A 115214-nucleotide genomic window follows, 5' to 3' on the forward strand; every position below is an offset into this window, starting at 1 on the left:
TACCAGACGAGGCCCGCAGTGGCCGCCGCCGCACCTATCGCGGCCGCCGCGACGAGAGCGGGGCGCGGCGGGACGGAGAACGCCGGGAACCGCTGCTTCAACCGCACCGGGCGGTGGAAGTCGAGGATCGGCCACTCGCGTGCCAGCGCCTCCCGGCGCAGCGCCCGGTCCGGGTTCACGGCGTGCGGATGCCCCACGGCCTCCAGCATCGGGACGTCGGTCACCGAGTCGCTGTAGGCGTAGCAGCGTGCCAGGTCGTAGCCCTCGGACGCGGCCAGCTGCCGGACGGCCTCCGCCTTGGTGGGTCCGTACGCGTAGTACTCCACCTCACCGGTGAAGCACCCGTCGTCGCCCACCACCATGCGGGTGGCCACGACCCGGTCGGCGCCGAGCAGTTCACCGATCGGCTCCACCACCTCGGCGCCCGAGGTCGACACGATCACGACGTCCCGGCCGGCGGAGTGGTGCTGCTCGATGAGCGTGGCGGCCTCGTCGTAGATGATCGGGTCGATCAGGTCGTGCAGCGTCTCGGCGACGATCTCCTTGACCTGCTGGACGTTCCACCCGCGGCACAGCGCGGACAGGTACTTGCGCATGCGCTCCATCTGGTCGTGATCCGCGCCGCCGGCGAGGAACACGAACTGCGCGTACGCGGTCCGCAGTACGGCCCTGCGGTTGATCAGGCCGCCTTGGTAGAACGACTTGCTGAAGGTGAGTGTGCTCGACTTCGCAATGACCGTCTTGTCCAGGTCGAAGAAGGCCGCTGTACGGGGCAACAAGTGGTTTTCCACGTCCCTGAGCATAGGCGCAGCCCATTCGGCGTAAGGTGTGGCGCGTGGGTTTGCCTGAGAGGGCCCTCGGGTACACCATGGAAGTCACGGATCGTTCGCGACCGTGCTAACCCGGTCCGACTCCTCCCCCCCCGAGTCGGCCGTGGGGACGACCCCCGCTCTCCCCCCCGGCGGGGGTCGTCGCATGTCCGGATGCATTTTCCCTCCCTTTCCGCCGGTGTCGGAACTGCTGCGGTTCGACATGCGAGGGCTCTTTGTCATGCCCCTGACTGATAACCGTGCGTATCGGTCGGACTGCTCTGCGGTAATCGCACAGAAGGCATGGCTACCTCACCGGTATGGGTGACCGCGATATTCACAGGCACCGTCCCGTCCACAGTTTTCCACCAAGATCCCCACGATTTCCCGGAGCGCTGCACTGTCATTCCCGCGCACCCCGCTCGCCGCGAGTTCACGGCGGTTTCTTTGCCGGGATGCGTACGGCCGGTTTTCGCCGGCCGTCCGACGGGAGGCCGCGCCGCGGTTCTCCCCACACCTGGGACGAGCGGGGCCCGACGGCCTCCGCGAGAGAGGGAGCACAGGGGGACGCCATGACCGGATCCATCACGCACGACCCGCCGCCGACGCCCGGAGGGAACCGGCCGGCCGTACCGCTGATCCTCACCGAGGACACCGGGCTCCTCGACGACCTGCTGCGCCTGTGCGCCGCCGCCGGCGCCACACCGGAGGTCCACCACGGACTGCCCGGGCCGCGCGGAAGCTGGGAAGCCGCACCGCTGGTCCTGGTCGGCGACGACGCCGCCCGCCGGGTCCGCCCCACGCCCCGCAGGCCGGGAGTGGTCCTGGTCGGCCGCGACCAGGACGACCCCGGGGTCTGGCGGCGGGCCGTCGAGATCGGCGCCGATCACGTGCTGATGCTGCCCGACGGCGAGCAGTGGCTGGTCGACCGCATCGCCGACGTCGCCGAAGGCGTCGGACGGCCCGCCCTGACCGTCGGGGTCATCGGCGGCCGGGGCGGCGCCGGAGCCTCCACCCTCGCGTGCGCGCTCGCGGTCACCTCCGCCCGCGAAGGACTGCGCACCCTCCTCGTGGACGCCGATCCACTGGGCGGAGGGCTCGACGTGGCGCTCGGCGGCGAGACGGCGAAAGGACTGCGCTGGCCCGCCTTCGCCGCGTCGCACGGCCGGGTCGGAGGCGGAGCACTGGAGGAGTCGCTGCCGGAACTGCACGCGCTGCGGGTGCTCAGCTGGGACCGCGGCGACTGTCTCGCGGTGCCGCCGCGAGCCGTGCGCGCGGTGCTCGCCGCGGCCCGGCGCGGGGGCGGCACCGTCGTGGTCGACCTGCCGCGACGCGTCGACGAGGGCGTCGCCGAGGTCCTCGCCCAGCTCGACCTGGCGCTGCTCGTGGTCCCCGCGGAGCTGCGTGCCGTCGCCGCGGCGGGCCGCGTCGCCTCCGCCGTGGGCATGGTCCTGCGCGACCTGCGTGTCGCGGTCCGCGGACCGTACGCGCCTGGCCTGGACGACCGTGAGGTGGCCCGGCTGCTCGGGCTGCCCCTCGTCGGGGAGGTGCCCGCCGAAGCGGCACTGCATCGCCCGTACGGGGCGGGGCGGCCGCCCGGGGTGTCGGGCCGGGGCCCGCTGGCCCGCTTCTGCAAGGAGTTCTGGGAGCGCGCGCTGGTGGAGGCGAGGGCGGCATGAGCGGCGCGGAGACGACCGGGGCGGGGATGCCGCCCGGTCTGCTGGACGGGGTGCGGCGGTGGCTGGCCGAGAGCGGGGCCGAGCCGACGCCCGCGCGGGTGGCGCAGGCACTGCGGGAACAGGGCCGGGTGCTCGGTGACGCGGAAGTGCTCGGAGCGGCCGAGCAGTTGCGGTCCGAGCTGGTCGGCAGCGGGCCGCTGGAGCGGCTGCTGTCCGACCCCACGGTGACCGATGTGCTGGTGTCGGCACCCGACCGGGTGTGGGTGGACCGGGGCGGGGGCCTGGTGCTCACCACGGTCGCCTTCCCGGACGAGACGTCCGTGCGGCGTCTGGCGCAGCGGCTCGCCGCGGTGGCCGGCCGGCGCCTGGACGACGCGCGGCCCTGGGTGGACGCGCGGCTCCCCGACGGGACCCGTCTGCACGCGGTGCTTCCGCCGGTCGCGGTGGGCGGCACCTGCCTGTCCCTACGAGTCGTACGACCCCGCGCCTTCACGCTCGACGAACTGATGGCGGCGGGGACGGTGCCGCCGGGCGGCGACCGGATGCTGCGGGCCCTGATGGACGCGCGGCTCTCCTTCCTGGTGAGCGGGGGCACGGGCACCGGCAAGACGACCTTGCTGAGCGCCCTGCTGGGGCTGGTCCGGCACGACGAGCGGATCGTGCTGGCGGAGGACTCGGCCGAACTGCGGCCCGACCACCCCCACGTCGTGCGTCTGGAGACCAGGCCCGCCAATCAGGAGGGCGCGGGGCTGGTCACCCTCGAGGACCTGGTGCGCCAGGCACTGCGGATGAGGCCGGACCGTCTCGTCGTGGGCGAGGTGCGAGGGCCCGAGGTGGTCCATCTGCTCGCCGCTCTCAACACAGGCCATGAAGGCGGCTCGGGAACTGTCCACGCCAATGCGGCGAGCGACGTTCCCGCCCGGCTGGAGGCGCTCGGTACGGCCGCGGGGCTCGACCGGTTCGCCCTGCACAGCCAGCTGGCGGCGGCGTTGTCGGTGGTGCTGCACCTCGTACGCGACCGGAGCGGCAGGCGCCGGATCGCCGAGGTGCATGTGCTGGAACGGGACGCCTCGGGGCTGGTGCGGACGGCACCGGCGCTGCGGTGGGGGCCGGAGACCTTCGTCGCCCAACCGGGGTGGCCGCGCCTGCGGGAGTTGCTGCGCGCCGCGCACGACGACGAGGCCCGGGCACCGCGAGAGGCGGTCGGCTCGTGAACGGGGTCACCGGGACGTCGATGGGCGCGGCGGTGGCGTGCCTGGGCGCCGCGGCCTTGTTACTGGGCGGCGGGCAGGCGGAGGCCAGACGGGCGCGGGTGCTCTGCGCCGGTGGGAACGCTGTCGGCGGTGGGAGTGCGGTCACCGGTGAAGGCTCGGTGCTCGGTGAGGGCGCGGGGGACGCCGGGTCTCCGGGATGGTCCCGGGTCGTGCGTGCGGGAGACCGGCTGCGACGGCGGCTGACCGTCGAGTGGGCCTCGTTGGCCGCCGGGGTGGTGCTGGCGGTCCTGGGAGCGTCGGTGCTGCCGGTCGTCGCGGGGGCGGCCGGGGTTCCGGTGCTGCGGAGAGTGCGGCGCGCCGCCGCCGACCGCAAGCGCCGGGAGAGCCGGGCGGACGCGGTGATCGCGCTCTGCGGGGCGCTCGCCGGGGAACTGCGGGCGGGACGCCAGCCCGGTGATGCGCTGCTGCCGGCCGCCCGGGACTCCGGAGGACTCGGCGGCATGCAGGCGGCCGTGCTGGCGGCGGCGCGGTTCGGCGGGGACGTGCCGGACGCGCTGGCGGCGGCGGCCCGGCAGCCGGGCGCCGAGGGGCTGCGCGGTCTCGCCGCCTGCTGGCGCGTGGCGGTGGACCAGGGCGCGGGCCTCGCGGACGGTCTCGACCGGCTGGAGGCGGCGCTGCGTGCCGAACGGGACCAGCGTGCCGACCTGCGCGCCCAGTTGGCCGGGGCCCGGGCCACAGCGGTGATGCTCGCGGGGCTCCCGGTCGTGGGGCTGGCGCTCGGCGCGGCCCTGGGCGCCGATCCGCTGCACGTCCTGCTGCACACCCCGTCGGGGTCGGTCTGTCTGGCGGCCGGCGGGGTGCTGGAGGGGCTGGGCCTGTGGTGGGTCCTCCGCATCATGCGGGGCGCCGAGGAGGCGGCGTCATGAACGGAGACGTCGTCCACAGGCTGGGGACAGTGGTGGGGGCGCTGGCGGTGCTCGCGTGGTCGGCGGCGTGGTGGCACCGGGCCCGGTGCGAGCGGCGGGCACGGCGGCGACTGGACGCGCTGGCGGCGAGGGAGCGCGGAGAAGCGGTGGTGCACCTCCCGCTCCTGCGGGCGGCACGCCACCGGTTGCCGTACGTGGGCGTCGTGGGCGCCGGATGGATGCTGGTGGGTGGCCTCACCGGGTTGGGGCTGGGGCTGGCCGTGGCGGCCGGGCTGTGGCGTTGGCACCGGCGGCAGACGGCGGCGGCCGCGCAGGCACGAGAGCTCGACACCGCGGAGGCGGCGCGTCAACTCCCGCTCGCGGCCGATCTCCTGTCCGCCTGCATCGCGGCGGGTGCCGGACCGGTACCGGCGGCGCAGGCCGTCGGGGAGACCCTGGGCGGCCCCGTCGGGGACGCCCTGGCGCGGGGAGCGGCGGAGGTACGGCTCGGCGGTGAGCCGGGCGAGGCCTGGCGCCGGCTGGCCGCACTGCCCGGCGCGGTTCCGCTGGCACGGCTGCTGGAGCGGGCCGACGTGTCCGGGCTGCCCCTGGCCGCCCCGGTGGGCCGGCTCGCCGCGGAGGCACGGGCCGGGTGGAACCGTGCGGCGACCGCACGGGCCCGACGGGCGGCCGTCCTGGTCAGCGCCCCGGTGGGGCTGTGCTTCCTGCCCGCCTTCATCGCCGTCGGCGTTCTGCCCGTGGTCATCGGTCTCGCGGGCGGGGTGCTCGGAGCGGGAGGGGGTGGGTGACGGGACGGGTGGAGCGCGGCAGGACCGGCACGGGTGACGGATGACGGATGACGGATGACGAAGGACGATAACGGACATGGCTCGTACGGAGGTTCGGATGTATCGGGTGGTGCGGGCGCGGCTGCGTGCCCTGGTGGTCAGGGCACGCGGGGCGCGGAGGGACGCCGGGATGGTGACCTCGGAGTACGCGATGGGCATCGTGGCGGCGGTGGCGTTCGCCGTGGTGCTCTACAAGGTGGTCAACAGCGGGCCGGTCAGTACGGCCCTGCGGAACATCGTGCAGCAGGCCCTCGATGGCCGGATGTGACAGGCGTGGCGACCGTGGGTTCGTGACGGCGGAGTCGGCGCTGGTGCTGCCCGTGCTGGTGCTTTTCGTGACGGCGCTGGTCTGGGGGCTGCTGGTGGTGGCCGCGCAGATCCAGTGCGTGGACGCGGCCCGGGCGGGTGCCCGGGCGGCGGCCCGCCAGGATCCGCCCGACGCGGTGGTCGAGGTGGCCCGCGAGGCAGCGCCGGCCGGCGCGAGGGTCACGGTCAGCCGGGACGCCGAGCAGGTCCGGGTGACCGTCGTGGCCAGGGCGCCGCTGGTGAGGGGGTTGCCCTTCGAGCTGAGGGAGGAGGCCGTCGCGGCGGCGGAGGAGGCGGTGGCGGTGGCGCCGGGGGCGAGGGGAGGAGGACGTGAACGTGACGCGGGTCCGTGACGGGCGGGGGCGCGCGAGATCGCCGGCGGTTCGCGCCACCTCCCGGCGGTGCTCGGACCGAGGGTCGGCGTCCGTGTGGAGCGTCGGTGCGATCGCCGTGCTGTGCGTGGTGTTCGGTGTCGTGCTCGCCCTCGGGCACGCCGTGGTGGTCCGGCACCGGGCGGCGGGCGGCGCGGACCTCGTGGCACTCGCCGCCGCGGACCACTGGGTGCAGGGCGCGGCGGAGGCCTGCGCGCGGGCGGATCGGGTGGCCCGGGCCCAGGACGCCCGGCTCGTGCGGTGCGCGATGACCGGCGAGGTGTCGGACGTGTCGGTGGCGTCCGGCCGCGGACCGTTCACCGTGGAGGTCAGGGCGCGGGCGGGACCCGCCGGTCCGCCGCAGCCGGGTCAGCTCCCGCCCGGCCCGCTGACGTCGTCGGCAGCCTCCGCGGCCGGGCCCGCGCCCGGCGCGCTGACCTCGCCGGCACCCTTCGCCCCCGCCCGGGCGCCCGTATGCGTCGGCTCCTCCGCGGCCTCGGACGCCTTCGCGGTCTCCGGCACCCTCGGGTCTGCCGCCGCGTCCGGCACCTACGCATCCCCCGCTCCTTCCTCCTGCCTCTCGTCCGGCTTCTCGGGCGGCGCGCCTTCCAGCAGGACGGTGAGCAGCCGGACGGCGCCCCGCTTGTGCAGAGGGTCGTTGCCGTTGCCGCACTTCGGGGACTGGATGCAGGAGGGGCAGCCTGCCTCGCACTCGCAGGAGGCGATGGCCTGGCGGGTCGCCGTCAGCCAGGAGCGGGCGGTGTGGAAGGCCCGTTCCGCGAAGCCCGCGCCGCCCGGGTGGCCGTCGTAGACGAAGACCGTGGGCAGCAGGGTGTCGGGGTGCAGCGGGATCGAGACGCCGCCGATGTCCCAGCGGTCGCAGGTGGCGAAGAGCGGCAGCATGCCGATCGACGCGTGCTCGGCGGCGTGCAGGGCGCCGCCGAGGATCTCCGGGTTGATCCGCGCCCGGTCCAGCTGGTCCTCGGTGACCGTCCACCACACGGCCCGGGTGCGCAGCGTACGAGGAGGGAGGTCGAGTTTTGTCTCGCCGAGCACTTCGCCGGTGATGACCCGCCGCCGAAGGAAGGAGACCACCTGGTTGGTGACCTCGACGGAGCCGAAGCACAACCGCCCGTCGCCCCAGGGGATCTCGGTGTCCGTCTCCAGCACGGAGATGGACGTCGTGTCCCGGGCCACGGTCGTGTACGACGGGCTCGCCCGTTCGACCAGGGCGACGGAGTCCTCCAGGTCCAGGGAGCGGACGACGTAGGTGCGGCCCTGGTGCAGGTGGACGGCGCCCTCGTGGACGCTGGTGTGCGCCGCACCCGCGTCGACCGTGCCCAGCAGCCGGCCCGTCCCGGCCTCGACGACCTGGACCGGCCGGCCGCCCTCCCCGCGGATGTCGGTGAGGTCGGCGGCCCGCTCGCGGCGGGTCCAGTGCCAGGCCCTCGTCCGCCGGCGCAGCAGCTTCGCGGCCTCCAGCTGCGGCAGCAGGTCCTCGGTCGCGGGGCCGAAGAGGGCGAGGTCGTCGTCCGTCAGGGGCAGTTCCTCGGCCGCGGCGCACAGATGCGGGGCGAGCACGTAGGGGTTGTCGGGGTCGAGGACGGTGGACTCCACGGGCCGGTCGAAGAGTGCCTCGGGATGGTGGACGAGGAAGGTGTCCAGAGGGTCGTCGCGGGCGACGAGGACGGCGAGGGCGCCCTGCCCGGACCGTCCGGCGCGGCCGGCCTGCTGCCACAGGGAGGCGCGGGTGCCCGGGTAGCCGGCGATGACCACGGCGTCCAGGCCGGAGATGTCCATGCCGAGTTCGAGGGCGTTGGTGGCGGCGAGGCCGAGCAGTTCACCGGAGTGCAGGGCCCGTTCCAGGGCGCGGCGCTCCTCGGGGAGGTAGCCGCCCCGGTAGGCCGCGACCCGCCCGGCCAGCGACCGGTCGACCTCGGCGAGGCGTTCCTGGGCGATCACGGAGATCAGCTCGGCGCCGCGCCGGGAGCGGACGAAGGTGACCGAACGGACGCCCTGCACGGTCAGGTCGGTCAGCAGGTCGGCGGCCTCGGCTGTGGCGGTGCGGCGCACCGGGGCGCCCCTCTCGCCGTGCAGCTCGGTCAGCGGCGGCTCCCAGAGGGCGAACACCAGTTCACCGCGGGGTGAGGCGTCGTCGGCCACCTCGACCACAGGCAGCCCGGTAAGGCGGCGGGCGGCGACGGCCGGCTCGGCGGCGGTCGCCGAGGCCAGCAGGAACACGGGCGACGAGCCGTAGCGGGCGCACAGCCGCCGCAGCCGGCGCAGCACCTGGGCGACGTGCGAGCCGAACACGCCCCGGTAGGTGTGGCACTCGTCGACGACGACGTACTTCAGCGATTTGAGGAAGGAGGACCAGCGTGGGTGGGACGGCAGGATGCTCCGGTGCAGCATGTCCGGGTTGGTCAGCACGTAGTTGGCGTACTGGCGGATCCACTCGCGTTCCTCGAACGGCGTGTCGCCGTCGTGGACCGCCGCGCGCACCGAATGGCCCAGTGACTGTGAAAGTTCCTTCACGGACCGGAGCTGGTCCGCGGCGAGGGCCTTGGTGGGGGAGAGGTACAGCGCGGTGGCGCCCCTGCCGTTCGGGGCCTCGGCACCGTCCAGCAGCGTGGACAGGACGGGCATCAGATACGCCAGGGACTTCCCCGAGGCCGTGCCGGTCGCCACGACCACGGACTCGCCGTCCAGGGCGTGCTCGGCGGCCCGTGCCTGGTGGGCCCAGGGATGTTCGATGCCCGCGGCCCGCACCGCGGCGACGACCTCCGCGCGGATCCGGTCCGGCCAGACGGCATGCCGACCCGCGCGCGGGGGCAAGTGCTCGGTATGAGTAATGCGCGAAGCCCGGCTCGGTCCGGACGCGAGCCGGTCCAGGACGGCGCCCGGCGCGGCGGTCCTGGATCGCTTGTCCGTCGGGGGTCGATCGGATCGGTGATTCTTGGCCATCGGCACCGAGTGTGTCACTGGCGTGACGGACAATGGGGCCAAGGCGTCGTGCACGCCTGCCGGTAAGTGATTGAATGCCATGGCGGCTGGCGAACCGTCCCGGGGGCTGAGCCGAGATGTCCCAAGGGCGACCGCTCGATAGCTAGGTGCTGGAGGATCCGTGGACCTGTCCTTGTCGACCGAGACCATCGGCGATCGCACGATCGTCAGGGTCGGTGGCGAAATCGACGTATATACCGCGCCCAAGCTGCGCGAGCAGCTGGTCGAGCTGGTGAACGACGGCAGTTTCCACCTTGTCGTCGACATGGAAGGTGTGGACTTCCTCGACTCCACCGGACTCGGCGTGCTGGTCGGCGGCCTGAAGCGGGTGCGTGCCCATGAGGGCTCGCTGCGCCTGGTCTGCAACCAGGAGCGCATTTTGAAGATCTTCCGCATCACCGGCCTCACCAAGGTGTTCCCGATTCACACCTCGGTCGAGGAAGCGGTGGCGGCGACCGACTGACCACCCGCTCCCGGGCCGTCGTGCCCGGGCAGCACGAGACACCACGAGGAGGGCCGGGCTTTCGGCAGCCCGGCCTCCTCACCGCACGCCCGTAGTCGCGAGGGGGATGCATGGCCACCGTCGAACTCCGCTTCAGCGCGCTGCCCGAGCACGTCCGGACCGCCCGTCTCGTGGCGGCGGCGGTGGCGCGCAGGGCCGGAGTCGACGAGGCCGTCCTCGACGAGGTCAGGCTCGCCGTGGGCGAGGCCTGCACCCGGGCCGTCGGCCTGCACCAGCACGGCGGCATCTCCGCGCCCGTGAAGGTGCTGCTGATCGAGGAGGAGAAGCAGTTCTCCATCGAGGTCGGCGACGAGGCGCCCCATGCCCCCGCCGGAGCCCGTGCGGCCGGTGCCGCGCCCGGTGACGCGGACGCGGAGACCGAGGAGGACGAGATGGGCCTCGCGGTCATCAGCGGCCTCGTCGACGACGTCGAGGTGAGTGCGGGGGTAAGCGGCGGATCGATCCGCATGAGGTGGCCCACCACGTCGCCGGCCGCGCTGTTCACCTGACCGGTTCACCCGTACGCCGACCGTTTTCCGAAGGGCCCCCAGCTCGGGGGCCCTTCGGCATGTGCGGGTTCCGCGGACCGCGCCTACAGTGGTCCCGAGCGGTTGATCGCGTGAATTCGTTCACTATCCTCAGGCGCTCTGGAATTTCGATCACGAGAATGCCTCAAGGGCATTACCGATTTCGGGTCGATGGCCTCCCGGCGATCAATGGGGAAGAGTGCGTGCAGGCCATTTACATTTCTCGCGGTCTGTTTTGATCAGGTTCCGGTACCTACAATCCCGTCCACATCTTGAGCTCAGCCCAAGCGTCAAGGAGGACGAATGGCGGGGCTTTCCATCTCATACGAGTCGGGCCAACCCACATCCCTCGCAGCCGCCGTGCTGACCGACGAGAACCGCGTGCTCGTGGTGACCATCGGCATCGTGGCCCTGGCGGCGCTGGCGGTCGCGGCGGTCCTGGTACGCCAGGTACTCGCGGCCGGCGAGGGCACCGACAGCATGAAGAAGATCGCAGCCGCGGTACAGGAGGGCGCCAACGCCTATCTGGCCCGCCAGCTGCGCACCCTCGGCGTATTCGCCGTGATCGTGTTCTTCCTGCTCATGCTGCTGCCCGCGGACGACTGGAATCAGCGTGCCGGGCGGTCGGTGTTCTTCTTGATCGGAGCGGCGTTCTCGGCGGCCACCGGTTATATCGGCATGTGGCTTGCCGTGCGCAGTAATGTCCGGGTCGCCGCGGCGGCCCGCGAAGCCACTCCGGCCGAGGGCGAACCGGAAAAGGATCTCACCACCGTCTCGCACAAAGCGATGAAGATCGCTTTCCGTACGGGCGGTGTCGTCGGCATGTTCACGGTGGGGCTGGGGCTGCTCGGCGCCGCCTGTGTCGTGCTGGTGTACGCGGCCGACGCGCCGAAGGTGCTCGAGGGGTTCGGCCTCGGGGCCGCGCTGATCGCGATGTTCATGCGGGTCGGCGGCGGCATCTTCACCAAGGCAGCCGACGTCGGCGCCGACCTGGTCGGCAAGGTCGAGAAGGGCATTCCGGAGGACGATCCGCGCAATGCCGCGACCATCGCCGACAACGTGGGCGACAACGTCGGCGACTGCGCGGGCATGGCGGCCGACCTCTTCGAGTCGTACGCGGTGACGCTGGTGGCGGCGCTGATCCTCGGTTCGGCGGCGTTCGGCGACGCGGGGCTGGCGTTCCCGCTGCTGGTCCCCGCGATCGGGGTGATCACCGCGATGGCCGGCATCTTCGCGGTGGCGCCGAGGCGCGCCGACCGCAGCGGCATGAGCGCGATCAACCGCGGGTTCTTCATCTCCGCCGCGATCTCGCTCGTGCTGGTCGCGATCGCCGTGTTCGTCTACCTGCCGTCGTCGTACGCCGCCCTGGACGGGGTGACCGACGAGGCGATCCTCGGGAAGAGCGGCGACCCGCGGATTCTCGCGCTCGTCGCGGTGGCCATCGGCATCGTGCTCGCCGCCCTGATCCAGCAGCTCACCGGCTACTTCACCGAGACCACCCGGCGCCCCGTGCGGGACATCGGGAAGACGTCGCTCACCGGCCCGGCCACCGTCGTCCTCGCCGGTGTCTCCGTCGGACTCGAATCGGCCGTCTACACCGCCCTGTTGATCGGCCTCGGCGTGTACGGGGCGTTCCTGCTCGGCGGCACGTCGATCATGCTGGCGCTGTTCGCGGTGGCGCTGGCCGGCACCGGCCTGCTCACCACGGTCGGGGTGATCGTCGCGATGGACACCTTCGGCCCCGTCTCCGACAACGCCCAGGGCATCGCCGAGATGTCCGGCGACGTCGAGGGCGCGGGCGCCCAGGTGCTCACCAACCTGGACGCGGTCGGCAACACCACCAAGGCCATCACCAAGGGCATCGCCATCGCCACGGCCGTGCTCGCGGCGGCGGCGCTGTTCGGCTCCTACCGGGACGCCATCACCACGGGCGCCAGAGACGTGGGCGAGCGGCTCACCGGTGACGGCGCGCCGCTGAGCCTGATGATGGACATCTCGCAGCCCAACAACCTCGTCGGGCTGATCGCCGGCGCGGCGGTCGTCTTCCTTTTCTCGGGGCTGGCGATCAACGCGGTGTCGCGGTCGGCGGGTTCCGTGGTCTACGAGGTGCGGCGGCAGTTCCGCGAGAAGCCCGGGATCATGGACTACAGCGAGACACCGGAGTACGGCAAGGTCGTCGACATCTGCACCAAGGACGCCCTGCGGGAGCTCGCCACGCCCGGTCTGCTCGCCGTGACGGCGCCCATCTTCATCGGCTTCACGCTCGGCGTCGGGCCCCTGGGCGCCTTCCTCGCGGGCGCGATCGGCACGGGCACGCTGATGGCGGTGTTCCTCGCCAACTCCGGTGGCGCGTGGGACAACGCGAAGAAGCTGGTCGAGGACGGCCACCACGGCGGCAAGGGCAGCGAGGCCCACGCGGCCACCGTCATCGGCGACACGGTCGGTGACCCGTTCAAGGACACCGCCGGTCCCGCGATCAACCCCCTGCTGAAGGTGATGAACCTGGTGGCGCTGCTCATCGCGCCCGCGGTCATCAAGTTCTCCTACGGCGCGGACAGGAGCGTGGGGATGCGGGTGCTCATCGCGGTGTTGTCGGCGCTGGTCATCATCGTCGCGGTCTACGTGTCCAAGCGGCGCGGGATCGCCGTGGACGACGAGGACGACGCCGGGCCCACGCCCAAGTCGCCGGATCCGGCGGTGGTTTCCGGGTAGGGGCCTGCGGGCACCCGATCAAGCTGCGGGCGGGCGGCGCGGATTGACGCGTCGCCCGCCCGCGGTGTCCGCGTGCTCGTGAGCCTTCTCTCGCCTGGTGCAAATGGCTCTAAAAAGGGGGGTACCGGACGTTCGACGAGTGGGCGTAGGCCATCCGGCGTGTATGTTCCGGGGCCGAAGGCCATGGAAGGGACCAATCCGGTGAACAAGAAGCTCGCGGCCGCGCTGTCCAGCGGTGCGGTACTGGTACTGGCGCTGACGGGATGCGGCGGCGACGACAGCGACGAGAAGCTCGACGCATGGGCGAAGGAGGTCTGCGACTCGGTGCAGCCGCAGGCCGCCAAGATCAAGGCCGCCAACACCGCGATCCAGAAGGAGACCTCGGACAACAGCACGCCGCAGGCGGTCCAGCAGGCCGACTCGAAGGCCTTCCAGGACATGTCCGACGCCTACAAGGCGATCGGCGCGGCCGTGAACAAGGCCGGGGCGCCGGACGTCGACGACGGCGAGCAGAAGCAGCAGGACGCGGTCAAGGAGCTCAACAGCATCTCCGCGTCCTACGCCACCCTGAGGAAGCAGGTCGACGCCCTCGACACCAAGGACCAGGCGAAGTTCGCCGACGGTCTGAAGGACATCGCGGCCGAGCTGGACAAGCTGAGCAAGAGCGGCAGCGACGCCCTCAGCACGCTGGAGGAGGGCAAGGTCGGCGAGGCGATGTCCCGGCAGGCCAGCTGCCAGACCGCCACCGCGTCGGCGGGAGCGACCAAGAGCTGAGCCGCGCAGGGCGGCGGGTCCGGAGCTGACTCCGGCTCAGCGGGCGCGGTGCGCGCCGGGCCGGAGCGGCGGCCACAATGGGGGGCGTGAGTGACGCCAGCCTGCCTCCCCTGCCCTCGTCCGACCGCCCCGACGCCGCCGCCCGGCTGCGGGAGGCGCTGCTCGGCGCCTCCTTCACCGCCGACGGACTGCTCGACCTGCTCGGCGCCCCCGCGTACACGGCGCTGGCCCGCAGCGAGACCGTGCCCGCGCTCCGCGCCACCCGCGGGGACTCCCCGCTGGAGCTGCTCGTACGGCTGTTCCTGCTCCAGCAGCCCGTGCCGCGCGCGGGCGTGGCCGGGGTCCTGCCCGTCGACACCTGCCTGGAGACCGGGTGGCTCCGGAGCGCCGGCCCGGACACGCTGACCGCGACCGTGGACGTACGGCCGTACGGCGGGCCGGGCGGCGAGGACTGGTTCGTCGTGTCGGACCTCGGGTGCGCGGTCGGCGGCGCGGGGGGCATCGGCAGCCGGGACGCGGGCGTGGTGCTCGGCGTCGGCGGCGCCTCCACCACCCTGGCGGGCATCACCGTCCGTACGCCCGTGGCGTCCGCGCTCGACGTCGGCACGGGGTCCGGCATCCAGGCGCTGCACGCCGCGCGGCACGCCACACGCGTCACGGCCACCGACCTCAACCCGCGCGCCCTGCACATCACCGCGCTCACCCTCGCGCTCTCCGGGGTCCCCGCCGCCGATCTGCGCGAGGGCTCGCTGTTCGGCCCGCTCCGGGACGGCGAGACGTACGACCTGATCGTGTCCAACCCGCCGTTCGTGATCTCTCCCGGCGCCCGGCTCACCTACCGCGACGGCGGGATGGGCGGGGACGACCTGTGCCGCACGCTCGTCGCCGAGGCGGGGGAGCGGTTGAACGAGGGCGGGTTCGCCCAGTTCCTCGCCAACTGGCAGCACGTGGAGGGGGAGGACTGGCAGGACCGGCTCAGGTCGTGGGTGCCCAGCGGCTGCGACGCGTGGATCGTGCAGCGCGAGGTGCAGGACGTCACGCAGTACGCCGAGCTGTGGCTGCGGGACGCGGGCGACCACCGCGGGGACGAGGCGGAGTACCGGGCGCGGTACGACGCGTGGCTGGACGAGTTCGAGGCGCGCAAGGTGAAGGCCGTCGGGTTCGGCTGGATCACCCTGCGCAGGTCGGGCGCCGCCGTGCCGTCGGTCACGGTGGAGGAGTGGCCGCACCCGGTGGAGCAGCCGCTCGGTGACGCGGTCCGGGCGCACTTCGAGCGGCTCGACTACCTGCGGGCCCACGACGACGCGGCGCTGCTGGAGGCGCGCTTCGAGCTGGCGCCCGAGGTGGTGCAGGAGCAGGTCGGGCTGCCCGGCGCCGAGGACCCGGAGCATGTCGTGCTGCGGCAGAACCGCGGGATGCGCCGGGCGGCCAAGGTCGACACGATCGGCGCGGGCTTCGCGGGCGTGTGCGACGGCACGATGACCGCGGGCCGGATCCTGGACGCCATCGCCCAGCTGCTCGGCGAGGACCCCGTGCCGCTGCGCGACCGGACGCCGGCCCAGATCCGGCTGCTGGTGGAGCAGGGCTTCCTGAACCCGGTGGGCTGAGGCGGCACACAGGCCGGCGCCCCGCCACGGTTGCGGGTGCCCCCGCGACGATCGCGGGGCCACCCGCCGCCACGATCGCGGTGCCGCCCCGCCCCGATGCCGGGCCGCGCCGTCACAAGCGCCGGGCGCCTCCGATCCCGGGCTGCCCGGTCACGTGCGCCGGGCGCCCCCGATCCCGGGTCACTCCGTCACGCGGCCGAGGGTGTCAGGCGCCACGGTTGCCAGGTCGCCCACCGCGGTCGCGGGGCACCCGCGACGCTCCCGGGCCGCCCTGTTCCGACCCATGGCTGCCCGTCACGAGTGCCGGCCGCCTCCGACAGCGGGGCCATCACGCCACGCTCCCAGGCCACTGCGTTCCGATCCGGGCCGCCCGTCCCGAGCGTGGGCCACCCCGTCACGATCCCGAGGCGCCCGGCGCCCGCTCAGGTGCCCGAGCCGTCACGCAGGTCACAGTGACGAACACGTGTGCGTCTCTGTGTCTTCCGCCGCATCTTTCACGCCCATGTCGGGCGCGGTGCCGGGTCGCCCGGATCGATCGCATTTTTTCGGAAGCGCACCGTACGGGCCCGTTTCCCGCTTCCCCGCTTCTCCGCCGAGCCCTGGCGTTCACCTCCGGTTCGTCCCGGTGCCGCCCGGGCGTGGCAGCGTCCCACCAGGGCGGTTCACGGACGGGTAAGAGGGGGCGCGGGCGACGATGGAGAGCGGACCGGCGATCTTCACGGGGACGGTGTTCTGCCTGTTCGGCGCTGGTTTGCTGGCCTGGACCGTGACCCGCGCACGGCACCACCGGCCGGTCGCCCTCGGTGTGAGCCGTGTCGCATCGGTCACCGTCGCCGCCGGCGTCGCGGTCGTCTCCCTGTCCCTCGGCGCCTGGTGCTTCACCCGCCTCTGAGAAACGGTCGTAACCGGCCGCCGCCGGTAACCGAAAGATCGCGCTCCGCATGTGGGCGGGCGGAGTCTGGACACTCCGGGCGGCAGGAACGGTGGTAGTCGGGTTACCGTTCGAGTGGCCGTTGCGGGCTTTTCCCGTTTGACACGGGGGCGGGATGTACCGTCACACTCCGCAGCGTCACCATGACCCGACCCCGGGGAGAAGCGCCTGGGGAGGCCCGAGCGTCGACGGAGAGAAGAGCGAAGTTGTCCCCGACCAGCGAGACCGCGAACGGCGGCCGCCGACTCGTCATCGTCGAGTCGCCTGCCAAGGCGAAGACGATCAAGGGCTATCTCGGCCCTGGCTACATCGTCGAGGCGAGCGTCGGGCACATTCGCGACCTTCCCAACGGCGCTGCCGAGGTTCCGGAGAAGTACACCGGCGAGGTGCGCCGCCTCGGTGTGGACGTCGACCATGACTTCCAGCCGATCTATGTGGTCAACGCGGACAAGAAGGCCCAGGTCAAGAAGCTCAAGGACCTGCTGAAGGAGTCCGACGAACTCTTCCTCGCCACCGATGAGGACCGCGAGGGCGAGGCCATCGCGTGGCACCTCCAGGAAGTGCTCAAGCCGAAGATCCCGGTCAAGCGCATGGTGTTCCACGAGATCACCAAGGACGCGATCCGGGAGGCCGTGGCCAACCCGCGCGAGCTCAACCAGAAGCTGGTCGACGCCCAGGAGACCCGCCGCATCCTCGACCGCCTCTACGGCTACGAGGTCTCGCCGGTCCTGTGGAAGAAGGTCATGCCGCGCCTGTCGGCGGGCCGCGTCCAGTCCGTCGCCACCCGGCTCGTGGTGGAGCGGGAACGCGAGCGCATGGCGTTCCGCACCGCCGAGTACTGGGATCTGACCGGCACCTTCTCCACCGGCCGTGCCGGTGACGCGAGCGACCCGTCGACGCTGGTCGCCCGGCTGCAGACGGTCGACGGACGCCGGGTCGCGCAGGGCCGCGACTTCGACTCGCTGGGGCAGCTGAAGGGGGCCAACACCCTCCACCTCGACGAGGCGAACGCCCGCGCGCTGGCCGCCGCCCTGGCGGACACGCGGTTCGCGGTCCGCTCGGTCGAGTCGAAGCCGTACCGCCGCTCGCCGTACGCGCCGTTCCGTACGACGACGCTGCAGCAGGAGGCGAGCCGCAAGCTCGGCTTCGGCGCCAAGGCCACCATGCAGGTCGCGCAGAAGCTGTACGAGAACGGCTACATCACTTACATGCGTACGGACTCGACGACCCTGAGCGAGACGGCGGTCGCCGCCGCCCGCGCCCAGGTCACGCAGCTGTACGGAGCCGACTACCTGCCGCCGCAGCCGCGCACCTACGCGGGCAAGGTGAAGAACGCGCAGGAGGCGCACGAGGCGATCCGTCCTTCGGGGGACCGTTTCCGCACGCCCGCCGAGACCGGGCTGACCGGTGACCAGTTCAAGCTGTACGAGCTGATCTGGAAGCGGACCGTCGCCTCGCAGATGAAGGACGCGACCGGCAACTCCGTCACGGTGAAGATCGGCGGCACCGCCGCCGACGGCCGGGACGTCGAGTTCAGCGCGTCCGGCAAGACCATCACCTTCCACGGCTTCCTCAAGGCCTACGTCGAGGGTGCCGACGACCCGAACGCCGAGCTCGACGACCGTGAGCGCCGGCTGCCGCAGGTCGCCGAGGGCGACGCGCTGAGCGCCGAGGAGATCTCGGTCGACGGGCACGCCACCAAGCCCCCGGCCCGCTACACCGAGGCGTCGCTGGTCAAGGAGCTGGAGGAGCGGGAGATCGGCCGCCCGTCGACGTACGCGTCGATCATCGGCACGATCCTCGACCGCGGCTACGTCTTCAAGAAGGGCACGGCCCTGGTGCCGTCCTTCCTCTCCTTCGCCGTGGTCAACCTGCTGGAGAAGCACTTCGGCCGGCTCGTCGACTACGACTTCACCGCCCGCATGGAGGACGACCTCGACCGCATCGCGCGCGGCGAGGCCCGCGCCGTGCCGTGGCTGAAGCGGTTCTACTTCGGCGAGGGCACGGGAAACGGCGACGCGGCCGAGGCGGGCAACGGTGACGGGGACCACCTCGGCGGTCTCAAGGAGCTGGTGACCGACCTGGGCGCGATCGACGCGCGCGAGGTGTCGTCGTTCCCGGTGGGCAACGGCATCGTGCTGCGGGTCGGCCGCTACGGCCCGTACGTCGAGCGCGGTGAGAAGGACACCGAGCAGCACCAGCGCGCCGACATCCCGGAGGACCTGGCTCCCGACGAGCTGAACGTCGAGCTCGCCGAGGAACTGCTCGCCAAGCCGAGCGGCGACTTCGAGCTGGGCACCGACCCGGCGACCGGTCACACGATCGTCGCCAAGGACGGCCGCTACGGTCCGTACGTCACCGAGGTCCTCCCCGAGGGCACCCCGAAGACCGGCAAGAACGCGGTCAAGCCGCGCACGGCCTCCCTCTTCAAGTCGATGTCCCTGGACACGGTGACGCTCGACGACGCGCTGAAGCTGATGTCCCTGCCGCGCGTGGTCGGCACCGACCCCGAGGGCCAGGAGATCACCGCGCAGAACGGCCGCTACGGGCCCTACCTCAAGAAGGGGACGGACTCGCGGTCGCTGCAGGCGGAGGAGCAGCTCTTCACCATCACGCTGGAGGAGGCGCTGGCGATCTACGCCCAGCCCAAGCAGCGTGGCCGGGCCGCGGCCAAGCCGCCGCTGAAGGAGCTGGGCACCGACCCGGTCAGCGAGAAGCCGGTCGTGGTGAAGGACGGCCGCTTCGGCCCGTACGTCACCGACGGCGAGACGAACGCCACGCTGCGCTCGGACGACAGTGTGGAGACGATCACGCCGGAGCGCGGCTTCGAGCTGCTCGCCGAGAAGCGGGCCAAGGGCCCCGCCAAGAAGACGGCGAAGAAGACCGCCAAGAAGACGACGGCCAAGAAGGCGCCCGCGAAGAAGACGGCGGCGAAGAAGACCACGGCCGCCAAGAAGACGACGGCCAAGACGACGGCCAAGAAGGCCGCCGCCAAGAAGGCCACCGCGGCGAACGGCGCGGAGGACTGACCCCCGTCCGGTGACGCCGGGTTCCACCACCCGGCGTTCGGAATGCGAACGTCCCGGCACGGTTCCGTGTCGGGACGTGTGCATGTCAGGCGCGTCGGCCCCGGGCTGTCCTCGCGGGCCGATAGGCTGAACGCATGACGCGAGCCGAGCAGCCCACGGCCCCTCAACCGGCCCCCGACGACGCCCTTGTCGCGGACTCCCGCGAGCGCGCCGTCCGCGCCCTGCTGCGCCGACCGCAGGTGAAACGGCTGTGGAGCGCGCAGCTCGTGGGCGGGGTCGGAGACGTCCTCGCCCTCCTCGTGCTGGTGCTCCTCACCCTCCAGGCCTCGGTCGCCGAGCAGGCGTTCGGCGGCGGGTACCGCGGAGCGGCGTTCGCAGTGGCGACCGTTTTCGGCGTGCGCATCCTCGCGACACTGCTGTTCGGGGCCGTGCTCCTCGGCCCGCTCACCTCGCTCACCTCGCAGGACGGGCCGCTGGACCGCCGCTGGACCATGGTCGGCGCGGACGGACTGCGGGCCGCGCTGCTCATCGTGGCGCCGCTGTGGATCGACTGGACCCCGGACAACGCCCTGGCGATCCTCCTGGTCACCGCGTTCGTGGCCGGCGTCGCCGAGCGGTTCTGGACTGTGTGCCGCGAGAGCGCCGCGCCCGCCCTGCTGCCCGGGCCGCCGCCCGAGGGCGCCAGCATCCGGCCGCTGCCCGACCACCTGGACGCCCTGCGCCGGCTGTCCCTGCGCACCGGCTTCGTGGCGATACCGCTCGCCGCCCTGACGCTCGTCGTCGCCGCCCTCTGCAACAACCTCCTGGGCACGGGCATCGAGTGGTTCGGCGAGCACCAGGCGGCGCTCGCCTCGTACGTCGCGGCCGGACTGTTCGCCGCGTCGCTGTCCGTCGTCACCTTCCTCGAACTGCCCGGCACCCGCACGCCCCGCCCGCGCTCGCCGCTGGAGGGCCTGCGCCGCCCGCGGGGCGCCGCCGGACCCGACAAGGGCCGCACCGGCGCGCTGCCGCTGCTGGTGTTCGCGGGCGCGTCCGTGGCCGGCGCGGTGGCGGCCGCCGTCGCCGTGTCGGTGCTGCACGCCAAGGACCTGGGCGGCGGGCCCGTGCTCTTCGGCCTGATGGTGGGCGCGCTGACCGGCGGTGTGGTCGTCGGTATCCGTACCGCGCCGCTGCTGATGCCGTCCCTGTCCCGGCGCCGGATGCTCGCCCTCACGCTCGCCTTCACGGGCGTCGCCCTGCTGGCCGCCGGACTCGTGCCGGACGTCACCAGCGTGCTGCTGATCCTGGCGCTGGCCGGCGCCGGCGCGGGCATGGCCGCCAACATCGGACACACCCTGCTCGACCAGGAGACCGAGGAGCAGCGCCGGGCCCGGGTCACCGAGCACCTGCACGCGGCGGTCCGCGTGTACGTGGCGCTCGGCGCGGTCGTCGCCCCCGTGGTGGCGGCGGCGATCGGACCGCACCGCCTGGAGAGCGGCAAGTTCGTCTTCGCGCACGGCGGCGCCGCCTTCACGCTCATGCTGGTCGGCGCGCTGCTGCTGCCGGTGGCGGCGCTGGTGCTGGCCAAGGTCGACGACCGCTCCGGCGTCCCGCTGCGGCAGGACCTGCGCGACGCGCTGCTCGGCGGCGACGACCCCGCGCCCACGTCCGCCGCCTCCGGCTTCTTCATCGCCCTGGAGGGCGGCGACGGCGCCGGGAAGTCCACCCAGGCCGAGGCGCTCGCCGAGTGGATCCGCTCCAAGGGCCACGAGGTCGTCCTGACCCGTGAGCCGGGGGCGACCCCGGTCGGCAAGCGGCTGCGCTCCATCCTGCTGGACGTCTCCAGCGCCGGCCTCTCGCACCGCGCCGAGGCCCTGCTGTACGCCGCCGACCGCGCGGAGCACGTCGACACCGTCGTGCGCCCGGCGCTGGAGCGCGGCGCCGTGGTCATCAGCGACCGGTACATCGACTCCTCCGTCGCCTACCAGGGCGCCGGGCGGGACCTGTCGCCCACCGAGATCGCCCGCATCAACCGCTGGGCCACCGACGGACTCGTACCGAACCTGACGGTGCTGCTCGACGTGGCGCCGGAGGCCGCGCGGGAGCGCTTCACCGAGGCGCCCGACCGGCTGGAGTCGGAGCCCGCGGAGTTCCACGCGCGCGTGCGCTCCGGCTTCCTCACGCTGGCCGCAGCCGACCCCGGCCGCTACCTGGTGGTCGACGCGGGCCAGGAGCCCGAGGCGGTCACCACGGTGATCCGGCACCGGCTCGACCGGGTGCTGCCGCTGTCCGAGGCCGAGATCGCGGCGCGCGAGGAGGCGCGCCGCAAGGCCGAGGAGGAGGCCCGCCGCAAGGCGGAGGAGGAGGCCGCCCGCAAGGCCGAGGAGGAGCGCCTGGAGCGGGAGCGCGAGGAGCAGCTCGCCAAGCTGCGCGCCGAGGAGGAGGAGCGCAAGCGGCGCGAGCTGGAGGAGGCGCAGCGGCGCGAGGCCGAGCGGCAGGCGGAGGAGGCCCGGCAGCGCGCCGAGGAGGCCCGCCGGCGTGCCGAGGAGGAGCGTCAGCGGCTGCTCGCCGAGGAGAAGGCGCGTGCCGAGGAGGAGGCGCGCCGCAAGGCCGAGGAGGAGCGCCGCCGCAAGCAGGCGGAGGAAGAGGAGCGGCTGCGCGCCGAGGCGGAGGCACAGCGCCTGGAGAAGCAGCGCAAGGCCGAGGAGGCCCTGCTGCGCGCGGAGCAGGCCCGTCAGCTCGCCGAGCGCGCGGCGGCCGCGGCGGAGGCGGGCCCGCGCAACACCGTGACGCCCTCCGAGGCCCCGGCCGGACCCTCCGGCACCCCGGCCAGGCCTTCCGCGGGCCGTGACGCCGACGAGGCCCTGACCGTGCCGACGCCGGTGGTGACGCCGACGAACGCGACGGGCGGACCGGTGGACGAGACGGCCGTACTGCCCCGGGTGCGGGACGAGGACGGCGCACGGGAGCCGGACCGGCCGGCGCCGGCCGACACCGAGGTGACGACGGAACTGCCCCTGCCGCAGGTCCCGCCGGGCGCGGCCGACGACACGGCGGTGCTGCCCCCGGTGCGGGGCGGTGAGCCCGGCCCTGGCCGTGGCGCGCAGGAGCCCGAGGACCGTACGCGTGAGCTGCCCCAGGTGGACGCCGAAGGCGCCCCGCGCCGCCGGCAGCGGTCCGACTGGGCCGAGGAGACCCCGCTGGACGACCTGCCGTCGCTGGCCGACGAACTGCTCGGCCCGCACGACGACGACCAGGGCGACGACGAGGGCCGCGGCGGCGGGCGGTGGCGTCGGCGCTGAGGAGCGCTCGTTCCACGAGCGGTGCGGGTGCCGGGCGGGCCTTCGGGCGCGCCCGGCACTGTCGTCGGCGGCGGATGCGACGCCCGCCGGGACGGGTGTGTCGGTGCCGACCCGCACAATGGATCCGGCAAGGCACCGATGTGACGGAAGGGCGGGCTGACCCATGACCGTGTGGGACGACCTCGTCGGGCAGGAGCGGGTGAGTGAACAGCTCGCCGCCGCCGCCCGGGACGCGGACGCGCTCGTCACCGCCGCGTCGAGCGACGCGCCCCCGCCCGAGGCGTCCCGCATGACGCACGCGTGGCTGTTCACCGGCCCGCCCGGCGCCGGCCGCAACCAGACGGCGCGGGCCTTCGCCGCCGCGCTGCAGTGCGTCAGCCCCGACCGGGCCCTCGGCGGGGCCCCCGGCTGCGGCTTCTGCGACGGCTGCCACACCGCGCTGGTCGGCACCCACGCCGACGTCTCGACGGTCGCCGCCGTCGGCGCGGAGATCCTGGTCAAGGACATGCGCGACACCGTCCGCAAGTCGTTCACCTCCCCGGCGAACGGCCGCTGGCAGGTGATCCTCGTCGAGGATGCCGAGCGGCTCAACGAGAAGTCGGCCAACGCCGTCCTCAAGGCCGTCGAGGAGCCCGCCCCCCGCACGGTCTGGCTGCTGTGCGCGCCCTCCGTCGAGGACGTCCTGCCGACGATCCGCTCCCGCTGCCGCCACCTCGTCCTGAGCACGCCGTCGGTGGACGCCGTCGCCGACATGCTGATCCGGCGCGAGGGCATCGAACCGGACGTCGCCGCCTCCGTCGCCCGCGCCACCCAGGGCCATGTCGACCGGGCGCGCCGTCTGGCCACCGACCCGGCCGCCCGCGCCCGCCGCGCCTCCGTGCTGAAGCTGCCGCTGCGGGTCGAGGACGTCGGCGGGGCGCTGAAAGCCGCGCAGGAACTCGTCGACGCGGCGGCCGAGGACGCCAAGCACCTCGCCGAGGAGATGGACGGCAAGGAGACCGAGGACCTGAAGGCGGCGCTCGGCGCGGTCCAGGGCAGCCGGCTGCCCCGCGGTACGGCGGGGGTGGTCAAGGACCTGGAGGACATGCAGAAGCGACGCAGGACGCGGACCCAGCGCGACAGCCTCGACGTCGCCCTGGCCGACCTCACCAGCTTCTACCGGGACGTCCTGGCCCTGCAGCTCGGCTCCCGCATCGCCCTCGCCAACACGGACGCCGAGGACGCGCTGGAGCGACTGGCCCGGAGCAGCACCCCGGAGGCCACGCTGCGCCGGATCGAGGCGATCGCCGCCTGCGGTGAGGCACTGGACCGCAACGTGGCGCCGCTGCTCGCGGTGGAGGCGATGTCGATGGCGCTGAGGGCGGGCTGAGCGGGGCTCACCGGAGAGGTGCTCGTAACTCGTCCGGGGCACGACGTGCGCACAACGCGTTCACTCGGTCGCTCACCGTTACGCTCGCAGCATGCACACAAGGCGCACCCCACGCAGGACCCGTACCGCAGCCGCCCTGCTCGTCACGGCCGCGCTGCTGCTCGCGGGCTGCTCCTCCGGAAGTTCGACGAGCGGGGCCAGTACGCCGGTGGCGGGAGCGGCCGCCGCCCTCGCCCCCTTGCCCGGCCCCACGCCGTCGGCCCTCGCGCCGTACTACAAGCAGAAACCGGCCTGGCGGGACTGCGGTGCCCCCGGCTTCCAGTGCGCCACGCTCAAGGCCCCGCTCGACTACGCCGAACCGTCCGCGGGGGACGTGCGCCTCGCCGTCTCCCGCAAGAAGGCCACGGGTCCCGGCAAGCGGCTCGGCTCGCTGCTGGTCAACCCCGGCGGGCCGGGCGGCTCGGCGGTCGGCTACCTCCAGGCGTACGCCGGCATCGGTTACCCGGCCGATGTGCGCGCCCGGTACGACGTCGTCGCCGTCGACCCGCGGGGCGTCGCCCGCAGCGAGCCCGTCGAGTGCCTGGACGGGGCGGAGATGGACGCGTACACCCGCGTCGACACCACGCCGAACGACGAGAAGGAGACCGAGGCGCTCGTCGCGGCGTACCGGACGTTCGCCGAGGGGTGCGGGGCGGGTGCGCCGAAGCTGCTGCGCCATGTGTCGACCGTCGAGGCGGCCCGGGACATGGACATCGTGCGCGCGGCGCTGGGTGACGAGAAGCTGACGTACGTCGGCGCCTCGTACGGCACCCTGCTCGGCGCGACGTACGCGGGGCTGTTCCCGGACCGGACCGGGCGGCTGGTGCTGGACGGCGCGATGGACCCCTCGCTGTCCGCCCGGCAGCTCAACCTGGAGCAGACGGAGGGCTTCGGCACGGCGTTCACCGCCTTCGCCGAGGACTGCGTGCGGCAGAGCGACTGCCCGCTCGGCGGCAAGGGGACGTCCCCGGCGCGGGTCGGCGAGAACCTGAAGACGTTCTTCGACGCGCTCGACGCGCGCCCGCTCGCCACCGGTGACGCCGACGGCCGCAAGCTGACCGAGTCCCTGGCGACGATGGGTGTGATCGCCGCCATGTACGACGAGGCGGCCTGGCCGCAGCTGCGGGAGTCGCTGACGGCGGCGATGAAGGAGAAGGACGGCGCCGGACTCCTCTTCCTCTCCGACAGCTACTACGAGCGGGACGCGAAGGGCACCTACAGCAACCTGATGTTCGCCAACGCGGCCGTGAACTGCCTCGACCTGCCGCCCGCCTTCGAGGGACCGGACCAGGTTCGGCAGGCCCTGCCCGCCTTCAGGGAGGCGTCCCCGGTGTTCGGCGAGGGGCTCGCCTGGGCGTCGCTGAACTGCGCGTACTGGCCGGTGCGGGCCACGGGCGAGGCGCAGCGGATCGAGGCGAAGGGCGCGGCCCCGATCGTCGTCGTCGGCACCACCCGGGACCCGGCGACGCCGTACCGCTGGGCGGAGGCCCTGGCCGGCCAGCTCGACTCGGCCCGCCTCCTCACCTACGAGGGTGACGGCCACACCGCCTTCGGCCGCGGCAGCTCGTGCATCGACTCCGCGATCAACACCTACTTGATCGACGGCACCCCTCCTACGGACGGAAAGCGCTGCTCGTAGACGGTGCGGAGCCCCCCGGAGGCGGTGGCTCGGGGCCGCCTCCGGGGCCGGTACGAAGCACCCTCGGAAACTGTGTAGACTTACCGACGTCGCTGATCGCACCATGGTGCACACGGCACGCCGCCTTAGCTCAGATGGCCAGAGCAACGCACTCGTAATGCGTAGGTCTCGGGTTCGAATCCCGAAGGCGGCTCCACTGGAACCCCAGCTCGGAAGGCATCCGACCTGGGGTTTTGTCGTTCCGTGGGGCGGTAGGCGCCGGGCGGGTCGATCGCGGGCGGATGGCGCGACTCCGTGACATCGTCTTCGACTGCCCGGCCCGGGAGTGGGACGGTTGCTCCGCGCGCATCGATGCTCGACGCTACGCCCCTCGTCGACCTTGACGACCTCGACGGCCGGTCCGCAGAGCAGGCACAGGCCCTCGACGTCGGAGGTGCGGACGGTGACGAGGCCGTGCACGGCGTGAGCGACGGTGGGCGGCGGTGTCGGGGAAAGGACGAGGGCCCGGTCGTTCACCTCTGGCGACCGGGGACCCTCGTGCGGACCAGGCCGCGGCGGCGACACTCCCCCGAGTTGCGCGGCTGACGCGCGCACCCCCGGGCCGGATCCGATGTAGTGATCACATCAAACCTTGCCAACGGATGGCTAACATGTGGCCAATGGATTCCCGTTCGGTCACCCGGAAGGCAGGGGTGCTGCGGGACACGGCGCGGGCTGCGTTTCGGACTGCTCGGGACACCGGTCCTCTACGACGGTGAGGGGGCCGGCGAGCGGGGCGACGCCCCGATCCTCACCGTGACCGGCCCCAAACTGCGCTTGCTGCTGGCCGTCCTGTTGCTCGACGCCGGGCGGGTCGTCTCCGTCGAGGCGCTGAAGGAGGCCCTGTGGGGCGCGACGCCGCCCCTCTCCGCGCTGCCTTCGCTGCACAACCACGTGGCCCGGCTGCGGCGGCTGCTCGACGAGCCCGACCGGCTGGTCACCGTCCCCACCGGGTACGTGCTCCGCGTCGACGAGGGCGAGCTGGACGTCCAGGTCTTCGACGCGCACACCGCCGCCGCCCGTGCCGCGTACGTCGAGGGCGACTGGGAGCGGGTGCGCCGCGCCTGCGAGGGCGCGCTCGCGCTGTGGCGGGGGAGTCCGCTGGCCGGGCTGCCGCAGGAGGTGGGTGGGTACGTCCTGGTGCGGCGGCTGGAGGAGGCTCGGCTGCTGCTCCTGGAGTGGCGCCACGACGCCGAACTCGCCCTGGGCGGTGACCGTCTCGCCGACCTCGTCCCCGAGCTGGCGGCGCTGGCCGCCGAGCATCCGCTGCGTGAGGCGTACCACCGGCAGCTGATGCTCGCCCTGCACCGCACCGGCCGTCAGGCGGAGGCCCTGGTGGTCCACCGTGATCTGCGGGCCCGCCTGGCCGACGAACTCGGTGTCGAGCCGGGGCGGGGGGTTCGCGAGGCCCACGTGGAGGTGCTGCGGGGGAGCGGGACGCGGCCGCAGCGATCGGACCGCTCGGATCGTTCGCATCGCTTGGATCCGTCGGGCGAGGGCATGGCTCGGGTGCGGCCCGCTCAACTGCCGCCCTCACCGGCCTGGTTCACGGGGCGGACCGGCGTACGGGAGGACATGCGGCGGGTGCTCGCCGGTGCGCCGGGCACGGGCGGTGGCGCCGCCGTCGTCGTCCTCAGCGGAACTGCCGGGGCCGGCAAGAGCGCCCTCGCGCTCCACGTCGCGCATTCCCTGGCGGAACGTTTCAGCGGTGGTCAGCTGTACGTCGCCCTCCAGGGCGCGGTGCCCGGTGCGGCACCCCTGACCGCCGCGCAGGCGCTCACCGTGCTCCTGCGTGACCTCGGTGTCTCACCCTGCGACATCCCCGACCACCCGGAAGTCGCCTCCGCGTTGCTGCGGTCCCTGCTCGCACCCACCCGCACGCTCCTGGTGCTCGACGACGCCGCGAGCGCCGCCCAGGTACGGCCGCTGCTGCCGGCGGGAGGCGGCTGTGCGGTGATCGTCACCAGCCGCTCGCCCCTCACCGCCCTCGACGGCGTCGCGCGCTTCCCGCTCGGTCCGCTGACCGGCGAGGAGAGCGCCGAGCTGCTGCGCGCCGCCTCCGGGCGGGACGGCCTGGCCGCCGGCCATCCGCTGGTCGCGCTCACCGGGCGCCTTCCACTGGCGCTGCGGGTGGTCGCGGCCCGGCTCGCCGCGCGCGCGGCCCTCACCCCGGACGTGCTCGCCGGGCAACTGGCCGACGCCGGAAACAGGTTGCCCCACCTGGAGTACGACGACCTCAGCGTCCGCCGTTCGCTGGCCGTCACCCACGACGCGCTCGCCGCCTCGGAGCGCCGCGTCGACCGGGACGCGGCCCTCGCCCTGTGCCACCTCGGCGCCCACGACCTGCCGTACTGCACCGCCCCGGTGCTGGCGCGGCTCGCCGGGATCGACGAGACCCGGGCCGAGGCGGCGCTGGACCGGCTGGTGGACGTGGCCCTGCTGGAGGAGACCGCGTACGGGCACTACGTGCCGTACGAACTGGTCCGTGACTTCGCCCGCGAACGCGCGGCCGGGGCCGGGGCGCACGGGGACGAGGGCGACGACGGTGACGGTGACGGTCAGGTCTGACAGCGGCGGCCGGTCACTTCGCGTCGGCGTAGCACTCCACCACCGCCGTGGTGAACGGGAACCGCACCGGCGTCTCGCCGAACGCGATCCTGCCCGCCGCGTCGGCGGACCCTCGGATCGCCGCCGTCACCGCTTCCGCCTCCTCCTCGGGGCAGTGGACGATCACCTCGTCGTGCTGGAAGAACACCAGCTCCGCCACCATGCCGGTCAGAGCCTGGCGCAGGCCCGCGAGCAGCAGCAGCGCCCAGTCGGCCGCGCTGCCCTGGACCACGAAGTTGCGGGCGAAGCGGCCACGCGCGCGGGCGTCGGTCGAGGCGTACCCGGGGACCCACACGCGGGCGTCGGAGGCGCGGTCCTCGTCCCCGGCCGGTCCGACCGGGATGCCCGCCTCCTCCGTCGCGTCGTCCGTCGTCCGGGCGGCCGGCGGGCAGGTGCGGCCCAGCCACGTCCGCACCAGCCGGCCCTCCTCGCCCGCGCGGGCGGCCTCGTCGACGTATGCCACGGCCTTGGGGAAGCGGCGGCGCAGCGCGGCGAGGTTCTTCAGGCCGTCGCCGGAGGTCTGGCCGTAGACCGCGCCGAGCACGGCGATCTTGGCGCGGTCACGGTCGCCGGAGAAGGCCCGCTCGGACACCGCCCGGTAGAGGTCGCTCTCGCGCCCGGCCACCTCCATCAGCCCGGGGTCGCGGGAGATGGCCGCAAGCACCCGCGGCTCCATCTGGTCGGCGTCGGCGACGACGAGCCGCCAGCCGGGGTCGGCGACGGCCGCGCGGCGGATCACCTTGGGGATCTGCAGGGCACCCCCGCCGTTGGTCACCCAGCGGCCGGTCACCGTGCCGCCCGCGAGGAACTCCGGGCGGAAGCGGCCGTCACGCACCCAGTCGTGCAGCCAGGACCAGCCGTGGGCGACCCAGATCCGGTACAGCTTCTTGTACTCCAGGAGCGGCTCGACCGCCGGATGGTCGACCGAGTGGAGTTCCCAGCGGCGGGTCGAGGTCACCTTGATCCCGGCCTGCGCGAACGCCTTGACCACGTCGGCCGGCAGGTCGGGCCGCACCCGGCGGCCGAAGGCGGTGGACACCTCGTCGGCCAGCTCGGCCAGCCGGCGCGGCTCACCCCCGCCCGCGTACCGCTCGCCGAGCAGGTCGTGCAGCAGCGCGCGGTGCACGTCCGCCCGCCAGGGCAGCCCCGCGCGGTTCATCTCGGCGGCGACCAGCGTGCCGGCCGACTCGGCGGCGGTCAGCAGCCGCATCCGGTCCGGGTGCGCGGTGGCGTCGGTGCGCCGCTGCTGCTCGGCGTAGACCGCGAGCAGGTCGGCCAGCGGCAGCGGGGCCGCCTGCGGGTCGAACAGCGGCGACTGCGCACCCGGTTCGGCGTGCCGCTGCGGCGGATCGGGCGGTACGGGGCCGCCGCGCAGCCGGGCCAGCGCGGCGGCGGCCGAGTGCGGCTCCCCGTACCGCCCCTCATGGCCGAGGAGCAGGGTCTCGGCGGCCTCGATGTCGTAGGCCCGCTCCACTCGCACCCCCGTGGCGAGCAGACGCGGATACACCTCGGCGGTGGACCGCCACACCCACCGGACCACGCCCGGCCGGCTCCGCACGGCCTCGGCGAGGTCCGCCTCGCGCCGCACCGGCCCGCAGGGCAGCCCGTCCGGGCCGAGGGGGGCGACGTCCACGCCACCGTCCTCGGCCGGAGCGAGCGCCCAGCGGCCGGTCATGTACGCGAGTGTCGCAGGGGGGTATGACAACGGCCTGGTGGGCGCGGTCGTCCCGCCCGGTGACCGGTCCTCCGGCGCCGGCTCGGCTTCTGAGCCCGTCTCGGTCGGTCCTGCCGCGCCGGGCCGGCCTCCGTGTCCGTTTCCGGTCTGTCCTCCGGCGCCGGCTGGACCTCCGCGTGCGTCTCGGTCAGTCCTCCCGCGCCGGCTCGGCTTCTGAGCCCGTCTCGGTCAGTCCTCCCGCGCCGGCTCGGTCTCCGTCTCGGTCAGTCCTCCGGCGCCGGCTCGGGCTCCGTCTGCGTCTCGACGAACTGCGCGAGCATCTCGACGAGGTACCGCTCGGTGGCCGCCTTGTCGACGCCGAGACCGCTGAGCACACCGGTGCCGTTCTCGTGTTCGAGGAGCGCGAGCAGGATGTGCTCGGTGCCGATGTAGTTGTGGCCGAGGCGCAGCGCCTCGCGGAACGTGAGCTCCAGGACCTTCTTGGCCGCCGGGCCGTACGGCACCAGCTCGGGGGCGTCCTCGACGGCCGGGGGCAGCGCGGCGCGGGCGGCCTCACGGACCGCGTCGACGGTGACGCCCTGCTCGGTGATCGCCTTGACGGCCAGGCCCTGCGGTTCGGCCAGCAGGCCGAGGACCAGGTGCTCGGGGAGGCCCTCGGCGTTGCGGGCGGCCTGGGCCTCGTTGTGGGCGGCCATGACGGTGGTGCGGGCGCGGGGGGTGTAGCGGTTGAAGCCCTGGCTCGGGTCGAGGTCGTTGCCCTCCTTCGGCACGAAGCGCTTCTGGGCGGCCTGCCGGGTGACGCCCATGCTCCTGCCGATGTCCGTCCAGGAGGCGCCGGAGCGCCGGGCCTGGTCGACGAAGTGGCCGATCAGGTGGTCGGCGACGTCACCGAGGTGCTCGCCGGCGAGTACCGCGTCCTGGAGCTGTTCGAGCGGTTCGACGTGGACCGTCTTGATGGCCGCGATGAGGTCGTCGAGACGGACGGATGACTTGATGGCGGGGTTCGTCGTCATGATGTCAACCGTAAGTTGACAGTAGGGCCGTGTCAACCCGTGGTTGACACCTTCGGGTGACCTTCCGGAGGCATGGCACGATCGGCTGTGTGAGTACGTCCGGCACCGTCGACCGCGCCTTCCGATCCGCCCTCTACGACACGGGCGACGCCGCCCTGGACACGGCTGCCTCGCTGCTCGCCGCCGACCCGGCCGCCGACGCGGAACTGGCCCGGCGGGGCGAGGAGTTCGTGGCGAGTGCCTGGCAGCGCGGCTGGCAGCCCGCCGATGTGGTCCGGGTGGTGCGCCGCGAACTGGAGGAGACCCACGTACGCCTGGCCGCCTCCCTGATCCGCGCCCAGGCGCCGCGCGACAGTCGGCCGCGCGGGCCGCGCTGGAAGGCCCAGCTCGACGAGCTGCCGACGGACACCGGCCCGCGCGGCGACCGCTTCTCGTACGCCACGGCTGTTCTGGAGCTGTACCGCCTGCTGCTGCGGCTGCCCGTGCTGGAACCGCTGGACGACGTGACGGTGCCCGGCGGGCGGGAACGGCGGCCCGAGTCGCGTGTGCTCGGGCGCATCCGGGCGCTGCTGGCGAAGGCGGAGGGGACGGGGTTTCCGGAGGAGGCGGAGGCGCTCAGCGCCAAGGCGCAGGAACTGATGGCGCGGCACAGCATCGACGAGGCGCTGCTCGCCGCGCGGGCGCCCGCCGCCCGGACGCCGGACGCCTGCCGGATCGGCGTGGAGCCGCCGTACGAGCAGGCCAAGGCGGTGCTGCTGGACGCGGTGGCCACGGCGAACCACTGCCGGGCGGTGTGGAACGAGCCGTTCGGCTTCTCCACGGTGGTCGGCTTCGCCTCCGACCTGGAGGCGGTCGAGCTTCTGTACACCTCGCTGCTGGTGCAGGCGACCACCGCCATGACCAGGGCGGAGGCCGAGCAGCGCAAGGGCGGCCGCAAGCGGACCAAGACCTTCCGGCAGTCCTTCCTCGCCGCGTACGCACACCGCGTGGGCGCGCGGCTCGCGGCGGCGGCCGAGGCGCAGGTGAGCGACGACCTGCTGCCGGTCCTGGCCTCGCGGGAGGTCGCAGTCACCGAACGGACGGACCGGCTGTTCCCGGAGACGACCACCACGCGCCTGCGCGGCGTGAGCGACGCGGCGGGCTGGGAACAGGGCGCCCGCGCGGCGGACGAGGCGCGGATGCGGGGGCGGCCGCGCCTGCCCTGAGCCCCCAAGCCGCACGCGCCCGGGGAAAAGGCTGCCGGGTCCCGTCGGAGACCCGGTCGACGGGACCTAGGAGCCCAGGCCGTCCGTCGGCAGCCCCGGAGGCAGCGAGCCGCCCTCCGCCTTGGTGAACGTCTCCGTGCCCGCGCCGCCCGTCCAGGCGATCGTGAGGGACGTCGCGTCGACCGACTCCACCGTGCCCTTCGTCCGGTCCCCGCCGCCGGCCGGGCACTTCAGGCTGATCGAGCCGCCCCCGTCGTCCTCCGTCGCGGTGCCGCTGCACACGGTGCCGCCCGTGGCGAACAGGGCCGCCTCCCCGCCGGTGACCATGAGGACCACCGCGTTGCCGTCCGCGGTGGTCAGCCAGCTGCCCTGGAGTTCCCCGGCCGGGGCCTCGCTCGCACCGGAGCCTCCCGTACCGCCCCCGTCGTCCGGGGTCCGCGTGGCCGGCGGCGTGGAGGTGGACGGGGAGTCGTCCGAGCCGCCGTCGCTGCATGCCGTCAGGGTCAGCGCGCCGGCCAGACCCACGGCCGCGGCGGCGATCCGCACGCGCCGGGAACGCGATCCGCGCCGTGTCCGCCCGTACGCCGCCGGGCCGACCCGGTCCGCCGCACCCACCGAAGCCTCCGAAGTCACTGCGAGCCCCTCCCTGTAGCCGGCCCTCACGGCCGGACGACCGCAGCCAGCTAACAGGAACCGCCCGGTAACCGGCCAGACCCGCGTGACGGACCTCGCACCATCGGTACCGGCTCACCGGAGACGCGTCACCCACCTCCCACCAGAACGGCACATGAGGGAACACAAAGGCGCTCGCGTGCGTCTTTGAAGCAGCGAGGTTCGGTAAAGCGTCCGTCAAAGCGGACATCGGGGAGCCGGTGGGGCTGTAATCGCGGGAACACCCCGCGTGCACGTGCATCTGCCCATGCATATGCAGGTGAAACGGAGTTATGATCCGGGTCAGTTGACTACTGCATCAATGGCCACACCAGCCAGTGCACCAGCGGGGAGCGACCTGTGGACCACGACGTGTACGACGGTGACGGGCACGACGGTGCCGGCGCGTCCGGCGTGTACAACGGCATGGCGGCCACCCGGCTGGACGGTGTGGCCTGGCAGAAGAGCCGGCACAGCAACTCGCAGGGGTCCTGTGTGGAGTTCGCCCGGCTGCCCGGAGGGGACGTGGCCGTGCGCAACTCCCGTTTCCCCGAGGGGCCCGCGCTCGTCTACACGCGTGCGGAGATCGTGGCCATGCTGCTGGGCGTGAAGGACGGTGAGTTCGACCACCTGGTCGCGGGCTGACGCCCTCCGGGCGGCCGGAGTCCGGTGAAGGCGACCGCCGCCCGGCGGCCTCGTCCAGGAGCCGGTCCGTACCCCGGCCCGCGACGCGCGTAGATCTGCCGCACGCATATGCGCCCGGACGGGCTCAGAGGCCGGGTGCCGACCGGTCCGCCGCGCTCGGGTGCCGGAACAGCGCCCACACCACCTTGCCGCTGAGCGCGCCCGCCAGCGGATGCCAGCCCCAGCTGTCGCTGAACGAGTCGACCAGGAACAGCCCGCGTCCCGACTCGGCGGAGCAGTCGTCGGACGGGTCCTCGGGTTCCCGGGTGACCGGACTGTCGTCGCTGGGGTCGCGCACCGCGCACACCAGTCGCCCGGTCCACCGCATCAGGTGCAGCCGGACCGGCGGTTCCGGGGCGGCCAGTCGCGGGGCGCCGGCCGGCAGGGCGTGGCGCAGGGCGTTGGTGACCAGTTCGGAGACCACCAGGCACACGTCGTCGAACCGGTCGCCCATGTGCCACTGGTCGAGGGTCGCGCGGGTGAACTGCCGTGCCTCCCGCACCGCTTCGTACCGGGCGTGCAGGGCGCAGGAGGCGGCGTCGGAGGCGGCCGCGAGGTTCAGCGGAGGAAGGCCCTGCCGTAACGGCTCGAGCATGGTCGATCCATTCGTCCCCATGCGAGGCACTCCCGAATTCGCGGTCGTAGCGAGGCGGCGGTGGTGCGGGGACCATGGTTTCGGATGCGTACAGCAGATGCAAGGGCAGATGCACGTGCAGCTGACCGAAATCAGCCCCACCGTACGGGTTTGTTGGCCAATTTTTCCGTCATCTCCTTGTTCCCTCCTGGCTGTTCTCTTCTCATCCCGTTGCGCTCCGCCGTCCGTCCCGTGCACCTTCGTGACCGGATCGCTCGACCGGTTTCCGTTTGCGTAACCGGTCGAGTACTGCTCGAAGTGTTTTAGTGGCAGACTTCGGGCCCGGAAGACCGTTGGGGAGGCTGTCGAACGTGAGCGCGGGAGAGCCGGGATCGGTGGTGCGGCGCATGCTGCTCGGATCACAACTCAGGCGACTGCGTGAGGCGCGGGGAATCACGCGCGAGGCCGCGGGCTACTCGATCCGCGCCTCGGAATCGAAGATCAGCCGGATGGAACTGGGCCGGGTGAGCTTCAAGACCAGGGATGTGGAAGACCTGCTGACGCTGTACGGCATCACGGACGAGCAGGAGCGGGCCTCGCTGGTCTCCCTCGCCAAGGAGGCCAACGTGGCGGGCTGGTGGCACAGTTACTCGGACGTCCTGCCCAGCTGGTTCCCCACCTACGTGGGCCTGGAGGGCGCGGCCTCGCTGCTGCGCGCCTACGAGGTGCAGTTCGTGCACGGTCTGCTGCAGACCGAGGAGTACGCCCGCGCGGTGGTGCGGCGCGGCATGAAGAGCGCGAGCGACGCCGACGTCGAACGGCGGGTGGCACTGCGCCTGGAGCGGCAGAAGTACCTGGTGTCGGAGAACGCCCCCGAGTTCCACGTCGTGCTCGACGAGGCGGCCCTGCGCCGGCCCTACGGCGACCGCGCGGTGATGCGCGGCCAGCTCCAGCACCTCATCGACATCTCCGAGCGGCCCAACATCCGCCTCCAGGTGGTGCCGTTCAGTCTCGGCGGCCACTCCGGGGAGTCCGGCGCGTTCACCATCCTCAGCTTCCCCGAGTCCGACCTGTCGGACGTCGTGTACCTGGAGCAGCTCACCAGCGCGCTCTACCTGGACAAGTCCGAGGACGTGGCCCAGTACGAGAAGGCGCTCAAGGAGCTGCAGCACGACAGCCCGGGTCCGGCGGAGAGCCGGGACCTGCTCCGGGGGCTGCTGCAGCTGTCCTGAAGGCCGCCTGCGGCCGACCCGAGTGGCCCTTCAACTCCCTTGCAACACAAGTACGATGACGTGTGATCACGCCCCGGTGCGCTGATCGTGTTTCTGCTGACGCAGCAAGGGATCGAGGGATCACATGTCGTCGTACTTCACCGACCTGGCTCAGCAGTACATCGACGGTGAGTGGCGCCCGGGCACCGGCTCCTGGGACATCATCGACTTCAACCCGTACGACGACGAGAAGCTCGCGTCGATCACCATCGCCACGGTCGACGAGGTCGACCAGGCGTACCGGTCGGCCGCCCGTGCGCAGAAGGAGTGGGCGGCCACCAACCCCTACGCCCGCCGCGCGGTGTTCGAGAAGGCGCTCCGGCTGGTCGAGGAGCGCGAGGAGGAGATAGCCGAGGCGATCGTCGCCGAGCTCGGCGGCACCCGCCTCAAGGCGGCCTTCGAGCTGCACCTCGCCAAGGAGTTCCTGCGCGAGTCGGTGCACCTGGCGCTGGCTCCCGAGGGCCGGATCATCCCCTCGCCGGTGGACGGCAAGGAGAACCGCGTCTACCGGGTGCCGGTCGGCGTGGTCGGCGTGATCAGCCCGTTCAACTTCCCCTTCCTGCTGTCGCTGAAGTCCGTCGCCCCCGCACTCGCGCTGGGCAACGGCGTGGTGCTCAAGCCGCACCAGAACACGCCGGTCGTCGGCGGCTCCCTGATCGGGAAGATCTTCGAGGACGCGGGACTGCCCGCCGGCCTCCTCAACGTCGTGATCACCGACATCGCGGAGATCGGCGACGCCTTCCTGGAGCACCCGGTCCCGAAGGTCATCTCCTTCACCGGCTCCGACCAGGTCGGCCGGCACGTGGCGACCGTGTGCGCCTCCCTCTTCAAGCGCGCGGTGCTGGAGCTGGGCGGCAACAGCGCGCTGGTCGTCCTCGACGACGCCGACGTGGACTACGCGGTCGACGCGGCCGTGTTCAGCCGGTACGTGCACCAAGGCCAGGTCTGCATGGCCGCCAACCGTGTCCTGGTGGACCGCGCGGTGGCCGACGAGTTCACCGAGAAGTTCGTGGCCAAGGTCCGCTCCCTGAAGGCCGGCGACCCGCGCGACCCGGAGACCGTCATCGGCCCGGTGATCAACTCGCAGCAGGCGGACGCCCTCATGGGTGTCGTCGAGCAGGCCCTCGCCGAGGGCGGCACTGCCCTGCTGCACGGCGCCCGGCGCGACAACCTGGTCGAGCCGTCCGTCGTCACCGGCCTGCCCGCGGACTCCGCCCTGCTGCGCCAGGAGGTCTTCGGCCCCGTCGCCTTCCTCGTCCCCTTCGACGGCGAGGAGGAGGCCGTACGCATCGTGAACGACACCCCGTACGGGCTCAGCGGTGCCGTGCACACCGGGGACGTCGAGCGGGGCGTGCGCTTCGCCAAGCAGATCGACTCCGGGATGTTCCACGTCAACGACGGCACCGTGCACGACGAGCCGATCGTGCCGTTCGGCGGCGAGAAGCACTCCGGCGTCGGCCGGCTGAACGGCGACACCATGCTGGACGCCTTCACCACCACGAAGTGGATCTCGGTGCAGCACGGCCGCAGCGGTTTCCCGTTCTGAGCCGCACCCCCTGCCCCGTACCCACCGCGCACCCCGTAGGCCCGCTCCCGGCCCCGCCGGAAGCGGGCCTACGCTGGTCCGCATGTCAGTGATCCGTCTTCTCGTGCTCGGCGCGGTGCGCCAGCATGGGCGGGCCCACGGCTACCAGGTGCGCAACGACCTGGAGTACTGGGGCGCGCACGAGTGGTCCAACGCCAAGCCCGGGTCGATCTACCACGCGCTGAAGCAGATGGCCAAACAGGGACTGCTGCGCGCGCACGAGACCGCCCCCTCCACGGCGGGCGGCCCGCCGCGCACGGAGTACGAGGTCACCGAGCAGGGCACCGAGGAGTACTTCCGGCTGCTGCGGGAGGCGCTGACCTCCTACGACCAGAAGCCTGACGTGCTCTCGGCCGGGCTCGGCCTGATGGTCGACCTGGAGCGCGCGGAAGTCCTGGCCCTGCTGGAGCGGCGGCTGGCGTCGATCGGGGAGTGGCGCAAGGCCGTCACGGAGTACTACACGCCCGAGAACGGCCCCGGTCAGCTCGGCCACATCGGCGAGATCATGGACTTCTGGGTCCACTCGGCGGACACCGGGGCCGCGTGGACCCGCGGCCTCGTCGAACGCATCCGGGGCGGCGCCTACACCTTCGCCGGCGAGGGCGAGCCGTTCGTCGGCGTGCTCGCCGAGGGCGAGGAGAACCCGTACGGGACGGGACAGCGGCATCCCGGGGATGTCGAGTAATCAAGTTTGACGAGCGGGTGAGCCGGGCCTTACGGTCGGGGTGCTAGTCAAGCTTGACTAATAAGGGGGCTTCAGTGTCCGACGCGGCGATCACCGTCGAGGAAGCACGCAAGACGTACCGGGGGGCCAAGCACGCCGGCACACCCGCACTGGACGGACTCGACCTCACCGTCGCCCGGGGCACGGTCCACGCGGTGCTCGGGCCGAACGGCGCGGGCAAGACCACCCTGGTGCGGGTCCTGTCCACCCTGCTGCGCCCTGACTCCGGCCGGGTCGTCGTGGCGGGGCACGACGTGGTGCGCGAGGCGTACGCGGTACGGCTGCGGATCGGCCTGCTCGGCCAGCACGCGGCACTCGACGAGGAACTCGGCGGCCGGCAGAACCTCGAACTGTTCGGCCGCCTCCACCACCTGGGCGCACGGCGGGCCCGTGCCCGGGCCGGCGAACTGCTGGAGCGGTTCGAGCTCTCCGGCACCGGAGCCAAGCCGGTGCGGCAGTACAGCGGCGGCATGCGGCGCCGGCTGGACCTCGCCGCCTCCCTGATCACCGAACCGGAGGTGCTCTTCCTGGACGAACCGACCACCGGACTCGACCCGCGCGGGCGCGCGGAGGTGTGGAGCGCGGTCCGCTCCCTGGTGGGCGGCGGGACGACGGTCCTGCTCACCACCCAGTACCTGGAGGAGGCCGACCAGCTGGCCGACCGCGTCTCGATGGTGGACTCCGGCCGGGTCGTCGCGGACGGCACGGCCGACGAGCTCAAGGCGGCCACCGGCGGCGACCGCATCGACGTCGTCCTGCGCGACGCCGGACAGCTGGACGCGGCCGCCGCCCTGCTGCCCGTGGAGCGGCAGGCGGTCACCGTGGACGCCGACCGGAGGCTGCTGAGCGCCCCCGTCACCGACCGCATGGCGGCCCTCGCCGCCGTGGTCCGCGCCCTGGAGGGCGCCGGTGTCGAGGCCGAGGACATCGCCCTGCGCAGGCCCACCCTCGACGAGGTGTTCCTGCGGCTGACCGGGCGCGACGAGCGAGTGAAGGAGGCAGCGTGAGCAGCACGGCCTACGCACTGACCGACTCCTGGACCATGACCCGCAGGGAGCTGGCCCGCTGGGGCCGGCAGCCGGTCACCGTGGTGGTGAACCTGGTCTTCCCGGTGATGCTGCTGCTGATGTTCGGCTACCTGGTCGGCGGCGGCCGGGGGGTGAGCGGCGAGTACCTCGACTTCCTGGTGCCGGGCATGCTCGCGCTCACCATGGCCTTCGGGCTGGAGGGCACGATGATCGCCGTCACCCAGGACATGAACAAGGGGGTCCTCGACCGCTTCCGGTCCATGCCGATGGCGGACGGCGCGGTGCTGGTGGGCCGCTCCGCCGCCGACATGCTCCAGTCGGTGCTCGGCCTCGCGGTGCTGTTCGGCGTGGCCGCCGCGCTGGGCTGGCGCACAAACGGCGGACCGGCCGCGTTCCTGGGCGCGGTGGGGCTGCTCCTGCTGTTCCGGTTCGCGATGCTGTGGATCGGCATCCACCTGGCGCTGGTGGCGGGCAGGCCGGAGATGGTGCAGGCCGTGCAGATCCTGGTCTGGCCGGTCGGCTTCCTGTCCAACGCCTTCGCCACCCCCGAGTCGATGCCCGGCTGGCTGGCCACGGTCGTCGGATGGAACCCGCTGTCCCACACGGCCACGGCCGTACGGGACCTGTTCGGCGGGCCGGGCGGGGAACCGGGGCACGTGTGGGCGGCGATCGCCTGGCCGCTCGCCCTGCTCGCGGTCTTCTTCCCGCTGGCGGTACGGCGGTTCGCGCGGCTCAGCCGCTGAGACGCGTGGTCCGGCTCCCGCGGGCGGGAGCCGGACCACGGTCAGTGGTGGAAACCGGTCGCCGCGTTCCGGTCCCGGGTGAGCGGGTGCGGCTGGCGGCGCAGCTCCGGCAGCAGCCGGGTCAGGTCCTCGGCGAACAGGTCGGCGAGGTCCTCGGAGAAGCCGTTGCGGCACACCACCCGCAGCACCGCCAGGTCCTCACGGTTCGCGGGGAAGGTGTACGCGGGCACCAGCCAGCCGGTCTCCCGCAGCCGCCGGGCCACGTCGAAGACGTCGTACGTAGTCACCTCCGGCCTGGTGGTGAAGGCGAACACCGGCAGTTCGTCGCCCCGGGTGAGCAGCCGGAAGTCGCCGAGCGCCTCGATCCGCGCGGACAGCCCCGTGGCCACGTCCCGCGCGGCCTGCTGCACCGCCCGGTAGCCTTCCCGGCCCAGGCGCAGGAACGAGTAGTACTGCGCCACGACCTGGGCGCCCGGGCGGGAGAAGTTCAGCGCGAAGGTGGGCAGGTCGCCGCCCAGGTAGTTCACCCGGAAGACCAGCTCCTCGGGCAGCGCCGTCACGTCCCGCCACAGCACCCAGCCCACACCCGGGTACACCAGCCCGTACTTGTGCCCCGAGGTGTTGACGGACGCCACCCGCGGCAGACGGAAGTCCCACTCCAGGTCCTCGTCGAGGAACGGCGCGATCATCGCCCCGGACGCCCCGTCGACATGCACGGGGACGTCCAGGCCGGTGCGCTCCTGGAGGTCGTCCAGCGCCGCGCACAGCTCCGCGATCGGCTCGTAGGACCCGTCGAAGGTGGAGCCCAGGATGCCGACGACGCCGATGGTGTTCTCGTCGCACAGCTCGGCGGCCGCCGCCGGGTCGAGGTGGAACCGCTCGCCCTCCATGGGCACCTGACGGGGCTCCACCTCCCAGAAGGTGCAGAACTTCTCCCAGCAGACCTGCACGTTCACGCCCATCACGAGGTTGGGGCGGGCCTCGCGCGAGGGGTACCGGCCGGCGTTGCGCAGCGACCAGCGCCGCTTCAGCGCCAGACCGGCCAGCATGCACGCCTCGCTGGACCCGGTGGTCGAACAGCCCACGGCCTTGCCGGGGTCGGGCGCGTGCCACAGGTCGGCGAGCATCGACACGCAGCGCCGCTCCAGCTCGGCGGTGCGCGGGTACTCGTCCTTGTCGATCATGTTCTTGTCCCGGCACTCCGCCATCAGCAGCCCGGCCTCGGGCTCCATCCAGGTGGTGACGAAGGTGGCCAGGTTCAGCCGCGCGTTGCCGTCCAGCATCAGCTCGTCGTGCACCAGCTGATACGCCGTCGACGGCGCCATCGGGTCGTCCGGGAGGCGGTGCTTGGGCGGAGCCTCGGTCATACCCCCGACCGGGTTCGCCGGTCCGAGGAACGGGTTGACGGACAGCGGGCGCTCGCCGGCCGTCCGGCCTTGGTGCAGCGGCATGGGTCCTCCGTACGGTGTCGGACGGCCCGGACGCGGGCCGTTCGGGGCGGGAAGCGGAAGGTCACCGGACTGCCGTCCCGTCCGCCCGCAGCTGCATGTGCGGGCGGCCCGTGACGAGCAGCCAGGCCGGAAGGGTGGCCAGGCACAGAAGGGTGAGGATGCCGGTGTCGGCGACCAGCACGGCCGCGACGAACAGGCTCACCCAGCCCTGCCGGGTGATGGCCAGCAGCAGGCCGAGGACGCCCGCCGACACGCCCACCGCCGGGTGCACCGCCGGCACGAGCGCGTGGGCGCACAGCCCGAGCGCGGTCCCCACGAACACCGCGGGGAAGATCCGGCCGCCGCGGAAGCCGCAGGAGGTGGCGACGAGCAGCGCGGCCAGCTTCACCACCGTCATCGTGGCGAACTCGCCCGCCGTCCAGCCGTCCGGGTCGCGGGCCAGCTCGGCGATCTCGTCGAGCCCTTTGAACAGCGTCAGATGCCCGCCGAGCGCCGCGAGGCCGCCCAGGACGGCGCCGCCGGCCGGGAGCATCAGCATCGGGTGGCGCAGCCGCCGGAACGTCCGGTGGACGAAGGGGAAGGCGTACACGGCGCACATGCCGAGCAGCGCGCCCGCCGAGGCGACCACGAGGGAAGCCAGCAGGTCGTCCCAGCCGGGCTGCCCGAACGGCGGCAGACGCAGGTCGAAGCTCGGCTCGGACACCAGCGTGGTGGTGAGGGCGCCGGCCCCGGCGGCGGCCAGCGGGGCGAAGAGGCTGTCCCACAGCTGCCCCTTCACGCGCTGCCCGGCCAGCGCCTCGGAGATCACCAGCGCGGCGGCGACCGGCGTCCCGAACAGCGCCCCGATGGTCCCCGCCTCCGCCAGGGCCACCCACCCGCGCCGCGGCGCCCGGGGGAAGGCCCGGGTGCCGAGCGCGACGGCCAGCGCGACGTTCACCGCGATGATCGGGTTCTCCGGACCCAGGCTGGGCCCGCCGGCCAGGACGAACGCGGTCGCCAGCAGCAGCCCGGGCAGCACCGCGGGCGGCAGCACCGGCGCCTCCAGCCCGGTGGTCGCCGGATCGGGGCCCGCGTGGCCGGGGACCTTCCACACCACCAGCCCGACCGCCACCCCCGTGGCGACGAGCACCGTGAACATCCACAGCACGGAGTACCGGCCGACGCCGACCGCGTCCGGCAGGGTCTGCCACAGCACGTCCTGCAGCTCCTCGGCCGCCGCGCTCACCCCGAGCAGGACCAGGCTCGTCACCACGCCCACCAGCAGCGCGGGCACGAGAGTCGGCAGGAGGGCCCGTGCCGCGGTCGCGGGGGCGACGGCGGGAGCCGACTGCGTGCTGTCCTGGGCCACGCGCACACGATAAGCGGGCGAAAGGGATAAACCGGGAACCCGCTTGCACCTCACGTGGCGTGAGGACCCAGGCTGGGGCGCGGAACGGAAGGAGAGCGGAAGTGAGCTACACCGTAGGACAGGTGGCCGGCTTCGCCGGTGTCACGGTGCGCACCCTGCACCACTACGACGCCATCGGCCTGCTGGTGCCGGGCGAGCGCAGCAACGCGGGGCACCGCCGGTACGGCGACGCCGACCTCGACAGGCTGCAGCAGATCCTGTTCTACCGCGAGCTCGGCTTCCCGCTGGAGCAGGTCGCCGCCCTGCTCGACGACCCGGACGCGGACCCGCGCGCGCACCTGCGCCGCCAGCACGACCTGCTGACCGCCCGGATCGAGAGGCTGCAGAAGATGGCGGCGGCCGTGGAACAGGCCATGGAGGCACGCACGATGGGGATCAACCTGACACCGGAGGAGAAGTTCGAGGTCTTCGGGGACTTCGACCCCGACCAGTACCAGGAGGAGGTGCAGGAACGCTGGGGCGACACCGACGCCTACCGTCAGTCGCGGGAGCGGACGGCCTCCTACACCAAGGAGGACTGGCAGCGGATCCAGGACGAGGCCGACGAGCTCACCCGGCGCTTCGTCGCCCTGATGGACGCGGGCGAGCCGGCGGACTCCGAGGCGGCGATGGACGTCGCCGAGGACCACCGCCAGGGCATCTCCCGCAACCACTACGACTGCGGCCACGAGATGCACACCTGCCTGGGCGAGATGTACGTCAGCGACGAGCGGTTCACGCGGAACATCGACCAGGCCAAGCCGGGTCTGGCCGCCTACATGCGGGACGCGATCCTCGCCAACGCCCTGCGGCACACCGCCTGAGCGGTCGTGGCCCGGACGCCCCGGGCCACGACCAGCGGCGATCACCCACGGCGCCGGCTCGCGGCTTTCCCCGGGCAGGGGCACAGTGCATCCTGGGTACCCCCGCGGAACCTGGGCTTCAATGGTTGCGTTCATAATTTGGGCAGCCAGCCCCCGCCCTTGACCCCCAGCTGCAGGAGCCACATCCCCGTGACCACGCTTGCGCTCGGCCCCGAGTGGCTGAGCCCGGACTACCTCATCGAGACCTTCAGCCTCCCCGGCATCCTGCTGATCGTCTTCGCGGAGTCCGGACTCTTCGCGTTCCTGCCCGGCGACTCCCTGCTGTTCACGGCGGGTCTGTTCGTGGCCGAGGGGACCTACATCAGCCAGCCGCTGTGGCTGGTGTGCCTCCTGATCGTGCTCGCCGCGGTGATCGGCGACCAGGTCGGCTACATGATCGGCAAGTTCTTCGGGCCCCGGCTGTTCAGCCGGCCCAACTCCAAGCTCTTCAAACAGGAGAACCTGGAGAAGGCCCACGAGTTCATGGAGAAGTACGGCCCCAAGGCGATCGTCCTGGCCCGCTTCGTCCCCATCGTGCGGACCTTCGCGCCCATCGTGGCCGGCGCCGGCCGCATGAAGTACCGCACGTTCCTCACGTACAACGTCATCGGCGGTGTCGCCTGGGGCACGGGTGTCACCCTCGCCGGGTACTGGCTCGGCCAGATCAGCTTCATCAAGGCCAACGTCGAGGCGATCCTCATCCTGATCGTCTTCGTCTCCGTGGTGCCGATCCTCATCGAGTACCTGCGCGAACGCGGGAAGAAGAAGCGCGCCGCCGCCGAGGCCCCGGCCGCCGCCCCGCAGTACGCCCAGCCGCCGGTCATGGACGACGCCACCACCCAGCTGCGCCGCGTCACCCCGGCCGCCCCGCAGCAGCCCGGCCAGCAGCACTACGGCAACCAGGGCGGCCACCCGCAGCAGCAGTCCCGCCCGCCCTACGGCGGCACCCCGAACGGCCACCCGCAGCAGCAGCCCCGTCAGCAGCCGTACGGGGACGGTCAGAGGTACGACCAGCAGCAGCCGTACGGCGACGGCGGGCAGTACGACCCGCGCCAGCCCTACGGGAACGACCAGCAGCAGCCCTACGGGAACGACCGGCAGCACCCCTACGGGAACGACCAGCAGTACGACCAGCAGCAGCCGTACAACGGCGGTTACTGAGCCGGAGCCGGGCGGCGGCTGCCGCGGGCCGAGGCCTAGAAGCCTCGCGTCCGCTTCGCCGCCCGGCGCTTCTCCGCGGAGCCGATCCGCAGGAACAGCCGGGAGATCTCCGAACCGAGGTTCACCCCGATCGCGATGGCCATCGCCAGCGCCACCGCCTTGGTGAGCGACGTCAGACCCCGGTTGACCTCGTTCTGCGCGATGCCCAGCAGACCGAAGTACGTGGCGGAACCGGGCAGCAGCGGGCCGATCGCCGCCGTGGTGTACGGCAGCGCGGAGGCGAACCGGTAGCGGGCCAGCAGCTGCCCGAACAGGCCGACCACACCCGCCGCCACCGCCGTGGACGCCACCGGCGAGATGTCGCCCGTCTGCTGCATCGCCCCGTAGACCACCCAGGCGATCCCACCGTTCAGCGTCACCATCAGCACCGTGGCCCGCTCCTGCTGGAGCAGCACCGCGAACGCGAGCGACAGCCCCAGCGACGCCGCGATCTGCAGCAGTGGCTGCGGGTCCGAGCCGCCGAGCGCCGCGTCCGGGACCAGGTTGGCGCCGAGCTGCACGCCGAAGTACAGCACCGTCAGCACACCGATCACGATGGCGACGAAGAAGTACAGGACCTCCAGCAGCCGCGCGGACGCCGTGATGTAGAAGCCGGTCAGGCCGTCCTGCACGCCCGCCACCAGCGCCCGTCCGGGCAGCAGCGCGAACAGACCACCGGTGATCACCGCGGACGCCTTCACGTCCGCGTGCGCCAGGGTCAGTGCCACGCCGATCGCTGCCGGCGGCGTCGCGGCCACCGTGAACTGGTAGAACTCCGGCAGCCCGCGCCCGGCACACAGCCAGGCCAGCCGGTCGCCGAGCATGGCGCCGACCGCCGCCGCGACGAACACCAGCAGACCACCGCCGACCAGCACCGAGGCCGAGCCGGCGAGCAGCCCGCTCGCGGCCGTCAGCGCCCAGCCGGGGTAGGGGTGCCGGTTACGGCGCATCTCCGCCAGCCGCCGGTAGGCCTCCTCGAGGGACACCTGCGTCTCGTCGTCGCTGAGGTCGTCCACCAGCTGGTAGACGGCCGCCAGCCGGGTGTAGTCGGGGCTGCGGCGGCGCACCGTACGGGAGGCCGTCACCGGGTCGTCGACCAGCGACGGCTGGTAGGAGACCGCCAGCAGGGTGAAGGTGACGTTGGGCTCGCAGCGGTCCAGGCCGTAGGAGCGGCACACGGCGAACATCGCCGCCTCCACGTCCTCGGCGCCCTCACCGCCGGCCAGCAGCAGCTCCCCGATACGCAGGCTCAGGTCCAGCACGCGCGGCACGGCCGGACCGGCCTCGTCGTGCCGCTGCACCGGCTCCGGGGCGGGCCGCTCGGTCACCGGCATGCGCAGCATCGTGCGCATCCGGTCCTGCCAGGGCACGTCCTTGGTGAGCCGCACCAGCGGGACGCCGGCCGGCGGGGTGAAGGCCGCGGCCTGCCGTGCGCTGTAGGTCCTCGGCGTGCTGAACGCCGACCCCTCCACCTCCGGCGACGGCGGAGGCGGGGTCACGTCCAGACCGTCCGGAAGGGCGAACTCCGAGGTGGTCTCGGACTCCGTGCCCGGCTTCGGCACGGCCAGCCCGTCGGGGACGGCGAACTCGGACGTCGTCTGCGACTCGCTGTCGGCCGGCGCCGCGACACCGGAGGGGGGTACGAAGCCGGTCCTCGCCTCGTCCGACTGTGGCTTGCGGTCCTCCGCGTCCGTCACGTGCTGTGCTCTCCCTGCTGACGACACCGTCCTTCAGTGTGCCCCTTGCGACGCCGGTGTTGCGCAGGCACAGCGAGACGGGCCGCACGCGTGCGCGTGCGGCCCGTCCGGTGCCTCTCGGCGGCGGTGCTCAGTGGCCGCCCTGGTCCTTGAAGCGCTTGTAGGACCGCTCGATCTCGGCCTCGGCGTCCACCCGGCCGACCCAGTCGGCGCCCTCGACGGACTTGCCGGGCTCCAGGTCCTTGTAGACCTCGAAGAAGTGCTGGATCTCCAGACGGTCGAACTCCGACACGTGGTGGATGTCGCGCAGGTGCTCCACGCGCGGGTCCGTCGACGGGACGCACAGCAGCTTGTCGTCGCCGCCGGCCTCGTCGGTCATGCGGAACATGCCGATGGCGCGGCAGCGGATCAGGCAGCCCGGGAACGTCGGCTCGTCCAGGATGACCAGCGCGTCCAGCGGGTCGCCGTCCTCGCCGAGGGTGTTCTCGACGAAGCCGTAGTCGGTCGGGTAGGCGGTCGAGGTGAAGAGCCGACGGTCCAGGCGGATCCGACCCGTCTCGTGGTCCACCTCGTACTTGTTCCGCGAACCCTTCGGGATCTCGATCGTGACGTCGAACTCCACCGGACGCTCCTCCATGATCAGTACATAGTTCTGGTGGTTAAGTGTCCCTCACGCAGGTGTGTGATCGCGAAAGGGGCTGGTGATCGTGCCAGAGCTGAGGCCTTGGCGGGCCGCGGGACCGCACGTCGTGCGGATCGCGGACGCCGTACGACCGCGTCTGGCGCGCGTCGCCGCGGCCGCCGGGCCGTGGTTCACGCGGTGGGGCCGGCCGGGATCGCCGCAGGCCCCGCGGGTCGCGCGGCCCGGCACCGGCTGGTACACCGCGACCGCCGCCACCGCCGGTCTGGCGCTGGCCGCGGGTGTGGTGACCGTCGCCGGCCCCTGGGACTCCACGGGTCAGCGTACGGCCGAGCGGGACCGGGCCGTGGCCCTGACCGCCTCGCGTGGCACAGATCACGACGGCTCCCGGGCGCACGGGGGTACCCCGCCGCGCGGACCCGAGGCCGTCCCGCCCGCCCCGTCCGTGCTCACCGGCCTCGGCGGTACCGCCACCACCGTGCGGTCGGCGCCCGCGGGGAAGGCGCTCGCCGCCGTCCTCGACCCGCTGCTGAACACCCCGGCGCTCGGCCGCCGCTCCGCCGCCGTCGTCGACGTCGCCACCGGCAGGCGGCTCTACGGCACGGGTTCCGGCGACGCGCTCACCCCCGCCTCCACCACGAAGATCGCCACCGCCGTCGCCGCGCTCTCCGCCCTGGGCGCCGACCACCGCCTCACCACCCGGACGGTCTACGAACCCGACACCCGCGAGGTCGTCCTGGTCGGCGGCGGCGACCCCACGCTCACCGCCCGCAAGCAGGCCAAGGGGTTCGCGAGCCTGCGGGACCTCGCCGCGCGCACCGCCGCGGCCCTCGGCAAGCGGGGCGTGCGCAAGGTGACGCTGTCGTACGACACGACGCTCTACAAGGGCGGCACGACGCACCCGATCGGGGTCAACCCCAACCTCGCCGCCGTCACGCCCCTGATGGCCGACGAGGGGCGTACCGACGACTCCTCCAGCGGACCCGCGCCCCGCGTCGCGGATCCCGCGGCCGACGCCGCCCGGACGTTCGGGGACCTGTTGAAGGAGCACGGGATCACGGCGACGCCGCCCGGCCCGTCCAAGTCGACCACCCGCGCCACCACCCTCGCGACGGTCTCCTCGCCGCCGCTCGCCTCGCTCGTGGAGCGGATGCTGACCCACAGCGACAACGACCTCGCCGAGGCGCTCGCCCGGCACACCGCACTCGCCACCGGCAAGCCGGCCGACTTCGCGGGCGGCGGAGCGGCGGTCACCGCCCGTCTGAAGCAGCTGAAACTGCCTGTGAAGGGCATCGCGGTCAAGGACGGCAGCGGTCTCGACCGGGGTGACCGGCTCACCGCCGACCTGCTCACCGGCCTGCTGGTCAAGGCCGGCGACCCGGCCCACCCCGAGCTGCGGCCCGTCCTCACCGGGCTGCCGATCGCCGGCTTCACCGGCACGTTGTCCGGCCGGTACGAGGACGGTGCGGCCGGTGTGGTCCGGGCCAAGACCGGCACGCTGACGGGCGTGAACACGCTGGCCGGTACGGTCGTCGACCGCGACGGGCGTCTTCTGGCGTTCGCCTTCCTGGCCAACGACACCCCGGGGCCGGACGCGGCGCAGACAGCCCTCGACAAGGCAGCCACAGCCCTGTCAGCCTGCGGCTGCCGCTGACGCCCCCCGCGCTGCGAAGGCGGGGGCGACTCCCCTCACCCCCGTCGCGCAGTTCCCCGCGCCCCTGAGGGGGCGAGCCAGGGTGCCGGGGACGGCAGCCCCCTAGGGGCGCGGGGAACTGCGCGAACGGGGGTGTCGGGGGGTGACCCTTGAAGCGGGGCCAGGGTGTCGCAGCCCTCCCGCGGGGCCGGCCGACAAGGGCGGGGTGACCACGTCGCCCTAGGGCCCGCTTCCTCGCCCTGCCCGTAACCCCACCACTCACGTACCGTTGACGCATGACGAGCATCGGTGGTGCTGCCTCTTCCGGGATGGTCGACTGGAACCTCGCGGTCGCGACCGCGACCAGGCTCATGCGGCCGGGCCCCGACGTCAGCCGGGACGAGGCCCGCGCCGTCGTCGCGGAACTCCGCCGTCACGCCCAGGCCGCGGAGGAACACGTCCGCGGCTTCACGGGTCTCGGCACCGCCGAGACCCACGACACGCCCCTCCTCGTGGTCGACCGCCCCGGCTGGGTCCGGGCCAACGTCGCCGGCTTCCGCGAACTGCTCAAACCCCTGCTCGACAAGATGCAGGAGCGGCGCGGCACCAGCCCCGGCAACGCGGTCCTCGGCGCCGTCGGCGGCAAGGTCACCGGCGTGGAGCTGGGCATGCTGCTGTCCTTCCTCGCCTCCCGCGTCCTCGGCCAGTACGAGACCTTCGCCCCCGCGACCCGCGACCTCCCGGCCGGCGCGGGCGGCGGCGGGCGGCTGCTGCTGGTCGCCCCGAACATCGTGCACGTCGAACGCGAACTCGACGTCGAGCCGCACGACTTCCGTCTGTGGGTGACCCTCCACGAGGAGACCCACCGCACCCAGTTCACCGCCGTGCCCTGGCTGCGGGACCACCTGGAGGGCGAGATCCAGGCGTTCCTGGGCGAGACCGACGTCGACCCCATGACCGTCCTGGAACGGGTGCGCGAGGCGGCCCAGTCGCTCGCCGGCGGCCGTCCCGAGGGCGAGGAGGGCGACGACGGACGCTCCCTCGTCGAGATCGTGCAGACCCCCGCCCAGCGCGAGATCCTCGGCCGGCTCACCGCGGTGATGTCCCTGCTGGAGGGGCACGCCGACTACGTCATGGACGGCGTGGGCCCCGAGGTCGTGCCGAGCGTCGCCGAGATCCGCGAGAAGTTCCAGCAGCGCCGCGCCAAGGGCGCCTCCCGCCTGGACATGGCCCTGCGCAAGCTGCTCGGCCTGGACGCCAAGCTGCGCCAGTACCGCGACGGTGAACGCTTCGTCCGCGCGGTCGTCGACGAGGTCGGCATGGACGGCTTCAACCGCGTGTGGACCTCGCCCAACACGCTCCCCACCAAGGCGGAGATCGGCAAACCGGCGGACTGGATCACCCGGGTGCACAGCAAACCGGAGGCATGAGCACCGCGCCCCGGTCGCGCGGGGTGTCCGGCCGACGGCAGACGGACGCCCCGCCAATCACCCGTCCGAGGGACCGTGGGCCCAGGACAGGCGTGCAATGCTCGGGGAACGGCCCGGTTCTGTCACCATCTACACACTCTGCGTGACCGAACCTTCGGGCTCAACCCCCCGGAACATCATCGAAGGGAACCGGACATGGGTCCCCATCCTGCGGTCGCGGCGATACGCCTGGCGGTCCGCCGCGTCCTCAACGACATCCTCGCCGAACACGGCCGACCGCCCGGCCGGCCCGCGACCGACGAGCGGTCCTCCTCCCCGCTCGTCCTCGTGGCCTGCTCCGGCGGCGCCGACTCCATGGCACTCGCCTCCGCCCTCGCCTTCGAAGCCCCACGGGCCGGCCTGCGCGCCGGCGGCGTGACCGTCGACCACGGCCTCCAGTCGGGCTCCGACCTGCGCGCCGCCGAGGTCGCCGCCCGGCTGCGCGAACTCGGCCTGGACCCCGTCGAGTCGGTCGCCGTCACCGTCGGCCGCGACGGCGGTCCGGAGGCCGCCGCCCGGGACGCCCGCTACGCCGCCCTCGACGCCGCCGCCGAGCGCCACCGCGCCGCCGCCGTCCTGCTCGGCCACACCCGCGACGACCAGGCCGAGACGGTCCTGCTCGGCCTCGCGCGCGGCTCCGGCATCCGATCCCTGTCCGGCATGGCCGCGGTCTCGGGGGCCGACGGCCGTTACCGGCGCCCCTTCCTCCGGCTCGACCGGCAGACCGCCCGCAAGGCCTGCATGGTGCAGTCCCTGCCCGTCTGGGACGACCCGCACAACACCGACCCCGCCTACACCCGCTCCCGGCTGCGCCACGAGGGCCTGCCCGCCCTGGAGAAGGCCCTCGGCAAGGGCGTCGTCGAAGCGCTCGCCCGTACGGCCCAGCTCTCCCGTGACGACGCGGACGCCCTCGACGCCTGGGCCGGTAAGGCCGCGGCCGGCGTCCGCGACGGCGACGGCCGCCTGGAGTGCGACGCCCTGCACGACCTGCCGCCCGCCGTGCGCCGGCGGGTGCTGCGCCGGGCCGCCATCGAGGCGGGCGCCCCGGCCGGTTCGCTGTTCGCCCGCCACATCGAGGAGGTCGACCGGCTGATCACCGGCTGGCGCGGTCAGGGGGCCATCAATCTCCCCGGCCGGGTCGTCGCCCGCCGGCAGGGTGGCAGACTGGTGATTCGGCAGGGCTGAAATCCGGACCCCACCGACCCGTACGAGTCGCGGGGCGGACCGGACCGGCCGGTGGGACGACCGAAAGTGATGCGGGTGGACGCGAACGACATGGGTGCCGACCTCGAGAAGGTACTCATCACCAAGGAAGAGATCGACGCCAAGCTGGTGGAGCTGGCGGCGAAGATCGACGCGGAGTACGCGGGCAAGGACCTGCTGATCGTCGGCGTGCTCAAGGGCGCGGTGATGGTGATGGCGGACCTCGCCCGGGCGCTGTCCACCCCCGTCACGATGGACTGGATGGCCGTGTCCTCGTACGGGGCGGGCACCCAGTCCTCCGGCGTCGTGCGGATCCTCAAGGACCTCGACACGGACATCAAGGGGCGGCACGTCCTGATCGTCGAGGACATCATCGACTCCGGACTGACCCTGTCCTGGCTGATCTCCAACCTCGGCTCGCGCGAGCCCGCCTCCCTCAAGGTGTGCACGCTGCTGCGCAAGCCCGAGGCCGCCAAGGTCGCCATCGACGTCGAATGGGTCGGTTTCGACATCCCCAACGAGTTCGTCGTCGGCTACGGCCTCGACTACGCCGAGAAGTACCGCAACCTCCCGTTCGTGGGTACGCTCGCGCCCCACGTCTACGGCGGTTGAACCCGGGCGGCCCCGGCCGCCGTACATGATCGGGAACCCCGGCGGGCTCCTCGGCGTTGGAGCATGCGTGGGCGCCACTGTCGGCCGTCCCCCGCAGCTTCGGGGGGCCATGCTGGGGTACCGTCCGAAGAACAGCCTTTATCAAACTCACTATGGCAGGAGGGACGGGGCGGCACCGCTCCGTATGGATGGACGTGAAGCGATACTTCCGTGGGCCGGTCATGTGGATCGTGCTGGCCGTCCTTGCCGTGGTCGTGTTGATGCAGGTCGTCGGTTCGTCCGGCGGCTACAAGACGGTGGACACGGGCCAGGTCGTCCAGGCGATCAATGAGAACAAGGTCGAACAGGCCAAGCTGACCACCGGCGACGAGCAGATCATCAAGGTCGAGCTCAAGGACGGCCAGAAGGTCGAGGGCAGCTCGAAGATCCAGGCGAGCTACATCGGCGACCAGGGCGTCACCATCGCCAGCACGCTGCAGGACAAGTTCCAGAACAAGCAGATCCCGGACGGCTACACCGTTTCGCCGTCCAAGCAGAACCCCTTCGTGAGCATTCTGCTGTCCCTGCTTCCCTTCGTCCTCATCGTGGTCGTCTTCCTGTTCCTGATGAATCAGATGCAGGGCGGCGGCTCCCGCGTCATGAACTTCGGCAAGTCCAAGGCGAAGCTCATCACCAAGGACACCCCGAAGACGACGTTCTCCGACGTCGCGGGCTCCGAGGAGGCCGTCGAGGAGCTCCACGAGATCAAGGAGTTCCTGCAGGAGCCGGCGAAGTTCCAGGCCGTCGGCGCCAAGATCCCCAAGGGCGTGCTGCTCTACGGCCCGCCCGGTACCGGCAAGACGCTGCTCGCGCGCGCCGTCGCCGGCGAGGCGGGCGTGCCGTTCTACTCGATCTCCGGTTCCGACTTCGTCGAGATGTTCGTCGGTGTCGGTGCCTCCCGGGTCCGTGACCTGTTCGAGCAGGCCAAGGCCAACGCCCCCGCGATCGTCTTCGTCGACGAGATCGACGCGGTCGGCCGCCACCGCGGCGCCGGCCTCGGCGGCGGTCATGACGAGCGTGAGCAGACCCTGAACCAGCTCCTCGTCGAGATGGACGGCTTCGACGTGAAGGGCGGCGTGATCCTCATCGCCGCCACGAACCGCCCGGACATCCTCGACCCGGCGCTGCTGCGTCCCGGCCGTTTCGACCGCCAGATCGCGGTCGACCGCCCGGACATGCAGGGCCGCCTCGAGATCCTGAAGGTGCACCAGAAGGGCAAGCCGGTCGCCCCGGACGTCGACCTCGGCGCCGTCGCCCGCCGCACGCCCGGCATGACCGGTGCCGACCTCGCCAACGTGCTGAACGAGGCCGCGCTGCTCACCGCGCGCAGCGACCAGAAGCTCATCGACAACCACATGCTGGACGAGGCGATCGACCGTGTGGTGGCGGGCCCGCAGAAGCGGACCCGGATCATGTCGGACAAGGAGAAGAAGATCACCGCGTACCACGAGGGCGGACACGCCCTGGTCGCGGCGGCCTCACCGAACTCCGACCCCGTCCACAAGATCACCATCCTGTCGAGAGGCCGGGCGCTCGGCTACACCATGGTCCTGCCGGAAGAGGACAAGTACTCCACCACGCGCAACGAGATGCTGGACCAGCTGGCCTACATGCTGGGCGGCCGCGCGGCGGAGGAGCTTGTCTTCCACGACCCGACCACCGGTGCCGCCAACGACATCGAGAAAGCCACCGGACTGGCCCGCGCGATGGTCACCCAGTACGGCATGACCGAGCGGCTCGGCGCCATCAAGTTCGGCGGCGACAACACCGAGCCCTTCCTCGGCCGGGAGATGGCTCACCAGCGCGACTACTCGGAAGAGGTCGCCGCGCTGGTCGACGAAGAGGTCAAGAAGCTCATCGAGACCGCGCACAACGAGGCGTGGGAGATCCTCGTCGAGAACCGCGACGTCCTCGACAACCTGGTCCTGTCGCTCCTGGAGAAGGAGACGCTGGGCAAGGAGGAGATCGCCGAGATCTTCGCGCCGATCGTCAAGCGGCCGCCCAGGCCCGCCTGGACCGGCTCCTCCCGCCGTACGCCGTCCACCCGCCCGCCGGTCCTCTCCCCCAAGGAGCTGGCTCTGACGAACGGGGCGAACGGCGCGACGCCGGCCATCTCCACCACGAAGACCGCCACGACGGAGCCCGCCCCGCAGCCGGAGCGGTCCCCGGAGGAGCGCCCGGAGAGCTGATCCAAGGCTCCCCGCGCCCCCACCGGGCCCGGAATGGATGCCGCGTCCCCCAGGTTCTAGCCTGGGGGACGCGGCATTTGCGTATCCCGCAGTTCGAGACGCGTGCCCCTCACGCGTGCAGGCATCAGGAACGAGGCACCCCATGACCGACCCCGTGACGCTGGACGGCATAGCCCCCGTCGGTGAGTTCGACGAGAAGCGGGCCCGCGACGCCGTGCGCGAACTGCTGATCGCGGTGGGCGAGGACCCGGACCGTGAGGGCCTGCAGGAGACGCCGGCGCGGGTGGCGCGGGCGTACCGGGAGATCTTCGCGGGGCTGTGGCAGAAGCCCGAGGACGTCCTGACGACGACGTTCGACATCGGCCACGACGAGATGGTGCTGGTCAAGGACATTGAGGTGTACTCGACATGTGAGCATCACCTGGTGCCGTTCCGGGGCGTGGCGCACGTCGGGTACATCCCGTCCACCAGCGGGAAGATCACCGGACTGTCCAAGCTGGCCCGGCTGGTGGACGTCTACGCCCGCCGCCCGCAGGTGCAGGAACGGCTCACCACGCAGATCGCCGACTCGCTGATGGAGATCCTGGAGCCGCGCGGGGTGATCGTGGTCGTGGAGTGCGAGCACATGTGCATGTCGATGCGGGGCATCCGCAAGCCCGGCGCCAAGACGCTCACCTCGGCCGTGCGCGGCCAGCTGCGGGACGCGGCGACCCGCAACGAGGCGATGAGCCTGATCATGGCGCGCTGACGTCGTACACGGAGAAGGGGCCACGGAGGTAGGGGCACGGTTCGCGCGAACCGTGCCCCTACCTCCGTGTACGACGTCCCTAGCTCGCCGGGGCCGTGCCCGGGTGGTCGTCGTCCTCGTCCTCCGGGAGCTTGCAGACCCGCTCCAGGAAGATCGCCGCCGCTATCACGCCGATGCCCGCGACGACCGAGAAGCCGGCGTAGATGGCCTGGTCGCGGCGGGCGGGGATGTCCAGGGAGCCCAGCAGGACCACGAAGGTGCCGCCGTACAGGCCCGCGACCAGGGCGGCCACCAGGGCGCTGGCCTGCCCGAAGACCACCGCGCGGGCCGCCATCAGGGGGTCGACGCCCTTGGCGTCGGGCCGGCGCTCGCGCTGCGCCTTGAGGCGGGCCCGCAGGGAGAGCGCGGTGGCCGCGAGGACCACGGCGATCAGGGCGAGCACGATGGGCGCGGCGACGGGCACGCTGGGGAGGGTCCCGAAGGAGTTCCACAGGCGGGCTCCGGCCCAGGACAGGACTCCGGCGACGACGAAGACGCCGGCCAGCACCCTGATGCGCAGCTCTTTCACGGTGTCCCTTCGCGTTCCCCGGACCGGTGCCCCGGGCTGTGGCCGTCTCGACCTTAACGGCTACTCGGGCAGCCGGAGTTCCAGGTCGGCGCGGGGCGTGACACCTTCGCGGGTGACGGCGTCCAGCAGGTCGGCCACCGGGCCGCGGCCCGGGAGCTCCGCCGCGGGGTCGATGTCGTGCCAGGGGGCGAGCACGAAGGCCCGCTCGTGGGCGCGCGGGTGCGGGAGGGTGAGGTGCGGGTCGTCGGAGTGGAGGTCGGCGTAGGCGACGATGTCCACGTCCAGGGTGCGCGGTCCCCAGCGCTCGTCCCGTACGCGGTGGAAGGCCTCCTCGACGGCGTGTGCGCGCTCCAGGAGGGAGGACGGCGGCAGGGTCGTCCGCAGGACGGCGACGGCGTTGAAGTAGGACGGCTGGCTGCCGGTATCGACGCCCCAGGGCTCCGTCTCGTACACGGGGGAGACGGCCTTGACGCGGATGCCCGGGGTGTCCTCCAGGGCGTCCACGGCCCCCTGCAGGGTCTCCAGACGGTTGCCCAGGTTGGCGCCGAGGGAGACCACGGCCCATTTGGGGTTCTGCAGGGTGGTGTCGGCCGCGTCCACCCGCTCGACCACGGAGGCGGGGACGGGCTGGACGGTCGGGTCGGTGTGGCCCGTGGTGGACGGCCTGGTCATACGCGGCTCCGGGTGATGGTGACGGTCACGTCGTCGAAGGGCACGGTGATCGGCGCGTCCGGCTTGTGGACGCATACCTCGACCTCCTGCACGACGTCGTGCTTCAGGCAGACCTGGGCGATGCGCTCGGCGAGGGTCTCGATGAGGTTGAGGGGCTCGCCCTCGACGACGGCCACCACCTCCTCCGCGACGATGCCGTAGTGCACGGTCTTCGTCAGGTCGTCGTCGGCGGCGGCCGGCCGGGTGTCCAGGCCGAGGACGAGGTCCACGAGGAAGGTCTGGCCCTCCTCGCGCTCCTTCGGGAACACTCCGTGGTGCCCACGGGCCTTCAGGCCGCGCAGCGCGACACGATCCACGCGAATCACTCCTGCAGTCGTCGGTCCGGCCGGTCGGTGCCTGTGCGGACGGCACACCGGCCCGCCCTCGAATCTACCCGCGGCGGGCGACGGAGCCGGTCGCGCGGGGTGGCCGCCGCGGTCCGGCGTCCGTTGTCCTCTCTGTGCGTCTGCCCAGCCGGGGCGGGGTGCTCACGGGCCGGTGGCGCCCCTCGCACCCCCTGTGGTGATTCCCGCCACGTCGGGCGGGCCGCCGGGCGCGTCCCGTGCCGGTCAGGCCGGTGTCTCGTCGTCCTCGCCGTCGTCCTCCTCGGCGAGGACGGGCGAGGCGTGGTGGGACCAGAGTTTCCAGCCGGCTGTGGTGCGGCGGTAGACGTTCGTGGCGACGACGAGCTGGCCGACCAGCGGGCCCAGCTCCTCGCCGGCCTCGGGGGCCGGCCCGCCGCTGAGGATGTTCTCCGTGCAGGTCACCACGGCGGTGTCGCCGGTGACGGAGACATGCACGTCGGTGAGGAAGAACTGGATGTAGTCGGTGTTCGCCATGATCAGGGCGTACGACCTGAGCACCTCGCCGCGCCCGGTGAGCACGGGCCAGCCGGGGTGCACGCAGGAGACCACGCCGCTGTCGGCGGGGTCGTGGTACGTCTCGTCGACCCCGAGGTCGGCGGGGGTGAGCCAGGCGGACGCGACCTCCTCGAAGTCGCCGCGCTCCAGTGCCTCGTAGAAGGCGGTGTTGGCGGCCTCGACCTGCTCGACGTCGGTGTGGGGAGCGGTCACCGGGCTCCTTCCGCGCCGGATGCGGGAGGTGTGGGGACGTAGGCGCGCGCCTGGTCCATCGCGCGGACGACCCGTACGGCGTCCGCGCTGGCGCGGACCTCGTGCACGCGCACCGCCCAGGCGCCGGCCTGTGCGGAGAGGGCGGAGACGGCGGCGGTGGCCGCGTCGCGCTCCCGGGCCGGCGGGGGCGGGGCGTCGGGGCCGGCCAGCACCCGGCCGAGGAACCGCTTGCGGGACGCGGCGACGAGCAGGGGGTGGCCGAGGCCTGTCAGGCGGTCGAGTCGGGCGAGCAGCGCGAGGTCGTGTCCGGCGTCCTTGGAGAAGCCGAGGCCGGGGTCGACGATCACGCGGTCGGCGGCGACACCGCCCTCCAGCACGGCCTCCACGCGGGCGCGCAGTTCGTCGGCGACCTCGGTGACCACGTCGTCGTACACGCCCCGGACGTTGCCGCCCTCGAGGAAGCCGCGCCAGTGCATGACGACGAAGGGCGCGCCGGCGGCGGCCACGACGCCGATCATGGCGGGGTCGGCGAGGCCGCCGCTGACGTCGTTGACCAGGGCGGCGCCGGCGGTGAGCGACTGCTCGGCGACGGAGGCGCGCATGGTGTCGACGGAGACGGTGACGCCTTCGGCGGCGAGGCCGCGGACCACCGGGATGACGCGCTTGAGCTCCTCGGTCTCGTCGACGCGGGTGGCGCCGGGGCGGGTGGACTCGCCGCCCACGTCGACGAGGTCGGCGCCCTGGGCGACCAGGTCGAGGCCGTGCTTGACGGCGGTCGTCGTGTCGAACCAGCGGCCGCCGTCGGAGAAGGAGTCGGGGGTGACGTTCACGACTCCCATGACCGCGCACCGGTCCCAGTGGGGGAGGCCCGCGATCTGACGGCGTCCGCTGTGATTGCTCATACGTTCAGCGTAGGCCCCGGGGCGGGTCCCGGATGCCGCGCGGGCCGGTGGGCGGGGAGCGGGGAAACGGGCGGCGGGGATTGCGGGTGCCTTTCGCCCGCGCATTGCGGCGGGGCTGTGCGCGCGAGATCGGGGGAGGCGGGAAAGGGCGGGAATCGCGGTTCACAGGGGGCGGGCGGAACGGGATCTCCGGCCGGGAGATCGGCGACTCGGGGAGGCGGCCCCGGGTGGGGCGCCGTTGTGGGGCGCGCGGGTGGGAGCGGGCCGGGGACGGGCGCGGCGCGGGCGGGGGCGCGCCCGGCGGGAGGGGCGCGGGGCAGGGCGGGGCGCGGAGAGGGTCCCGGGGTGGTGGCGGCGGGGGCGAAGTGGAATGCGGGTCCGGGGAGTTGTGCCGCGATCCGGCTCGGAAATGATCTTGATGAAATTGCAAGGTGCCGCTATTCACGGCTGCCCCGGTTCGCCGTTGGGCTGTGAAACGCCTCAACTCGCTTTCTTTTTGCGGGGCGGGGCACCATCATTCGCCTACGCGCGGTAAGTTTCTGGCCATGCCACGTGGACGTCACCGTCATTCCCCGCCTCTGCACAGGATGCTGCCCCCGTCGGCGATCGCAGGCGTCTCCGTCGTCTGCGCCCTGGGGCCCTGGGTGTTCACACAACCGGTGGTGCTTCGTCTCCTGGCCGCGGCCGCCGCGGTCACGGCGATCGTGGGTGCCGTCGTGATGCGTCACTGGGACGCCCAGGCGGGCAAACGCGTCGCCGATCTGACGCGCGCGCGGGCGAGCGACGAGTGGCGATTCGAGGAACGGGTCGCCGAACTCGAGTCCGACCTCGAGGAGTCGCGTGAGCTGCGGATGAAGCTGGAGCAGCGGCTGCGCGCCAAGCGCGCGGAACTCGCCGGACTGCGCAACGAGCACGCCTCGCTGCTGCGCCGGTACGCGGCGGCCGAGGTGGACCGGGCGAGCGTCCTCGAGGAACGCCGGGTGCTCGAGATAGAGGCCACCGTCCCGGCGCGCGCGCTGCCGGCGGGGACCTCGTCGGCGCCCGCGGCGGAGCCCGGGGAGGCACCGGAGCCGACGGCACCCGCGGTGGCGGAGAGCGCGGCGGACACCGTGGCGGACGCCGACGAGCCGAAGGACGGGCAGGACACGGAGACCTCCGGCGTCTTCTCCCCGGAGGGGTCGAAGCTGTACCTGCGGGCCGACGCGGCCCTGGCGCGGTTCGCCGGGAAGCCGGGGCCCGAGGGTGCGAAGGCCCCGGACGCCGGCCGCGACGACGCGACGGACACGGGCGCGACGGACACGGGCGCGGCGGACACCACGGCGACCGACACCGGCGCGACGGAGCAGGCCGCCCCCGCGGCCGCCGTACCGGCCGCGCGGAAGGAGAGCGCCCCGGGCGCTCCCGCCGCCCGGCCCACTTCCGGGGACACCCCGCAGCGGGGCGACGCCCCCAGGACCGACACCGCCCCCAAGGGCGGCGGCACGCCTGAGGACGACGGTCCCGAGCCCACGAAGCGGCCCCGGCCGGATCCGGCGCAGGAGGACGAGGCCGGGGGGCGGCCCCGGGCGGCCGGCGACCATGAGCGCGCGGCCGCCCCCACCGCACCTGCCACGCCCGCGAGTTCGGCCGTGCGGCAGCCGTCCGGGCACTTCACCGTGCCGACCGCCGTCGCGGTCGTCCCGCCGACGGCGCCCGTGCGGCGGCCCGTGACGGGGGGCGGCTTCGACTTCTTCGGCACGAAGCAGGAGACGGAGCGCTCCGCCCTGGACGCCGTGCAGAACGAGGACCTCGCCGACGTGGTCGGCCAGGAGGCGCTCGCACTGCACAAGGCGGAGGCCGAGGCGCGGTACAAGCCGGCCGCCGAGGAGGCGCGCGGTGTCGGCCAGGTCATCGACCTGACGGCCCACGACGAGACCGAGCACATCGACGTCCAGGGTCTGCGCAGCGCGGTCTCCTGAACGCGCCCGCGACCGTCGACGGGGCCCCGCACACGCGGGGCCCCGTTCGCGTGTCCGGGCCGGTCAGGCCATCCAGCGGTCCGGAAGGGCGTCCCTGCGGCCGGTGCGGGATCGTTCCGCCTGCGCGCGCAGCAGCACGGCGGCCTCGTCGGCGGGCCGCAGGCGGGCCGCGACGGTGCTGTTGGCGCCGGTGTCCACATGGACGTCGGCGAGCCCGCGGGCCCGCTGCCACGGGCCCTGGACCAGCCGGACGCTCTGCACCTTCGCGTGCGGCACCAGCGACAGGCTGCGCCGCAGCAGCCCGCGCCGGGCGGCGAACACCGCGTCGGTGACGGCGAGTCCGTAGCCCCGCCACCACACCGGCACGCACCAGCGCGCGCGTCGCGGCGGGCGGACGAGTGCCTCGGGCGGCGGGACGGTCACCCCGGGCAGCACGCGCGCGACGACCGACTCGGCGATCTCGCGCGGCGCCACCGGGAGCAGCAGGGAATTGGACGAGCCGGCCACGTCGAGTTCCACGCGCACCCAGCCGCGCCTCCGCCACAGCAGCGGCTCGACCAGCCGGACGGTCTGCACGCGGCCCGGTGGGACCGTCTCGTGCGCCCGGTCCAGCAGCCCGTGGTCGATCCGGAGGCCGTCGGGCGACTCGCCCAGCGTCCAGTCGTACTCGGCGACGAAGCGCCCCACGCTGCTCGCGCCCGCCGCGCCGAGCATCGGCACGCCCGCCGCGAGCACCGTCCACAGGCTGTGGGTGGCCGTCCACAGCAGCGGCAGCGCCACCGCGGCGACCAGTAGCCAGACCCAGGTCGCGCCGGTCAGCAGCAGCGAGACGGCGAGGACGCCCGGCGGCACCCGCAGCATCTGCTGGGAAGGCGCCTCGCCCACCTCGTGTGCGGTCTCCGGGGCGAACCCGGCGGCCCGCGCCAGCAGTTCCGCGCGCAGCGCCCGCGCCTCGCCGGCCCCGAGGAAGGCGAGCTCGTCCTTCTTGTCGGTGCCTATGACGTCGAGTTTCAGCTTCGCCACGCCCGCGACCCGCGCCAGCAGCGGCTGAGTGACGTCGATGGCCTGGATACGCTCCAGCCGGATGTGCGCGGTGCGCCGGAACAGCAGCCCGGTCCGCACCCGCAGTTCGCCGTCGGTCACCGCGAAGTGGGTGAACCACCAGCTCAGGAACCCGTAGAGGGCGGCGGCGGGGATGAGCACAGCGAGCCCGATGAGCAGCGTGGTGGTGGTCAGCCGGGTGAGCTGGCGCTGCGCCCCGTCGAGGTCGTGCACCACCCAGCCCATCAGCACGGCCACGGGCGCCCATGCCCGCCGCAGCGGCGTGACCGGGTGCAGCCGCCTCTCGGTCACGGGCGGCCGGTCGCGTACGTCCTTCCGGACGCCGGACGTCGTCACAGCCCCGCCGACCGGGCCTCGCCCAGCTCGGTGAGCCGGTCGCGCAGCCGTTCCGCCTCGGCCGGGTCGAGGCCGGGGATGGTGGCGTCGGTGGCCGCGGCGGCCGTGTGCAGCTGCACGCTGGCCAGCCCGAAGTACCGCTCGACGGGTCCGGAGGTGACCTCCACCAGCTGCATCCGCCCGTACGGCACGATTGTCTCCTCGCGCCAGAGGACACCGCGGCTGATCAGCAGGTCGTCGCAGCGCTCGGCGTACCGCCAGGAGCGCCAGTTGCGCTCCAGCATCACCCAGCCCCAGACGAGCACGGCCAGCGGCAGCACCGCGAAGGCGGCCCAGCCGGGCCCGGCCAGCAGGCCCGGCACCAGCGCGGTGGCCAGCGCCAGCAGGCCCAGCCACACCACCAGCAGCAGCCGTCGCATCTTCAGCAGCCCGGGCGGCAGCGCACGCCACACCGGCTCCGCCGCACCGGCATCCGGCTCCGCCACCGCTTCGGCCGCATCCGCCGCACCGGCATCCGGTACGGCCGGCGCGTGTGCCGTGTCCGGCGCCGCCGCCTCCGGTACGTCCGCTGTCCCCGTGTCGTGCGGGCTCCCCGTCTCCATGGAGCCAGCGTACGTAGGACAGACTGTGTGCATGACTCCTACGACGGAGACCATGGTCGGAATCGGCGGCGCGGCGGAGAGCACCGACATGGTGCTCAACATCGGCCCGCAGCACCCGTCGACGCACGGCGTGCTGCGGCTGAAGCTGGTGCTGGACGGCGAGCGGATCGTCCGCGCGGAGCCCGTGATCGGCTACATGCACCGGGGCGCGGAGAAGCTGTTCGAGGCCCGCGACTACCGCCAGATCATCATGCTGGCCAACCGTCACGACTGGCTGTCGGCGTTCTCCAACGAGCTGGGCGTGGTCCTCGCCGTGGAGCGGATGCTCGGCATGGAGGTTCCCGAGCGCGCGGTGTGGCTGCGCACGCTGCTCGCCGAGCTGAACCGGGTGCTCAACCACCTGATGTTCCTCGGCTCCTATCCGCTGGAGCTCGGCGGCATCACCCCGATCTTCTACGCCTTCACCGAGCGCGAGGAGCTCCAGCACGTCATGGAGGAGGTCTCCGGCGGGCGCATGCACTACATGTTCAACCGCGTGGGCGGCCTCAAGGAGGACCTTCCGGCGGGCTGGACGTCCCGGGCGCGCGGCGCCGTCGCCGGCGTGCGCTCCCGCATCGACCGCTTCGACGACCTGGTGCTCGGCAACGAGATCTTCCGGGGCCGCACCCGGGGCGTCGGCGTGCTGTCCGCCGAGGCCGTGCACGCGTACGGGGTGAGCGGGCCGATCGGGCGCGCCTCGGGCGTCGACTTCGACCTGCGCCGCGACGAGCCGTACCTGGCGTACGGCGAGCTGGGTGACGTCCTGAAGGTGGTCACCCGCGAGGAGGGCGACTGCCTCGCCCGCTTCGAGTGCCTGCTGGAGCAGACACACAACGCCCTGGACCTCGCCGACGCCTGCCTCGACCGGCTGGCGGAGCTGCCGCCCGGCCCGGTGAACCAGCGGCTCCCGAAGGTCCTCAAGGCCCCGGAGGGCCACACGTACGCGTGGACCGAGAACCCGCTCGGCATCAACGGCTACTACCTGGTCAGCAAGGGCGAGAAGACGCCGTACCGGCTGAAGCTGCGCTCGGCGTCGTACAACAACATCCAGGCGCTCACCGAGCTGCTGCCGGGCACCCTGGTCGCGGACATGGTGGCGATCCTCGGGTCGCTCTTCTTCGTCGTCGGCGACATCGACAAGTAGCCGTCACCCGGTGAGGACGTCCCCGGTCCCCACCGGCTGCGCCAGCCAGCCGAAGTCCCCGAGGCCGCCCGCCGCGGTGAGTTCGGCGGCCTCCCCGGCGGCGGCGAGGGCGCGGACGTAGCCGGCCGGGTCGGTGCTCGCCAGGGACAGCGGGGGACGCCCGCCGCTCACGCCGAGCGTGCGCAGGGCGTCCCGCTGCGTCAGCAGGCGCGCGCCCGGCAGGGCGGGGGCGGCGGCGCACGCGTCCAGCGCGACGTGCGCCGTGAGATCGCGGGAGCCGTCCGGCACCGGTGCCGTCTCCCGTCCCTCCCGGAACGCGGTCAGCGTGCCGAACGGGGGCCGCGCGCCGGCCGTGTGCGCGTAGTCCACGGCGACGGCCAGCCCGCGCGCCAGGGCGCCGACGGCCGCCGCCCAGGCCTCGTCCCGCGGCAGTCCGATCTCCGCGCGCAGCCCCTCCTCGGCGGGCAGCGGCCACCACCGGGCCAGCCACGTGGCCTCCGGCCCGGTGAGGGGTTCCCCGAGCCGCTCGGTGCCGTCCGCCCGCACCAGCACCCGCCGGGGGACGCCGGAGGCGTCCACCTCGGCGACGTCCACGGGCACGTTGTCCAGCCACTCGTTGGCGAACAGCAGGCCCGTGACCCGCTCCGGCGGCGTGGCCCGCCACGCGACCCGCCCGTCGAGCCCCTGCGGACGCCCGGCCAGCTCGACGGCGTACGGGCGCACCCGGTCCGCCACGTCGGCGGGGAGGGCGCTCAGGACGCCGGTGACCAGTTCGCCCCGGCCGGCGGCCATGTCCACGAAGTCGAGCGCCGGCGGGCGTCCCAGCGCGGCGTCGACCCGGCACAGCAGCCGTGCCACGGCCCCGGCGAACAGCGGCGACGCGTGCACGGAGGTACGGAAGTGTCCGGCCGGACCCGCTCCGCCGGGGCGGCGGTAGAAGCCGTCCGGGCCGTACAGCGCCTCCTCGGCCGCCTCCCGCCAGCCGCGGAAGCCGTCCCGTGCCGTCCCCGCCGTCACCACTTCCCCGCGCCCGTCGCCGCCGTCGTCACCGGCCCAGATTACGTGCGCGCGGCGGCCCGGATCACGTCCGCGCGGCGGCCCGGATCACGTCCGCGCGGCGGCCCGGATCAGGTGCGCGCACCGGTGCGGCCTCCACCTTGCGGAGTACACGTACCGGGCGGGGATCGGCCCTCCGGTTGACCCCTGCACGCAGTTCGCTTCCCTACGCTGGGTTACGTGCAGCGCCTCTATGACTTCCTCCGCAGGCACCCGACGTGGGTCGACGGCTTCTGGGCCGTGATCCTCTTCGGGATCTCGGTGGTCGGCGGAGCGGCCACGGGGGCGTCCAGGGGCACCGACCGGGCGGCCCTCGTCGTCCCGGTCGTCCTGTTCCTGTCCCTGGTGGTGGCGCTGCGCCGCCGGATGCCGGAGCGGATGCTGGTCCTCGCCGTGGCGGTCGGCCTGGGACAGCTCGCCGCCGACGTGGCCCCGCTGCCCGCCGACTTCGCCCTGTTGGTGATCGTCTACACGGTCGCGGCGACCGGTGCCCGCTGGGCCTCCCGCCTCGCGCTGACCGCGGGCCTGTGCGCGGCCCCGTTCGCGACGCTGCGCTGGCCCAGCGAGGACACGGGGACCGCCGGCAACATCGCCATCACGGTCTTCCAGGCCGTGCCGTTCGCCCTGGCGTGGGTGCTGGGCGACTCCATCCGCACCCGCCGCGCGTACTTCGCGCAGCTGGAGGAGCGCGCGGCCCGGCTGGAGAAGGAGCGCGAGGCGCAGGCCAAGGTCGCGGTCGCCGCCGAACGCGCCCGCATAGCCCGCGAGCTCCACGACGTGGTCGCGCACAACGTGTCGGTGATGGTGGTGCAGGCCGACGGCGCCGCCTACGTCCTCGACGCGGCGCCCGACCAGGCCAAGAACGCCCTGGAGACCATCTCCACCACCGGCCGGCAGGCCCTCGCCGAGATGCGCCGCCTGCTGGGTGTGCTGCGCACCGGCGAGCACCAGGAGGCGGGGGAGTACGTCCCGCAGCCGGGGCTGCAGCAGATCGAGGACCTCGTCGAGCAGTGCCGGGAGTCCGGGCTGCCCGTGGACTTCAGGATCGAGGGCACCTCGCGCGAGCTGCCCAGCGGGGTCGAGCTGACCGCGTACCGCATCGTGCAGGAGGCCCTGACCAACACCCGCAAGCACGGCGGGCCCGACGCGGGCGCGAGCGTGCGGCTGGTGTACTTCGACGACGGGCTCGGCCTGCTCGTGGAGGACGACGGCAAGGGCGCCCCGCACGAGCTGTACGAGGAGGGCGGGCTCGACGGACAGGGACACGGACTGATCGGCATGCGCGAGCGGGTCGGCATGGTCGGCGGAACGCTGGACGCCGGGCCGCGGCCGGGCGGAGGATTCCGCATCAGTGTGCTGCTGCCGCTCAAACCCGCGCATTGACGCAACCGCACGCCCCCTGTTGACACCTGTCACGCCCCCTGCGGCGACCCGACGACCGAACGGAAGAGACCACGATGACGATCCGCGTGATGCTCGTCGACGACCAGGTGCTGCTGCGCACCGGGTTCCGGATGGTGCTCGCCGCCCAGCCGGACATGGAGGTCGTGGCGGAGGCGGGCAACGGCGTGGAGGCCCTGGAGGTGCTGCGGTCCACGGCCGTCGACGTGGTGCTGATGGACGTCCGCATGCCCAAGCTCGACGGGGTGGAGGCCACCCGCAGGATCTGCGCGGACACCGACCCGCCGAAGGTGCTCATCCTGACCACCTTCGACCTCGACGAGTACGCGTTCTCGGGGCTGAAGGCGGGAGCGTCCGGCTTCATGCTCAAGGACGTGCCGCCCGGTGAGCTGCTGAGCGCGATCCGCGCGGTGCACAGCGGCGACGCGGTGGTCGCCCCGTCCACCACCCGACGGCTCCTGGACCGGTTCGCGCCGATGCTGCCCAGCACCGGCAGGCAGCCCGAGCACAAGGAGCTGGAGCGGCTCACCGAGCGCGAGCGCGAGGTGATGGTGCTGGTCGCCCAGGGCCTGTCCAACGGGGAGATCGCGGCCCGGCTGGTGCTGTCCGAGGCGACCGTGAAGACGCACGTGGGCCGCATCCTCACCAAGCTGGGGCTGCGGGACCGGGTGCAGGTGGTCGTCCTCGCCTACGAGACGGGTCTGGTGCGGGCCGGCGGCCACGGCTGAGCCCGGCCTGATCCGAACGGAAGGCCCTGAGTCCCGCCCGCCGGTAGGGTGCCGCGCATGCTCCTGTGGATCAACGGCCCCTTCGGGGGCGGCAAGACACAGACCGCACACGAGATACGGCGCCGCCTGCCCGGCAGCGTCGTCTGCGACCCGGAGCAGCCCGGCTTCGGCCTGCACCGCATGCTGCCGCCCGAACTGCGCGGCGACTTCCAGGATCTGAAGGCCTGGCGGCACGGGGTCGTCGAGGTCCTCGACCTCACCCTCACCCGGCGCGAGGGCGTGGTGATCGCCCCCATGACCGTCACCGGTCCCGGCCACTTCGCCGAGACCGTGGGCCGGCTGCGCGAACTGGGCCACGACGTACGGCACTTCACGCTCCTCGCCGAGCGGGAGACGGTGCTGCGGCGGCTGCGGGAGCGGGGCCTCGGGCACCTGCTGGGCGGCGCCCGGAGCCTGCGCCGGGAGAGCTGGGCCGTCGAGCGGCTCGACCACTGCCTGGAGCGGCTCGCCGAGCCGGAGTTCGGCGAGCACCTGTGGACCGACCACACCACGGTGCCGAGGACGGCGGACCGCATCGCCGTCCTCGCCGGCCTCACCCTGCGCCCCAACCACGAGGGCCGGCTGCGCACCCGCCTCCGTCAGGTGGGCGTGGGCGTCCGGCACATCCGCCTGGGCTGACGGCGGGCGTACGCCCCCGTGCACGGCCTGGGGAAGTGCCTCAGCGGAGGATGCTCTCCAGGAAGTCGCTGCCGAGGCGGGCCACGACGGTCACGTCCAGCTGGTGGAGGACGTACCGGCCGCGGCGGCGGGTGGTGATCAGCCCCGCCTTCTTCAGCACGGCCAGGTGCCGGGATATCTCCGGCGCGGTCATGCCGTGCACCTGTGCCAGCTCGCTCGTGGTGAACGCGCCGCGGGCGAGGTTGCGGCACATCCGCATGCGCACCGGATGGGACAGCGCGGTCATCCGCAGGCTCAGCTGGTCGACGCTCGGCGGCGCGGCCAGCTCCGGTGAGCCGACGGGATAGTGCAGCACCGGCTGCCAGTTGTGGCGGTGCAGCACCATCAGATGGGGCCAGCCGAGGCTGGTGGGGATCAGCAGCAGCCCGCCGTCACGAGTCGCGGTGCGGCCGTCGCCCAGCTTGTCGACGGTGATCCGGGCGGCCGCCGCGTCCAGCGTCACCGCGGACGACACCGACGTCAGCGCCTCGCCCAGCCCCTTGTGCCGCAGCAGGTCCGTCTTGAGGCGGGCGTCCGCGGCGAGCTGGTGCCGCAGCCGGGACCACGTCTCCGCGAAGAACGCCTCGTCGCAGTCGTGCAGGAACTGCCGCAGCCAGTCCCTGATCCGCGGCGGGTCGGCCAGCAGCCGCTCGGTGAACAGCACCTGGCTCGGCCCGCGCGCGGCGGCCAGCTCCAGCGCGCGGCGGCGCAGACCGTCGTCGACGAGCGGGCCGCCCCCCGGCACGTCGTAGGGGAGGGCGCAGGTGAACTCCAGGGACGCGTCCACGAACTGCTCGTCCGACAGCTTGTCCAGCAGGTCCAGCTCCTCGGCGAGTGTGGCGCCGGGCAGCGTCGTCCTGCCCGGTACCCCGGCGCACGGCAGGAACAGGTCGGAGAACGTCGTCCGCCACAGGAAGTCCGCCTCGCACATGCGGTCCGCCAGGTGCGGGTCGAGCCGCGCGGTCACCCCGGTCACCCAGGCCTGCAGCCCCGGATGGTGCGCCGGCTCGGACAGCGCGTGCAGTGCCATGCCCAGCTCGGCCAGCGGAGAGAGCACGACGGCGGTTCTCTCCGGCCGCAGCCCCGTGATGTCGATGTGCACGCCCATGACCACATGGTGCACCGGGCCACCGACACCGCGGACCCCGATTGACGGGCCCCGTCAATCGAGGAGACGCGGCGGCCGGGGAGGCGCAGCGTGGACGGCATGAGCCTCACGCAGCAGTACGTCCTCGACACCTACCGTGCCTCCCGGCTGGGCGTGCCGGCCCCGCCCGCACCGGGCCTCGAGGACTGGCAGGCCGTCCGCGAACTGGGCGGCGAAGCGCACCGCCTCCGCGCGGCCCGCGCCAACCGCGGCGACCCCGGCACCCGCACGGCACACCGGCTCCGCCGCGCCCTGACCCACCTGCTCCCACGCCACTCCGTCCCGTCCTCCAGTCCGTCCTCCGGACCGACTCCCCGCCCGGCCCCCGGGCCGGCGTGCCGCCCGGCGTCCGGGCCGGCGTGCCGCCCGGCCGGGACGGCCTGAGCGGGACGGTGGGGCGGCGGGGCGGCCACCCCGGGGTCGTCCGGGCGGCGAGGTGGCCGGACCGGTGCGGGTCCGGGCGGCCCCGACCGGCGGTCCGGGCCGTGCGATCCGCCCCCGGCGCGGCCTACGCCGGGCCCGTGGCGGTCAGGCGGCGGGCGAAGTCCGTGGCCGCCTCGCGTATGTCGTCGGCCGTCCACTCCAGGGCCGCGGCGCGGACGTAGACCTCGGTGGACGTCAGCCCCGGGCCCTTCGGGTCCCAGTGGTTGGCGAACAGCATGCCGCCCGTCTCCTCGCCCGCCCGGATCGCCGTCTCCGCCACCAGCTCGGTCTCGTACGGCAGCCACAGCTGGAAGTCATGGGTGTGCGGAACCTCGGGGTGGATGCGGAACCAGGGCAGCCCCCCTGCCTCCAGGCCCTCGCGCAGGGCGGCGGCCACCACGCGCGCGTGGCGGACGTACTCGGGCAGCCGGGGCAGTTCCCGGTCCAGGCCGATCAGCGCGGACAACGCGGTCGGGAACTGCTGGAACACCGCGCCCCCGTACCGGTGCCGCCAGGCCTTCGCCTCCTCGATCAGGCCGGCCGGTCCGGCGAGGGCCGCGCCGCCGAACGCGTCGAGGGACTTGTAGAAGGACACGTAGACGCTGTCCGCGAGGCCCGCGATCTCCTCCAGCGACCTGCCGAAGTGCTCGGTGCACTCCCACAGCCGGGCGCCGTCGAGGTGCACGATCGCGTCGCGTTCCCGGGCGGCGTCCGCCAGCTCGGTCAGTTCGTCCCAGGTGGGCAGCACGAACCCGGCGTCCCGCAGCGGCAGCTCCAGCATCAGCGCGCCGAAGGGTTCGTCGAGTCCGCGGACCTCCTCCGCGGTGGGCTGCCGGGGCTCGTTCGCGAACCGCACCGGGCGCAGGCCGCTGACCTGGCTGAACGCGTTCCGCTCGTACACCTCCGGGTGGCTCAGCGGGTGCAGCGCGACCGCCGGGTTCCCGGTGCGGCCGGCCCAGCAGCGCAGGACGACCTGCTGGGCCATCGTGCCGGTCGGGAAGAAGGCGGCCGCCTCCGTGCCGAGCAGCCCGGCCACGCGCTGTTCGAGGGCCTCGACCACTCCGTTGCCGTACAGGTCGGAGGTCTCGTCGAGGTCGTACACCTCACCCGCGGCGTCCAGCAGTGCCATCCGCTCCCGGAGCGGGGCGAGGAAGCCGAGGCGCGCGAGCACCCGCGGGGCGTTCCGCCAGGCCGCGATGCGCCGTTCACGCGGGGTGGGCGGGGGCGCCTCCTCCGCGTGCGGGCCGGGGCTCCCGTCGTCCCGCGCTCCCGTGGTGCCGTCCGTGCCGTGCGCCGTGTCAGTCATGCCCGTGATCTTCCCGCGCCCGCTCCGCGCGGTCACCACCAAGGCGGTACGCGCGCGGGGCGGATGCGCGCGTGCGGTGGCCCACAGCCTGTGGACAACCGGTCGCCGCCGGAACCGATCGCGTTAACATGACGAGAAATCGTCCGGTACCCCGAGCGGACTGGAACGGGAAGGCCACCGTCGCGTGAACACAACCCCACAGCCCGATCCCCGGGACCGTCCCGCGCGGCTCACCGTCGGCGTCGTAGGCGCCGGACGCGTGGGTCCCGCCCTGGCCGCGTCCCTCCAGCTGGCCGGGCACCGCCCGGTGGCCGTCTCCGCCGTCTCCGACACCTCCCGCAGGCGCGCCGAGGAGATGCTGCCGGACGTGCCGGTGGTGCCGCCAGCCGAGGTGCTTGAGCGGTCCGAGCTGGTGCTGCTGACCGTCCCCGACGACGCCCTGCCCGAGCTGGTCACCGGGCTCGCCGACACCGGCGCCGTGCGCCCCGGCCAGCTCCTCGTGCACACCTCGGGGCGTTACGGCGCCAAAGTCCTCGACCCCGCCCTGCGGGCCGGCGCGCTGCCGCTCGCCCTGCACCCGGCGATGACGTTCACCGGCACCCCCGTCGACGTGCAGCGGCTCGCCGGCTGCTCCTTCGGCGTCACCGCGCCCGACGAGCTGCGGCTGGCGGCCGAGGCCCTGGTCATCGAGATGGGCGGCGAGCCCGAGTGGATCGCCGAGGAGAACCGCCCGCTCTACCACGCCGCCCTCGCCCTGGGCGCCAACCACCTGGTCACCCTGGTCGCCCAGTCCATGGAGCTGCTGCGCACCGCGGGCGTCGGCGCCCCCGACCGGATGCTCGGCCCGCTGCTCGGCGCCGCCCTGGACAACGCGCTGCGCTCCGGCGACGCGGCCCTCACCGGACCCGTCGCCCGGGGTGACGCCGGCACGGTCGCGGCGCACGTCTCCGAGCTGCGCAAGCACGCCCCCGGGACCGTCGCCGGGTACCTGGCCATGGCTCGCGCCACCGCCGACCGCGCCCTCGCCCACGGGCTGCTGAAGCCGGAGCTCGCCGAGCCCCTCCTCGGGGTGCTGGCCGGCCCGTCCGACGCGGCCGCCGGCCCGGGTCAGACCCCGGGGGACCCGACATGAGCGGCACCGCCCGCACCCCTCACGCCTACGCCACCCGTACGCCCCCGCGCGCGTCCCGGAACGGAGCCGCCCGATGACCGCCACCCTGCTGCGCACCGCCGCCGACCTGCACGCCCGCGCGCGCACCGGCCGCCGTGCCGTCGTGATGACCATGGGCGCGCTGCACGAGGGCCACGCCACGCTGATCCGCGCCGCGCGGAAGATCGCCGGTCCCGACGGCGAGGTCGTCGTCACGGTCTTCGTCAACCCGCTGCAGTTCGGCGCCGGCGAGGACCTGGACCGCTACCCGCGCACCCTGGACGCCGACGTCGAGCTGGCCGGGAAGTCCGGCGCGGACGCCGTGTTCGCCCCGTCCGTCGACGAGGTCTACCCGGGCGGCGAACCGCAGGTGAGGGTCGGCGCCGGACCCATGGGCGCACGCCTGGAGGGCGCCGCCCGCCCCGGCCACTTCGACGGCATGCTCACCGTCGTGGCCAAGCTGCTGCACCTCACCCGCCCCGACGTCGCGCTGTACGGGCAGAAGGACGCCCAGCAGCTCGCCCTGATCCGGCGCATGGTGCGGGACCTGAACTTCGGCATCGAGATCGTCGGCGTGCCCACCGTCCGCGAGGAGGACGGGCTCGCCCTGTCCAGCCGCAACCGCTACCTCTCGCCCGCCGAGCGGCGCACCGCGCTCGCCCTGTCGCAGGCCCTGTTCGCGGGCCGCGACCGGCACGCCGCGCAGGAGGCGCTGCGCGCCCGGGCCCGCGAGGTGCCGGCCACCCGAGAGCGTGCCGAGGCGCTCAGCGCGATCGGGGAGTCCCGCGCCGCGGCCGACGCGCACGCCGTGGCCACCACGGCCGGCGGCCCCGCCGCGATCCGCGCCGCCGCCCGCCTGGTGCTGGACGAGGCCGCCCGCCTGGATCCGCCGCTGACGCTGGACTACCTGGCGCTGGTCGACCCGTCGGACTTCACCGAGATCGGCGACGACTTCACCGGCGAGGCCGTCCTCGCGGTCGCCGCGCGGGTCGGCGCCACCCGGCTGATCGACAACATCCCCCTGACCTTCGGAAACCTCGGAGCCGCCTCGTGACCAGCACAGGCATACGACTGCACGCGCCCGCACCGGGGTGGTCCATCGACGCGGACGTCGTGGTCGTCGGCTCCGGGGTCGCGGGCCTCACCGCCGCCCTCCGCTGCGAGGCGGCCGGACTGACGACCGTGGTGGTCACCAAGGCCCGCCTCGACGACGGCTCCACCCGCTGGGCGCAGGGCGGCATCGCCGCGGCCCTCGGCGAGGGCGACACCCCCGAGCAGCACCTGGACGACACCCTGGTCGCCGGCGCCGGCCTCTGCGACGAGGAAGCCGTACGCATCCTGGTCACCGAGGGCCCCGACGCCGTACGGCGGCTCATCGCGACCGGCGCGCAGTTCGACGCGTCCACCGACGGCCGGCTGGAACTCACCCGCGAGGGCGGCCACCACCGCCGTCGCATCGCCCACGCGGGCGGCGACGCGACCGGTGCGGAGATCTCCCGCGCCCTGGTCGAGGCGGTCCGCGCGCGCGGGCTGCGCACGATCGAGAACGCGCTCGTCCTCGACCTGCTCACCGACGCCGAGGGCCGCACCGCCGGCGTCACCCTGCACGTCATGGGGGAGGGCCAGCACGACGGCGTGGGCGCGGTGCACGCGCCCGCCGTGGTGCTCGCCACCGGCGGCATGGGCCAGGTGTTCTCCGCCACCACCAACCCGGCCGTCTCCACGGGCGACGGCGTCGCCCTCGCGCTGCGCGCGGGCGCCGAGGTGAGCGACCTGGAGTTTGTGCAGTTCCACCCCACGGTGCTCTTCCTCGGCCCGGACGCGGAGGGCCAGCAGCCGCTGGTCTCCGAGGCGGTGCGCGGTGAGGGCGCCCACCTGGTCGACGCCGACGGCGTGCGCTTCATGCTGGGGCAGCACGAACTGGCGGAACTGGCGCCCCGGGACATCGTCGCCAAGGGCATCATGCGCCGCATGCGGGAGCGCGACGCCGAGCACATGTACCTCGACGCCCGCCACTTCGGCGCCGAGATGTGGGAGCGCCGCTTCCCGACGATCCTGGCCGCCTGCCGCGCCCACGGCATCGACCCGGTCACCGAGCCCGTGCCCGTCGCCCCGGCCGCCCACTACGCCTCCGGCGGCGTCCGCACCGACTCCCGCGGCCGCACCACCGTGCCCGGCCTGTACGCCTGCGGCGAGGTCGCCTGCACCGGCGTGCACGGCGCCAACCGGCTGGCGTCCAACTCGCTCCTCGAAGGCCTCGTCTACGCCGAGCGCATCGCCTCCGACATCGCCCGCACCGGCCTCCACGCGCGCGTACCGCAGCCGCTGCCCGCCGCCGGGCGCCCCGCGCACCCGCTGCTCCCGCCGGAGGTCCGCTTCACCATCCAGCGGACCATGACCCGCGGTGCGGGCGTGCTGCGCTCCGAGGCGTCCCTGGCCGAGGCCGCCGACCGCCTGCACCGGCTGCACGCCGACGCGCGCGACGCCCTCGACGAGAACGGCAAGACCGCCGAGCCGGGCGTCGACACCTGGGAGGCCACCAACCTGCTGTGCGTGGCCCGCGTCCTGGTGGCCGCCGCACGGCTGCGTGAGGAGACCCGCGGCTGCCACTGGCGCGATGACCGCCCTGAGCGGGACGACACCGCATGGCGCCGCCACATCGTCGTACGGCTGAATCCGGACCGATCGCTGGCGGTGCGCACCACCGACACCACAGACTTCCCCCCGACCCTCCCTCAGGCCCAGGAGCAGTGACAGCAGTGACCACCCCCGACCTTCCCCTCGTCTCCTCCGGCGGCTGTGGCGACGGCTGCGCCTGCGGCGCCGAGGACACGTACCTGGAGTGCGGGCTCGACCCCGCGCTCGCCCAGCTCCTGGCCGACGCCGGCCTCGACCCCGTCGAGGTCGAGGACATCGCCAACGTGGCCCTTCAGGAGGACCTGGCGCACGGCGTGGACGTGACCACGGTCGCGACCATTCCGGAGGAGGCCGTCGCCACCGCCGACTTCACCGCGCGGGAGGCGGGCACGGTGGCCGGCCTGCGGGTCGCCGAGGCGGTCATGTCGATCGTGTGCACCGAGGAGTTCGAGGTCGAGCGCCACGTGGAGGACGGCGACCGCGTGGAGGCCGGGCAGGTGCTGCTCTCCGTCACCACCCGCACGCGCGACATCCTCACCGCGGAGCGCAGCGCCCTCAACCTGCTGTGCCGCCTGTCCGGCATCGCGACGGCCACGCGCGCGTGGGCGGACGCCCTGGAGGGCACCAAGGCGAAGGTGCGGGACACCCGCAAGACCACCCCGGGACTGCGCAGCCTGGAGAAGTTCGCCGTGCGCTGCGGCGGCGGCGTCAACCACCGCATGTCCCTGTCGGACGCGGCGCTGGTCAAGGACAACCACGTGGTGGCCGCCGGCGGCGTCGCGCAGGCCTTCACGGCGGTCCGCGAGCAGTTCCCCGACGTCCCGATCGAGGTCGAGGTCGACACCCTGCACCAGCTCCGCGAGGTCCTGGACGCGGGCGCCGACCTGATCCTGCTGGACAACTTCACCCCCGGCGAGTGCGAGGAGGCGGTGTCCCTCGTCGACGGCCGCGCGGCGCTGGAGGCCTCCGGGCGCCTCACCCTCGCCGGCGCCAAGGCGTACGCCGACACGGGCGTGGACTACCTCGCGGTGGGCGCCCTCACCCACTCCTCGCCGATCCTCGACATCGGCCTCGACCTGCGCGCCGCGGAGTAGGACCGGTCATGCTGCTGACGATCGACGTGGGCAACACGCACACCGTTCTCGGCCTGTTCGACGGCGACGAGATCGTCGAACACTGGCGCATCTCCACGGACGCGCGGCGCACGGCGGACGAGCTCGCCGTCCTCCTCCAGGGCCTCATGGGCATGCACCCGCTGCTGGGCGAGGAGCTGGGCGACGGCATCGACGGCATCGCCATCTGCGCGACCGTCCCGTCCGTGCTGCACGAGCTGCGCGAGGTGACCCGCCGCTACTACGGCGACGTGCCCGCGGTCCTGGTGGAGCCCGGCGTGAAGACGGGCGTGCCGATCCAGTTCGACAACCCCAAGGAGGTCGGCGCCGACCGCATCATCAACGCGGTCGCGGCGAACGAGCTGTACGGCGGGCCGGCGATCGTCGTCGACTTCGGCACGGCGACGACCTTCGACGCGGTCTCCGCGCGCGGGGAGTACGTCGGCGGGGTCATCGCGCCCGGCATCGAGATCTCCGTGGAGGCGCTCGGCGTCAAGGCCGCGCAGCTGCGCAAGATCGAGGTGGCGCGGCCCCGCACCGTCATCGGCAAGAACACGGTCGCCGCGATGCAGTCGGGCATCGTGTACGGCTTCGCCGGCCAGGTGGACGGGGTGGTCAACCGCATGGCGCGGGAGCTGGCGGAGGACCCGGACGACGTGACGGTCATCGCCACCGGCGGACTGGCGCCGACGGTGCTGGGGGAGAGCACCGTGATCGACGAGCACGAGCCGTGGCTGACGCTGATCGGGCTCCGCCTGGTCTACGAACGCAACGTGTCCCGTATGTAGCGCGTACGCCGCCCCACGGTGGTCCCAGCCGGGCGTCCTGCCTGGTCGGGCCACCCGGGTGGTGACCGCGCCACACCTGCGGCTTTGATCCGTATTTGTCTGATTAGCGCGTATCGTCGCAGCATGCCCACGCCCTACGGATCCCGCGGCGGCCTGGCGTTCGGTGCGGAGGAGCTGCGTGTGCTCCGCCGCGCCCTCGCCCTCGCCGTGCACCCCAGCCCCGCCACGGCCGACGACGTCCAGGACTGCCTCCGCCTCGCCGCGTCCCTCGACGAGGCGAGGCGGGAGAGCGCCCGGCTGCGTGCCTTCCTCGTGGCCGATCTAGGCCGCTACCGCGCCGCCCTCCCCGGCACCGCCGCCGGGTACCTCGCGCTCCTGGAAGAGGCGCTGGGGGTCGGATACCGGCCCCACCCGGACGATCTGGCCGCCCTGCGCGCCCTGCGCGGCAACCCCACCGCCGCGGACCTGCTACGGCACTGCGAACGCGTCCGCCTGACCGCGCTGCCCGGCGGGCGCGCGGACTCCGGGCAGGAGCGCGAGCCCGCCGAGCGGCCCTCGACGCCGCACCCGGCGCCGAACCCGAGCCCCGCGCCGACGCCGGCCCCCACCCCGGGCACGCCCAAGCCCACCCGCAGGCCCGTGCCCACGCCCGGCGAGGTCTTCCCGCGGCGCAAACCCGCCACGCCGCCGGACCAGCACCTGGCCGCCGGCTGAGCCGTCCGCCTGGCTACCCTGGACGCATGGACTACGTCTCCGCGCTCCTGCCCCCGGTCGTCATGGCCGTCTTCTTCATCGGTGTGATCCGCGTGATCGTGAAGACCCAGGGCGGCGCCAACAAGACCAAGGAGGACGCCGTGGTCGACGCGGCCCTCGCCCGGGCGGAGGCCGCCCCCGCGGCCGCCGCCCCCAAGACCGACGCCTGACCGGCCCGCCCGCCGGGCGCCGGACACCGACCGCAGTCGCACCACAGGGGCGTACGACGAACCGTCGTACGCCCCTTTTGTCAGTGTTTGCCGCGATCACGCCCGTCCGGCACGCCATGGAGGGGATCTCCCACTATTGTTCTGAGTTGTGCCTCGCCCCTTGGGAGAACTCGAAGACGCGGTCATGACGCGGGTGTGGAAGTGGAACCGCCCGGTGACCGTTCGGGAAGTCCTGGAAGATCTTCAGAAGGACCGGTCCATCGCGTACACCACGGTGATGACCGTTTTGGACAATCTCCATCAGAAGGGCTGGGTGCGCCGGGAGTCCGAAGGCCGCGCCTATCGATATGAGGCCGTCTCCACTCGCGCCGCCTACGCCGCCGCCCTGATGAACGAGGCGTGGTCGCAGAGCGACAACGCCGCCGCCGCTCTCGTGGCGTTCTTCGGCATGATGAGCGAGGAACAGCGCCAGGCTCTCACGGACGCCATGCGGATCGTCGAGCTCCCGCAAACCCCTGACGACAACCCCGGCTCTCCCGGCGGGCCCGCCGGGCGATAGCGTCCGTCCATGTCAGCAGACAGCCCCGAAGTCACCGCAAATGCCCTCTCCGTCCGGCGGGCCCGCACCAGCGATGTGCCGGCCGTACGCGACCTGCTGGACGACTACGTCCGCGAGGGCATCCTGCTCGACAAAGCGACGGTGACGCTTTACGAGGACATCCAGGAGTTCTGGGTCGCGGAACGGGACGACAACGCGGAGGTCGTCGGCTGCGGCGCCCTGCACGTGATGTGGGAAGACCTCGCGGAAGTGCGCACTCTCGCCGTGAAGCCGGGTCTGAAGGGGGCCGGCGTCGGACACCGGCTGCTGGAGAAGTTGCTGCAGACCGCCCGCTGGCTCGGTGTTCGTCGCGTTTTCTGTCTGACCTTCGAAGTGGACTTCTTCGGCAAGCACGGCTTCGTGGAGATCGGTGAGACACCCGTCGACCGCGATGTGTACGCGGAGTTGCTGTGCTCCTATGACGAGGGTGTCGCGGAGTTCCTCGGTCTCGAACGCGTGAAACCGAACACCTTGGGCAACAGTCGGATGCTTCTGCATCTGTGATCTGCGTCAGGGCGCCCTATGCGGGTGCCCTATGTCCGAAACGCGCATGTTTCCGGGCGATGTGCGGGAGCCGGGCCTCTGCCGGGGGTTTGTGTTTTTACGTCAAAAGCGGTTTGCTTTCCGAGGTACTGCAGTACTGCTTATAACAAGGGGCGGCGATACGGCGGACGCCGGCTCACCCCGGCCCTCAAGTTATCGATGAAAGGAAATCCGGTGGCACAGAAGGTTCAGGTCCTTCTTGTCGACGACCTCGACGGCGGCGAGGCGGACGAGACCGTGACGTTCGCGTTGGACGGCAAGACCTACGAGATCGATCTCACCACCGCCAACGCGGAGAAGCTCCGCGGCCTTCTCGAGCCTTACGTGAAGGGTGGCCGTCGCACCGGGGGCCGTGCTTCCGGCGGGCGCGGAAAGGCGCGTTCCTCCTCCGGCGGCAGCCAGGACACCGCGGCCATCCGCGCCTGGGCCAAGGAGAACGGTTACGAGGTCAACGACCGCGGCCGCGTTCCCCAGTCCATCCGCGAGGCCTACGAGAAGGCCAACGGCTGACCCTCTGCCCGCGCGGCGGCGCCCGCACCGGCCCGCCGCAGGCGGACGCGGTGGATCTGCGTCGCCACGGTGTTCACCAGCCGCACGAGGTCCGGGGGGCCGGCACCGTCCCCTCGCGAGTCCCTCGTGCCCATCGCCGACAGCGTCGGCAGCGAGGCTCCGGCCCCGCGCCCCGGTTCGGGGGGTCGCAGCCACACGGCGGCCCCCTGCGGACCGTCACCGCCCCGGCCGCACGTACCGGCGCTGCGGGCCCCGCCCGGCCCGGCCGCGGGCGTCCAGGGGACGGGAGCGTCCATGAAGCCGCCCTCGCCGACCGCCAGCAGGTCGAGGCCCACCCCGCCCCACTCCAGCCACTCCAGCAGGCCCGGCAGCTCGTCCGCGCTTCCCGCGGCCACCAGGAGCCGCAGCCGGCCCGCCTGAAGGGCGACCGGAAAGCCCTGCCCGGCGGCGCCCAGACGCTCCAGCGCCACGCACCCCGCCTCGGCGGGCACGTCCAGGACGTCGAAGGCCGGCCCCACCACCAGCCGGGGCGGGACACCGGGCACCGTCGGCCAGCCCAGTACGTTCTCGTACCAGAGGCGTGTCCTGTCGCCCTCTGCGGATCCGTCCGGCCCTCGTGGGGGCGGGACGGTGACGGTGCGGGTGGGGGCCATGCCCGGCGCAACGGCCGACACCCCGTCGGGTTACGCTGGGTGTGCGGACGCATGCGCAGGGTGTCGAACACGGAGGCGCGCGGGGGTGCGGCGGGGAGCGAGGTTGTTCGCCCGTAGCGGAGGGAACCCGTGCACTCGGCATGGACGGTCCGTAGCAGCGGGTAAGACATCCCTAGTGGGAGGGGGCGACACGCAGGGCGGGACGGCTCCCGTTCGCCACGGGCGTACTGGCGAAGGGGGTAACTGCCTGGCCTGCGGGAACATCGTCTCGCACCATCGGGTTGGAGCAGATGTCGGCGTGAGCGGGGTCAGGAGGCCATCGACGGTGTCGGCAGTTGGAATGAGCGGTCCCCGCTTGCGGGACTAAGCTGCGGAAGGACAGGGAGGGGAAGTTCCCCCCACTGCCTGACCGCTCTGAGGAGCGATTAACGATGTTCGAGAGGTTCACCGACCGCGCGCGGCGGGTTGTCGTCCTGGCTCAGGAAGAAGCCCGGATGCTCAACCACAACTACATCGGCACCGAGCACATCCTCCTGGGCCTGATCCACGAGGGTGAGGGTGTCGCCGCCAAGGCCCTTGAGAGCCTCGGGATTTCGCTCGAGGCGGTCCGCCAGCAGGTGGAGGAGATCATCGGGCAGGGCCAGCAGGCCCCGTCGGGTCACATCCCCTTCACCCCCCGTGCCAAGAAGGTCCTGGAGCTGTCGCTCCGCGAGGCCCTTCAGCTGGGCCACAACTACATCGGCACGGAGCACATCCTGCTCGGCCTGATCCGTGAGGGCGAGGGCGTCGCCGCCCAGGTCCTGGTCAAGCTGGGCGCCGATCTGAACCGTGTGCGGCAGCAGGTCATCCAGCTGCTCTCCGGTTACCAGGGCAAGGAGACCGCCACCGCCGGCGGTCCTGCGGAGGGCACGCCTTCCACGTCCCTGGTCCTCGACCAGTTCGGCCGGAACCTCACCCAGGCCGCTCGTGAGTCCAAGCTCGACCCGGTCATCGGGCGCGAGAAGGAGATCGAGCGGGTCATGCAGGTGCTGTCCCGCCGTACCAAGAACAACCCGGTGCTGATCGGTGAGCCCGGCGTCGGCAAGACCGCCGTCGTCGAGGGCCTCGCCCAGGCCATCGTCAAGGGCGAGGTGCCCGAGACCCTCAAGGACAAGCACCTCTACACCCTGGACCTCGGTGCCCTGGTGGCCGGCTCCCGCTACCGCGGTGACTTCGAGGAGCGCCTGAAGAAGGTGCTCAAGGAGATCCGCACCCGCGGCGACATCATCCTGTTCATCGACGAGCTGCACACGCTGGTCGGTGCGGGTGCCGCCGAGGGCGCCATCGACGCGGCGAGCATCCTCAAGCCGATGCTGGCCCGCGGTGAGCTCCAGACCATCGGTGCGACCACGCTGGACGAGTACCGCAAGCACCTGGAGAAGGACGCGGCCCTCGAGCGCCGCTTCCAGCCCATCCAGGTCGCCGAGCCGTCCCTGCCGCACACGATCGAGATTCTCAAGGGCCTGCGCGACCGCTACGAGGCGCACCACCGCGTCTCCATCACGGACGAGGCACTGGTCCAGGCCGCCACCCTGGCCGACCGCTACATCTCGGACCGCTTCCTGCCGGACAAGGCGATCGACCTGATCGACGAGGCCGGTTCCCGGATGCGCATCCGCCGGATGACCGCGCCGCCGGACCTGCGCGAGTTCGACGAGAAGATCGCCGGTGTCCGCCGGGACAAGGAGTCCGCGATCGACTCGCAGGACTTCGAGAAGGCCGCCTCGCTGCGCGACAAGGAGAAGCAGCTCCTGGCCGCCAAGGCGAAGCGGGAGAAGGAGTGGAAGGCCGGCGACATGGACGTCGTCGCCGAGGTCGACGGCGACCTGATCGCCGAGGTACTCGCGACCGCCACCGGCATCCCGGTCTTCAAGCTGACCGAGGAGGAGTCCAGCCGCCTGCTCCGCATGGAGGAGGAGCTGCACAAGCGGGTCATCGGCCAGAACGACGCCGTCAAGGCGCTGTCCAAGGCGATCCGCCGTACCCGCGCCGGTCTGAAGGACCCGAAGCGTCCGGGTGGCTCGTTCATCTTCGCCGGTCCGTCCGGTGTCGGTAAGACGGAGCTGTCCAAGGCGCTCGCGGAGTTCCTCTTCGGCGACGAGGACGCGCTGATCTCCCTCGACATGTCGGAGTTCAGCGAGAAGCACACGGTCTCGCGTCTCTTCGGTTCGCCCCCCGGTTACGTGGGCTACGAGGAGGGCGGCCAGCTGACGGAGAAGGTGCGCCGCAAGCCGTTCTCGGTCGTCCTCTTCGACGAGGTCGAGAAGGCCCACCCGGACATCTTCAACTCGCTGCTGCAGATCCTGGAGGACGGTCGCCTGACCGACTCCCAGGGCCGGGTCGTGGACTTCAAGAACACGGTCATCATCATGACGACCAACCTCGGCACCCGGGACATCTCCAAGGGCTTCAACCTGGGCTTCGCCGCCGCGGGTGACACGAAGACCAACTACGAGCGCATGAAGAACAAGGTCTCGGACGAGCTCAAGCAGCACTTCCGGCCCGAGTTCCTCAACCGCGTCGACGACGTGGTGGTCTTCCCGCAGCTGACCCAGGGCGACATCCTGCGGATCGTCGACCTGATGATCGACAAGGTGGACGAGCGCCTGAAGGACCGGGACATGGGCATCGAGCTCTCCCAGTCCGCCAAGGAGCTGCTGTCCAAGAAGGGCTACGACCCCGTGCTGGGCGCCCGGCCGCTGCGCCGGACCATCCAGCGGGAGATCGAGGACTCGCTGTCGGAGAAGATCCTCTTCGGCGAGCTGCGTCCGGGTCACATCGTCGTCGTGGACACCGAGGGCGAGGGCGAGTCCCAGACCTTCACCTTCCGCGGCGAGGAGAAGTCGGCCCTGCCCGACGTCCCGCCGATCGAGCAGGCGGCCGGCGGCGCCGGCCCGAACCTGAGCAAGGACGCGTAGGCGTCCCGCTCCACGGCCAGTGAGAGGGGCCGGCACCCGCAAGGGTGCCGGCCCCTCACCTGTGCCCGGGGTCAGGACAGCTGGCCGTCGTAGTCCGGCAGCTTGAAGGCGCGCTCGGCGTGGCCGCCCGAGAGGTCGGTGGCGCTGTTGCCGATGTTGGCGATGATCGTGTAGCCCTTGCGCTCGATGGCGACGCGCTGCGCCGTCTTGTAGTCGGCGACGTTCCTGAAGAGGTCCAGGAAGCCGCGGACGTACAGCCCGGACGACTCGTAGCCGGCGTGGTCGAGGTTCCACTCGGTGGGCGCGTGGATGATGCCGGGGCGGGCGGTGACGAAGAACAGGTCGACCCCGCGCTCCTCGGCGTACCGGGCGACCTCCAGGACCGGCTCGTTGGCGGGCTGCGGGAAGCTGAAGCCGAAGTCGGTCTCCAGGGCGGTGTTGTCGATGTCGAGGACGATGGCCTGCTTCTCGCCCGGCCGGGCATCGGCGATGCGCTGCTTCACATAGGGGAGCGCCTGGTCCATCACCGCCCGGCAGTCGCGCTGCCAGGTGTCGTGGTCGACGTCGGCCGCGAGGGCGGCGGGGGCCGTGGGGATCGCGGGGGCGGCGGCCGGCAGGGCGGCGGTGGCCGTCGCGGGGGTCGCGGTGGCGGGTGTGGCCTCGGCCGGTGCGGCGAGGGCCACCAGGGCGGTCGCGGAGACGGCGGTCACCGCTACGCGGCGCGACCAGGGGCGTCGGCTTCTCATGTCGTGGGGGTCCTCTCACGTCCGTGACGCTGCCAACATGTCGTGTGCATGCTCGTGTGCGAGGGTGACGCGAGGTGAACCGTAGGGTTACCGCGCGGTAGGCGACCAGAGGCCTGCGCCACATTTCTGCGACCGCTTTTTCACTCCACCGGTGACGTGCCGCACAGGAGCCACGTCACGTACGGCTCGGAATAGTAGAGAGACACCCAAACCAACTCGGGCATTCAGGGTGAAAGTGCCAACGAACGGCTTGAAATGGGGCTTTCGCCCCCTGTGAGCCCCGTCTCACGAGGCGCTCATCTCGGTCGTTGGCTACGAATTTCCTTCGTAGGTCACACCTTTGCGGCTTTTCGGGCGAAAGGGTTACCACTGAGAGGCCACCACGTCGCGGGCTTCGCGAGCAGGTGGCTCTCCTCTGTCCCCTCCCCCACGAGGTTTTGATGTTCGAGCGCGTCACGTCCCGTTTCCCCCGTACGTCCGCCACCCGTACCCGTGCGGCCGTCCTGGCCGCCGGCCTGGGCACCTCGGCCGTCCTGGGAGCCGGAGTCGCGGCCGCCGTCGACAACACGGCCGCCTCCGGCGCGGCCGGCGCCGTGCAGGCGCAGGCGGCCGCCCAGTCCAAGGCCGCGGAGGTCCAGGCGAAGGCCGTCCAGGCGCAGGCCGCCAAGGCCCAGAAGGCCGCCGAGGCGAAGAAGGCGGCCGCCGCGAAGGCCGCGCAGGCGAAGAAGGCCGCCAAGGCCGCCGCCAAGAAGAAGGCCGCGTCCTGGATCGACCCGGTCAAGAGCTACAAGCTGTCGGCGAGCTTCGCGCAGAACGGCGGCATGTGGGCCCACAAGCACTCCGGCCAGGACTACGCCGTCTCCACCGGCACCCCGGTGATGGCCGCCCACGGCGGCACCGTCGTCAAGGCCGGCGGCAACGGCGCCGGTGACGGCCCCGCGTACGGCAACGCCATCGTGATCAAGCACGGCAACAAGACGTACTCCCAGTACGCCCACCTGTCGTCCGTGAAGGTGAAGGTCGGCCAGGTCGTCAAGACCGGCCAGAAGATCGCCCTGTCCGGCAACACCGGCAACTCCAGCGGTCCCCACCTGCACTTCGAGATCCGCACCACCCCGAACTACGGCTCCGCCGTCAACCCCGTGACCTTCCTGCGCGGCCACGGCGTGACGGTCTGACCCGCGGGGAGCGGACAGGCGTATGCGCCTGAGCCCTCGCGGAGCCCCGGTGGACTAAGCCTCCGCGGGACCCCGGTGGGCCTGGGTGATCAGATCGACGGCGACCTCGAGGACGGCCTTGCGCTTCTCCTCGGGGTCGCTTTCGGTGTCCTGGAGGATGTGCATCCCCGCGTGCAGGGTGAGCAGGGCGCTGACGCAGCGCACCTGGTCGACCAGGTCGGCGTCCGGATCGATGAGGATGTCCCGCAGCCCGAACATCCGGGTCTTGAACAGCTCGCCGATGCGCAGCTCGCGGATGGTGGCCTGGTTCTCCTGCATGAAGCGGAAGAGCGGGGCCGCCGCCGCGAGTGCCTCGCTGTAGCGGCGCAGGAGCTCCTGCTTGGTCCTCAGCGAGTGGGGCTGCTCCCGCCCCCAGGCGATCAGGTCCTCCAGCGGCCGGGAGAGGTCCTCGAAGATGCTGACGAGGATCTCTTCCTTGGTCTTGAAGTGGTAGTAGAGCGCCGCCTTGGTGACGTCCAGCTGCTCGGCGATCTCGCGCAGCGAGGTCTTCTCGTAGCCCTGCTCGGCGAAGAGTCCGAGGGCCACGTCCTGGATGCGCTGGCGGGTGTTCCCGCGGCGCCGCTGTCTGGTGCCGTCCATGGTGACGCCCATCCTCCTACTCGGACCCTCTTGACGAAAACTTACTTGACGCCCGGCTAGTTGCGCGTCTAGCTTCCCAGTGTAGTGAACTAGCCGGGCGGCAAGTAAGTAGAAGTGGGCCACACGCCGTGTGGCCGGGGGAGTGGGATCCATGACGGACACAGTGGCGGCGGAGGCCGCCCGGACGGACGACGGCAAACAGCCGAGAAGCGTGCGGGTGGTGCTGCTCGCGCTCATGATCGCGATGATGCTCGCGATGCTGGACAACATGATCATCGGTACCGCGATGCCGACCATCGTGGGCGAGCTGGGGGGTCTTGAGCACCTGTCGTGGGTGGTCACCGCCTACACGCTGGCGACCGCGGCCTCCACCCCGGTGTGGGGCAAGCTCGGGGACATGTACGGGCGCAAGGGCTCGTTCCTGACCTCCATCGTGATCTTCCTGGTCGGCTCCGCGCTCAGTGGCATGGCGCAGAACATGGGCGAGCTGATCGGCTTCCGCGCGGTGCAGGGCCTGGGCGCCGGCGGTCTGATGGTCGGCGTCATGGCGATCATCGGCGATCTCATCCCGCCCCGGGAGCGGGGCAGGTACCAGGGGATGATGGCCGCCGTGATGGCCCTGGCGATGATCGGCGGCCCGCTGGTCGGCGGCACCATCACCGACAACTGGGGCTGGCGCTGGGCCTTCTACATCAACCTGCCGCTCGGCGCGATCGCGCTGGCCGCCGTGGGCGCCGTGCTGCACCTGCCGAAGAAGCGGTCCAAGGCGGGCATCGACTACCCCGGGGTCGCGCTGCTGACCGTCGGCATCACCGCGATCGTCCTCGTCACCACCTGGGGCGGCACGGAGTACGCCTGGACCTCCGCGCGGATCATGGAGCTGATCGGTCTCGGGGTCGCCTCCCTGGTCGGCTTCGTGTTCTGGCAGACCCGGGCCGCCGAGCCGGTGGTGCCGCTGCACATCTTCCGCAGCCGCAACTTCACGCTGATGTCCGTCATCGGCTTCGTCGTCGGCTTCGTGATGTTCGGCGCGACACTCTTCCTGCCGCTGTACCAGCAGTCGGTGCAGGGCGCCTCGGCCACCAACTCCGGCCTGCTGCTCCTGCCGATGCTCGGCGCGATGCTCGTCACCTCGATGGTCGCGGGCCGGGTGACCACCAGCACCGGGCGCTACAAGGTCTTCCCCGTGGTGGGCAGCGTGCTGCTGGTCGTCGGCCTGTTCCTGCTGTCCACCATGGACACCGGGACCTCCCGCCTCACCTCCGGCGTCTACATGGCGGTGGTCGGGCTCGGCATGGGCTGCCTCATGCAGATCACCATGCTGGTCGCGCAGAACAGCGTGGAACCCGGGGACATGGGGGTGGCGTCCTCGTCGACCACCCTGTTCCGCACGCTCGGTTCGTCCTTCGGCGTGGCGGTCATGGGCGCGCTGTTCAACCACCGGGTCCAGGACGTCATGGCGGAGAAGGCGGGCGCGCTGGGCTCCAAGGTGACCGAGCGGTCCGCCCAGCTGGACGCGGCGAGCCTGGCGAAGCTGCCGGAGGCGGCGCGTGAGGCGTACCAGCACGCCGTGTCCTCCGGTACGCACGGGGCGTTCCTGCTCGGTTCGGTGATCGCGGTGCTGTCGCTGGCGGCGGCGGTGTTCGTCAAGGAGGTGCCGCTCAAGGGCGCGGGCCCGCAGCGGGAGGAGACTCCGGCGGCGGCGCAGGCCCCCGAGGCGGTCTGAGCCGAGAAGCGGCTTCCGGGGCGCGCGGCGCCCCGGAAGCGTGCTCACTGCCCCAGGACCGGATAGCTCCCCGTGTTCGTCGGGGCGTGTTCCGGGAGCCAGAGGACGGCGACGGCACCCTCGGGCTGCGTGTCGTCCGGGGCACCCGCCGGGCGTACGTTGCGGAAGGTCAGCCGGGCGCCCAGCACCCGGGCCTGGCCGGCCGCGATGGTCAGGCCCAGGCCGTGGCCCCGGCCCGCCCGGTCCGCGCTGCCGGTGCGGAACCGGCTCGGCCCCTCGGCGAGCAGGTCCTCCGGGAAGCCGGGCCCGTGGTCGCGGACCCGGACGACCCGGCCCTCCACGGTGACCTCGACGGGCGGCGCCCCGTGCCGTGCGGCGTTGGCCAGCAGGTTGAACAGCACCCGCTCCAGCCGCCGGGGGTCGGTGGTGACCTCGGACTCGTGCACCACGCGCACGGTGGCGTCCGGGTCCTTCGCCGCGACCCGCCGGGCGACGAACTCGCCGAGCAGGATGTCCTGCAGCTCGGCCCGTTCGGAGGCGCTGTCGAGCCGGGCGACCTCCAGGACGTCCTCGACGAGGGTGCGCATCGCCTTGGCGCGGTCCTGCACCAGCTCCGTGGGCCGGCCCGGCGGCAGCAGTTCCGCCGCGGTGAGCAGGCCGGTCACCGGGGTGCGCAGCTCGTGGGCGATGTCGGCGGTCACCCGCCGTTCCGCCTCCAGCCGCTGGCGCAGCGCGTCCGCCATCGCGTCCACCGCGCTGGCCAGGTCGTCGGTCTCGTCCCGCACCACCCCGCCGATGGCGTCCCGCACCCGGACGTCCGTCTCGCCCCCCGCGACCCGGTTGGCGGCGGTGGCCGCCTTGCGCAGCCGCCGCGACAGATGCCCGCCGATGAGGACGCCGAGCGCGCAGCCGCCCAGGACGGTGGCGAGGGAGCCGATCCACAGGGCCTGGTCGAGGTCCTTGAGGATGTCCGAGCTGCGGTCGGTGAAGCCGGAGTGCAGCGACATCACGTGCCCGTTCTTCAGCGGCACCGCCGCCCAGATGTCGGGCGCCCCGCCCCGGTCGGCCACGTAGGTCGCCCGGCGGCCCTCGTCGACCTTGGCCCTGAGCTCCCGGGGCAGCTGGGGGTCGTCGATCTTGGTGTTGGGGAAGTTGAGCCGTCCGGACAGCTCGTAGTTGCGCTGCGCGATCATGATGCGCTCGTCGGCGAGGTCGCGCGCGTTGTCCAGCATCGACACCCGGGCCGCGTTGTGCACCACCAGGCTCAGCGCGATCGCCACCAGCGCCCCGACCAGCGCGATCGCCGCGCTGAGCTTCCACCTCAGGCCCGCGCCGATGCCCGCCCGCCGGACGAGCGCCGTCACCAGGCGCCGGAAATAGCCGCGCATCCGTTCGCTCAGGCCTTCAACTTGTAGCCGAAGCCGCGGACCGTCTCGATGCGGTCCTGGCCGATCTTCGCCCGCAGGCGCTGCACATGGACGTCGACGACCCGGGTGTCCCCGCCCCAGCCGTACTCCCAGACCCGTTCCAGCAGCTTGTCGCGGGAGAGCACGGTGCCCGGCGCCGCGGAGAACTCCAGCAGCAGCCGCATCTCGGTCGGGGTCAGCGCCACCGGCTCGCCCGCCTTGCGCACCTCCATGCCCTCGGTGTCGACCTCCAGTTCGCCGAACGCCAGGACGGCGCCGACGTCCTCGGTGTCCCGCCCCTGTCCGGCGCCGCCCGCCCGATCGAAGCGGCGCAGCACCGCGCGGATCCGCGCGACCAGGACGGCGGCGTCGAACGGCTTGGTCACGTAGTCGTCGGCGCCCGCCTCCAGGCCCAGCACCACGTCGATGGCGTCGGCGCGGGCCGACAGCATGATCACCGGAACCATGGACTCGTCCCGGATCCGCCGGCACAGGCTGACCCCGTCCAGCCCGGGCACCATGACGTCGAGGAGCGCGATGTCCGGCCGGTCGGCGCGGAACGCCTCCAGACCCGACAGCCCGTCGGGCATCGCGGTGACCGCGAAACCGTCCCGCTCCAGGGTGAGCTGGGTGGCCTCGCGAATGACGTCGTCGTCCTCGACGAACAGGACGTGGGTCTGGTCTGCCATCCTGCTGCTCTCAGTTCTCGTGTGGTCCCGGGCCGGGCGGGCCCCCGTCCCCGCCCGGTCACGGCGCTTGTTCTCTCCGCCCCACCCCACGGGACGCGCCGGCCGCACGACGGGTTCATCCCTTCATCGTCCGGCGGCACGCTGCCGGTTCCCGCGTGTGAGCCAGGTCTCAGCTGTCGGGCGCCGGCGTCGGCGCGGGGCCGGCCACCGGGCCGTACTCGTTGTGGGTGCGGTACTTCTCGACGAACCGGCCCGAGACCCAGCGGTACGTGATCACGATCTCGACGGACGGGTTCGACACCTGGTCGCCGCGGTCGTAGACCTGTTTGCTCACCACCAGGTCGCCGCGGTCGATCTCCGCGTAGACCGGCGGCTCCTCCGCGCTGAACACGTTGACGTACGCGTCGCCCTGGCGCTGGTACACGTACGTCCCGATGCCGACCGCGTCTCCGCAGGTCAGCACGTTGACGACGACGTCGTCCAGGGCCTCGCCGGTGAGGTTGCCGTAGCTGACGTCCACCGGGTACTCGTCGGCGACGCAGGGCTTGAGCTCCCGCTTCACGTCGGCGGAGACCGCCGGGTCCCGCTTGATCAGCCGCACGGCGTCGATCCGGTCGGGGGTCGGCGAGGGTGCCGTCGAGGGCGCCTTGGAGGCGGCGGGGCTGGTCGGCCCGTCCACGCGGGCCGGGCCCTCGTCCCGCGCGCCGGTGCCGCTCGCACCGCACCCGCTGACGAACAGCACGCCGACGGCGAGTACGGCCGTCGCCGTACTCGCCGTCCTGGCGGTGGAACGGGTCCGTGCGGACCCCGCGCCGGTCACGCCGCGCAACGCTCCCGCTCCTCACGCTCCAGCGCGCGTGCGTCCAGGTCGCGGGACTCCAGCTCCTCGCGGAGCCGGGCCAGCGCCCGGTGCAGCGTGCTCTTGACCGTTCCGGCCGACATGCCGAGTGCCGCGGCCGTCTCCTCGGTGGACATCTGCTCCCAGTGTCGCAGCACCACGACGCTGCGCTGTTTCGGGGCGAGGACCTTCAGCACGTCCATCAGCAGGGCGCGGTCGGCGTACTGCTCGGTGGCGTCGTCCACGCAGGGCTCGGGGAGCTGCTCGGTGGGGACCTCCTCCAGCTTGCGCGCCCGCCACCATTCCGTCCGCGTGTTGATCATGACCCGGCGCAGGTAGGCGTCGGCCAGCCGCTTGTCCACGATGGTCTCCCAGCGGCCGTACGTACGCACCAGGGCCGTCTGCAGCAGGTCCTGCGCGTCGACGGGGTCCGGGACCAGGCGCCGGGCGCTGCGCAGCAGCGCGTCCTGCCGGGTGCGGACGTACTCCTCGAACTCGAGCACCTCGCCCTGCGCCATGGTGTCCCGCCTTTCGCTCCCCGTTCCGGCGGGCCCGCTCGGGCCGGCCGTACCGCCTGTGATCCGTCTCGTCGTGCCCTTGTCGAGCACGTGATCGAAGGTACGGAGGCGTTGTCACGGCACTGTGCGGAGCACCCTGCGGGCAGCGCTCGGCTGTCCGTCGGTTGTGTAACGGAGGGACGAACGGGACGAAGCGACGGACCGTTCGGTGCGGGTATGCGGTGATATCAGCCGTCGCACGAGGTGTGACGGCTGTGAACGGCGTGACGGGAAGCGGCTCGGGTCAGCTCAGCGGCAGCCGGTACAGACCGCCGGGCATCGGCTCGACCAGACCGTCGGAGACCAGACCGTCCAGCGCGCGGGCGCGCTGGACCGGTTCGTGCCACACCCGGTCGAGCGCCGCCTGCGGCACCGGCCCGTGCGCCTCCCGCAGCACGGCCAGCAGCCGCCCGCGGACCTGGCGGTCGGTGCCCGCGTACGTCTGGCCGCGGCGCGGCGGACCGTCGTGCGCGGGCTTGCCCGCCAGCCGCCAGGCGCACAGTGCGGCGATCGGGCAGCTGTGGCACGCCTCGTTCTTCGCCGTGCACACCAGCGCGCCGAGCTCCATGGAGGCGGCGGCCCAGCGGGCGGCCGTCTCCGCGTCCTCGGGCAGCAGCGCGCGGGCGAGGCGGCGCTCGGCGGCCGTGGTGGCGTTCGGCGGGTACTGCGTGCCGGTGACCGCGCGGGCGAACACCCGGCGGACGTTGGTGTCCAGCACCGCGTGCCGCTGCCCGTACGCGAACGACGCCACGGCCGCGGCCGTGTACTCGCCGATGCCGGGCAGCGCCAGCAGCTGGGCGTGGTCCGCCGGCACGTCGCCGCCGTGCCGTTCCGTTATGGCCACGGCGGCACCGTGCAGCCGCAGCGCGCGGCGCGGATAGCCGAGCCGGCCCCAGGCGCGGACGGCCTCGCCGGGCGCCTCGGCGGCGAGGTCGGCGGGGCGCGGCCACCGGGCCATCCACTGCTCGTAGACGGGCAGCACCCGGTTCACGGGGGTCTGCTGCAGCATGAACTCACTGACCATCACCCCCCACGCGCCGGCCTCAGGGCGTCGCCACGGAAGGTCCCGGGCGTGCTCGTCGAACCAGTCGATGACGGGGGAGTGCAGCGGCTCACCGGGAGCATGCTCGGACGCGGAATCGGCGGCGGTGCCGTACGGGGGCTTCGTGGGAGCAGTCATGACCTGTCCGATCCTGCCACGCCGGGCCCCGTCGACGGCCGAGCGCCACGGGGAAGGACCTCCCGGAAGGTGACACGGGACCTGACGACCGGCAGGGGCGGGCGCCCGGCGTCCGCTTGTAGCGTCGGCGCATGGACCGTGCCCGCACCGCCGTCGTCGCCGGCCGCTGCCTGCTCTGGGCGGCGCTCGCACTGCCCGCGTTCGGTGCCGGCCGGCTCGGGCTGAACGAGCCGCGTCCCCTCGGACAGCAGCTGGCCGGGGCGGGAGTGCTCGCCGTCGCCACCGCGCTGGCCGCACACCGCCCGCTCGCCGCCTTCGCCCTCACGGCCGCCCTGGGCCTGGCCGCCGCCCCCGCCCTGTTCACCCTCTCCTACGGCCCCGCGCTCGCCGTGTTCGCCCTGCTGCTCGGGCTGCGGGAGGGCCGCACCGCCCCCGCCGCCCTCGGTCTCGTCGTGGTCGGTGGCGCCGGAACTCTGAGGATCGCGCTCGGCGGTGCCGATCCGGTCCCGGAGTGGCTGGTCATGACCGGCACCCTGCTCTTCGGCTGCGTCCTGCCCTGGCTCGGCGGCCGTTACTGGCGGCAGAGCCGCGCGCTCACCGCGGCGGGCTGGCTGCGGGCCGCCCGGCTGGAGGAGGAGCAGCGCCTCGCAGAGGAGCGCGCGCGGCTGCGCGAGCGGGCCAGGATCGCCCAGGACATGCACGACTCCCTGGGGCACGAGCTGAGCCTGCTCGCCCTGCGGGCGGGCGTGCTCCAGGTGGCGCCCGACCTGCCCGAACGGCACCGGGCGGCGGCAGCCGACCTGCGCGCGGCGGCCGCGGACGCCACGGACCGGCTGCACCGCGTCATCGGCGTGCTGCGGGAGGAGGACGACGCACCGCTCCCGCTCGCCCCGGCCGGGGAGACCGTCGAACAACTCGTCACCCGCGCCGCCGACTCCGGGCTGCCGGTGCGCTGGGGGACCGGCACGCGGGCCGGGACCGTGGCACCGGGCGGGGTCGCCGAACGGCTGCTGCACCGGGTGGCCCGCGAGGCGCTCACCAACGCGGCACGGCACGCACCGGGCGCGCCGGTCGTCGTGGAGGTCACCGGCGACGACACCTCGGGAGCGACCGTCACCGTCACCAACGGGTCCGCGGCCCAGACACGTTCGGAGCCCTCAGGGGGCGGCAGCGGGCTGCGGGCACTGCGCGCCGCCGTCACGGCCGTCGGCGGGACCTTCGAGGCGGGGCCGCACGGTGAGGGGTACCAGGTCAGTGCCCACGTCCCGGCACTCATGCCCGCGGCCGTCGCCTCGGCCCGTCCGCCGTCCGCCCCCTACACCCACGCCCGCCGCCGTGTCGTCACCGCGCTCGGCGTCGCGGCGGGCACGGGGGCCGCCCTGGTCGCGGCGTCGGTCGGCTGGTACGCGTACACCGAGACGCACGCGGTGCTGGAACCCGCCGCCTACGCCGGACTTCGCCCGGGCACGCTCCTCGCCGACCTCGACCTGCCCGACCGGGACGTCCAGGATCCGCCGACGGACCGCGCCCCCGCCGAGCCCGACGGGACGGACTGCCGCTACTACCGCGCGAGCGGCGAACTGTTCGTCTCCGTCGACCACTACCGCCTCTGCTTCGACGACCGGGGGCGCCTGGCGGCCAAGGACGTCGTTCCCCGCGTGGGAGCTCAACAGAACTCACGACGTGAGGAGTTCGCACGATGATCCGCGTCCTGCTGGCCGACGACGAGGCGATGGTGCGGGCCGGGGTGCGCGCCATCCTGGACAGCGGCGGGGAGGCGGAGGTCGTCGCCGAGGCCGGCGACGGGCACCAGGCCGTCGAACTCGCCCGCGCTCACCGCCCGGACGTGGCGCTGCTCGACGTCCGCATGCCCCGCCTGGACGGGCTTTCGGCGGCCGAGGAGATCCTCCGCACGGTGCCCGGCACGGCCGTCGCCGTCCTGACGACGTTCTCCGAAAGGGCCTATGTCGCCCGGGCGTTGGCCGGTGGCGCCACCGGCTTCCTGCTGAAGTCCGGCGACCCCTACGAACTCCTGGCGGGGGTACGGGCGGTGGCGGGCGGCGCGGCCTTCCTGTCGCCCAAGGTTGCCCGGTACGTCATCGAAGGCCTCGGCGGCACCGACGGCGGCGGGCGGCTGGCCCGCGAGGCCGACGCGCGGGCCCGCGCGGCACTGCTCAGCCCGCGCGAACGCGAGGTGCTCGCCCTGGTCGGGGCGGGCCTGTCCAACCCCGAGATCGCCGCCCGGCTGCACCTTGTCGAGGGCACGGTGAAGGCGTACGTCAGCGCGGTCCTGGACCGGCTCGGCGTACGCAATCGCGTACAGGCGGCGATCGTCGCGTACGAGGCGGGACTGGTGGGGAGTTGAGCCCGTCCGTGTGCGGGCGCGCCTCGTTCAGTCGCGGCGGTGCGTGGCGTACGGCGTGGGGGCGGTCGCCCCGGAGCGCGGGCCCGGGCCGGTGAGCCAGCGTGCGGCGGGCGCCGTCGAGCCGCGCATCGCCCCGGCCAGCCGGAGTGCCGGTCGCGTGGCCAGGCCCACGACGGCGAGGGACACCAGGGCGCCGAGCAGCAGTCCCGCGGCCACGTCGTGCGGGTAGTGCACGCCGACGAACACCCGCGAGAACGCGACGAGTAGAGCAAGCGGCGCCGTCAGCCAGACCAGCACGCGGCGCACCAGGACCAGCGTGACGGCCGAGGCACCGGCGATGGAGGCGTGGTTGCTGGGGAACGACCAGTCGCCGTGCGGCGGACACTCCGCCAGGGGAGGAGCGGCACCGATCACGGCGCGGCACGGACGCTCCTCCGTCACAACGGACTTGAGGAGTTCGCTGCACACGTACGCCACAGCCGTGGCCAGGGGTGCAAGGGCCGCGATCGCGAACGCCCGGGTGTCCGCGTGCCGTGCCCGCCACCAGCCGGCCACGAACAGCGCGACGAACACGAGCAGTCCGGCCTCCGTCCCGATCTCGGCCGCGTGCCGCAGCCACGCCGGGGCGTCGTACGCGTGGTCGGTGATGTCGCGGTAGAGCCCGCTGTCCACGAAGTCCATGGTCACCGACCGTAGGCGAACGGGCGGAACCGTCACACCCCGCGACCGTCGGGTGTCCTACCTGACGAAAGACAGGGGTGTGCGGCCGGTTACCGGGATGATGATCCGGAAAAGTTGTGCGCCTGAGCGGCGGGTGGGACAAGCGAACGCTCGGATCTCTCGTACAGTTTGCGCCGTGGGATCTCTGCGCAATCCGGTCGGGCCGCTTCCCTCCTCCATCTACTGGCGTCGGAGGGCCGTAATGCTGTCCGTACTCGCCGTGTTGGCGTTGTTGATCACCTGGGTCGTGGTCTCCGGCGGCGGCAGCGGCAACAACCGGGACAACGGCGCCAACGGGAAGAATCCCGTGCCCTCCATCACCCCCGGACCCTCCGGTTCGGGTCCCGCGATCAGCCAGGCACCGGGCGGACGCGACGAGACGGGTGACGGCGGGTCGGAGGGGTCCGGTGGATCCGGCGGGTCCGGCGGGTCCGGTGGATCCTCGGACGGCTCGGACGGCTCGGACGGCTCGGGCGGCGACGGCGATCCCGCGGACTCCGCGGGCGCGGGCGGTGCGGACGGATCGGGCGGTGGCGCCGGCGGCAGCGCGGGTGGCGGGTCCGAGGGCGGCACGTCCGCCGGGGTCGGCTCGGGCGACGCGCTTCCGGCGGGTTCCGGGGCCGGGCTTCCCAACTGCACCGCGAACGCGGCCCGGTTCAGCCTGCGCAGCAAGGAGAACACGTACGGTCCCGGGCAGACGCCCACCTTCCTGCTCACGGCGCGGAACACGTCCGGCGCCGACTGCAAGATCGACCTCGGGCCCGAGCACACGGTGGTGACGGTCTCCCAGGCCACGGGTGACGACGTGTTCTGGGCGTCGGACGACTGCCCGAAGGGCGCCCGCAGCCTGGTGTTCCGGGTGCCGGCCGGGGACAGCATCACGTACACCGTGAAGTGGGACCGCAAGCGGAGTGCGGCGCAGTGCGCCACGCCCAAGGGCGGGGCGGCGCAGCCGGGGACGTACCTGGTGGAGGCTAAGGCGCCGGGGTACGAGAAGGTGCGGACGTCGTTCGTGCTGAAGGCCGACTAGACCGTCAGGTCCAGGTCCGTCGTGACCTGACGGCCGGTGGGGGCTGGGCGCGCCGTTCCCCGGGCCCCCATCGGGGCACACCGGTGCGGGCGGTCCGGTCCCTCGGGGGTGCTCCGGTCAGACGTAGCGTTCGAGGATGCTGCTTTCCGCCAGGCGGGAGAGGCCCTCGCGGACGCTGCGGGCGCGGGCCTCGCCGACGCCGTCCACCGTCTGCAGGTCGTCCACGCTCGCGGCGAGCAGCTTCTGCAGACCGCCGAAGTGCTCCACCAGCCGGTCGATGATCGCGCCCGGCAGCCGCGGCACCTTGGCCAGCAGCCGGAAGCCGCGCGGCGACACCGCCGAGTCCAGCGTCTCCGGGGAGCCGGTGTAACCGAGCGCCCGCGCCACCGTCGACAGCTCCAGGAGCTCCGCGTGGGTGAGCACGTTCAGTTCGTGCAGCGCCTCGTCGACCGTGCGGGAGCGCTTGGCGGTCGGCTCGGGGACGTAGTCCCGTACGACCAGTTCACGCTCCGGCTCCACACCCGCGATCAACTCGTCGAGCTGGAGCGCGAGGAGACGGCCGTCGGTGCCCAGTTCGACCACGTATTCGGCGATTTCGGTGGCGATGCGGCGCACCATCTCGAGGCGCTGCGCGACCGCCGAGACGTCCCGGACCGTCACCAGGTCCTCGATCTCCAGCGCGGACAGCGTGCCCGCGACCTCGTCGAGGCGGAGCTTGTAGCGCTCCAGGGTGGCGAGCGCCTGGTTGGCGCGGGACAGGATCGCCGCCGAGTCCTCCAGGACACGGCGCTGACCGTCGACGTAGAGCGCGATCAGGCGCATCGACTGGGAGACGGAGACGACCGGGAAGCCGACCTGCTTGCTCACACGGTCGGCGGTGCGGTGCCGGGTGCCGGTCTCCTCCGTGGGGATCGTCGGATCCGGCACCAGCTGCACGCCCGCCCGCAGGATCTTGGACAGGTCCGAGGACAGCACGATGCCGCCGTCCAGCTTGCACAGCTCACGCAGCCGGGTCGCGGTGAACTCCACGTCCAGCACGAAGCCGCCGCTGCACAGCGTCTCGACGGTCTTGTCGGAGCCGAGCACGATGAGACCGCCGGTGTTGCCGCGGAGCACCCGCTCCAGGCCGTCACGCAGGGCGGTACCAGGCGCCACGGCGCTCAGCGAGGCGCGCATCAGGCCATCGGAACCGGCACTCCCACCGGACTTTCCGGGAGCTGCTGCCCGGTCGTTGGCTGCCACTGCACTCCTCCGGTCGCAGGTTCTGGGCGCCCCCGCGCTTCGTACGGACGGGCGAGACCTGGGCAAAGTCTACCGGCGGTCCTCCGACTCCCGTGGGGCCTCTCGCCGACGGGAGCGGGGAAGGACCCGCAGCGCGTCCCCTATGTCCGCCACTTCCAGAACCTTCATGCCCGCCGGGACCTTGCCCGGGTCGCCCGGCACCAGGGCGTGCGTGAAGCCCAGGCGGTGCGCCTCGGCGAGCCTGCGCTGAACTCCCGTGACCCGTCTCACCTCGCCCGCGAGGCCGACCTCGCCGATCGCCACGAGGTTCTTCGGCAGCGGGGTGTCGCTCGCCGCCGAGGCCAGCGCGAGCGCCACGGCCAGGTCCGCGGCAGGCTCCGACAGCTTCACCCCGCCCACCGTCGCGGAGTAGATGTCCCTTTTGCCCAAGGCGCTGATGCGCCCGCGCTGTTCAAGCACCGCCAGCATCATCGACACCCGGGAGGTCTCCAGGCCGGAGGTGGTGCGGCGGGGGGAGGGGATCTGCGAGTCCACGGTGAGCGCCTGCACCTCGGCGACCAGGGGGCGGCGGCCCTCCAGGGTGACGGTCAGGCAGGTGCCCGGGACCGGTTCGGCGCGACGTGTCAGAAAAAGTCCGCTCGGGTCCGCGAGGCCCGTGATGCCCTCGTCGTGCAGTTCGAAGCAGCCGACCTCGTCGGTCGTGCCGTAGCGGTTCTTGACGCCGCGGACCAGGCGCAGGCGCGCGTGCCGGTCGCCCTCGAAGTGCAGGACGACGTCCACCAGGTGCTCCAGCAGGCGTGGGCCCGCGATGGCGCCGTCCTTGGTGACATGGCCCACGAGCAGCGTGGACATCCCGCGCTCCTTGGACGCCCGGATGAGGGCGCCCGCGACCTCGCGCACCTGCGCCATGCCGCCCGGGGCGCCGTCGATCTCCGGGGACGCCACCGTCTGCACCGAGTCCAGGATCAGCAGCGACGGCTTCACCGCGTCCAAGTGGCCGAGCACGGCGGACAGATCCGTCTCGGCGGCGAGGTACAGGTGGTCGTCGATGGCGTGGATGCGGTCGGCGCGCAGCCGCACCTGGCTCGCCGACTCCTCGCCCGTGACGTACAGGGTGCGGTGCTCGTCGCTCGCCGACTTGGCGGCGACGTCCAGCAGCAGCGTGGACTTGCCGACGCCCGGCTCGCCGGCCACCAGCACCACGGCGCCGGGGACCAGGCCGCCGCCCAGCACCCGGTCCAGCTCGGGCACGCCGGTGGAGCGGGCGGTGGCCTGGCGGCCGTCGACCTGGCCGATGGGCAGCGCGGACGTGGTGACCCGGCCCGGCGCGGTCGTCCGGACGGCGGGCGCCGAGCCGTACTCCTCGACCGTCCCCCAGGCCTGGCACTCGGGGCAGCGGCCGAGCCACTTGGCCGTCTGCCACCCGCACTCGGTGCAGCGGTAGGACGGACGGTCCTTGGAGGTCTTGGTACGGGCAGCCATGCGCCCAAGGTAACGGCCCCCTCCGACAACGGGCCCCGGGCCCGCCCGCCGGAGGAAGCGGGGGCCGGGGGCGTCCTGGCCGCTCAGGGGCCGGGGAAAGGTTCCTGTCCCCGGCCCGTCCCCGGATTGAGGGATCGTTTCACCCGTACGGATTAAAAGTGCGCAGGGCACCGGAAGGCGCCGCCCCGCGCCCCCTACGGTCGCCGAATGACGAGCAGCGGCCCGGAGACCTCGACCCGTACGTCCACCCGTACGACCGGAACACACCGGACCCCCCGCGAGGCGCGCGACCACGCGGCCGCGCGCACGCTGGCGCAGCGGCCGGCCGCCCGCTACACGCCGCACCTCGACGGCCTGTTCACCTACTGCCTGTCCGTCCTGTGCGACCACGACGCGGCGACCGCGGCCCTGGCCGACGCGCTGCACCTCGCGGAACGCCGCGACCGGCACGTCCCGGAGGAGCTCGGCAGCCGCCGGGCCTGGTTGTACGCCCTGGCCCGCTGGGCCTGCCTGCGCAAGCTCGCCGAGGCCAGGCAGAGACGTCAGGCCTCCCACGCCGGGGGCCGCAGGCAGCGCGTGTCCAAGGCAGCCGCGGGGAGCGCCCCCGCCCCGGCCGTGTCCGCCGAGGTCCAGGAGCGACGCCGGCGCGAACTGGCCGCCCTGGCCTGGCCGGAGGCCGCCGGCACCACGCCGGAGCAGCGCGAGGCCCTGGAGCTCGCGGTCCGCCACCACCTCGCCGCCCACGAGGTCGCCGCCGTGCTGGGCATGGCACCGGCCGCGGCGCGCGAGCTGCTCGCCACCGCGGCCTGTGAGGTGGAGCGCACCCGCGCGGCGCTCGCCGTCGTGGAGACCGGCGCCTGTCCGGGCGTGGCGCATCTCACCGGCGAGCAGGGGCTGGTGCTCGGTACGACGCTGCGCCGCGAGCTCGTGCGCCACGTCGACGACTGCCCGCGCTGCCGGCGTACCGCCGAGCGGGCCGTCCCGGGCCGGTGGCCCGGCACCAGCGTCACGCCGGACGCCCTGCCCGTCCTGCCCGTGCCGGACGCCGCCCTCGTCACCGCTCTCGCGCACCACCCCCGCGTGCGCGGCACCGCGCCCCGCTTCGACCGGCGCGGCTTCCCCGTGGACCCCAAGGACCGGGTGGCCCGCCGGGACCGGCTGCGCTCGCGTGCCGTCACCACGACCGTCGTCGCCACGGTCGTCGCCGCGCCCGTGCTCGCGCTGTGGGCCGCGTACCGGGGCACCCCGGTGGGTGAGGGGACGGACGGCGGCGCGGCCTCCGCGCGGGAGGACGGCACCGTCGACTTCGACGCCCGCGACGGCGGCGCGGGCTACGAGAACGCCGGCAACGCCGCGCCCCGGCCCGGCACCACCGGCTTCGGCGCGGACGGCGCGCCGGACGTGTCCGTGGAGGTCGTCGAGGTCGCCGGCGCCGGACGCGAGGGCGCCGCCGTGATGGGCGTGACGGCCGCCCACCGCGGCGACACCACGCTGATCACCCTGACCGCGAAGGGCGCGGGCCCGGTCCGCTGGTCCGCGTCGACGGGCGCGTCCTGGCTGTACCTGAGCCGGTCCTCGGGGACACTCGCCCCCGGCGAGTCGGTGACGATCAGGGTGTACGTCGATCAGCTGCGCGAGCCGTCCGGCCACTGGAGGGCCACGGTGGCGGTCTCCCCGGCGGGTTCCGTCGTGTCCATCGAGGGATACGGCCCCGCCCCGTCCGCCCCGGTCGAGGGCTCCCCCTCGGGCACGCCGGGCTCTCCCAGCACCCCGGGCAGTCCTCCTCCGTCGTCCTCCGACCCGGACCCCACGCCCACCACACCGACACCCTCGGACCCCACCCCGACCGACCCCCCGTCCTCCCAGGACCCCGACCCCGAGCCCTCCACGGGCGACCCGGGACCCGGTGATTCCGTGCCGGGCGATCCGGGCTCCACCACACCCGGATCCCCCACCCCGGACGACTCCGCCCCGGCCGGCACGGGCACCCCGGACCCGGGCACGTCCTGACACCACGCGGACCGCCCGTCACATGGACCGGCGACGCGCGGACGCCCGCCCCCTTCCCACGCTGCGGGGAGGAGACGGGCGTCCGAGCCGGCCGGCCGTCGTGTCAGGCGGGGTCCGCCGGATGCGGCGCCAGCAGCGGCAGTTGCGACGCCAGCCGCTCCTCGCACAGCTCGACCAGGCGGTCGTACCCGGCCTTGCCCATCAGCTCGATCAGCTCCGGGCGGTAGGAGACGTACACCGGGTCGCCCGCGCCGTGCGCCGAGGTGGCCGAGGTGCACCACCAGTGCAGGTCGTGGCCGCCGGGACCCCAGCCGCGCCGGTCGTACTCACCGATCGACACCTGCAGTACGCGCGTGTCGTCCGGCCGGTCGATCCAGTCGTACGTACGCCGGACCGGGAGCTGCCAGCAGACGTCCGGCTTGGTCTCCAGCGGCTCGCGGCCCTCCTTGAGGGCGAGGATGTGCAGCGAGCAGCCCATACCGCCCTCGAAGCCCGGACGGTTCTGGAAGATGCACGACCCCTGGAACGGGCGCGTCTGGCGCTCGCCGTCCTCGTCCTCGGAGACCCAGCCGTTCCTGGTGCCCTCCGCGTGGTGCTGCCAGATGTCCGGTGTGAGCCTCGCCACATGCTCGGCGACCCGCTTCTCGTCGTCCTCGTCCGAGAAGTGGGCACCCAGGGTGCAGCACCCGTCGTCCGCGCGGCCGGCCTGGATGCCCTGGCAGCCGCTGCCGAAGATGCAGTTCCACCGAGAGGTGAGCCATGTCAGATCGCAGCGGAAGACCTGCTCGTCGTCCGCGGGATCAGGAAATTCCACCCAAGCGCGGGCGAAGTCGAGGCCCTTCTCGTCGTCAACCGGCGCCGCTCCCGGCGGCTGCGGTGCTGGCATCCGCGAGGGACCCCCGGTCAATCCGGCCATCTTGTCCTTCCTGGCCTTCTTGTCCGTCTTGTCGTCCTTCGCCTTTTTCGTCTTTGGCACTCGTCCAGGGTAAGTCGCCCGCCCCCCGCTCCGGCACCGGTCCGGCCGTGGCGAACCGGGCAACACGGCGCGCGTCGGGCAGTAGCGTTCCGTACATGAGACTCGGTGTCCTCGACGTGGGTTCGAACACGGTGCATCTGCTGGTGGTCGACGCCCACCCCGGCGCGCGGCCGCTGCCCGCGCACTCGCACAAGGCCGAACTGCGCCTCGCCCAGCTCCTCGACGACGACGGATCGATCGGCCCCGACGGCATCGACCGGCTGGTGTCGGTCGTCCACGAGGCGCTCCAGGCCGCCGAGGACAAGGGCGTGGAGGAGATCGTGCCGTTCGCGACGTCCGCGGTGCGTGACGCCCGCAACGCCGACGACGTGCTCAGCCGTGTCCGTGAGGAGACCGGCGTCGAACTGCGGGTGCTCAGCGGTGAGGAGGAGGCCAAGCTCACCTTCCTCGCCGCCCGCCGCTGGTTCGGCTGGTCGTCGGGGAAGCTGCTCGTCATCGACATCGGCGGCGGCTCGCTGGAGATCGCCTACGGGCTGGACGAGGAACCGGACGCGGCCGTGTCGCTGCCGCTCGGCGCGGGCCGGCTCACCGCCGGGTGGCTGCCCGGGGACCCGCCCGAGGCGGAGGACGTACGCGCGCTGCGCCGTCACGTCCGCACCGGGATAGCGCGCACGGTCGGCGAGTTCAGCCGGTTCGGCGCGCCGGACCACGTGGTCGCCACTTCCAAGACCTTCAAGCAGCTCGCCCGGCTCGCCGGCGCCCCGGGCTCCGCCGAGGGTCCGTACGTCCAGCGCGAGCTGAAGCGCGAGTCGCTGGAGGCCTGGGTTCCGCGGCTGGCCGGGATGACCGCCGCCGAACGCGCCGAGCTGCCGGGCGTGTCCGAGGCCCGCGCGGGCCAGCTGCTCGCCGGGGCCATGGTCGCCGAGGGGGCCATGGACCTGTTCGGCGTCGAGCGCCTGGAGATCTGCCCCTGGGCCCTGCGTGAGGGCGTCATACTCCGCCGTCTGGACCACATGGTCCAGGCGTAGGCCCTGCCACGTCCATGGGGGAGGCCCGGCGGGCCGTCCCGCGGAGGCGGGCCGCTATGGCAAACGCCACAACGGCGAAGCAGCACCCCGCACCGCCCCCGTCCCACCCCGTAACCTGTGGCTCGTGGCAGAAGCAAGGGACGTAGTCCGCATCCCGGATGCGAAGGTCGCCCTGTCGACGGCCTCCGTCTACCCGGAGTCGACGGCGACGGCCTTCGAGATCGCCGCGCGCCTCGGGTACGACGGCGTCGAGGTGATGGTCTGGACCGATCCGGTCAGCCAGGACATCGAAGCCCTCCGCAGACTCAGCGATTACCACCGCATCCCCATCCTCGCCATCCACGCGCCGTGCCTGCTGATCACGCAGCGCGTGTGGTCCACCGACCCCTGGACCAAGCTCCAGCGGGCCCGGGCCGCCGCCGAGAAGCTCGGCGCCTCGACGGTCGTCGTCCACCCGCCCTTCCGCTGGCAGCGGCAGTACGCCCGCGACTTCGTGGACGGCGTCTGGCGGATGGCGAACGAGACCGACGTGCGGTTCGCCGTGGAGAACATGTACCCGTGGCGCTACCGCGACCGCGAGATGCTCGCCTACGCCCCCGACTGGGACGTCACCAAAGAGGACTACCGGCACTTCACGATCGACCTCAGCCACGCCTCCACCTCCCGCACCGACACCCTGGGGATGGTCGAGCGGATGGGCGACCGGCTGGGGCACGTGCACCTGGCCGACGGGCGGGGCTCCGCCAAGGACGAGCACCTGGTGCCCGGACGGGGCGACCAGCCGTGCGCCGAGGTGCTGGACCGGCTGGCGGCCGGCGGCTTCGACGGGCACGTCGTGATCGAGGTCAACACCCGGCGCGCCATGTCGAGCGCCGAACGCGAGGCCGATCTGGCGGAGGCCCTGGCCTTCACCCGTCTCCACCTCGCCTCCGCGTCCTCCCCGTCCGCCCTGCGGGTGCCCCGGCGATGACCGGCGTCACCGAGGGCGACGGCCCGGCCGCCTCCTCGCCGGGCACCCGGCGCCGCGGCCGCCCCCCGCGCACCGAGTCGGCCGGCACCCGCGACCGCATCCTCGACGCCGCCCGCGAGGAGTTCTCCGCACGGGGGTACGACAAGACGTCCGTACGGGGCATCGCCAAGACCGCAGGGGTGGACTCGGCGCTGGTGCACCACTACTTCGGCACCAAGGAGCGCGTCTTCGAGGCCGCCGTGGAGGTCGCCTTCGGGCCGGTGCTCGACGAGCGGGAGGCGGTGCTCGAAGGTCCGCTCGACGAGGTGGGCGAGCGGATGACCCGCATGATCATCGGCCTGTGGGAGAGCCCCGTCACACGTGCCCCGCTGCTCGCGATCGTCCGCTCCGCCGTCAACAACGACACCGCGGCCGCCGTCTTCCGCCGCCTCGTCGCCAGCCACCTGCTGCGCCGGATCGCCGGACAGCTCGACCGGCAGGACGCGGAGCTGCGCGCCGAACTCGCCGCCGCGCAGCTCGTCGGGATCGCGATGATCCGGTACGTGATCCGGGTCGAGCCGCTCGCCTCGGCGGACCCCGAGGACATCGTCCGGCGCGTGGCCCCGGTGGTGCAGGGACACCTCACCGGCGACTGACGCCTCCCGACGCCCTGTCCACCGAGACACGCGTCCCGTATTCCGGACACCCCGTCCCGCCCTCTGGATGACCGGCGTACGCTCGGTGCAGTCAGAACTCTCTGGCGGAGACTCCCCGAAGGTCTGAAGGAGCGAGCGACGATGCCCGAGCTGAGGTCCCGCACAGTCACCCACGGCCGCAACATGGCGGGCGCCCGCGCCCTTATGCGCGCCTCCGGTGTACCCGGTGCGGACATCGGCCGGAAGCCGATCATCGCGGTCGCCAACAGCTTCACGGAGTTCGTCCCCGGCCACACCCACCTCGCGCCGGTCGGCCGGATCGTCAGCGAGGCGGTCGTCGCGGCCGGCGGCATCCCGCGCGAGTTCAACACCATCGCCGTCGACGACGGCATCGCGATGGGCCACGGCGGCATGCTCTACTCGCTGCCCTCCCGCGACCTGATCGCGGACAGCGTGGAGTACATGGTCGAGGCCCACTGCGCCGACGCCCTGATCTGCATCTCCAACTGCGACAAGATCACCCCGGGCATGCTCAACGCCGCGCTGCGGCTGAACATCCCCACGGTCTTCGTCTCCGGCGGCCCGATGGAGTCCGGCCGGGCCACGCTCGTCGACGGCACGGTCCGCACGCTCGACCTGGTCGACGCGATGTCGGAAGCGGTCAACGACAAGATCTCCGACGAGGACATCCTCCGCATCGAGGAGAACGCCTGCCCCACCTGCGGCTCCTGTTCGGGCATGTTCACCGCCAACTCGATGAACTGCCTGACCGAGGCCATCGGCCTGTCCCTGCCCGGCAACGGCTCGGTCCTCGCCACCCACACGGCCCGCAAGGACCTGTACGTCCGCGCGGCCCACACGGTCCTGGACCTCGCCCGCCGCTACTACGAGCAGGACGACGACTCGGTCCTGCCCCGCAACATCGCCACCCCCGCGGCCTTCGAGAACGCCATGGCGCTCGACATCGCGATGGGCGGCTCCACCAACACGATCCTGCACCTGCTGGCCGCCGCCCAGGAGGCGGAGGTCGCCTACGGCCTCACCGAGATGGACGCCCTCTCGCGCCGCGTCCCCTGCCTGGCGAAGGTCGCGCCCAACGTCGCCAAGGACCGCACGTACTACATGGAGGACGTGCACCGGGCGGGCGGCATCCCGGCCCTCCTCGGCGAACTGCACCGCGCGGGCCTGCTCAACGAGGACGTCCACTCCGTCCACAGCCCGTCCCTGGCCGACTGGCTGAAGACCTGGGACATCCGGGCCGGCTCCCCGTCCACCGAGGCCGTGGAACTCTGGCACGCGGCTCCCGGCTGCAAGCGCTCCGCCGAGGCCTTCTCCCAGTCCGAGCGCTGGGACTCCCTGGACGTGGACGCCGAGGGCGGCTGCATCCGCTCCGTCGAGCACGCCTACTCCCGGGACGGCGGCCTCGCGGTCCTGCGCGGCAACCTCGCCGTGGACGGCTGCGTCGTCAAGACGGCCGGCGTCGACGAGTCCATCTGGACCTTCGAGGGCCCGGCGGTCGTCTGCGAGTCGCAGGAGGAGGCCGTCCAGAAGATCCTCACCCAGCAGGTCAAGGAGGGCGACGTCGTCGTCATCCGCTACGAGGGACCCAAGGGCGGCCCCGGCATGCAGGAGATGCTCTACCCGACCTCGTACCTGAAGGGCCGCGGCCTCGGGAAGGCGTGCGCGCTGATCACCGACGGCCGTTTCTCCGGCGGCACCTCGGGCCTGTCCATCGGCCACGCCTCCCCCGAGGCGGCCTCGGGCGGCACCATCGCCCTGGTCGAGGACGGCGACCGCATCCGCATCGACATCCCGAGCCGCTCCATCGAGCTGCTGGTGGACGACGCCGAGCTGGTCCGCCGCGAGGAGGCCCTCGGCGGCCGCTACGCCCCGAAGAACCGCGAGCGCAAGGTCTCGGCGGCCCTGCGGGCGTACGCGGCGATGGCGACCAGCGCGGACAAGGGCGCGGTCCGCGACGTGAGCAAGCTCGGCTGACGCCCCCGCGCCGCCGCCACGACCCCGCCGCCTCTCACCAGGCGGCGGGGTCGCGCGCGTCGACGGCGAAGACGGTGCCGTCGGGGGCGGAGGCGTAGACACGGTCACCCACGAGGACGGGCTCGGCCAGTGTCCCCGGGACACGGTCGGGCACGGGCCCGAGCCGCGGCCGGGTCTGCCCGAGCAGATCGCCCTCGCGGGCGTCGACGCCGAGCAGCCGTCCGTCGGGGGCGGCGACGTACACGTGCCGCCCGTCGGAGGCGGGGACCGAGCCCCAGCTCACCCCGGTCTCCAGCCGCCACCGCTGCTTCCCGGCCGCCATGTCGACCGCCGCGAGCGACCCGCCCGTCCCCATGAGGTACACGGTGTCGCCGTGCACGCCGGCCTGCGCCTCGGGGATCGCCACGGGCAGCGGCACCCGCCGGGTGTCGCCGGTACCGGGCGTGAACCGGACGACGGCACCGGCGTCCCCCTGGACCATGCCGTCGGCGACGAGGTACACGTGCCCGTCGGCGGCCCCCACGGGCGTCAGCGACCCCTCAAGCTCCGCGTCCCACCGTACGTCCCCGGTCTCCGGGTCGACCGCGGTGACGTGCGTCGTGCTCCCGTCCGCGGACAGCGTCGCCGCGTACGCCGACGGCTCCTCCGACTCCTCGTCGAATCCGCTGAAAAAGGGCACCGCCTGGCCGGGGATCCGGTGGGACCAGATGGTCTCGCCCGAGGCGCTGTCCACGCCCGTGACCATCCCGTCGGCGCGGGTCAGCAGGACGGTGCTGCCCACCGCCCGCACCCCGTCGTGGACGGGGGTGTCCTTCCGCCACACCGGCTCGCCCGTCGCCGGGTCGAGCGCCTCCAGATCACCGATCCGGTCCAGGGAGGGCTGGACGAGACCGCCGGACAGGGCCGGCGGTTCGCTGCGCGTCGTCCCCGGGGCGATTTCGTGCCGCCACACGGTGCGGCCGTCGGCCGGATCGAGGGCGAGGACCAGACCGGGCACCGCGCACAGCAGCTTCCCGGCCCCGTGCACGCACTGGGGCACACCGCTGTCCTTTGAGGCGGGCACCACCTCCCACGCGCCGGAGCCGGCCGGCGTGCTCTGCGCGGTGGTGGTCCGGCGCGGCGGTGCCGTGTCGTCGAACACCTGGAGCGCGGCGAGCCCGCCGAGCACGGCGACACACAGCACCCCGGCCACCAGGGCGGCCCGCCGTCCCGGACGCCGCACGGACCGCTTCGCGGATGCGTCCGCGGGTGGCTCGCCGGCGGACCCGGCCCGGACGTCGGCCTTCTCCCGCGCGCCGGGCGTCTCCGGTGTGCCGGACGCTTCCTCCGCCGCGGTCGACTCCCCCGTCTCCCGCGTCCGTTGCGCCGGCAGGAACACCAGCGTGTCGTACGCGGCGGACACCGAGCGCAGTTCCCGCATCAGTTCGTCCGGGGTGGGCCGTTCGTCGGGCTCCTTGGCCAGACACCGCCGGACCAGGGGCGCGAGGGACTCCGGTACGCCCGTCAGGTCGGGCTCGTCGTGGACGACCTGGTAGGCGACGACGTAAGGGCTGTCGGAGTCGAAGGGGCCGCGCCCCGTCGTCGCGTGCACCATGAGCGACCCGAGCGCGAACATGTCGGCGGCGGGCCCCACTTCACGCGGGCGCCGGAACTGCTCGGGCGCCATGAACGGCGGCGTGCCGATCAACTTCCCGGTTTCGGTGCGCAGTTCGCTGTCCGTGGGCCGGGAGATCCCGAAGTCGATGACCTTCGGCCCGTCGTCGGCGAGCAGGACGTTGCTCGGCTTCAGATCCCGGTGCACGACGCCGACCCGGTGGATGTCGCGCAGCGCCTCGGCCAGCCCGGCCATCAGCCGACGCGACTGGTCCGGGTCCATGGGGCCGTTCCGGTTCACCTGCTCGGAGAGCGTCGGGCCGGGGATGTAGAGGGTGGCCATCCAAGGGCGTCCGCCGTCCGGATCGGCATCGACGACCGGTGCCGTGAAGGCTCCGCTCACCCGTCGCGCGGCGGCCACCTCTTGCCGGAAACGCCCCCTGAACTCGGGGTCCTTGGCGTATCGGGCGTGTACGACCTTCACCGCGACCCGCATGCCGGAGGTGCTGCGGGCCAGGTGCACCACGCCCATGCCCCCGGACCCGAGGCAGGACTCCAGACGGTAGTGACCGGCGTACTCAGGAAGTTCCGCTTCCGCATCCGCTCCGGTGTTCCCCTGCGGCGCCATGGAACCACCCCCGTGCTGTTCGTTCGCGCGCGCGATGTTCTCGGAGCCTAGTCGATGGTGTGTGCGGGACAGTTGCGGCGTGCCCGTTTCCTGTACGAAAGGGGAGCTGGTGTTTCATCAGTGGTCCGTAGGGAATCAACGGGACCCCATGACGGTCGTGGGGTGCAACGGGGGAGGTTTTTCCATGTCTGTCGAGCAGACCGGAGACATCGCGGGCGGGGGCGTCGCCGAAGGGGCCGTCGCGGATGTCGCGGGCGCGGAGGAGAGGTCGGCCGGGGCTGTCGGCACCACCGCGGCCGCGCTCGCGAGTTCCTACCCGGTGGCGCCCGGCTACCGGCTGAACGTCCGCAGCGGCCCCGGCACCGGCTACTCCGTGGTCCGTGTCCTGGCCGAGGGAGCCAGGGTTCGGATCAACTGCCAGACGTCGGGCACCCGGGTCACGGGCCCGTACGGCACCTCGAGCGTCTGGGACAACATCGGCAACGGTCAGTACGTCTCCGACACCTACATCCTCACCGGCAGCGACGGGTACGTCGCCCCTCGCTGCTAGGGCCTTCCGCCCGGACCCCGCCGGCACCGGCCGGCGGGGTGGGGGCGGGGGGCTCCCGCGGCCACGCGGGGGAGGAGTCACAATCGACCCGTGAGCGCAGAAGAGAACCCCACGAACGGCGTCGCCGCCACCCCCGCCGGGCCGCAGCCCGAACCCATCCGGTTCTTCGGGACCACCTGGGTCGACCACTCCGGCGGGTACGCCGCCCGCCGCGTCGGTGTCGCCGCCGGCTCCCTGGTCGCCGCGGCCGCCGCCTGCTTCGCGCTGCGCTTCGCCTACGACGGCCTCCAGATCGCCGAGGTCGGCAACTTCGTCTCGCTCCTCGTCGTCGTGATGTTCGCGATCTGCAGCGCGCTCGCCTTCCGCCACACCTGGTCCGCCTTCTCCACCCGCCCGGACCCCGACCGCCAGGCGACCCTGCGCGGCCTGCTGACCATCGGGTTCATCGGCTCGCTCCTCGCCTACTTCTTCCGCTCCCTTACCGAGGCCCCCGGCGAGAAGCTGCACCGCGCCGAGTACGCGCAGGCCCGCGAGGAGTACGACCGGCGCGTCACCCGCCGCTCGGGCAACCCCTCCAAGAAGCGCCGCCGCTCCTGAACCACGCCCCCGCGGACCGTCGCGCGGCCACCATGGCCGTATGACGACACCCGGCGCCGACAAGGTCACGCACACCACCCGAGCCCACTCCTTCAACGCCGCGGCCGCGCAGTACGCCGCCCACCGCCCCTCCTATCCGCCCGCGCTGTTCGACACGATCGAGGAGCTGACCGGCCGCCCCCTGGCCGGCGCCCGGGTGGCGGACGTGGGGGCCGGTACGGGCATGGCCACGGCCCGTCTCCTCGCGCGCGGCGCCGACGTGATCGCCGTGGAGCCCGGCGCCGGCATGGCGGCCGAGTTCCGCCGCGCCCTCCCCGGCGTGCCGGTCGTCCGCGGCGACGGCAACGCCCTCCCCCTCGCCGGCCACAGCGCCGACCTGATCACCTACGCCCAGTCCTGGCACTGGACCGACCCGGCCCGCGCCGTCCCGGAGGCGGTACGGGTGCTGCGCCCCGGGGGCGCCCTCGCGCTGTGGTGGAACACCAGCGCCGTCGACGTGCCGTGGATCGCCGAGGCGTCCGCCCGGGCCGGTCGCCACCTCGGCCGGGACCTCTCCGCCGAGCGTGACCTGGACGCCCGTACCGCCGACCCCTCCGGCCGCCTGCGCTTTTGGCGCAGCACCGTCCGCTGGAGCCGCCGCGTCCCGGTCGACGCCCACCTCGCCAACCTCGGCAGCCACTCCCTCTTCCTCGTCCAGAGCGCGGAACGCACCGCCGCCTTCCTCGCCGAGGAGCGGGCGCACGTCCTGGACGTCTTCCCGGACGGCATCGTCGAGGAGACCTACGACGTCGTCCTGCTCCTCGCCTCCACGCCCACGGACGCTTGACGCGCCCACCCCCCGGGAGCACTATTCATCGCATGATGAATTACTCCTCCCCGTCACCGGAGGAACCGGCCGTGCGCGCCCAGGACCTCACCGTCGTCCGGGGCTCCCGCACCGTCCTGCGGGGCCTCGGCTTCACCGTCCCGCGCGGCCGGATCACCGGACTCCTCGGCCCCTCCGGCTGCGGGAAGTCGACCCTGATGCGGGCCGTCGTCGGCACCCAGGCCAAGGTCACCGGCATCCTCGACGTCCTCGGCCGCCCCGCGGGGCACCCCGCCCTGCGCACCCGCATCGGCTACGTCACCCAGGCCCCGTCCGTCTACGACGACCTGACCGTCCGCCAGAACCTCGACTACTTCGCCGCGATCCTCGACCCCGGCCGGGCCGCCGCCGACCGCCGCCACGAACACGTCACCCGCGCGATCGCCGACGTCGACCTCACCAGCCACGCCGACGCCCTCGCCGGCACCCTCTCCGGCGGCCAGCGCAGCCGGGTCTCCCTCGCCGTGGCCCTCCTCGGCGCCCCCGAGCTCCTGGTCCTCGACGAACCCACCGTCGGCCTGGACCCCGTACTGCGCCGCGACCTCTGGCAGCTCTTCCACACCCTCGCCGCCGAGCGCGGCGCCACCCTCCTCGTCTCCTCCCACGTGATGGACGAGGCCGAGCGCTGCCACCAGCTGCTGCTCATGCGCGCCGGCGAGGTCCTCGCCGACGGCACCCCCGACGCCCTGCGCACCCGCACCGGCGCCGACACCGTCGAGACCGCGTTCCTCCGCCTGGTCGACGAGGCGGCCGCCGCCGGACGCACCCAGCAGACCCCGGAGACCACCCGATGACCGCCACCGGCACCCTGAGCCCGTCCCGCACCACCGCCACCGCGGCCCGGGTCCTGCGCCAGCTCCGCCACGACCCGCGCACCATCGCGCTGATGATCCTCGTCCCGTGCGTGATGCTGTTCCTGCTCCGCTACGTCTTCGACGGCAGCGCCCGCACCTTCGACACCATCGGCGCCTCCCTGCTCGGGATCTTCCCGCTCATCACGATGTTCCTGGTCACGTCGATCGCCACCCTGCGCGAACGCACCTCGGGCACGCTGGAACGCCTGCTCGCCATGCCGCTGGGCAAGGCCGACCTCATCGCCGGGTACGCCCTGGCCTTCGGCGCCGTCGCCGTCGTCCAGTCGGTCCTCGCCACCGGCCTCGCCGTGTGGGTGCTGGACCTCGACGTCACCGGCAGCCCCTGGCTGCTGCTCCTGGTCGCACTGCTCGACGCGCTCCTCGGCACCGCCCTCGGTCTGTTCGTCTCGGCCTTCGCCGCGTCCGAGTTCCAGGCCGTCCAGTTCATGCCGGCGGTGATCTTCCCCCAGCTCCTCCTCTGCGGCCTGTTCACCCCGCGCGACGCCATGCACCCGGTCCTGGAGGCCGTCTCCGACGTCCTCCCCATGTCCTACGCCGTGGACGGCATGAACGAGGTCCTCCACCACACCGACCTGACGACCGCCTTCCTCCGCGACATCACGATCGTCGCGGCCGTCGCCCTCCTGGTCCTGACCCTGGGCGCGGCCACGCTGAAACGCCGCACGGTGTAACCCTCAGCCCGTCCGGCGTTTGAGGACGAGGCCCGCGTCCCAGCCCGTCCGGCGCTTGAGGACGAGTTCCCCGTCCCAGCCCGTCCGGCGTTTGAGGACGAGGCCCGCCAGGACCGAAAGGGGGTCTGGGGCGCAGCCCCAGGGACGGGACGGGAAGGGGCGGCGGGGGCGACCCACCCGACCGCACCCCACGACACCCCCGCCCCACGACACCCCGCACCCCCAGCCCCCGTCCGCCCACCGGACAACCGCACCCCCAGCCCCCGGATGGGACAATCACCCCCAGGACGACCCACCCCCGGAGGGCACCCCCAGCCATGACCCAGAAAGTCGCAGTCCTCGGCACCGGCAAGATCGGCGAAGCCCTGCTCAGCGGAATGATCCGCGCCGGCTGGGCCCCCGCCGACCTCCTGGTCACCGCCCGCCGCCAGGAGCGCGCCGACGAGCTCCGCGCCCGTCACGGCGTCACCCCGGTCACCAACCAGGAAGCCGCCAAGACCGCCGACACCCTGATCCTCACGGTCAAGCCGCAGGACATGGGCACCCTCCTCGACGAGCTCGCCCCGCACGTCCCCGCCGACCGCCTGGTCATCAGCGGCGCCGCCGGCATTCCGACCGCGTTCTTCGAGGAGCGCCTCACCGCCGGCACCCCCGTCGTCCGGGTCATGACCAACACGCCCGCCCTCGTCGACGAGGCCATGTCGGTCATCTCCGGCGGACGCCACGCGACCGCCGGCCACCTCGCCCACGCCGAGGAGATCTTCGGCGCCGTCGGCAAGACCCTCCGCGTCCCCGAGTCCCAGCAGGACGCCTGCACGGCGCTCTCCGGCTCCGGCCCGGCGTACTTCTTCTACCTGGTCGAGGCCATGACGGACGCCGGCATCCTGCTCGGCCTGCCCCGCGACAAGGCGCACGACCTGATCGTCCAGTCCGCGATCGGCGCCGCGACGATGCTCCGCGACAGCGGTGAGCACCCCGTCAAACTGCGCGAGAACGTGACGTCCCCGGCCGGCACCACCATCAACGCCATCCGCGAGCTGGAGAACCACGGCGTCCGCGCGGCCCTCATCGCCGCCCTCGAAGCCGCCCGCGACCGCAGCCGCGAACTGGCCTCCGGCAACAACGGCTGACCCGCCGGGCCGCGGCCCCCCGGCCGCGGCCCGCGTGCGTCACCGCGCCGCGGCCACCACGTCCCCGGTCGTCACCACCCGCGCGAACCGCCCGCCGTGCAGCGACACCGCCGTCGCCCGTGTCAGCTCGTCCGCGGTCGCCGTCCAGCCGAACGGCCCGGCCAGGTCGAAGGTGTGCATGGCGTCCAGCGGGAACAGCACGTCGTAGCCGAGGTTCCCGCCCATGCGGGCCGTCGTCTCGTTGCACATGTTCGTCTGGATGCCGGCGATCACGAGCTGCCGCACCCCGGCGCCCTTCAGCCAGCCGTCGAGATCCGGCTCGCCGTAGAAGGCCGAGTTCACCGACTTCGTCACCAGCGCCTCGGGCCCCGACCCCTTGCCCCGCCGCTCCTCGACGAAGTCCTTGAAGTCGTTGCCCACGTGCCCCACCCGCAGCGGTGACCGCGACCCCGCGGGCGAGTCGTGGCGTACGAACACCACCGGGCGCCCGGTCTCCTGCCACGCGTCGACGAGCGCGGCGATGTTCGCTTCCGCCTCCGGGTTGTTCCGCCGCCCCCAGAACGGGTCCTCGAACCCCTTCTGCACGTCGACGACGACCAGCGCGGCGTTCCCCGCGACCTCGAGCTGTGTCTTCTTCTCCATGTCCCCGATGCTGCCGCCCGCCCACCCCGCACAACAGTGGCAGGAACGCTGAGCATCGATGGCTTCCTGCCATCACTGCCATGATGGGGCCATGCAGCGCATCGCCCTCCTCGCGTTCCCCGGCATCCGCGCCTTCGACGTCTCCGTCATCACCGAGGTCTGGGGCAGCGAACGCACCCTCCCCGGCGTCCCGCCCTTCGAACTGCGCCGCGCCGCCACCGCCCCCGGCGGCCCCGTCCCCATGCCGGGCGGCCTCACCCTCACCCCGGACCGTCCCCTCGACTGGCTGGAGGAGGCCGACCTGATCGTCGTGCCGGGGCTGGTCGACCACGAGACGCCCGTCGCCGAACCCGTCCTCGACGCCCTGCGCCGCGCCCACCACGCCGGCACCCCGATCGCCGCCCTCTGCGCCGGCGCCTTCGTCCTCGCCCGGGCCGGGCTCCTCGACGGCCGCCGTGCCGTCACCCACTGGCACCTCGCTCCCCGCCTCCAGGCCCGCCACCCGCGGATCACCGTCGAACCCGACGCGCTGTTCATCGAGGACGGCAACCTGTGGACGTCGGCCGGCACCGCCGCCGGCATCGACCTCTGCCTCCATCTGGTCCGGGTCGCCCACGGCGCCGAGGCCGCCGCCACCGTCGCCCGCTCCATGGTCACGGCCCCCTTCCGCACCGGCACCCAGGCCCAGTTCATCGAGCAGCCCACCCCGCGCGCCGACCGCGACGCGGACACCCTCGCCGCCGTACGCGAGTACGCCCTGCGCCGCCTCCACGAACCGCTCACCGTCACCGACCTGGCCGCCCGCGCCGGCATGGCCCCGCGCACCTTCGCCCGCCACTTCACCGCCGCGACCGGCACCTCCCCGCTGCGCTGGCTCCTCGACCAGCGCGTCGCCGCGGCCCAGCGCCTCCTCGAACGCACCGACCTCCCCATGCCCGAGGTCGCCCGCCGCGCCGGCTTCGGCAGCGAGGTCACGATGCGCCAGCACTTCGCATCGCGCCTCGCCACCAGCCCACGCGCCTACCGGACCGCGTTCAGCGCCACCGTCCCGACCTCGGACTCCGCGGGCAACAGGCCGATCGCCCGGTAGGCGGCGTCCACGGTCGGCCGGGCCATGCCCCGCGCCCGCGCCGCACCCTCCCGCAGCACACCCTCCACGTGACCGGGATCGGCACACAGCTCCTGATGCCGCTCCCGCAACGGCCGCAGCACCTCGATCACGGCGTCCGCCGTGTCTCTCTTCAGCGCCCCGTACCCGTCGTACGCATCGGCCAGCCGCTCGGGATCGCCGCCCGTGCACGCGGCCAGGATCTCCAGCAGGTTGGCGAGCCCCGGCCGCGACTCCCGGTCGTAGACCACCTCGCTGCCGCTGTCGGTCACGGCCCGCATGACCTTCTTCCGCACCACGTCGGGCTCGTCCAGCAGGTAGACGATCCCCGGCCCGGAGTCGTCGCTCTTGCCCATCTTCGAACCGGGGTCCTGAAGATTCATCACCCGCGCCGCCACCGCCGGGCTCGTGGCCCGCGGCACGACGAAGGTGTGCCCGTACCGCTGGTTGAACCGCACCGCCAGATCCCGCGCCAGCTCCACGTGCTGCGTCTGGTCGTTCCCGACCGGCACCTCGTCCGTCCCGTACGCCAGGATGTCCGCCGCCATCAGCACCGGATACGTCAGCAGCGACAGCCGTACGCTCCCGCCGCGCCGCTGCTCGCGCGCCGCCTTCTCCTTGTACTGGATCATCCGGCGCATCTCGCCGTCCGTGGCCACGCACTCCAGCAGGTACGACAGACGCGCGTGCTCATCGACATGGCTCTGCACGAACACCGTGCACAGTTCGGGGTCCAGTCCGGACGCCAGCAGGAGGGTGGCCGCCTGCCTGCTCAGCCGGCGCACCCGCGCCGGATCGTGGTCCACGGTCAGCGCGTGCAGGTCGACGATGCAGAACAACGCGTCCGACCGGTGCTGGTCGACGGTGGCCCACTGCCGCATGGCCCCCAGGTAGTTCCCCAGCGTCAGATGTCCGGTCGGCTTGATGCCACTGAAGACCCGAGTCATCTCTTCTCCCTCTCCTGTCGAGGCCACCGCCCGTGCGGCCGCCCCTCGGAGTCACGGAGGGAGAAACAAAACGGCCGCCGAAGCGGCGGCCGATGAGTGCACACGCAGGACGGCCGCCGTCAGGCGGCCCGCCAGGACTGGCTGTGCGTATGCGTCGTCATGCACACGAGGTTACGCCCCGGGGGTGGGGCCCCGCAGCGAGTTGACACGCATCCGGGGGATCCGTAGTGTTCTCCGAGTTGTCCGACGTGAGCACCGACTCCGGTCGGCCCCGGACAGCCATCCCGCACCACCACTACTGATGCACGTCAGCAGTCCGTCTGCCGGCGCGCCGTCGTCGTGTGTGTGTTCGGAATGAGGAATCCGCACCCGAAAGGGAGCAGGACCCCGATTAGGTCGGGGGCCGGGAATCCGCTAAAGTCTCACCTCGTCGGAACGGCCCAAGGGCCGGGAAGACAAGCCCCGCTGACTGGGGGTCAGAGCGAGAAACTGGATCTGATAAAGTCGGAACCGCCGGAAAGGGAAAGCGCGAAAGCGCAGGCCTGGAAAGCACCGAGGAAATCGGATCGGAAAGATCTGATAGAGTCGGAAACGCAAGACCGAAGGGAAGCGCCCGGAGGAAAGCCCGAGAGGGTGAGTACAAAGGAAGCGTCCGTTCCTTGAGAACTCAACAGCGT

Annotated in this window: 101 protein-coding genes, 1 tRNA gene and 1 pseudogene (1 of these 103 running past the window's edge); 68 read left to right on the forward strand and 35 right to left on the reverse strand. The window is 72.9% G+C overall.

The features are described from left to right. Positions 1–803: the 5' portion of an HAD-IB family hydrolase gene (locus tag B100_RS0117885; protein WP_078540984.1), read on the reverse strand. It extends 28 nt beyond the left edge of the window; the window shows 803 of its 831 coding nt (coding positions 1–803); its start codon is at positions 801–803; its stop codon lies beyond the left edge, outside the window. A gap of 578 nt (positions 804–1381) precedes the next feature. Here B100_RS0117885 and ssd point away from each other — a divergent pair. The 7 genes and pseudogenes from ssd to B100_RS35630 all read left to right on the forward strand — a co-directional run. Further along, positions 1382–2488: a septum site-determining protein Ssd gene (gene ssd / locus B100_RS0117890; RefSeq protein ID WP_024885799.1), complete on the forward strand. Its 1107-nt coding sequence runs from the start codon at positions 1382–1384 to the stop codon at positions 2486–2488. Then, the gene (locus tag B100_RS0117895; protein ID WP_024885800.1) at positions 2485–3702 is read left to right on the forward strand and encodes a TadA family conjugal transfer-associated ATPase; all 1218 of its coding nucleotides are present in this window, start codon (positions 2485–2487) and stop codon (positions 3700–3702) included. The genes ssd and B100_RS0117895 overlap by 4 nt, the downstream gene beginning before the upstream one ends. A 20-nt stretch (positions 3703–3722) precedes the next feature. After that, positions 3723–4628: a type II secretion system F family protein gene (locus tag B100_RS0117900; protein ID WP_037723038.1), complete on the forward strand. Its 906-nt coding sequence runs from the start codon at positions 3723–3725 to the stop codon at positions 4626–4628. Next, positions 4625–5416, forward strand: a complete 792-nt coding sequence (locus tag B100_RS0117905) for a type II secretion system F family protein (protein WP_024885802.1) — start codon at positions 4625–4627, stop codon at positions 5414–5416. The genes B100_RS0117900 and B100_RS0117905 overlap by 4 nt, the downstream gene beginning before the upstream one ends. A 97-nt stretch (positions 5417–5513) precedes the next feature. Further along, the gene (locus B100_RS0117910; protein ID WP_024885803.1) at positions 5514–5723 is read left to right on the forward strand and encodes a DUF4244 domain-containing protein; all 210 of its coding nucleotides are present in this window, start codon (positions 5514–5516) and stop codon (positions 5721–5723) included. Further along, positions 5710–6114, forward strand: a complete 405-nt coding sequence (locus B100_RS0117915) for a TadE family type IV pilus minor pilin (protein ID WP_024885804.1) — start codon at positions 5710–5712, stop codon at positions 6112–6114. The genes B100_RS0117910 and B100_RS0117915 overlap by 14 nt, the downstream gene beginning before the upstream one ends. Continuing rightward, a pseudogene (locus B100_RS35630) lies at positions 6098–6469 on the forward strand (Rv3654c family TadE-like protein); the annotation flags it as partial. The gene B100_RS0117915 and the pseudogene B100_RS35630, both read left to right, overlap by 17 nt. Positions 6470–6681: 212 nt before the next feature. On the opposite strand, the gene B100_RS0117925 reads toward B100_RS35630, so the two are convergent. After that, positions 6682–9177, reverse strand: coding sequence for a DEAD/DEAH box helicase (locus tag B100_RS0117925; RefSeq protein WP_078540986.1), 2496 nt, complete (start codon positions 9175–9177; stop codon positions 6682–6684). Positions 9178–9256: 79 nt separating this feature from the next. Here B100_RS0117925 and bldG point away from each other — a divergent pair, with 79 nt between their 5' ends. From bldG to B100_RS0117990, 12 genes are all read left to right on the forward strand, one after another. Further along, positions 9257–9598 carry an anti-sigma factor antagonist BldG gene (gene bldG / locus B100_RS0117930; RefSeq protein WP_024885807.1) on the forward strand — a complete coding sequence of 114 codons (342 nt, stop codon included), beginning with the start codon at positions 9257–9259 and terminating at the stop codon, positions 9596–9598. A gap of 110 nt (positions 9599–9708) precedes the next feature. Then, on the forward strand, positions 9709–10146 hold the full coding sequence (locus B100_RS0117935; protein WP_024885808.1) for an ATP-binding protein: 438 nt from the start codon (positions 9709–9711) through the stop codon (positions 10144–10146). A 321-nt stretch (positions 10147–10467) separates the two neighbouring features. Then, entirely contained in the window at positions 10468–12876 is a 2409-nt protein-coding gene (locus B100_RS0117940) for a sodium-translocating pyrophosphatase (RefSeq protein ID WP_024885809.1), read from the forward strand. 183 nt (positions 12877–13059) lie between these two features. Next, the gene (locus B100_RS0117945; RefSeq protein WP_106967034.1) at positions 13060–13650 is read left to right on the forward strand and encodes a small secreted protein; all 591 of its coding nucleotides are present in this window, start codon (positions 13060–13062) and stop codon (positions 13648–13650) included. 77 nt (positions 13651–13727) lie between these two features. After that, the gene (locus B100_RS0117950) at positions 13728–15257 is read left to right on the forward strand and encodes a DUF7059 domain-containing protein (RefSeq protein WP_024885811.1); all 1530 of its coding nucleotides are present in this window, start codon (positions 13728–13730) and stop codon (positions 15255–15257) included. A 694-nt stretch (positions 15258–15951) separates the two neighbouring features. After that, on the forward strand, positions 15952–16149 hold the full coding sequence (locus tag B100_RS0117955) for a hypothetical protein (protein WP_024885812.1): 198 nt from the start codon (positions 15952–15954) through the stop codon (positions 16147–16149). Positions 16150–16394: 245 nt separating this feature from the next. Next, the gene (topA, locus tag B100_RS0117960) at positions 16395–19217 is read left to right on the forward strand and encodes a type I DNA topoisomerase (protein WP_024885813.1); all 2823 of its coding nucleotides are present in this window, start codon (positions 16395–16397) and stop codon (positions 19215–19217) included. 134 nt (positions 19218–19351) lie between these two features. Next, positions 19352–22498: a dTMP kinase gene (tmk, locus tag B100_RS0117965; protein ID WP_024885814.1), complete on the forward strand. Its 3147-nt coding sequence runs from the start codon at positions 19352–19354 to the stop codon at positions 22496–22498. A 163-nt stretch (positions 22499–22661) separates the two neighbouring features. Next, positions 22662–23867 (forward strand): DNA polymerase III subunit delta', encoded by a 1206-nt coding sequence (locus tag B100_RS0117970; protein ID WP_024885815.1) that lies wholly within the window; start codon positions 22662–22664, stop codon positions 23865–23867. Positions 23868–23958: 91 nt separating this feature from the next. Continuing rightward, the gene (locus B100_RS0117975; protein WP_024885816.1) at positions 23959–25545 is read left to right on the forward strand and encodes an alpha/beta hydrolase; all 1587 of its coding nucleotides are present in this window, start codon (positions 23959–23961) and stop codon (positions 25543–25545) included. 119 nt (positions 25546–25664) lie between these two features. After that, positions 25665–25741 (forward strand) — tRNA-Thr (locus tag B100_RS0117980). Between the two features lie 467 nt (positions 25742–26208). Continuing rightward, on the forward strand, positions 26209–28152 hold the full coding sequence (locus B100_RS0117990; RefSeq protein ID WP_051490011.1) for an AfsR/SARP family transcriptional regulator: 1944 nt from the start codon (positions 26209–26211) through the stop codon (positions 28150–28152). A gap of 13 nt (positions 28153–28165) precedes the next feature. On the opposite strand, the gene B100_RS0117995 is transcribed toward B100_RS0117990, so the two are convergent. After that, positions 28166–29866, reverse strand: a complete 1701-nt coding sequence (locus B100_RS0117995) for a bifunctional 3'-5' exonuclease/DNA polymerase (RefSeq protein WP_024885819.1) — start codon at positions 29864–29866, stop codon at positions 28166–28168. Between the two features lie 263 nt (positions 29867–30129). Beyond that, complete coding sequence (locus tag B100_RS0118000) at positions 30130–30879, reverse strand: Clp protease N-terminal domain-containing protein (RefSeq protein WP_024885820.1); 750 nt, start codon at positions 30877–30879, stop codon at positions 30130–30132. An 89-nt stretch (positions 30880–30968) separates the two neighbouring features. Here B100_RS0118000 and B100_RS0118005 point away from each other — a divergent pair, with 89 nt between their 5' ends. Beyond that, positions 30969–32084, forward strand: coding sequence for a DUF2786 domain-containing protein (locus B100_RS0118005; protein ID WP_024885821.1), 1116 nt, complete (start codon positions 30969–30971; stop codon positions 32082–32084). A 66-nt stretch (positions 32085–32150) separates the two neighbouring features. Here the strand turns inward: B100_RS0118005 and B100_RS0118010 are convergent, their stop codons facing one another. Beyond that, positions 32151–32717 carry a hypothetical protein gene (locus B100_RS0118010; RefSeq protein ID WP_486585658.1) on the reverse strand — a complete coding sequence of 189 codons (567 nt, stop codon included), beginning with the start codon at positions 32715–32717 and terminating at the stop codon, positions 32151–32153. Between the two features lie 378 nt (positions 32718–33095). Between B100_RS0118010 and B100_RS0118015 the strand changes: the two genes are divergently transcribed. Beyond that, the gene (locus tag B100_RS0118015) at positions 33096–33380 is read left to right on the forward strand and encodes a DUF397 domain-containing protein (protein WP_024885823.1); all 285 of its coding nucleotides are present in this window, start codon (positions 33096–33098) and stop codon (positions 33378–33380) included. A 124-nt stretch (positions 33381–33504) separates the two neighbouring features. Here B100_RS0118015 and B100_RS0118020 read toward each other — a convergent pair whose 3' ends face one another. After that, positions 33505–34014, reverse strand: coding sequence for an ATP-binding protein (locus B100_RS0118020; RefSeq protein ID WP_024885824.1), 510 nt, complete (start codon positions 34012–34014; stop codon positions 33505–33507). Positions 34015–34400: 386 nt separating this feature from the next. On the opposite strand from B100_RS0118020, the gene B100_RS0118025 reads away from it, so the two are divergent. The 5 genes from B100_RS0118025 (at position 34401) to B100_RS0118045 (ending at position 39344) form a co-directional block, all read left to right on the forward strand. Continuing rightward, positions 34401–35225 (forward strand): helix-turn-helix domain-containing protein, encoded by an 825-nt coding sequence (locus B100_RS0118025; RefSeq protein WP_051490012.1) that lies wholly within the window; start codon positions 34401–34403, stop codon positions 35223–35225. A gap of 124 nt (positions 35226–35349) precedes the next feature. Continuing rightward, positions 35350–36810, forward strand: a complete 1461-nt coding sequence (locus B100_RS0118030) for an aldehyde dehydrogenase family protein (RefSeq protein ID WP_024885826.1) — start codon at positions 35350–35352, stop codon at positions 36808–36810. Between the two features lie 82 nt (positions 36811–36892). After that, positions 36893–37534, forward strand: coding sequence for a PadR family transcriptional regulator (locus B100_RS0118035; protein ID WP_024885827.1), 642 nt, complete (start codon positions 36893–36895; stop codon positions 37532–37534). Between the two features lie 74 nt (positions 37535–37608). Then, positions 37609–38580 carry a daunorubicin resistance protein DrrA family ABC transporter ATP-binding protein gene (locus B100_RS0118040; RefSeq protein WP_024885828.1) on the forward strand — a complete coding sequence of 324 codons (972 nt, stop codon included), beginning with the start codon at positions 37609–37611 and terminating at the stop codon, positions 38578–38580. A gap of 35 nt (positions 38581–38615) precedes the next feature. After that, a complete protein-coding gene (locus B100_RS0118045) occupies positions 38616–39344 on the forward strand; it encodes an ABC transporter permease (protein ID WP_037723043.1) in 729 nt (242 codons plus the stop codon). Positions 39345–39385: 41 nt separating this feature from the next. Here the strand turns inward: B100_RS0118045 and gad are convergent, their stop codons facing one another. Continuing rightward, positions 39386–40795 (reverse strand): glutamate decarboxylase, encoded by a 1410-nt coding sequence (gad, locus tag B100_RS0118050; RefSeq protein ID WP_024885830.1) that lies wholly within the window; start codon positions 40793–40795, stop codon positions 39386–39388. 61 nt (positions 40796–40856) lie between these two features. After that, positions 40857–42143 carry an ion channel protein gene (locus B100_RS0118055; protein WP_024885831.1) on the reverse strand — a complete coding sequence of 429 codons (1287 nt, stop codon included), beginning with the start codon at positions 42141–42143 and terminating at the stop codon, positions 40857–40859. A gap of 101 nt (positions 42144–42244) precedes the next feature. Between B100_RS0118055 and B100_RS0118060 the strand changes: the two genes are divergently transcribed. Beyond that, the gene (locus tag B100_RS0118060) at positions 42245–43006 is read left to right on the forward strand and encodes a MerR family transcriptional regulator (protein WP_024885832.1); all 762 of its coding nucleotides are present in this window, start codon (positions 42245–42247) and stop codon (positions 43004–43006) included. A 189-nt stretch (positions 43007–43195) separates the two neighbouring features. Then, positions 43196–44206 carry a VTT domain-containing protein gene (locus B100_RS0118065; protein ID WP_024885833.1) on the forward strand — a complete coding sequence of 337 codons (1011 nt, stop codon included), beginning with the start codon at positions 43196–43198 and terminating at the stop codon, positions 44204–44206. A gap of 35 nt (positions 44207–44241) precedes the next feature. On the opposite strand, the gene B100_RS0118070 is transcribed toward B100_RS0118065, so the two are convergent. Together B100_RS0118070 and B100_RS0118075 are read right to left on the reverse strand one after the other, a co-directional pair. Then, complete coding sequence (locus B100_RS0118070; RefSeq protein WP_024885834.1) at positions 44242–45942, reverse strand: threonine/serine exporter family protein; 1701 nt, start codon at positions 45940–45942, stop codon at positions 44242–44244. A 130-nt stretch (positions 45943–46072) separates the two neighbouring features. Further along, positions 46073–46564, reverse strand: coding sequence for an inorganic diphosphatase (locus tag B100_RS0118075; RefSeq protein ID WP_024885835.1), 492 nt, complete (start codon positions 46562–46564; stop codon positions 46073–46075). Between the two features lie 79 nt (positions 46565–46643). Between B100_RS0118075 and dacB the strand changes: the two genes are divergently transcribed. The 6 genes from dacB (at position 46644) to folE (ending at position 54475) form a co-directional block, all read left to right on the forward strand. Beyond that, complete coding sequence (gene dacB, locus B100_RS0118080; RefSeq protein ID WP_024885836.1) at positions 46644–48236, forward strand: D-alanyl-D-alanine carboxypeptidase/D-alanyl-D-alanine endopeptidase; 1593 nt, start codon at positions 46644–46646, stop codon at positions 48234–48236. A 275-nt stretch (positions 48237–48511) separates the two neighbouring features. Beyond that, the gene (locus B100_RS0118085; RefSeq protein ID WP_024885837.1) at positions 48512–49645 is read left to right on the forward strand and encodes a zinc-dependent metalloprotease; all 1134 of its coding nucleotides are present in this window, start codon (positions 48512–48514) and stop codon (positions 49643–49645) included. A 195-nt stretch (positions 49646–49840) separates the two neighbouring features. Then, positions 49841–50869, forward strand: a complete 1029-nt coding sequence (gene tilS, locus B100_RS0118090; protein WP_024885838.1) for a tRNA lysidine(34) synthetase TilS — start codon at positions 49841–49843, stop codon at positions 50867–50869. Between the two features lie 69 nt (positions 50870–50938). Further along, on the forward strand, positions 50939–51499 hold the full coding sequence (gene hpt, locus B100_RS0118095; protein WP_037723004.1) for a hypoxanthine phosphoribosyltransferase: 561 nt from the start codon (positions 50939–50941) through the stop codon (positions 51497–51499). A 188-nt stretch (positions 51500–51687) separates the two neighbouring features. After that, positions 51688–53727 carry an ATP-dependent zinc metalloprotease FtsH gene (gene ftsH / locus B100_RS0118100; RefSeq protein WP_024885840.1) on the forward strand — a complete coding sequence of 680 codons (2040 nt, stop codon included), beginning with the start codon at positions 51688–51690 and terminating at the stop codon, positions 53725–53727. Positions 53728–53869: 142 nt separating this feature from the next. After that, complete coding sequence (folE, locus tag B100_RS0118105) at positions 53870–54475, forward strand: GTP cyclohydrolase I FolE (protein ID WP_024885841.1); 606 nt, start codon at positions 53870–53872, stop codon at positions 54473–54475. A gap of 79 nt (positions 54476–54554) precedes the next feature. On the opposite strand, the gene B100_RS0118110 is transcribed toward folE, so the two are convergent. The 5 genes from B100_RS0118110 to folP form a co-directional block, all read right to left on the reverse strand. Then, positions 54555–55043, reverse strand: a complete 489-nt coding sequence (locus B100_RS0118110) for a DUF3180 domain-containing protein (RefSeq protein ID WP_024885842.1) — start codon at positions 55041–55043, stop codon at positions 54555–54557. 60 nt (positions 55044–55103) lie between these two features. Then, positions 55104–55715 (reverse strand): 2-amino-4-hydroxy-6-hydroxymethyldihydropteridine diphosphokinase, encoded by a 612-nt coding sequence (gene folK / locus B100_RS0118115; RefSeq protein ID WP_024885843.1) that lies wholly within the window; start codon positions 55713–55715, stop codon positions 55104–55106. After that, on the reverse strand, positions 55712–56071 hold the full coding sequence (folB, locus tag B100_RS0118120) for a dihydroneopterin aldolase (RefSeq protein WP_024885844.1): 360 nt from the start codon (positions 56069–56071) through the stop codon (positions 55712–55714). The genes folK and folB overlap by 4 nt, the downstream gene beginning before the upstream one ends. 252 nt (positions 56072–56323) lie before the next feature. Next, on the reverse strand, positions 56324–56827 hold the full coding sequence (locus tag B100_RS0118125) for a nuclear transport factor 2 family protein (protein WP_024885845.1): 504 nt from the start codon (positions 56825–56827) through the stop codon (positions 56324–56326). Next, positions 56824–57729, reverse strand: a complete 906-nt coding sequence (gene folP, locus B100_RS0118130; RefSeq protein WP_037723007.1) for a dihydropteroate synthase — start codon at positions 57727–57729, stop codon at positions 56824–56826. The genes B100_RS0118125 and folP overlap by 4 nt, the downstream gene beginning before the upstream one ends. A 545-nt stretch (positions 57730–58274) precedes the next feature. Here folP and B100_RS0118135 point away from each other — a divergent pair. Beyond that, positions 58275–59687, forward strand: a complete 1413-nt coding sequence (locus B100_RS0118135) for a hypothetical protein (protein WP_199785260.1) — start codon at positions 58275–58277, stop codon at positions 59685–59687. Positions 59688–59750: 63 nt separating this feature from the next. Here B100_RS0118135 and B100_RS0118140 read toward each other — a convergent pair whose 3' ends face one another. Further along, positions 59751–61085: a PH domain-containing protein gene (locus B100_RS0118140; protein WP_024885848.1), complete on the reverse strand. Its 1335-nt coding sequence runs from the start codon at positions 61083–61085 to the stop codon at positions 59751–59753. Next, positions 61082–61687, reverse strand: coding sequence for a PH domain-containing protein (locus B100_RS0118145; RefSeq protein WP_024885849.1), 606 nt, complete (start codon positions 61685–61687; stop codon positions 61082–61084). Before B100_RS0118145 ends, B100_RS0118140 begins: the two co-directional genes overlap by 4 nt. A 31-nt stretch (positions 61688–61718) precedes the next feature. Between B100_RS0118145 and B100_RS0118150 the strand changes: the two genes are divergently transcribed. Then, complete coding sequence (locus B100_RS0118150; protein WP_024885850.1) at positions 61719–62870, forward strand: NADH-quinone oxidoreductase subunit D-related protein; 1152 nt, start codon at positions 61719–61721, stop codon at positions 62868–62870. A gap of 3 nt (positions 62871–62873) precedes the next feature. On the opposite strand, the gene B100_RS0118155 is transcribed toward B100_RS0118150, so the two are convergent. Then, on the reverse strand, positions 62874–63890 hold the full coding sequence (locus B100_RS0118155) for an SAM-dependent methyltransferase (protein WP_199785261.1): 1017 nt from the start codon (positions 63888–63890) through the stop codon (positions 62874–62876). A gap of 216 nt (positions 63891–64106) precedes the next feature. On the opposite strand from B100_RS0118155, the gene B100_RS0118160 reads away from it, so the two are divergent. From B100_RS0118160 to B100_RS0118170, 3 genes are all read left to right on the forward strand, one after another. After that, the gene (locus tag B100_RS0118160) at positions 64107–65309 is read left to right on the forward strand and encodes a sensor histidine kinase (RefSeq protein ID WP_024885852.1); all 1203 of its coding nucleotides are present in this window, start codon (positions 64107–64109) and stop codon (positions 65307–65309) included. Positions 65310–65383: 74 nt separating this feature from the next. Next, a complete protein-coding gene (locus B100_RS0118165; protein ID WP_024885853.1) occupies positions 65384–66055 on the forward strand; it encodes a response regulator transcription factor in 672 nt (223 codons plus the stop codon). A gap of 57 nt (positions 66056–66112) precedes the next feature. Then, positions 66113–66733, forward strand: coding sequence for an AAA family ATPase (locus B100_RS0118170; RefSeq protein WP_024885854.1), 621 nt, complete (start codon positions 66113–66115; stop codon positions 66731–66733). A gap of 40 nt (positions 66734–66773) precedes the next feature. Here the strand turns inward: B100_RS0118170 and B100_RS0118175 are convergent, their stop codons facing one another. Then, entirely contained in the window at positions 66774–67880 is a 1107-nt protein-coding gene (locus tag B100_RS0118175) for a DUF5937 family protein (RefSeq protein WP_024885855.1), read from the reverse strand. A 99-nt stretch (positions 67881–67979) separates the two neighbouring features. Between B100_RS0118175 and B100_RS0118180 the strand changes: the two genes are divergently transcribed. After that, complete coding sequence (locus B100_RS0118180; RefSeq protein WP_024885856.1) at positions 67980–68303, forward strand: hypothetical protein; 324 nt, start codon at positions 67980–67982, stop codon at positions 68301–68303. A gap of 124 nt (positions 68304–68427) precedes the next feature. On the opposite strand, the gene B100_RS0118185 is transcribed toward B100_RS0118180, so the two are convergent. Next, positions 68428–69648 carry a beta-eliminating lyase-related protein gene (locus B100_RS0118185; RefSeq protein WP_037723012.1) on the reverse strand — a complete coding sequence of 407 codons (1221 nt, stop codon included), beginning with the start codon at positions 69646–69648 and terminating at the stop codon, positions 68428–68430. A 184-nt stretch (positions 69649–69832) separates the two neighbouring features. Between B100_RS0118185 and B100_RS0118190 the strand changes: the two genes are divergently transcribed. From B100_RS0118190 to B100_RS0118235, 10 genes are all read left to right on the forward strand, one after another. Continuing rightward, positions 69833–70780: a DUF2520 domain-containing protein gene (locus tag B100_RS0118190; protein WP_024885858.1), complete on the forward strand. Its 948-nt coding sequence runs from the start codon at positions 69833–69835 to the stop codon at positions 70778–70780. A 73-nt stretch (positions 70781–70853) separates the two neighbouring features. Next, positions 70854–71852, forward strand: a complete 999-nt coding sequence (gene panC / locus B100_RS0118195; RefSeq protein ID WP_024885859.1) for a pantoate--beta-alanine ligase — start codon at positions 70854–70856, stop codon at positions 71850–71852. After that, positions 71849–73552, forward strand: a complete 1704-nt coding sequence (locus B100_RS0118200) for an L-aspartate oxidase (RefSeq protein ID WP_024885860.1) — start codon at positions 71849–71851, stop codon at positions 73550–73552. Before panC ends, B100_RS0118200 begins: the two co-directional genes overlap by 4 nt. A gap of 5 nt (positions 73553–73557) precedes the next feature. Further along, entirely contained in the window at positions 73558–74529 is a 972-nt protein-coding gene (gene nadC / locus B100_RS0118205) for a carboxylating nicotinate-nucleotide diphosphorylase (RefSeq protein ID WP_024885861.1), read from the forward strand. Positions 74530–74537: 8 nt separating this feature from the next. Beyond that, positions 74538–75335 carry a type III pantothenate kinase gene (locus B100_RS0118210; protein WP_024885862.1) on the forward strand — a complete coding sequence of 266 codons (798 nt, stop codon included), beginning with the start codon at positions 74538–74540 and terminating at the stop codon, positions 75333–75335. Positions 75336–75458: 123 nt separating this feature from the next. Next, on the forward strand, positions 75459–76049 hold the full coding sequence (locus tag B100_RS0118215; protein ID WP_024885863.1) for a hypothetical protein: 591 nt from the start codon (positions 75459–75461) through the stop codon (positions 76047–76049). A gap of 26 nt (positions 76050–76075) precedes the next feature. Continuing rightward, positions 76076–76258, forward strand: a complete 183-nt coding sequence (locus B100_RS0118220) for a hypothetical protein (protein ID WP_024885864.1) — start codon at positions 76076–76078, stop codon at positions 76256–76258. A 148-nt stretch (positions 76259–76406) separates the two neighbouring features. Next, positions 76407–76817: a BlaI/MecI/CopY family transcriptional regulator gene (locus tag B100_RS0118225; protein ID WP_078540995.1), complete on the forward strand. Its 411-nt coding sequence runs from the start codon at positions 76407–76409 to the stop codon at positions 76815–76817. 9 nt (positions 76818–76826) lie between these two features. Further along, positions 76827–77360: an amino-acid N-acetyltransferase gene (locus B100_RS0118230; protein ID WP_024885866.1), complete on the forward strand. Its 534-nt coding sequence runs from the start codon at positions 76827–76829 to the stop codon at positions 77358–77360. A 213-nt stretch (positions 77361–77573) separates the two neighbouring features. After that, positions 77574–77909 carry a histone-like nucleoid-structuring protein Lsr2 gene (locus B100_RS0118235; protein ID WP_024885867.1) on the forward strand — a complete coding sequence of 112 codons (336 nt, stop codon included), beginning with the start codon at positions 77574–77576 and terminating at the stop codon, positions 77907–77909. On the opposite strand, the gene B100_RS0118240 is transcribed toward B100_RS0118235, so the two are convergent. After that, entirely contained in the window at positions 77888–78562 is a 675-nt protein-coding gene (locus B100_RS0118240; RefSeq protein ID WP_024885868.1) for an SCO3374 family protein, read from the reverse strand. The genes B100_RS0118235 and B100_RS0118240 overlap by 22 nt on opposite strands. Before the next feature lie 431 nt (positions 78563–78993). On the opposite strand from B100_RS0118240, the gene B100_RS0118245 reads away from it, so the two are divergent. Beyond that, the gene (locus B100_RS0118245; RefSeq protein WP_024885869.1) at positions 78994–81519 is read left to right on the forward strand and encodes an ATP-dependent Clp protease ATP-binding subunit; all 2526 of its coding nucleotides are present in this window, start codon (positions 78994–78996) and stop codon (positions 81517–81519) included. A gap of 71 nt (positions 81520–81590) precedes the next feature. Here B100_RS0118245 and B100_RS0118250 read toward each other — a convergent pair whose 3' ends face one another. Next, complete coding sequence (locus B100_RS0118250) at positions 81591–82265, reverse strand: HAD family acid phosphatase (protein WP_024885870.1); 675 nt, start codon at positions 82263–82265, stop codon at positions 81591–81593. Positions 82266–82705: 440 nt separating this feature from the next. Here B100_RS0118250 and B100_RS0118255 point away from each other — a divergent pair, with 440 nt between their 5' ends. Next, positions 82706–83443 (forward strand): M23 family metallopeptidase, encoded by a 738-nt coding sequence (locus tag B100_RS0118255; protein ID WP_024885871.1) that lies wholly within the window; start codon positions 82706–82708, stop codon positions 83441–83443. Positions 83444–83497: 54 nt separating this feature from the next. Here the strand turns inward: B100_RS0118255 and B100_RS0118260 are convergent, their stop codons facing one another. Further along, positions 83498–84094, reverse strand: coding sequence for a TetR/AcrR family transcriptional regulator (locus B100_RS0118260; RefSeq protein ID WP_024885872.1), 597 nt, complete (start codon positions 84092–84094; stop codon positions 83498–83500). A gap of 139 nt (positions 84095–84233) precedes the next feature. Between B100_RS0118260 and B100_RS0118265 the strand changes: the two genes are divergently transcribed. Next, entirely contained in the window at positions 84234–85808 is a 1575-nt protein-coding gene (locus tag B100_RS0118265; RefSeq protein WP_024885873.1) for an MDR family MFS transporter, read from the forward strand. A 44-nt stretch (positions 85809–85852) separates the two neighbouring features. Here B100_RS0118265 and cseC read toward each other — a convergent pair whose 3' ends face one another. From cseC to B100_RS0118290, 5 genes are all read right to left on the reverse strand, one after another. Continuing rightward, positions 85853–87196, reverse strand: coding sequence for a two-component system sensor histidine kinase CseC (gene cseC, locus B100_RS0118270; protein ID WP_024885874.1), 1344 nt, complete (start codon positions 87194–87196; stop codon positions 85853–85855). A gap of 8 nt (positions 87197–87204) precedes the next feature. Further along, positions 87205–87903: a two-component system response regulator CseB gene (gene cseB / locus B100_RS0118275; protein ID WP_024885875.1), complete on the reverse strand. Its 699-nt coding sequence runs from the start codon at positions 87901–87903 to the stop codon at positions 87205–87207. A gap of 169 nt (positions 87904–88072) precedes the next feature. Continuing rightward, positions 88073–88732, reverse strand: a complete 660-nt coding sequence (locus B100_RS0118280) for a hypothetical protein (RefSeq protein ID WP_024885876.1) — start codon at positions 88730–88732, stop codon at positions 88073–88075. Further along, positions 88720–89259, reverse strand: a complete 540-nt coding sequence (locus B100_RS0118285; RefSeq protein WP_024885877.1) for a SigE family RNA polymerase sigma factor — start codon at positions 89257–89259, stop codon at positions 88720–88722. The genes B100_RS0118280 and B100_RS0118285 overlap by 13 nt, the downstream gene beginning before the upstream one ends. 283 nt (positions 89260–89542) lie before the next feature. Continuing rightward, a complete protein-coding gene (locus tag B100_RS0118290; protein ID WP_024885878.1) occupies positions 89543–90478 on the reverse strand; it encodes an HhH-GPD family protein in 936 nt (311 codons plus the stop codon). 131 nt (positions 90479–90609) lie between these two features. On the opposite strand from B100_RS0118290, the gene B100_RS0118295 reads away from it, so the two are divergent. Both B100_RS0118295 and B100_RS0118300 read left to right on the forward strand, forming a co-directional pair. Continuing rightward, positions 90610–92181 (forward strand): sensor histidine kinase, encoded by a 1572-nt coding sequence (locus B100_RS0118295; RefSeq protein WP_024885879.1) that lies wholly within the window; start codon positions 90610–90612, stop codon positions 92179–92181. After that, the gene (locus B100_RS0118300) at positions 92178–92843 is read left to right on the forward strand and encodes a response regulator transcription factor (RefSeq protein WP_024885880.1); all 666 of its coding nucleotides are present in this window, start codon (positions 92178–92180) and stop codon (positions 92841–92843) included. The genes B100_RS0118295 and B100_RS0118300 overlap by 4 nt, the downstream gene beginning before the upstream one ends. Before the next feature lie 27 nt (positions 92844–92870). Here the strand turns inward: B100_RS0118300 and B100_RS0118305 are convergent, their stop codons facing one another. Then, positions 92871–93524, reverse strand: a complete 654-nt coding sequence (locus B100_RS0118305) for a phosphatase PAP2 family protein (protein WP_024885881.1) — start codon at positions 93522–93524, stop codon at positions 92871–92873. Between the two features lie 175 nt (positions 93525–93699). On the opposite strand from B100_RS0118305, the gene B100_RS0118310 reads away from it, so the two are divergent. Then, positions 93700–94593 (forward strand): hypothetical protein, encoded by an 894-nt coding sequence (locus tag B100_RS0118310; RefSeq protein WP_024885882.1) that lies wholly within the window; start codon positions 93700–93702, stop codon positions 94591–94593. Between the two features lie 117 nt (positions 94594–94710). Here B100_RS0118310 and disA read toward each other — a convergent pair whose 3' ends face one another. Continuing rightward, entirely contained in the window at positions 94711–95835 is a 1125-nt protein-coding gene (gene disA, locus B100_RS0118315; RefSeq protein ID WP_024885883.1) for a DNA integrity scanning diadenylate cyclase DisA, read from the reverse strand. Positions 95836–95904: 69 nt separating this feature from the next. Then, positions 95905–97317, reverse strand: a complete 1413-nt coding sequence (gene radA / locus B100_RS0118320) for a DNA repair protein RadA (protein ID WP_024885884.1) — start codon at positions 97315–97317, stop codon at positions 95905–95907. A gap of 207 nt (positions 97318–97524) precedes the next feature. On the opposite strand from radA, the gene B100_RS0118325 reads away from it, so the two are divergent. Next, positions 97525–99327, forward strand: coding sequence for a BACON domain-containing protein (locus B100_RS0118325; RefSeq protein ID WP_024885885.1), 1803 nt, complete (start codon positions 97525–97527; stop codon positions 99325–99327). A 103-nt stretch (positions 99328–99430) separates the two neighbouring features. Here B100_RS0118325 and B100_RS0118330 read toward each other — a convergent pair whose 3' ends face one another. After that, positions 99431–100303: a DUF3109 family protein gene (locus B100_RS0118330; protein WP_024885886.1), complete on the reverse strand. Its 873-nt coding sequence runs from the start codon at positions 100301–100303 to the stop codon at positions 99431–99433. A 95-nt stretch (positions 100304–100398) separates the two neighbouring features. On the opposite strand from B100_RS0118330, the gene B100_RS0118335 reads away from it, so the two are divergent. The 4 genes from B100_RS0118335 to ilvD all read left to right on the forward strand — a co-directional run bounded on the left by B100_RS0118335 (position 100399) and on the right by ilvD (position 104931). Beyond that, positions 100399–101331 carry a Ppx/GppA phosphatase family protein gene (locus tag B100_RS0118335; protein ID WP_024885887.1) on the forward strand — a complete coding sequence of 311 codons (933 nt, stop codon included), beginning with the start codon at positions 100399–100401 and terminating at the stop codon, positions 101329–101331. A 124-nt stretch (positions 101332–101455) separates the two neighbouring features. Further along, positions 101456–102301, forward strand: a complete 846-nt coding sequence (locus B100_RS0118340; RefSeq protein ID WP_024885888.1) for a sugar phosphate isomerase/epimerase family protein — start codon at positions 101456–101458, stop codon at positions 102299–102301. Then, positions 102298–102936 (forward strand): TetR/AcrR family transcriptional regulator, encoded by a 639-nt coding sequence (locus B100_RS0118345; protein WP_024885889.1) that lies wholly within the window; start codon positions 102298–102300, stop codon positions 102934–102936. The genes B100_RS0118340 and B100_RS0118345 overlap by 4 nt, the downstream gene beginning before the upstream one ends. Positions 102937–103077: 141 nt before the next feature. Continuing rightward, a complete protein-coding gene (ilvD, locus tag B100_RS0118350) occupies positions 103078–104931 on the forward strand; it encodes a dihydroxy-acid dehydratase (RefSeq protein ID WP_024885890.1) in 1854 nt (617 codons plus the stop codon). A 34-nt stretch (positions 104932–104965) separates the two neighbouring features. On the opposite strand, the gene B100_RS0118355 is transcribed toward ilvD, so the two are convergent. Next, the gene (locus tag B100_RS0118355) at positions 104966–107152 is read right to left on the reverse strand and encodes a serine/threonine-protein kinase (protein ID WP_024885891.1); all 2187 of its coding nucleotides are present in this window, start codon (positions 107150–107152) and stop codon (positions 104966–104968) included. 184 nt (positions 107153–107336) lie between these two features. Here B100_RS0118355 and B100_RS0118360 point away from each other — a divergent pair, with 184 nt between their 5' ends. The 6 genes from B100_RS0118360 to proC all read left to right on the forward strand — a co-directional run bounded on the left by B100_RS0118360 (position 107337) and on the right by proC (position 111840). Continuing rightward, positions 107337–107702 carry an SH3 domain-containing protein gene (locus tag B100_RS0118360; RefSeq protein ID WP_024885892.1) on the forward strand — a complete coding sequence of 122 codons (366 nt, stop codon included), beginning with the start codon at positions 107337–107339 and terminating at the stop codon, positions 107700–107702. A gap of 90 nt (positions 107703–107792) precedes the next feature. Continuing rightward, on the forward strand, positions 107793–108299 hold the full coding sequence (locus tag B100_RS0118365) for a hypothetical protein (RefSeq protein WP_024885893.1): 507 nt from the start codon (positions 107793–107795) through the stop codon (positions 108297–108299). Between the two features lie 40 nt (positions 108300–108339). Next, complete coding sequence (locus B100_RS0118370) at positions 108340–109125, forward strand: class I SAM-dependent methyltransferase (protein WP_024885894.1); 786 nt, start codon at positions 108340–108342, stop codon at positions 109123–109125. A gap of 32 nt (positions 109126–109157) precedes the next feature. Further along, entirely contained in the window at positions 109158–109958 is an 801-nt protein-coding gene (locus tag B100_RS0118375; protein ID WP_024885895.1) for an ABC transporter ATP-binding protein, read from the forward strand. Continuing rightward, positions 109955–110710 carry an ABC transporter permease gene (locus tag B100_RS0118380; protein ID WP_024885896.1) on the forward strand — a complete coding sequence of 252 codons (756 nt, stop codon included), beginning with the start codon at positions 109955–109957 and terminating at the stop codon, positions 110708–110710. The genes B100_RS0118375 and B100_RS0118380 overlap by 4 nt, the downstream gene beginning before the upstream one ends. A gap of 317 nt (positions 110711–111027) precedes the next feature. Then, positions 111028–111840 carry a pyrroline-5-carboxylate reductase gene (gene proC / locus B100_RS0118385; RefSeq protein ID WP_024885897.1) on the forward strand — a complete coding sequence of 271 codons (813 nt, stop codon included), beginning with the start codon at positions 111028–111030 and terminating at the stop codon, positions 111838–111840. A 39-nt stretch (positions 111841–111879) separates the two neighbouring features. On the opposite strand, the gene B100_RS0118390 is transcribed toward proC, so the two are convergent. Continuing rightward, positions 111880–112482, reverse strand: a complete 603-nt coding sequence (locus B100_RS0118390) for a cysteine hydrolase family protein (RefSeq protein ID WP_024885898.1) — start codon at positions 112480–112482, stop codon at positions 111880–111882. A gap of 91 nt (positions 112483–112573) precedes the next feature. On the opposite strand from B100_RS0118390, the gene B100_RS0118395 reads away from it, so the two are divergent. Beyond that, positions 112574–113572 carry a helix-turn-helix domain-containing protein gene (locus B100_RS0118395; protein ID WP_024885899.1) on the forward strand — a complete coding sequence of 333 codons (999 nt, stop codon included), beginning with the start codon at positions 112574–112576 and terminating at the stop codon, positions 113570–113572. Here the strand turns inward: B100_RS0118395 and trpS are convergent. Continuing rightward, positions 113503–114537, reverse strand: a complete 1035-nt coding sequence (gene trpS, locus B100_RS0118400) for a tryptophan--tRNA ligase (RefSeq protein WP_024885900.1) — start codon at positions 114535–114537, stop codon at positions 113503–113505. The two genes, B100_RS0118395 and trpS, sit on opposite strands and share 70 nt — an antisense overlap. Positions 114538–115214: the final 677 nt, after the last annotated feature.

It is taken from the genome of Streptomyces sp. CNH189 (assembly GCF_000527195.1).

What these genes read in the sequence shown, in the direction of transcription:
- B100_RS0118380 (WP_024885896.1), top strand. Translation starts at nt 109,955, where the DNA reads ATGACCGCCACCGGCACCCTGAGCCCGTCCCGCACCACCGCCACCGCG.
- B100_RS0118295 (WP_024885879.1), top strand. Translation starts at nt 90,610, where the DNA reads ATGGACCGTGCCCGCACCGCCGTCGTCGCCGGCCGCTGCCTGCTCTGG.
- panC (WP_024885859.1), top strand. Translation starts at nt 70,854, where the DNA reads ATGACCGCCACCCTGCTGCGCACCGCCGCCGACCTGCACGCCCGCGCG.
- B100_RS0118260 (WP_024885872.1), bottom strand. Translation starts at nt 84,094, where the DNA reads ATGGGCGTCACCATGGACGGCACCAGACAGCGGCGCCGCGGGAACACC.
- B100_RS0118370 (WP_024885894.1), top strand. Translation starts at nt 108,340, where the DNA reads ATGACGACACCCGGCGCCGACAAGGTCACGCACACCACCCGAGCCCAC.
- B100_RS0118030 (WP_024885826.1), top strand. Translation starts at nt 35,350, where the DNA reads ATGTCGTCGTACTTCACCGACCTGGCTCAGCAGTACATCGACGGTGAG.
- B100_RS0118395 (WP_024885899.1), top strand. Translation starts at nt 112,574, where the DNA reads ATGCAGCGCATCGCCCTCCTCGCGTTCCCCGGCATCCGCGCCTTCGAC.
- tilS (WP_024885838.1), top strand. Translation starts at nt 49,841, where the DNA reads ATGGGTCCCCATCCTGCGGTCGCGGCGATACGCCTGGCGGTCCGCCGC.
- ftsH (WP_024885840.1), top strand. Translation starts at nt 51,688, where the DNA reads ATGGACGTGAAGCGATACTTCCGTGGGCCGGTCATGTGGATCGTGCTG.
- B100_RS0118325 (WP_024885885.1), top strand. Translation starts at nt 97,525, where the DNA reads ATGACGAGCAGCGGCCCGGAGACCTCGACCCGTACGTCCACCCGTACG.
- B100_RS0117935 (WP_024885808.1), top strand. Translation starts at nt 9,709, where the DNA reads ATGGCCACCGTCGAACTCCGCTTCAGCGCGCTGCCCGAGCACGTCCGG.
- B100_RS0118150 (WP_024885850.1), top strand. Translation starts at nt 61,719, where the DNA reads ATGACTCCTACGACGGAGACCATGGTCGGAATCGGCGGCGCGGCGGAG.
- folK (WP_024885843.1), bottom strand. Translation starts at nt 55,715, where the DNA reads ATGACCAGGCCGTCCACCACGGGCCACACCGACCCGACCGTCCAGCCC.
- B100_RS0118025 (WP_051490012.1), top strand. Translation starts at nt 34,401, where the DNA reads ATGCTGCTCGGATCACAACTCAGGCGACTGCGTGAGGCGCGGGGAATC.
- B100_RS0118175 (WP_024885855.1), bottom strand. Translation starts at nt 67,880, where the DNA reads ATGGGCGTGCACATCGACATCACGGGGCTGCGGCCGGAGAGAACCGCC.
- B100_RS0117945 (WP_106967034.1), top strand. Translation starts at nt 13,060, where the DNA reads ATGGAAGGGACCAATCCGGTGAACAAGAAGCTCGCGGCCGCGCTGTCC.
- B100_RS0117910 (WP_024885803.1), top strand. Translation starts at nt 5,514, where the DNA reads ATGTATCGGGTGGTGCGGGCGCGGCTGCGTGCCCTGGTGGTCAGGGCA.
- B100_RS0118035 (WP_024885827.1), top strand. Translation starts at nt 36,893, where the DNA reads ATGTCAGTGATCCGTCTTCTCGTGCTCGGCGCGGTGCGCCAGCATGGG.
- gad (WP_024885830.1), bottom strand. Translation starts at nt 40,795, where the DNA reads ATGCCGCTGCACCAAGGCCGGACGGCCGGCGAGCGCCCGCTGTCCGTC.
- cseB (WP_024885875.1), bottom strand. Translation starts at nt 87,903, where the DNA reads ATGGCAGACCAGACCCACGTCCTGTTCGTCGAGGACGACGACGTCATT.
- B100_RS0118135 (WP_199785260.1), top strand. Translation starts at nt 58,275, where the DNA reads ATGCCACGTGGACGTCACCGTCATTCCCCGCCTCTGCACAGGATGCTG.
- B100_RS0117950 (WP_024885811.1), top strand. Translation starts at nt 13,728, where the DNA reads ATGGGGGGCGTGAGTGACGCCAGCCTGCCTCCCCTGCCCTCGTCCGAC.
- B100_RS0118045 (WP_037723043.1), top strand. Translation starts at nt 38,616, where the DNA reads ATGACCCGCAGGGAGCTGGCCCGCTGGGGCCGGCAGCCGGTCACCGTG.
- B100_RS0118285 (WP_024885877.1), bottom strand. Translation starts at nt 89,259, where the DNA reads ATGGCGCAGGGCGAGGTGCTCGAGTTCGAGGAGTACGTCCGCACCCGG.
- folE (WP_024885841.1), top strand. Translation starts at nt 53,870, where the DNA reads ATGACCGACCCCGTGACGCTGGACGGCATAGCCCCCGTCGGTGAGTTC.
- folP (WP_037723007.1), bottom strand. Translation starts at nt 57,729, where the DNA reads ATGAGCAATCACAGCGGACGCCGTCAGATCGCGGGCCTCCCCCACTGG.
- B100_RS0118020 (WP_024885824.1), bottom strand. Translation starts at nt 34,014, where the DNA reads ATGCTCGAGCCGTTACGGCAGGGCCTTCCTCCGCTGAACCTCGCGGCC.
- B100_RS0117925 (WP_078540986.1), bottom strand. Translation starts at nt 9,177, where the DNA reads ATGGCATTCAATCACTTACCGGCAGGCGTGCACGACGCCTTGGCCCCA.
- ilvD (WP_024885890.1), top strand. Translation starts at nt 103,078, where the DNA reads ATGCCCGAGCTGAGGTCCCGCACAGTCACCCACGGCCGCAACATGGCG.
- B100_RS0118390 (WP_024885898.1), bottom strand. Translation starts at nt 112,482, where the DNA reads ATGGAGAAGAAGACACAGCTCGAGGTCGCGGGGAACGCCGCGCTGGTC.
- B100_RS0118245 (WP_024885869.1), top strand. Translation starts at nt 78,994, where the DNA reads ATGTTCGAGAGGTTCACCGACCGCGCGCGGCGGGTTGTCGTCCTGGCT.
- B100_RS0117970 (WP_024885815.1), top strand. Translation starts at nt 22,662, where the DNA reads ATGACCGTGTGGGACGACCTCGTCGGGCAGGAGCGGGTGAGTGAACAG.
- B100_RS0118305 (WP_024885881.1), bottom strand. Translation starts at nt 93,524, where the DNA reads ATGGACTTCGTGGACAGCGGGCTCTACCGCGACATCACCGACCACGCG.
- ssd (WP_024885799.1), top strand. Translation starts at nt 1,382, where the DNA reads ATGACCGGATCCATCACGCACGACCCGCCGCCGACGCCCGGAGGGAAC.
- trpS (WP_024885900.1), bottom strand. Translation starts at nt 114,537, where the DNA reads ATGACTCGGGTCTTCAGTGGCATCAAGCCGACCGGACATCTGACGCTG.
- B100_RS0118290 (WP_024885878.1), bottom strand. Translation starts at nt 90,478, where the DNA reads ATGACTGCTCCCACGAAGCCCCCGTACGGCACCGCCGCCGATTCCGCG.
- B100_RS0117905 (WP_024885802.1), top strand. Translation starts at nt 4,625, where the DNA reads ATGAACGGAGACGTCGTCCACAGGCTGGGGACAGTGGTGGGGGCGCTG.
- B100_RS0118000 (WP_024885820.1), bottom strand. Translation starts at nt 30,879, where the DNA reads ATGACGACGAACCCCGCCATCAAGTCATCCGTCCGTCTCGACGACCTC.
- B100_RS0118170 (WP_024885854.1), top strand. Translation starts at nt 66,113, where the DNA reads ATGCTCCTGTGGATCAACGGCCCCTTCGGGGGCGGCAAGACACAGACC.
- B100_RS0118250 (WP_024885870.1), bottom strand. Translation starts at nt 82,265, where the DNA reads ATGAGAAGCCGACGCCCCTGGTCGCGCCGCGTAGCGGTGACCGCCGTC.
- B100_RS0118085 (WP_024885837.1), top strand. Translation starts at nt 48,512, where the DNA reads ATGACGAGCATCGGTGGTGCTGCCTCTTCCGGGATGGTCGACTGGAAC.
- B100_RS0118355 (WP_024885891.1), bottom strand. Translation starts at nt 107,152, where the DNA reads ATGGCGCCGCAGGGGAACACCGGAGCGGATGCGGAAGCGGAACTTCCT.
- B100_RS0118345 (WP_024885889.1), top strand. Translation starts at nt 102,298, where the DNA reads ATGACCGGCGTCACCGAGGGCGACGGCCCGGCCGCCTCCTCGCCGGGC.
- B100_RS0118335 (WP_024885887.1), top strand. Translation starts at nt 100,399, where the DNA reads ATGAGACTCGGTGTCCTCGACGTGGGTTCGAACACGGTGCATCTGCTG.
- B100_RS0117975 (WP_024885816.1), top strand. Translation starts at nt 23,959, where the DNA reads ATGCACACAAGGCGCACCCCACGCAGGACCCGTACCGCAGCCGCCCTG.
- B100_RS0117940 (WP_024885809.1), top strand. Translation starts at nt 10,468, where the DNA reads ATGGCGGGGCTTTCCATCTCATACGAGTCGGGCCAACCCACATCCCTC.
- B100_RS0117915 (WP_024885804.1), top strand. Translation starts at nt 5,710, where the DNA reads ATGGCCGGATGTGACAGGCGTGGCGACCGTGGGTTCGTGACGGCGGAG.
- B100_RS0118180 (WP_024885856.1), top strand. Translation starts at nt 67,980, where the DNA reads ATGAGCCTCACGCAGCAGTACGTCCTCGACACCTACCGTGCCTCCCGG.
- B100_RS0118185 (WP_037723012.1), bottom strand. Translation starts at nt 69,648, where the DNA reads ATGACTGACACGGCGCACGGCACGGACGGCACCACGGGAGCGCGGGAC.
- B100_RS0118300 (WP_024885880.1), top strand. Translation starts at nt 92,178, where the DNA reads ATGATCCGCGTCCTGCTGGCCGACGACGAGGCGATGGTGCGGGCCGGG.
- B100_RS0118375 (WP_024885895.1), top strand. Translation starts at nt 109,158, where the DNA reads ATGATGAATTACTCCTCCCCGTCACCGGAGGAACCGGCCGTGCGCGCC.
- B100_RS0117995 (WP_024885819.1), bottom strand. Translation starts at nt 29,866, where the DNA reads ATGACCGGCCGCTGGGCGCTCGCTCCGGCCGAGGACGGTGGCGTGGAC.
- B100_RS0118230 (WP_024885866.1), top strand. Translation starts at nt 76,827, where the DNA reads ATGTCAGCAGACAGCCCCGAAGTCACCGCAAATGCCCTCTCCGTCCGG.
- proC (WP_024885897.1), top strand. Translation starts at nt 111,028, where the DNA reads ATGACCCAGAAAGTCGCAGTCCTCGGCACCGGCAAGATCGGCGAAGCC.
- tmk (WP_024885814.1), top strand. Translation starts at nt 19,352, where the DNA reads ATGACGCGAGCCGAGCAGCCCACGGCCCCTCAACCGGCCCCCGACGAC.
- B100_RS0118210 (WP_024885862.1), top strand. Translation starts at nt 74,538, where the DNA reads ATGCTGCTGACGATCGACGTGGGCAACACGCACACCGTTCTCGGCCTG.
- B100_RS0118165 (WP_024885853.1), top strand. Translation starts at nt 65,384, where the DNA reads ATGACGATCCGCGTGATGCTCGTCGACGACCAGGTGCTGCTGCGCACC.
- cseC (WP_024885874.1), bottom strand. Translation starts at nt 87,196, where the DNA reads ATGCGCGGCTATTTCCGGCGCCTGGTGACGGCGCTCGTCCGGCGGGCG.
- B100_RS0118255 (WP_024885871.1), top strand. Translation starts at nt 82,706, where the DNA reads ATGTTCGAGCGCGTCACGTCCCGTTTCCCCCGTACGTCCGCCACCCGT.
- B100_RS0117895 (WP_024885800.1), top strand. Translation starts at nt 2,485, where the DNA reads ATGAGCGGCGCGGAGACGACCGGGGCGGGGATGCCGCCCGGTCTGCTG.
- B100_RS0118145 (WP_024885849.1), bottom strand. Translation starts at nt 61,687, where the DNA reads ATGGAGACGGGGAGCCCGCACGACACGGGGACAGCGGACGTACCGGAG.
- B100_RS0118220 (WP_024885864.1), top strand. Translation starts at nt 76,076, where the DNA reads ATGGACTACGTCTCCGCGCTCCTGCCCCCGGTCGTCATGGCCGTCTTC.
- B100_RS0117955 (WP_024885812.1), top strand. Translation starts at nt 15,952, where the DNA reads ATGGAGAGCGGACCGGCGATCTTCACGGGGACGGTGTTCTGCCTGTTC.
- B100_RS0118360 (WP_024885892.1), top strand. Translation starts at nt 107,337, where the DNA reads ATGTCTGTCGAGCAGACCGGAGACATCGCGGGCGGGGGCGTCGCCGAA.
- B100_RS0118215 (WP_024885863.1), top strand. Translation starts at nt 75,459, where the DNA reads ATGCCCACGCCCTACGGATCCCGCGGCGGCCTGGCGTTCGGTGCGGAG.
- hpt (WP_037723004.1), top strand. Translation starts at nt 50,939, where the DNA reads ATGCGGGTGGACGCGAACGACATGGGTGCCGACCTCGAGAAGGTACTC.
- B100_RS0118240 (WP_024885868.1), bottom strand. Translation starts at nt 78,562, where the DNA reads ATGGCCCCCACCCGCACCGTCACCGTCCCGCCCCCACGAGGGCCGGAC.
- B100_RS0118265 (WP_024885873.1), top strand. Translation starts at nt 84,234, where the DNA reads ATGACGGACACAGTGGCGGCGGAGGCCGCCCGGACGGACGACGGCAAA.
- B100_RS0117900 (WP_037723038.1), top strand. Translation starts at nt 3,723, where the DNA reads ATGGGCGCGGCGGTGGCGTGCCTGGGCGCCGCGGCCTTGTTACTGGGC.
- radA (WP_024885884.1), bottom strand. Translation starts at nt 97,317, where the DNA reads ATGGCTGCCCGTACCAAGACCTCCAAGGACCGTCCGTCCTACCGCTGC.